The sequence below is a fragment of the Variovorax beijingensis genome, assembly GCF_007828835.1.
GTDB lineage: Bacteria > Pseudomonadota > Gammaproteobacteria > Burkholderiales > Burkholderiaceae_C > Variovorax > Variovorax beijingensis_A.
In genome coordinates, this window is record NZ_VIVL01000011.1 from 111390 (window position 1) to 222418 (window position 111029).

111 protein-coding genes and 2 tRNA genes (2 of these 113 cut by a window edge) are annotated in these 111029 nt (G+C 67.2%); 57 read left to right on the forward strand and 56 right to left on the reverse strand.

Going from position 1 to position 111029, the window contains the following annotated elements; genetic code table 11:
• From kdsB to FB547_RS26430, 5 genes are all read right to left on the reverse strand, one after another.
• Positions 1-113, reverse strand: partial view of a 3-deoxy-manno-octulosonate cytidylyltransferase gene (gene kdsB / locus FB547_RS26410; protein WP_145746609.1) — the 5' end (the start) only. Its footprint begins 661 nt before the window's first position; the window shows 113 of its 774 coding nt (coding positions 1-113); the start codon lies at positions 111-113; its stop codon lies beyond the left edge, outside the window.
• Positions 114-186: 73 nt separating this feature from the next.
• The gene (locus FB547_RS26415) at positions 187-369 is read right to left on the reverse strand and encodes a Trm112 family protein (RefSeq protein WP_007836935.1); all 183 of its coding nucleotides are present in this window, start codon (positions 367-369) and stop codon (positions 187-189) included.
• On the reverse strand, positions 350-1390 hold the full coding sequence (lpxK, locus tag FB547_RS26420; RefSeq protein WP_145746610.1) for a tetraacyldisaccharide 4'-kinase: 1041 nt from the start codon (positions 1388-1390) through the stop codon (positions 350-352). Before lpxK ends, FB547_RS26415 begins: the two co-directional genes overlap by 20 nt.
• Positions 1391-1816, reverse strand: a complete 426-nt coding sequence (locus tag FB547_RS26425) for an ExbD/TolR family protein (protein WP_145746725.1) — start codon at positions 1814-1816, stop codon at positions 1391-1393.
• 70 nt (positions 1817-1886) lie between these two features.
• A complete protein-coding gene (locus FB547_RS26430) occupies positions 1887-2519 on the reverse strand; it encodes a MotA/TolQ/ExbB proton channel family protein (RefSeq protein WP_145746611.1) in 633 nt (210 codons plus the stop codon).
• Between FB547_RS26430 and FB547_RS33385 the strand changes: the two genes are divergently transcribed.
• The 3 genes from FB547_RS33385 (at position 2458) to FB547_RS26440 (ending at position 4775) form a co-directional block, all read left to right on the forward strand.
• Entirely contained in the window at positions 2458-2637 is a 180-nt protein-coding gene (locus FB547_RS33385) for a hypothetical protein (RefSeq protein ID WP_186454258.1), read from the forward strand. The two genes, FB547_RS26430 and FB547_RS33385, sit on opposite strands and share 62 nt — an antisense overlap.
• A gap of 195 nt (positions 2638-2832) precedes the next feature.
• Complete coding sequence (xseA, locus tag FB547_RS26435; protein ID WP_145746612.1) at positions 2833-4143, forward strand: exodeoxyribonuclease VII large subunit; 1311 nt, start codon at positions 2833-2835, stop codon at positions 4141-4143.
• A 50-nt stretch (positions 4144-4193) separates the two neighbouring features.
• Positions 4194-4775: a superoxide dismutase gene (locus FB547_RS26440; protein WP_145746613.1), complete on the forward strand. Its 582-nt coding sequence runs from the start codon at positions 4194-4196 to the stop codon at positions 4773-4775.
• Between the two features lie 69 nt (positions 4776-4844).
• On the opposite strand, the gene FB547_RS26445 is transcribed toward FB547_RS26440, so the two are convergent.
• The 3 genes from FB547_RS26445 to FB547_RS26455 form a co-directional block, all read right to left on the reverse strand.
• Positions 4845-5303 carry a DUF192 domain-containing protein gene (locus FB547_RS26445; RefSeq protein ID WP_145746614.1) on the reverse strand — a complete coding sequence of 153 codons (459 nt, stop codon included), beginning with the start codon at positions 5301-5303 and terminating at the stop codon, positions 4845-4847.
• An 85-nt stretch (positions 5304-5388) separates the two neighbouring features.
• The gene (locus FB547_RS26450; protein WP_145746615.1) at positions 5389-5577 is read right to left on the reverse strand and encodes a hypothetical protein; all 189 of its coding nucleotides are present in this window, start codon (positions 5575-5577) and stop codon (positions 5389-5391) included.
• 153 nt (positions 5578-5730) lie between these two features.
• Complete coding sequence (locus FB547_RS26455; RefSeq protein ID WP_145746616.1) at positions 5731-6054, reverse strand: cell envelope biogenesis protein TolA; 324 nt, start codon at positions 6052-6054, stop codon at positions 5731-5733.
• A gap of 219 nt (positions 6055-6273) precedes the next feature.
• Between FB547_RS26455 and icd the strand changes: the two genes are divergently transcribed.
• The 5 genes from icd (at position 6274) to sbcB (ending at position 13582) form a co-directional block, all read left to right on the forward strand.
• A complete protein-coding gene (icd, locus tag FB547_RS26460; RefSeq protein ID WP_012747756.1) occupies positions 6274-7533 on the forward strand; it encodes an NADP-dependent isocitrate dehydrogenase in 1260 nt (419 codons plus the stop codon).
• 305 nt (positions 7534-7838) lie between these two features.
• Entirely contained in the window at positions 7839-8198 is a 360-nt protein-coding gene (gene clpS / locus FB547_RS26465; protein ID WP_012747757.1) for an ATP-dependent Clp protease adapter ClpS, read from the forward strand.
• Positions 8199-8265: 67 nt separating this feature from the next.
• The gene (gene clpA / locus FB547_RS26470; protein ID WP_145746617.1) at positions 8266-10587 is read left to right on the forward strand and encodes an ATP-dependent Clp protease ATP-binding subunit ClpA; all 2322 of its coding nucleotides are present in this window, start codon (positions 8266-8268) and stop codon (positions 10585-10587) included.
• A gap of 109 nt (positions 10588-10696) precedes the next feature.
• Positions 10697-12142: a cardiolipin synthase gene (gene cls / locus FB547_RS26475; RefSeq protein WP_145746618.1), complete on the forward strand. Its 1446-nt coding sequence runs from the start codon at positions 10697-10699 to the stop codon at positions 12140-12142.
• On the forward strand, positions 12143-13582 hold the full coding sequence (sbcB, locus tag FB547_RS26480) for an exodeoxyribonuclease I (protein WP_145746619.1): 1440 nt from the start codon (positions 12143-12145) through the stop codon (positions 13580-13582).
• Positions 13583-13586: 4 nt separating this feature from the next.
• On the opposite strand, the gene FB547_RS26485 is transcribed toward sbcB, so the two are convergent.
• From FB547_RS26485 to FB547_RS26540, 12 genes are all read right to left on the reverse strand, one after another.
• The gene (locus FB547_RS26485; RefSeq protein WP_145746620.1) at positions 13587-14867 is read right to left on the reverse strand and encodes an amidohydrolase family protein; all 1281 of its coding nucleotides are present in this window, start codon (positions 14865-14867) and stop codon (positions 13587-13589) included.
• Positions 14868-14943: 76 nt separating this feature from the next.
• Positions 14944-15405 carry a hypothetical protein gene (locus FB547_RS26490; RefSeq protein WP_145746621.1) on the reverse strand — a complete coding sequence of 154 codons (462 nt, stop codon included), beginning with the start codon at positions 15403-15405 and terminating at the stop codon, positions 14944-14946.
• The gene (locus FB547_RS26495; RefSeq protein ID WP_145746622.1) at positions 15405-16328 is read right to left on the reverse strand and encodes an ABC transporter permease; all 924 of its coding nucleotides are present in this window, start codon (positions 16326-16328) and stop codon (positions 15405-15407) included. Before FB547_RS26495 ends, FB547_RS26490 begins: the two co-directional genes overlap by 1 nt.
• A 124-nt stretch (positions 16329-16452) precedes the next feature.
• A complete protein-coding gene (locus tag FB547_RS26500) occupies positions 16453-17514 on the reverse strand; it encodes an ABC transporter permease (protein ID WP_186454256.1) in 1062 nt (353 codons plus the stop codon).
• Entirely contained in the window at positions 17514-19109 is a 1596-nt protein-coding gene (locus tag FB547_RS26505) for an ABC transporter ATP-binding protein (RefSeq protein WP_145746624.1), read from the reverse strand. The genes FB547_RS26500 and FB547_RS26505 overlap by 1 nt, the downstream gene beginning before the upstream one ends.
• Before the next feature lie 136 nt (positions 19110-19245).
• The gene (locus tag FB547_RS26510) at positions 19246-20184 is read right to left on the reverse strand and encodes a 5'-methylthioadenosine/S-adenosylhomocysteine nucleosidase (RefSeq protein WP_145746625.1); all 939 of its coding nucleotides are present in this window, start codon (positions 20182-20184) and stop codon (positions 19246-19248) included.
• 8 nt (positions 20185-20192) lie between these two features.
• The gene (locus FB547_RS26515; RefSeq protein ID WP_145746626.1) at positions 20193-21197 is read right to left on the reverse strand and encodes a BMP family protein; all 1005 of its coding nucleotides are present in this window, start codon (positions 21195-21197) and stop codon (positions 20193-20195) included.
• 77 nt (positions 21198-21274) lie between these two features.
• A complete protein-coding gene (gene upp / locus FB547_RS26520; protein ID WP_021007470.1) occupies positions 21275-21904 on the reverse strand; it encodes a uracil phosphoribosyltransferase in 630 nt (209 codons plus the stop codon).
• Between the two features lie 33 nt (positions 21905-21937).
• Positions 21938-23353: a URC4/urg3 family protein gene (locus FB547_RS26525; protein ID WP_145746627.1), complete on the reverse strand. Its 1416-nt coding sequence runs from the start codon at positions 23351-23353 to the stop codon at positions 21938-21940.
• On the reverse strand, positions 23350-24702 hold the full coding sequence (locus FB547_RS26530) for a GTP cyclohydrolase II (RefSeq protein ID WP_145746628.1): 1353 nt from the start codon (positions 24700-24702) through the stop codon (positions 23350-23352). The genes FB547_RS26525 and FB547_RS26530 overlap by 4 nt, the downstream gene beginning before the upstream one ends.
• Positions 24703-24802: 100 nt before the next feature.
• Entirely contained in the window at positions 24803-25270 is a 468-nt protein-coding gene (locus FB547_RS26535) for a DUF6152 family protein (RefSeq protein ID WP_145746629.1), read from the reverse strand.
• Between the two features lie 14 nt (positions 25271-25284).
• A complete protein-coding gene (locus FB547_RS26540) occupies positions 25285-25704 on the reverse strand; it encodes a hypothetical protein (RefSeq protein WP_145746726.1) in 420 nt (139 codons plus the stop codon).
• A gap of 171 nt (positions 25705-25875) precedes the next feature.
• Between FB547_RS26540 and FB547_RS26545 the strand changes: the two genes are divergently transcribed.
• Together FB547_RS26545 and FB547_RS26550 are read left to right on the forward strand one after the other, a co-directional pair.
• On the forward strand, positions 25876-26457 hold the full coding sequence (locus FB547_RS26545) for a sigma-70 family RNA polymerase sigma factor (protein WP_225612904.1): 582 nt from the start codon (positions 25876-25878) through the stop codon (positions 26455-26457).
• A complete protein-coding gene (locus tag FB547_RS26550) occupies positions 26454-27095 on the forward strand; it encodes an NrsF family protein (RefSeq protein WP_145746630.1) in 642 nt (213 codons plus the stop codon). Before FB547_RS26545 ends, FB547_RS26550 begins: the two co-directional genes overlap by 4 nt.
• Positions 27096-27113: 18 nt before the next feature.
• Here the strand turns inward: FB547_RS26550 and FB547_RS26555 are convergent, their stop codons facing one another.
• The gene (locus FB547_RS26555) at positions 27114-28628 is read right to left on the reverse strand and encodes a helicase HerA-like domain-containing protein (protein WP_145746631.1); all 1515 of its coding nucleotides are present in this window, start codon (positions 28626-28628) and stop codon (positions 27114-27116) included.
• A 101-nt stretch (positions 28629-28729) separates the two neighbouring features.
• On the opposite strand from FB547_RS26555, the gene FB547_RS26560 reads away from it, so the two are divergent.
• The 10 genes from FB547_RS26560 to fabG are packed head-to-tail and all read left to right on the forward strand — an operon-like array spanning position 28730 to position 38244.
• A complete protein-coding gene (locus FB547_RS26560) occupies positions 28730-29041 on the forward strand; it encodes a phosphopantetheine-binding protein (protein ID WP_012747776.1) in 312 nt (103 codons plus the stop codon).
• 3 nt (positions 29042-29044) lie between these two features.
• Positions 29045-29689: a hypothetical protein gene (locus FB547_RS26565; RefSeq protein ID WP_145746632.1), complete on the forward strand. Its 645-nt coding sequence runs from the start codon at positions 29045-29047 to the stop codon at positions 29687-29689.
• Between the two features lie 16 nt (positions 29690-29705).
• A complete protein-coding gene (locus tag FB547_RS26570; RefSeq protein WP_145746633.1) occupies positions 29706-31412 on the forward strand; it encodes an AMP-binding protein in 1707 nt (568 codons plus the stop codon).
• On the forward strand, positions 31412-32410 hold the full coding sequence (locus FB547_RS26575) for an acyl-CoA synthetase (RefSeq protein ID WP_145746634.1): 999 nt from the start codon (positions 31412-31414) through the stop codon (positions 32408-32410). Before FB547_RS26570 ends, FB547_RS26575 begins: the two co-directional genes overlap by 1 nt.
• Positions 32382-33020, forward strand: a complete 639-nt coding sequence (locus tag FB547_RS26580) for a LolA-related protein (RefSeq protein ID WP_145746635.1) — start codon at positions 32382-32384, stop codon at positions 33018-33020. The genes FB547_RS26575 and FB547_RS26580 overlap by 29 nt, the downstream gene beginning before the upstream one ends.
• Positions 33017-35422 (forward strand): MMPL family transporter, encoded by a 2406-nt coding sequence (locus FB547_RS26585; RefSeq protein WP_145746636.1) that lies wholly within the window; start codon positions 33017-33019, stop codon positions 35420-35422. The genes FB547_RS26580 and FB547_RS26585 overlap by 4 nt, the downstream gene beginning before the upstream one ends.
• Entirely contained in the window at positions 35422-36264 is an 843-nt protein-coding gene (locus tag FB547_RS26590; protein ID WP_145746637.1) for a polysaccharide deacetylase family protein, read from the forward strand. Before FB547_RS26585 ends, FB547_RS26590 begins: the two co-directional genes overlap by 1 nt.
• Positions 36261-37046, forward strand: coding sequence for a class I SAM-dependent methyltransferase (locus tag FB547_RS26595; RefSeq protein WP_145746638.1), 786 nt, complete (start codon positions 36261-36263; stop codon positions 37044-37046). Before FB547_RS26590 ends, FB547_RS26595 begins: the two co-directional genes overlap by 4 nt.
• Positions 37043-37516: a hydroxymyristoyl-ACP dehydratase gene (locus FB547_RS26600; protein WP_145746639.1), complete on the forward strand. Its 474-nt coding sequence runs from the start codon at positions 37043-37045 to the stop codon at positions 37514-37516. The genes FB547_RS26595 and FB547_RS26600 overlap by 4 nt, the downstream gene beginning before the upstream one ends.
• The gene (fabG, locus tag FB547_RS26605; RefSeq protein WP_145746640.1) at positions 37513-38244 is read left to right on the forward strand and encodes a 3-oxoacyl-ACP reductase FabG; all 732 of its coding nucleotides are present in this window, start codon (positions 37513-37515) and stop codon (positions 38242-38244) included. The genes FB547_RS26600 and fabG overlap by 4 nt, the downstream gene beginning before the upstream one ends.
• A gap of 28 nt (positions 38245-38272) precedes the next feature.
• Here fabG and FB547_RS26610 read toward each other — a convergent pair whose 3' ends face one another.
• From FB547_RS26610 to FB547_RS26625, 4 genes are read right to left on the reverse strand one after another with little or no spacing between them, the layout of a single operon-like run.
• Positions 38273-39049, reverse strand: a complete 777-nt coding sequence (locus FB547_RS26610) for a glycosyltransferase family 2 protein (RefSeq protein WP_145746641.1) — start codon at positions 39047-39049, stop codon at positions 38273-38275.
• The gene (locus tag FB547_RS26615) at positions 39016-39819 is read right to left on the reverse strand and encodes a lysophospholipid acyltransferase family protein (RefSeq protein WP_225612905.1); all 804 of its coding nucleotides are present in this window, start codon (positions 39817-39819) and stop codon (positions 39016-39018) included. Before FB547_RS26615 ends, FB547_RS26610 begins: the two co-directional genes overlap by 34 nt.
• A gap of 30 nt (positions 39820-39849) precedes the next feature.
• A complete protein-coding gene (locus tag FB547_RS26620; protein ID WP_145746642.1) occupies positions 39850-40881 on the reverse strand; it encodes a Rid family hydrolase in 1032 nt (343 codons plus the stop codon).
• Positions 40882-40883: 2 nt separating this feature from the next.
• Positions 40884-41672, reverse strand: a complete 789-nt coding sequence (locus FB547_RS26625; protein ID WP_145746643.1) for a class I SAM-dependent methyltransferase — start codon at positions 41670-41672, stop codon at positions 40884-40886.
• A 117-nt stretch (positions 41673-41789) separates the two neighbouring features.
• Here FB547_RS26625 and FB547_RS26630 point away from each other — a divergent pair, with 117 nt between their 5' ends.
• Genes FB547_RS26630 through rng form a run of 8 tightly spaced genes read left to right on the forward strand, consistent with a single transcriptional unit; the run spans position 41790 to position 48660 of the window.
• Positions 41790-42515 (forward strand): YebC/PmpR family DNA-binding transcriptional regulator, encoded by a 726-nt coding sequence (locus FB547_RS26630; RefSeq protein WP_145746644.1) that lies wholly within the window; start codon positions 41790-41792, stop codon positions 42513-42515.
• Between the two features lie 38 nt (positions 42516-42553).
• The gene (gene purD / locus FB547_RS26635; RefSeq protein WP_145746645.1) at positions 42554-43852 is read left to right on the forward strand and encodes a phosphoribosylamine--glycine ligase; all 1299 of its coding nucleotides are present in this window, start codon (positions 42554-42556) and stop codon (positions 43850-43852) included.
• A complete protein-coding gene (gene hemF / locus FB547_RS26640; RefSeq protein ID WP_145746646.1) occupies positions 43852-44769 on the forward strand; it encodes an oxygen-dependent coproporphyrinogen oxidase in 918 nt (305 codons plus the stop codon). The genes purD and hemF overlap by 1 nt, the downstream gene beginning before the upstream one ends.
• A complete protein-coding gene (gene nadD, locus FB547_RS26645; RefSeq protein WP_145746647.1) occupies positions 44766-45395 on the forward strand; it encodes a nicotinate-nucleotide adenylyltransferase in 630 nt (209 codons plus the stop codon). Before hemF ends, nadD begins: the two co-directional genes overlap by 4 nt.
• Positions 45395-46060 carry a ribosome silencing factor gene (gene rsfS, locus FB547_RS26650; RefSeq protein WP_145746648.1) on the forward strand — a complete coding sequence of 222 codons (666 nt, stop codon included), beginning with the start codon at positions 45395-45397 and terminating at the stop codon, positions 46058-46060. Before nadD ends, rsfS begins: the two co-directional genes overlap by 1 nt.
• Positions 46057-46524, forward strand: coding sequence for a 23S rRNA (pseudouridine(1915)-N(3))-methyltransferase RlmH (gene rlmH / locus FB547_RS26655; RefSeq protein ID WP_012747795.1), 468 nt, complete (start codon positions 46057-46059; stop codon positions 46522-46524). The genes rsfS and rlmH overlap by 4 nt, the downstream gene beginning before the upstream one ends.
• Complete coding sequence (locus tag FB547_RS26660) at positions 46521-47126, forward strand: Maf family protein (RefSeq protein WP_145746649.1); 606 nt, start codon at positions 46521-46523, stop codon at positions 47124-47126. Before rlmH ends, FB547_RS26660 begins: the two co-directional genes overlap by 4 nt.
• Positions 47127-47133: 7 nt before the next feature.
• Positions 47134-48660: a ribonuclease G gene (gene rng / locus FB547_RS26665; protein ID WP_012747797.1), complete on the forward strand. Its 1527-nt coding sequence runs from the start codon at positions 47134-47136 to the stop codon at positions 48658-48660.
• A 7-nt stretch (positions 48661-48667) separates the two neighbouring features.
• Here rng and msbA read toward each other — a convergent pair whose 3' ends face one another.
• Positions 48668-50452 (reverse strand): lipid A export permease/ATP-binding protein MsbA, encoded by a 1785-nt coding sequence (gene msbA / locus FB547_RS26670; protein ID WP_145746650.1) that lies wholly within the window; start codon positions 50450-50452, stop codon positions 48668-48670.
• Positions 50453-50703: 251 nt separating this feature from the next.
• On the opposite strand from msbA, the gene tolB reads away from it, so the two are divergent.
• The 5 genes from tolB to FB547_RS26695 all read left to right on the forward strand — a co-directional run bounded on the left by tolB (position 50704) and on the right by FB547_RS26695 (position 54223).
• Positions 50704-51930, forward strand: a complete 1227-nt coding sequence (tolB, locus tag FB547_RS26675; RefSeq protein ID WP_012747799.1) for a Tol-Pal system beta propeller repeat protein TolB — start codon at positions 50704-50706, stop codon at positions 51928-51930.
• A gap of 25 nt (positions 51931-51955) precedes the next feature.
• A complete protein-coding gene (pal, locus tag FB547_RS26680) occupies positions 51956-52474 on the forward strand; it encodes a peptidoglycan-associated lipoprotein Pal (RefSeq protein ID WP_145746652.1) in 519 nt (172 codons plus the stop codon).
• The gene (gene ybgF, locus FB547_RS26685) at positions 52474-53223 is read left to right on the forward strand and encodes a tol-pal system protein YbgF (protein ID WP_145746653.1); all 750 of its coding nucleotides are present in this window, start codon (positions 52474-52476) and stop codon (positions 53221-53223) included. Before pal ends, ybgF begins: the two co-directional genes overlap by 1 nt.
• Before the next feature lie 19 nt (positions 53224-53242).
• Entirely contained in the window at positions 53243-54088 is an 846-nt protein-coding gene (locus FB547_RS26690; RefSeq protein WP_145746654.1) for a ThiF family adenylyltransferase, read from the forward strand.
• A gap of 59 nt (positions 54089-54147) precedes the next feature.
• Positions 54148-54223, forward strand: a tRNA-Lys gene (locus FB547_RS26695).
• Positions 54224-54441: 218 nt separating this feature from the next.
• Here the strand turns inward: FB547_RS26695 and FB547_RS26700 are convergent.
• From FB547_RS26700 to FB547_RS26750, 11 genes are all read right to left on the reverse strand, one after another.
• Complete coding sequence (locus tag FB547_RS26700) at positions 54442-55158, reverse strand: helix-turn-helix domain-containing protein (protein ID WP_145746655.1); 717 nt, start codon at positions 55156-55158, stop codon at positions 54442-54444.
• A gap of 381 nt (positions 55159-55539) precedes the next feature.
• On the reverse strand, positions 55540-56043 hold the full coding sequence (locus FB547_RS26705) for a hypothetical protein (protein ID WP_145746656.1): 504 nt from the start codon (positions 56041-56043) through the stop codon (positions 55540-55542).
• A gap of 25 nt (positions 56044-56068) precedes the next feature.
• Positions 56069-58021, reverse strand: coding sequence for an ABC-F family ATP-binding cassette domain-containing protein (locus tag FB547_RS26710; protein WP_145746657.1), 1953 nt, complete (start codon positions 58019-58021; stop codon positions 56069-56071).
• Between the two features lie 141 nt (positions 58022-58162).
• Positions 58163-59044, reverse strand: coding sequence for a 50S ribosomal protein L3 N(5)-glutamine methyltransferase (gene prmB / locus FB547_RS26715; RefSeq protein WP_145746658.1), 882 nt, complete (start codon positions 59042-59044; stop codon positions 58163-58165).
• Positions 59041-60216 carry a succinyl-diaminopimelate desuccinylase gene (dapE, locus tag FB547_RS26720; RefSeq protein WP_145746659.1) on the reverse strand — a complete coding sequence of 392 codons (1176 nt, stop codon included), beginning with the start codon at positions 60214-60216 and terminating at the stop codon, positions 59041-59043. The genes prmB and dapE overlap by 4 nt, the downstream gene beginning before the upstream one ends.
• 16 nt (positions 60217-60232) lie before the next feature.
• Positions 60233-61381, reverse strand: a complete 1149-nt coding sequence (locus FB547_RS26725; RefSeq protein ID WP_145746660.1) for a PilT/PilU family type 4a pilus ATPase — start codon at positions 61379-61381, stop codon at positions 60233-60235.
• 34 nt (positions 61382-61415) lie between these two features.
• Positions 61416-62249, reverse strand: a complete 834-nt coding sequence (dapD, locus tag FB547_RS26730) for a 2,3,4,5-tetrahydropyridine-2,6-dicarboxylate N-succinyltransferase (protein ID WP_145746661.1) — start codon at positions 62247-62249, stop codon at positions 61416-61418.
• A gap of 44 nt (positions 62250-62293) precedes the next feature.
• The gene (gene dapC, locus FB547_RS26735; protein WP_145746662.1) at positions 62294-63505 is read right to left on the reverse strand and encodes a succinyldiaminopimelate transaminase; all 1212 of its coding nucleotides are present in this window, start codon (positions 63503-63505) and stop codon (positions 62294-62296) included.
• 74 nt (positions 63506-63579) lie between these two features.
• Positions 63580-64218: a LysE family translocator gene (locus tag FB547_RS26740; protein WP_145746663.1), complete on the reverse strand. Its 639-nt coding sequence runs from the start codon at positions 64216-64218 to the stop codon at positions 63580-63582.
• Positions 64219-64255: 37 nt separating this feature from the next.
• Positions 64256-65602, reverse strand: a complete 1347-nt coding sequence (argA, locus tag FB547_RS26745) for an amino-acid N-acetyltransferase (RefSeq protein WP_145746664.1) — start codon at positions 65600-65602, stop codon at positions 64256-64258.
• Positions 65603-65642: 40 nt separating this feature from the next.
• Positions 65643-67631 (reverse strand): AAA family ATPase, encoded by a 1989-nt coding sequence (locus FB547_RS26750; RefSeq protein ID WP_145746665.1) that lies wholly within the window; start codon positions 67629-67631, stop codon positions 65643-65645.
• 308 nt (positions 67632-67939) lie between these two features.
• Here FB547_RS26750 and hrpA point away from each other — a divergent pair, with 308 nt between their 5' ends.
• The gene (hrpA, locus tag FB547_RS26755; RefSeq protein WP_410000819.1) at positions 67940-71881 is read left to right on the forward strand and encodes an ATP-dependent RNA helicase HrpA; all 3942 of its coding nucleotides are present in this window, start codon (positions 67940-67942) and stop codon (positions 71879-71881) included.
• A 77-nt stretch (positions 71882-71958) separates the two neighbouring features.
• On the opposite strand, the gene FB547_RS26760 is transcribed toward hrpA, so the two are convergent.
• The 6 genes from FB547_RS26760 to lptF all read right to left on the reverse strand — a co-directional run bounded on the left by FB547_RS26760 (position 71959) and on the right by lptF (position 77096).
• Positions 71959-72117 (reverse strand): DUF3309 family protein, encoded by a 159-nt coding sequence (locus tag FB547_RS26760; protein ID WP_124959571.1) that lies wholly within the window; start codon positions 72115-72117, stop codon positions 71959-71961.
• Positions 72118-72251: 134 nt separating this feature from the next.
• Positions 72252-73427, reverse strand: coding sequence for a pyridoxal phosphate-dependent aminotransferase (locus FB547_RS26765; protein WP_145746667.1), 1176 nt, complete (start codon positions 73425-73427; stop codon positions 72252-72254).
• A gap of 38 nt (positions 73428-73465) precedes the next feature.
• On the reverse strand, positions 73466-74407 hold the full coding sequence (locus FB547_RS26770; protein WP_145746668.1) for a CysB family HTH-type transcriptional regulator: 942 nt from the start codon (positions 74405-74407) through the stop codon (positions 73466-73468).
• 63 nt (positions 74408-74470) lie between these two features.
• Positions 74471-74845: a sirohydrochlorin chelatase gene (locus tag FB547_RS26775; protein ID WP_145746669.1), complete on the reverse strand. Its 375-nt coding sequence runs from the start codon at positions 74843-74845 to the stop codon at positions 74471-74473.
• Positions 74846-74850: 5 nt separating this feature from the next.
• On the reverse strand, positions 74851-75960 hold the full coding sequence (lptG, locus tag FB547_RS26780; protein ID WP_145746670.1) for an LPS export ABC transporter permease LptG: 1110 nt from the start codon (positions 75958-75960) through the stop codon (positions 74851-74853).
• Positions 75957-77096, reverse strand: a complete 1140-nt coding sequence (gene lptF, locus FB547_RS26785; RefSeq protein ID WP_145746671.1) for an LPS export ABC transporter permease LptF — start codon at positions 77094-77096, stop codon at positions 75957-75959. Before lptF ends, lptG begins: the two co-directional genes overlap by 4 nt.
• Before the next feature lie 21 nt (positions 77097-77117).
• Here lptF and FB547_RS26790 point away from each other — a divergent pair, with 21 nt between their 5' ends.
• The 4 genes from FB547_RS26790 (at position 77118) to FB547_RS26805 (ending at position 80819) form a co-directional block, all read left to right on the forward strand.
• On the forward strand, positions 77118-78629 hold the full coding sequence (locus FB547_RS26790; RefSeq protein WP_145746672.1) for a leucyl aminopeptidase: 1512 nt from the start codon (positions 77118-77120) through the stop codon (positions 78627-78629).
• Positions 78626-79069, forward strand: coding sequence for a DNA polymerase III subunit chi (locus FB547_RS26795; RefSeq protein ID WP_145746673.1), 444 nt, complete (start codon positions 78626-78628; stop codon positions 79067-79069). The genes FB547_RS26790 and FB547_RS26795 overlap by 4 nt, the downstream gene beginning before the upstream one ends.
• Positions 79069-79479 carry a hypothetical protein gene (locus FB547_RS26800; RefSeq protein WP_145746674.1) on the forward strand — a complete coding sequence of 137 codons (411 nt, stop codon included), beginning with the start codon at positions 79069-79071 and terminating at the stop codon, positions 79477-79479. Before FB547_RS26795 ends, FB547_RS26800 begins: the two co-directional genes overlap by 1 nt.
• 134 nt (positions 79480-79613) lie before the next feature.
• Positions 79614-80819 carry a branched-chain amino acid ABC transporter substrate-binding protein gene (locus FB547_RS26805; protein ID WP_145746675.1) on the forward strand — a complete coding sequence of 402 codons (1206 nt, stop codon included), beginning with the start codon at positions 79614-79616 and terminating at the stop codon, positions 80817-80819.
• Between the two features lie 63 nt (positions 80820-80882).
• Here the strand turns inward: FB547_RS26805 and FB547_RS26810 are convergent, their stop codons facing one another.
• From FB547_RS26810 to FB547_RS26830, 5 genes are all read right to left on the reverse strand, one after another.
• Positions 80883-81275, reverse strand: a complete 393-nt coding sequence (locus FB547_RS26810; protein ID WP_145746676.1) for a response regulator — start codon at positions 81273-81275, stop codon at positions 80883-80885.
• Positions 81276-81374: 99 nt separating this feature from the next.
• Positions 81375-81731: a hypothetical protein gene (locus FB547_RS26815; protein ID WP_145746677.1), complete on the reverse strand. Its 357-nt coding sequence runs from the start codon at positions 81729-81731 to the stop codon at positions 81375-81377.
• Between the two features lie 160 nt (positions 81732-81891).
• Positions 81892-81982, reverse strand: a tRNA-Ser gene (locus tag FB547_RS26820).
• Between the two features lie 24 nt (positions 81983-82006).
• Complete coding sequence (locus FB547_RS26825) at positions 82007-82936, reverse strand: SPFH domain-containing protein (protein ID WP_145746678.1); 930 nt, start codon at positions 82934-82936, stop codon at positions 82007-82009.
• A gap of 48 nt (positions 82937-82984) precedes the next feature.
• Positions 82985-83410, reverse strand: coding sequence for an NfeD family protein (locus FB547_RS26830; protein ID WP_145746679.1), 426 nt, complete (start codon positions 83408-83410; stop codon positions 82985-82987).
• A 121-nt stretch (positions 83411-83531) separates the two neighbouring features.
• On the opposite strand from FB547_RS26830, the gene FB547_RS26835 reads away from it, so the two are divergent.
• Positions 83532-85835, forward strand: a complete 2304-nt coding sequence (locus tag FB547_RS26835; RefSeq protein ID WP_145746680.1) for an arginine/lysine/ornithine decarboxylase — start codon at positions 83532-83534, stop codon at positions 85833-85835.
• A 34-nt stretch (positions 85836-85869) separates the two neighbouring features.
• On the opposite strand, the gene FB547_RS26840 is transcribed toward FB547_RS26835, so the two are convergent.
• Positions 85870-86721, reverse strand: coding sequence for a DNA ligase (locus tag FB547_RS26840; protein WP_145746681.1), 852 nt, complete (start codon positions 86719-86721; stop codon positions 85870-85872).
• Between the two features lie 18 nt (positions 86722-86739).
• Positions 86740-87522: an enoyl-ACP reductase FabI gene (gene fabI / locus FB547_RS26845; RefSeq protein WP_145746682.1), complete on the reverse strand. Its 783-nt coding sequence runs from the start codon at positions 87520-87522 to the stop codon at positions 86740-86742.
• 37 nt (positions 87523-87559) lie between these two features.
• On the opposite strand from fabI, the gene FB547_RS26850 reads away from it, so the two are divergent.
• The 12 genes from FB547_RS26850 to FB547_RS26905 all read left to right on the forward strand — a co-directional run bounded on the left by FB547_RS26850 (position 87560) and on the right by FB547_RS26905 (position 103740).
• Positions 87560-89356, forward strand: a complete 1797-nt coding sequence (locus FB547_RS26850; RefSeq protein ID WP_145746683.1) for an extracellular solute-binding protein — start codon at positions 87560-87562, stop codon at positions 89354-89356.
• 27 nt (positions 89357-89383) lie between these two features.
• Positions 89384-90418: a microcin C ABC transporter permease YejB gene (locus FB547_RS26855; protein ID WP_145746684.1), complete on the forward strand. Its 1035-nt coding sequence runs from the start codon at positions 89384-89386 to the stop codon at positions 90416-90418.
• A complete protein-coding gene (locus FB547_RS26860; RefSeq protein ID WP_145746685.1) occupies positions 90411-91454 on the forward strand; it encodes an ABC transporter permease in 1044 nt (347 codons plus the stop codon). The genes FB547_RS26855 and FB547_RS26860 overlap by 8 nt, the downstream gene beginning before the upstream one ends.
• Positions 91451-93082 carry an ABC transporter ATP-binding protein gene (locus tag FB547_RS26865; protein ID WP_145746686.1) on the forward strand — a complete coding sequence of 544 codons (1632 nt, stop codon included), beginning with the start codon at positions 91451-91453 and terminating at the stop codon, positions 93080-93082. Before FB547_RS26860 ends, FB547_RS26865 begins: the two co-directional genes overlap by 4 nt.
• A 19-nt stretch (positions 93083-93101) precedes the next feature.
• Entirely contained in the window at positions 93102-94301 is a 1200-nt protein-coding gene (locus tag FB547_RS26870) for a YbfB/YjiJ family MFS transporter (RefSeq protein WP_145746687.1), read from the forward strand.
• A 168-nt stretch (positions 94302-94469) separates the two neighbouring features.
• Positions 94470-95117, forward strand: coding sequence for a ribosome maturation factor RimP (rimP, locus tag FB547_RS26875; RefSeq protein ID WP_145746688.1), 648 nt, complete (start codon positions 94470-94472; stop codon positions 95115-95117).
• A gap of 17 nt (positions 95118-95134) precedes the next feature.
• A complete protein-coding gene (nusA, locus tag FB547_RS26880; RefSeq protein WP_012747851.1) occupies positions 95135-96619 on the forward strand; it encodes a transcription termination factor NusA in 1485 nt (494 codons plus the stop codon).
• A gap of 24 nt (positions 96620-96643) precedes the next feature.
• Positions 96644-99598, forward strand: coding sequence for a translation initiation factor IF-2 (infB, locus tag FB547_RS26885; protein WP_145746689.1), 2955 nt, complete (start codon positions 96644-96646; stop codon positions 99596-99598).
• A gap of 24 nt (positions 99599-99622) precedes the next feature.
• Positions 99623-99994, forward strand: coding sequence for a 30S ribosome-binding factor RbfA (gene rbfA, locus FB547_RS26890; RefSeq protein WP_012747853.1), 372 nt, complete (start codon positions 99623-99625; stop codon positions 99992-99994).
• A gap of 2 nt (positions 99995-99996) precedes the next feature.
• Positions 99997-100965, forward strand: a complete 969-nt coding sequence (truB, locus tag FB547_RS26895) for a tRNA pseudouridine(55) synthase TruB (protein WP_145746690.1) — start codon at positions 99997-99999, stop codon at positions 100963-100965.
• Positions 100962-102797, forward strand: coding sequence for a translational GTPase TypA (gene typA, locus FB547_RS26900; RefSeq protein WP_145746691.1), 1836 nt, complete (start codon positions 100962-100964; stop codon positions 102795-102797). The genes truB and typA overlap by 4 nt, the downstream gene beginning before the upstream one ends.
• A gap of 13 nt (positions 102798-102810) precedes the next feature.
• Complete coding sequence (locus FB547_RS26905) at positions 102811-103740, forward strand: DMT family transporter (protein WP_186454254.1); 930 nt, start codon at positions 102811-102813, stop codon at positions 103738-103740.
• Positions 103741-103814: 74 nt separating this feature from the next.
• Here the strand turns inward: FB547_RS26905 and FB547_RS26910 are convergent, their stop codons facing one another.
• From FB547_RS26910 to smpB, 5 genes are all read right to left on the reverse strand, one after another.
• Complete coding sequence (locus FB547_RS26910) at positions 103815-104210, reverse strand: ATP-binding protein (RefSeq protein ID WP_145746692.1); 396 nt, start codon at positions 104208-104210, stop codon at positions 103815-103817.
• Positions 104211-104282: 72 nt separating this feature from the next.
• Positions 104283-105107 (reverse strand): anti-sigma factor family protein, encoded by an 825-nt coding sequence (locus FB547_RS26915; RefSeq protein ID WP_145746693.1) that lies wholly within the window; start codon positions 105105-105107, stop codon positions 104283-104285.
• Positions 105108-105123: 16 nt separating this feature from the next.
• Positions 105124-105639, reverse strand: a complete 516-nt coding sequence (locus FB547_RS26920) for a sigma-70 family RNA polymerase sigma factor (RefSeq protein WP_145746694.1) — start codon at positions 105637-105639, stop codon at positions 105124-105126.
• A 24-nt stretch (positions 105640-105663) separates the two neighbouring features.
• The gene (locus FB547_RS26925; RefSeq protein ID WP_145746695.1) at positions 105664-106044 is read right to left on the reverse strand and encodes a hypothetical protein; all 381 of its coding nucleotides are present in this window, start codon (positions 106042-106044) and stop codon (positions 105664-105666) included.
• Positions 106045-106141: 97 nt separating this feature from the next.
• Positions 106142-106618 (reverse strand): SsrA-binding protein SmpB, encoded by a 477-nt coding sequence (gene smpB, locus FB547_RS26930; RefSeq protein ID WP_012747861.1) that lies wholly within the window; start codon positions 106616-106618, stop codon positions 106142-106144.
• 62 nt (positions 106619-106680) lie between these two features.
• On the opposite strand from smpB, the gene FB547_RS26935 reads away from it, so the two are divergent.
• A complete protein-coding gene (locus FB547_RS26935) occupies positions 106681-107127 on the forward strand; it encodes a type II toxin-antitoxin system RatA family toxin (RefSeq protein WP_145746696.1) in 447 nt (148 codons plus the stop codon).
• On the forward strand, positions 107127-107462 hold the full coding sequence (locus FB547_RS26940; RefSeq protein ID WP_145746697.1) for an RnfH family protein: 336 nt from the start codon (positions 107127-107129) through the stop codon (positions 107460-107462). The genes FB547_RS26935 and FB547_RS26940 overlap by 1 nt, the downstream gene beginning before the upstream one ends.
• Before the next feature lie 15 nt (positions 107463-107477).
• On the opposite strand, the gene FB547_RS26945 is transcribed toward FB547_RS26940, so the two are convergent.
• Positions 107478-107990 (reverse strand): DUF4124 domain-containing protein, encoded by a 513-nt coding sequence (locus FB547_RS26945; protein WP_145746698.1) that lies wholly within the window; start codon positions 107988-107990, stop codon positions 107478-107480.
• Positions 107991-108169: 179 nt separating this feature from the next.
• Here FB547_RS26945 and guaB point away from each other — a divergent pair, with 179 nt between their 5' ends.
• From guaB to guaA, 4 genes are all read left to right on the forward strand, one after another.
• Positions 108170-109639 carry an IMP dehydrogenase gene (gene guaB, locus FB547_RS26950; protein WP_012747865.1) on the forward strand — a complete coding sequence of 490 codons (1470 nt, stop codon included), beginning with the start codon at positions 108170-108172 and terminating at the stop codon, positions 109637-109639.
• A gap of 77 nt (positions 109640-109716) precedes the next feature.
• On the forward strand, positions 109717-109965 hold the full coding sequence (locus FB547_RS26955) for a type II toxin-antitoxin system Phd/YefM family antitoxin (RefSeq protein ID WP_145746699.1): 249 nt from the start codon (positions 109717-109719) through the stop codon (positions 109963-109965).
• 11 nt (positions 109966-109976) lie between these two features.
• Positions 109977-110396, forward strand: coding sequence for a type II toxin-antitoxin system VapC family toxin (locus FB547_RS26960; protein ID WP_145746730.1), 420 nt, complete (start codon positions 109977-109979; stop codon positions 110394-110396).
• Positions 110397-110408: 12 nt separating this feature from the next.
• Positions 110409-111029, forward strand: the 5' end (the start) of a protein-coding gene (gene guaA, locus FB547_RS26965; RefSeq protein ID WP_145746700.1) for a glutamine-hydrolyzing GMP synthase. Its footprint extends 999 nt past the window's final position; 621 of the gene's 1620 nt are visible here — the first part of the coding sequence; it begins with the start codon at positions 110409-110411; its stop codon lies off the right edge, out of view.

Here is a 111029-nt window from a genome sequence, read left to right on the forward strand (position 1 = left end):
CCGGCACGCCGGGCCACGCGCACCACCATGGGCAGGCCAGCGATGTCGGCCAGCGGCTTGTTGGGCAGCCGCGTCGAAGCCAGCCGGGCCGGCACCAGGACAGTGAAGCTCATTGATGCACCCTTGGCGCTGCGCGCCTTCCCGCCAGGCGGGAGCGAGCTTGCTTGGGGCGGCCCGGCGCGGCGCTCACAGCCCCAGCTCTTCGTCGGACAGCGTGCGCGCTTCGTTCTCGAGCAGCACGGGGATGCCGTCGCGCACCGGATAGGCCAGGCGCGCGCTGCGCGAGCAGAGTTCCTGCTTCTCCGGGTTCCAGGTCAGCGGGCCCTTGGTGACGGGGCAGACGAGCAGTTCAAGCAGCTTGGTATCCATCGAGCGATGATAGCTTTGCGTCGAGCGCCGCGAAGAATTCCGGCGAGGGTGTGAAGTCCAGCGGCACCGCCAGCACGTCGGGCGCCCTGGGCCACAGCTTGACGGCGTCTTTTTCGGTGCAGACGAGGCGCTGCCCGGTCCCGGCGGGGCGCTGCCACCCTTCGAAATCGTGGTGGTCCGGCAGGGCGATCGTCTCGGAAAGCGTCAGCCCGCGCGCCCGCAGCATGCCGAAGAATGCTTCGGGCCGCGCAATGGCCGCCAGCGCGATCAGCGGTTCGCCGGCCAGTGTCTCGAGCGGCGTGCGTTTGCCGTCGCTGGCCACGGCGTTTTGTGCAAGTGCACGGGTGGCGGTGTAGCCGCCCTTGAAGGCGGGATGTTCTCCGCTGTGGAGCACCAGGTCGCAAGGGCGCGGCCAGCGCTCGCGCAGCGGGCCTGCGGGCAGCCGCCAGCCGTTGCCCACGCCGCGGTCGTCGAACACGCAGATCTCGATGTCGCGCGCCAGCGCCAGGTGCTGCAGCCCGTCGTCGCTCACGATGACCTGCGTGGCCGGGTACCGGGCGAGCAGGGCGCGCGCAGCCTCGATGCGGCGCCGCGCCACGAACACCGGCGCGCCGGTGGCACGGCGAATCAGCAGCGGTTCATCGCCGGCGTCGGCAGCGCTGCTCTCGGCGAGCACTTCGCGGCAGTCGCCGGTGCGGCGGCCGTAGCCGCGCGACACCACGCCAACCTGCAACCCGCGGGCCTGCAGGTGCCGCACGACCGCCATCACGACCGGGGTCTTGCCTGCGCCCCCGGCAATCAGGTTGCCAACCACGATCACCGGCACGCGGACGCGTCCGGTCGTGCGCCATCCCTTCCGGTAGAGCCAGCGCCGCAGCCCGAAAAGCGCTGCGTAGACCAGCGACAGGGGCCACAGCAGGCAGGCGAGGACGCCGCGATCCAGCCAGGCGCGCTGCAGCCGCGAGGCCGGCACAGCGATCGGGCCGGTGGTGCCGGTGGTGCTGCGGCCCTGCGACGGCACTCAGTGCCCTGTTTGCGCCGACGACTGGGCTGCGAAAGTGATCTGCACCAGGCCCACGCGGCGAGCGGCTTCCATCACCGTGATCACGGCCTGGTGCGGGCTGCTGGCGTCGGCGCTGATGATGACCACGCTGTCCTTGCCGCCTGTGGCGGCCGCGCCCAGCGCGGCAGCCACGGTGTCCACGTTGCGGTCGGCCACGGGCTTCTTGTTGATCGAGTAGCGGCCGTCGGCGGAGACCGCCACGATCACTTCCTTGGGATAGTCGCGCTGCGAATCCACGTCCGCCGTCGGCAGCCGAAGCTGCATTTCGGTGAATTTGCTGTAGGTGGTCGACAGCATCAGGAAGATCAGGATGACCAGCAGCACGTCGATGAACGGGATCAGGTTGATCTCCGGCTCATCGCGCGCGCCATGGCGAAACTGCATGCGGCCGCGGGTCACGGCAAGTCTCCGCCGGGCAGCGCGGCACAGGTAGCGGCAAGCGATGCGAAGCCCATCATTTCCGCAAAGCGTTCAGGTGACGCGCGAAGCGCTCGCCCGACAGTTCCAGGTTGAGCAGGTATTCGTCGACCCGGCTGCGGAAATAGCGCCAGAAGATCAGGGTCGGAATGGCCACGATCAGGCCGAAAGCCGTGTTGTAGAGGGCGATCGAAATGCCATGCGCCAGCTGCGCGGGATTCCCCGAGCCCACCGCGCCGCTGCCGGGCGACTGCGACCCGAAGATCTCGATCATGCCGATGACCGTGCCCAGCAGGCCGAGCAGCGGCGCCGCCGATGCAATGGTGGCCAGCGCCGGCAGGTAGCGCTCCAGCTTGTGCGCCACGGTGCGGCCCGAAGCCTCCATGGCCGCGCGCAGGTCGTCCTCGGTGCAGCGCGGATTGGCATTGAGCGCCCGCAGGCCGGCGGCCAGCACCTGTCCGAGCATCGAGTTGCGCTCAAGCTTGGTCACCACGTCGGGCCCCGGCACCGCGCCGTGCGACACGGTAATGGCTTCGTCGAGCAGCTTGGGCGGCAGGACCCTCACGGTTTTGAGGCTTGTGAAACGTTCGATAACCAAGGCGAGCGCGATGATCGAACAGGCGAGCAATGGCCAGATCGGCCAGCCCGCGGCAACTATGATGGAAAACAAGGAATCCTCCGGCCCCGTAGACTGCAAATGCGCGGCGATTATCCACCGAGGCCACCATCGCTACGCGGCTTGTTTGCATGTCAGCGAAGACGCACAGATTCTGTGGATAACTTTGTGATTAACCCGCTGCGCAACTTGTCCGGACCCGCATGGGACGGGCCTCCCGCTAGATCGATCGAATTTTGAGCAGTTCTTTTTTCAATGAAATCAACAGCTTGCACGACAAACCGTGCACCTGTTCCGTATCGAGGCTGCGGCACCGAGGTCGGGCAACCCACTGTGGAAGAGTGGCCGCCGACCGGGCGGGCGTCCTGTGAACCTGCGTGACGCGAATCCAACGCCGGGCCCGCGGATCTGGGCTGTCGGCGCGCTGTGCCGGGCAGTGGCCGACGCGCTCGATGCGCGCTTCAATCCGGTCGCCGTGCGCGGCGAGATTTCCGGCTTCTCGCGCGCGTCGAGCGGACACTGTTACTTCGCGCTCAAGGATTCGTCCGGCCAGCTGCGCTGCGCAATGTTCCGGCGCGCTGCGGGCCTGCTCGATTTTTCGCCGCGCGACGGCGACCAGGTCGAAGTGCGCGGGCGCCTTGCGGTGTACGAACCGCGCGGCGACCTGCAACTGGTGGTCGAAAGCCTGCAGCGCGCCGGCCAGGGGGCGCTGTTCGAGCAATTCCTGCAACGCAAGGCGCGGCTCGAGGCCGAAGGGCTCTTCGATCCGGAGCGCAAGCGCGCGCTGCCGGTCATGCCGCGTGCAGTCGGGCTCGTCACCTCGCTTGGCGCCGCGGCGCTGCACGACGTGGTCACGGCGCTGCGGCGCCGTGTGCCGCACATCCCCGTGGTCCTGGCGCCGGCCGCGGTGCAGGGCGCCAATGCACCGGCGGAACTCGTGCGCGCGCTGCAATCGCTGTACACACTGGAGCCGGCCGTTGACGTGATCCTGCTGGTGCGCGGCGGCGGCTCCATCGAGGATCTCTGGGCCTTCAACGACGAAACCCTGGCGCGCACCATCGTCCAAAGCCCGGTTCCGCTGATCTGCGGCGTTGGCCACGAAACCGACTTCACCATTGCCGACTTCTGCGCCGACCTGCGCGCGCCCACGCCCACGGCCGCGGCGGAGCTCGTCAGCGCGCCCCAGGCGATGTGGCTTGGTGCGATCGATCTTCTGAATGACCGGCTCGACAGTGCGCTGGGGGCGCGCCTCGACATTCTGGGGCAGCGCCTCGACCAGGCGGCAGCGCGCCTGGGCCGGCCCTCCGGACTGGTGGCGCGCCAGCAGCTGCGGCTCGCTCACCATTCGCAGCGGCTGCGCTATGCGCTGCTGTCCAGGGCCGAGCGCCTTGCCCAGGTGCCGCGCACGATTGCCTCCGATTTCCCGCTCAAGCTCGAGCGCGCGATGGCGCAGCGGCGCGAGCGGCTGGAACGTGCCGCCCTGCGCCTGCGGTTGCTCGATCCTGCGCTGGTGCTCCAGCGCGGCTATACCTGGCTCACCGATCCTGAGGGCCGCGCGATCGTCAGCGCCAAGAAGCTGAGCCCGGGCGACGCCGTGGTCGCGCGGCTCGCCGATGGTTCGGTCGACCTGACCGTGACGCCCGGCAAAACGGGAACACGTCCGACGCCGGGCGCGTAATTCCTTTCTAGAATCCTTTATTCCCCACAACCAACCCACGAGAAAAACCCATGGAACATGTGCTCCCACCCCTGCCATACGCTCTTGACGCGCTGGCACCCGAGTACTCGAAGGAAACGCTCGAGTACCACTACGGCAAGCACCACAACGCCTACGTGGTGAACCTCAACAACCTGCAAAAGGGCACCGAGTTCGAATCGATGCCCCTTGAGGAAATCGTCAAGAAATCCAGCGGCGGCATCTACAACAACGCCGCCCAGATCTGGAACCACACCTTCTTCTGGAGCTGCATGAAGCCCCAGGGCGGCGGTGCTCCCACGGGCGCATTGGCCAAGGCCATCGATGCCAAGTGGGGCAGCTACGACGCCTTCAAGGAAGCGTTCGTGAAGTCGGCCGTGGGCAACTTCGGTTCGGGCTGGACCTGGCTGGTGAAGAAGGCCGACGGCTCGCTGGACATCGTGAACATGGGCGCCGCGGGCACGCCGCTGACCACCGGCGACACCCCGGTGCTGACGGTGGACGTCTGGGAGCACGCCTACTACATCGACTACCGCAACCTGCGCCCGAAGTTCGTCGAGACCTTCCTGGCCAAGCTGGTGAACTGGGACTTCGCGGCAAAGAACTTCGGCTGAACCGGGTTCTCCCAATGAAAAAGCCGACCCCAGGGTCGGCTTTTTCGTGGGCCGGAGGAAGGCGGGTGCTCAGCGCTTCGAAGCGGCGAACAGTTCGCCGCCGAGCCTGGCGCCCTTCTTGATGTTCTTCTTGGCGAACCAGCCTTGGTTCATCTCGAGCACGAAGCGCACAGGCTCCTCGGAGCAGTGGGAGTTCTCGGTCATGGGCTGCATGTCGACCAGGTTGACGATGCGGCCATCGTCCGCCACGAAGGCGGCGGTCAGCGGCAGCAGCGTGTTGCGCATCCAGAAGCACTGGGTGGCCGGCTGGTCGAAAACGAAGATCATGCCTTCGGCCTGCGGCATCTCCTTGCGGAACATCAGGCCGATTTCCCGCTGCCGGGGCGTCTGTGCGACTTGCGCATCGATCTTGTACAGGCCAACGGACAGCTGCGTGCGTTGCAGATCGGTCTGGGGCTGCTGCTGGGCCAGCGCGGAGCCCATCAGGGAGGTGGCAAGCAGGAGCAGGGCGGCAAAACGCTGGAACATCGGAGCTTCTTTCAGGGCAGGGTCCAAGGACGCCGGGCCAATAAAAATGCCCGCTGATGCGGGCATTGCCGGTGAGCGTGGAAGCTTACACCTTCTTGGCTGCAGCCGCGTGCGCCTTGGCCACGTGGCGAACCTTGTGCTTCTTGACGGCGTGCTTCATCGGCTTTGCCTTGTGAACGGCGGCAGGAGCGGCCGGTGCGGGTGCGGGCGGAGTTTGCGCAAAAGCGCCGGCTGCGAAGAGACCGGCGACGAGGGCTGCGAGCAGCTTGTTCATGAGACATCCTTTGAGATTGTTGATATGGACTACCTCCCTTCGGAAGGTGACCATTCAACGCGGCAGTCGCTCATGCCGGTTGACAGCCGAATCGTTGCCGCAAGCGAAAAAAAAGCGCTCCTCGGAGCGCTTTTTCGTACGGCCTGGGCCGACTTACTGCGGGGTGCCGCCTTGGGTCGACTTGCGCTTCACGCTGCCGTCCTTGTTGCGGCGGCGCTGGTCGCGCGTGCTGGCGCGCTTTTCGCCAGCTGCTGCAGCCTTGTCGGCACCGACTGCGCCGCCTTCGGGCGTCTTGGCGATGTCGCCAGCGGGAGCAGCCACTTGACCGGCGGGCTTGGCTTCCTTCTTGGCTTCAGCGCGCGCTTGCGGCTTGCTGTTGGTGGCGTTCCCTTGCTCGGGCGTGGTGCCGGTGGGGTTCTGGGCGTAGGCGCCAGCGGCGAACAGGCCAGCGATCATGACTGCGAGAATTTTGCTCATTGATGATTCCTCTATCGAGAATTGGTTGGAAACGCCTCCCGGCGAGCAGAAGGTCAGCCACTAACGAGACCATTGTCTCTTAGGTTGACAAACGCCAGCTGATGGGTTGCGTCTAAAATGTACAGCGATTTGTTCGCGGGCTGTACAGCGATTCCCCATCGCTGTCTGAATTCGCAGACAGTCGTCCGAATTACGTCACTCCCGGAGTTATTCCCCCTCATGTCCAGCTACCAGCACATCAAAGTCCCGGCCGAAGGCCAGAAGATCACGGTCAACGCCGACAACTCGCTCAATGTGCCTGATCAGCCGATCATTCCCTTCATCGAAGGCGATGGCACGGGTCTGGACATCACCCCGGTGATGCTCAAGGTGGTGGATGCTGCAGTGGCCAAGGCCTACGGCGGCAAGAAGAAGATCCACTGGATGGAAGTCTATGCCGGCGAAAAGTCGACCAAGGTCTACGGCCCCGACGTTTGGCTGCCCGAGGAAACGCTGCATGCCGTGCGTGACTACGTGGTGTCCATCAAGGGTCCGCTCACCACGCCCGTCGGCGGCGGCATCCGCTCGCTGAACGTTGCGCTGCGCCAGGAACTCGACCTCTACGTCTGCCTGCGCCCCATCCAGTACTTCGAAGGCGTGCCCAGCCCGGTGCGCGAGCCGCACAAGACCAACATGGTCATCTTCCGCGAGAACTCGGAAGACATCTACGCCGGCATCGAGTTCGAAGCCGAAAGCGACAAGGCCAAGAAGCTCATCAAGTTCCTGCAGGACGAACTGGGCGTCAAGAAGATCCGCTTCCCCAACACCTCGGGCATCGGCGTCAAGCCCGTGTCGAAGGAAGGCACCGAGCGCCTCGTGCGCAAGGCACTGCAGTACGCGGTGGACAACGACAAGCCCAGCGTCACCATCGTGCACAAGGGCAACATCATGAAGTTCACCGAAGGTGGCTTCCGCGACTGGGCCTATGCCCTGGCTGCCAAGGAGTTCGGCGCCGAGCTGATCGACGGCGGCCCCTGGATGAAGTTCAAGAACCCCAAGACGGGCAAGGAAATCACCGTCAAGGACAGCATCGCCGACGCGTTCCTGCAGCAGATCCTCCTGCGCCCCGCCGAATACAGCGTGATTGCCACGCTCAACCTGAACGGCGACTACGTGTCCGACGCGCTGGCGGCCCAGGTCGGCGGCATCGGCATCGCTCCGGGCGCGAACCTGAGCGACACCGTCGCCATGTTCGAAGCCACCCACGGCACGGCTCCCAAGTACGCCGGCAAGGACTACGTGAACCCCGGTTCCGAGATCCTCTCGGCCGAAATGATGCTGCGCCACATGGGCTGGACCGAAGCAGCCGACCTGATCATCAGCTCGATGGAAAAGTCGATCGCCAGCAAGAAGGTCACCTACGACTTCGCCCGCCTGATGGACGGCGCCACGCAAGTGAGCTGCTCGGGCTTCGGCCAAGTCATGATCGACCACATGTAATTGTGCGAGCGGCGGCGCTCCGGCGCCGCGCAGCCAAGGCCCTCGAGACCGCCCGGTCTCGAGGGCTTTTCTTCATCCGGCACGGCAAGGCGGGCCAGGTTGAGAAATGGAACACCTTGCTCCAAATACCCATTTTTTTCCGGGCGGGTGCCGCGTAATATTTATGCTGCGGCGCAGGCGGAGGGCAGATTTTTCTGCACGGTCTGTGGTGTCGTGCACGACGCAAGCCCCTTGATTTGTCGAATACGCGCCACCAAGTCTTCTTGCGCCGGCACGGTGCTTGCACGCTCTATAGAATCTTTTTTATGGCAACGAGAATTCCCAAGACTCCCAGCACTCCGCCGGCCCAGAAACCGGCCGGGGACGACGGAGATTCGGTCGTTCTGGAGCGGCGGCCGCAGAAAACCGCACCGCCCCAGATGTACCAGGTCGTCATGCTGAACGACGACTACACGCCCATGGAGTTCGTGATCGTCGTGCTGCAGGAATATTTCAACAAGGATCGCGAAACCGCGACCCAGATCATGCTCAAGATCCACCTCGATGGCCGTGGTGTTTGTGGGGTCTATTCCCGCGACCTGGCGGCCACCAAGGTCAATCAGGTGATGGAGGCCGCGCACCAGGCCGGGCATCCGCTGCAATGCGTCAGCGAGCCCATTGCGTGAACCAGTTGAATTGCGCGCGCTCAAACCCATCTGAGAATTTATTTACAGCAAGGCAAAAGGAAATCACATGATTGCCCAGGAACTGGAAGTCAGCTTGCACATGGCCTTCGTCGAGGCCAGGCAGCAGCGCCACGAGTTCATCACCGTGGAGCATCTGTTGCTCGCTTTGCTGGACAACCCGAGCGCCGCAGAGGTCCTGCGCGCCTGCTCGGCCAACGTCGACGACCTGCGGGCGTCGCTCACCAACTTCATCAAGGACAACACGCCCCAGGTGGCGGGTACCGACGATGTAGACACCCAGCCGACGCTGGGTTTCCAGCGCGTGATCCAGCGCGCCATCATGCATGTGCAGTCCACCGGCAACGGCAAGAAGGAAGTCACCGGTGCCAACGTGCTGGTGGCGATCTTCGGCGAGAAGGACTCGCACGCGGTGTACTACCTCCACCAGCAGGGCGTGACCCGCCTGGATGTGGTGAACTTCATTGCCCACGGCATCAAGAAGAGCGATCCGCCCGAGGCCGTCAAGGGCAGCAGCGAATCGCCTTCGGGCGAGGGTGAAGAAGGCGGCGCGGAAAAGAACGAGAAGGCTTCGCCGCTCGAGCAGTTCACGCAGAACCTCAATCAGCTTGCCAAGGACGGCAAGATCGATCCGCTGATCGGCCGCGAATACGAGGTCGAGCGCGTGATCCAGATCCTGTGCCGCCGGCGCAAGAACAACCCGCTGCTGGTGGGTGAGGCCGGGGTGGGCAAGACCGCCATCGCCGAGGGCCTGGCCTGGCGCATCACGCAGACCGACGTGCCCGAGATCCTCGCCGAGGCGCAGGTCTATTCGCTCGACATGGGCGCGCTGCTGGCCGGCACCAAGTACCGCGGCGATTTCGAGCAGCGCCTGAAGGGCGTGCTCAAGTCGCTCAAGGACAAGCCGAACGCGATCCTGTTCATCGACGAGATCCACACCCTGATCGGTGCGGGCGCAGCCTCGGGCGGCACGCTCGACGCGTCGAACCTGCTGAAGCCGGCGCTCTCGAGCGGCCAGCTCAAGTGCATCGGCGCCACCACCTTCAGCGAATACCGCGGCATCTTCGAGAAGGACGCGGCCCTGTCGCGCCGTTTCCAGAAGGTCGACGTGGTCGAGCCGACGGTGCAGGAAACCGTCGACATCCTGAAGGGCCTGAAGTCGCGTTTCGAAGAGCACCATGGCGTCAAGTACGCAGTGGCGGCCCTGCAGGCCGCGGCCGAGCTGAGCGCCAAGTACATCAACGACCGCCACCTGCCCGACAAGGCCATCGACGTGATCGACGAGGCCGGCGCTGCCCAGCGCATCCTGCCGGCGAACAAGCGCAAGAAGACCATCAGCAAGACCGAGGTCGAGGACATCGTCGCGAAGATCGCGCGCATTCCCCCGGCCAACGTCAGCAACGACGACCGCGGCAAGCTGCAGACGATCGAGCGCGACCTCAAGAGCGTGGTGTTCGGCCAGGACAAGGCGCTCGAGGTGCTGGCTTCGGCCGTCAAGATGGCGCGCTCGGGCCTCGGCCGCGAGGACAAGCCGATCGGTTCGTTCCTGTTCAGCGGCCCCACCGGCGTCGGCAAGACCGAAGCGGCCAAGCAGCTGGCCTACATCATGGGCATCGAGCTCATCCGCTTCGACATGTCCGAATACATGGAGCGCCATGCGGTGAGCCGGCTGATCGGCGCGCCTCCGGGCTACGTCGGGTTCGACCAGGGCGGCCTGCTGACCGAAGCCATCACGAAGAAGCCGCACGCGGTGCTGCTGCTCGACGAAATCGAGAAGGCGCATCCGGACATCTTCAACGTGCTGCTGCAGGTCATGGACCACGGCACCCTGACGGACAACAACGGACGCAAGGCCGACTTCCGCAACGTGATCATCGTGATGACCACCAACGCGGGTGCCGAGACCATGAACAAGGCGACCATCGGCTTCACCAACCCACGCCAGGCGGGCGACGAGATGGCCGACATCAAGCGCCTGTTCACGCCGGAGTTCCGCAACCGCCTGGACGCGATCGTGAGCTTCAAGGCGCTCGACGAGCAGATCATCCTGCGCGTGGTCGACAAGTTCCTGCTGCAGCTGGAAACGCAGCTGGCCGAGAAGAAGGTCGACGTCACTTTCAGCGATGGCCTGCGCAAGCACCTGGCGAAGAAGGGCTTCGATCCGCTGATGGGCGCCCGCCCGATGCAGCGGCTGATCCAGGACACGATCCGCCGTGCGCTGGCCGACGAGCTGCTGTTCGGACGCCTGATCGATGGCGGCCGTCTGTCGGTCGACATCGACGACAAGGGCGAAGTGCAGCTGGACATCCAGCCGCTGCCGAAGAAGGAAGGCAAGTCCAAGCCCGAAGCCGAGGAAGCTGCTGCTGGATAAGGCGGACCGGCAAAGCCGGTTCCGCGCTCTTCCTGGCAGTACCCAAAAGGCCGGTAGCATTCGCTGCCGGCTTTTTTTTGGCCGAAATCTATCCGTACGCAGTTTTACTTTGATCCTCCCCGAGCTCAGCCAGGAATGGAAAACCGGCCTCTCCCTGGCCTGGAGCGGCTATATCGCCGTGCTGTCGGTCTGGATCGTGATGCAGAAGCGCGCGCCGGTGTCCACCATGAGCTGGATCCTGTCGCTCGCATTGCTGCCGTTCGCGGGCTTCGTCATCTATTACTTCCTCGGGCCGCAGCGCCTGCGCAAGCAGCGCGTCAGGCGCCTGCGCAGCCGCGCCAGCGCGCATACGCAGGCCGATCTGGCGCGCGTGCGCGACGCGGCGCAGAACGCGCCGCCGGCGCTGCAGCAGATGGCACGGCTGGGGACCGCGGCCTGTGGGCTGCCGGTGTCCAGCGCGACGGGCGTGGCGCTGCTTTCGGGCGGCGCGCGCACCTTCGATGCCATCTTCGACGCGGTGCGCGCGGCGCGCGACCACATCCATCTCGAGTACTACATCTTCGAGCCCGACAAGATCGGCACCGCGCTGCGCGACCTGCTGGTGGAGCGCGCCCGGCAGGGCGTGGCCGTGCGCCTGCTGCTCGACGCACTGGGCTCCAAGCGCATCGGCCGCAAGTTCATGGCGCCGCTGCATGCCGCGGGCGTGCAGGTTGCGCTCTTCCACGACACGCGCATCGGCCGCCGTCTGCGCCCGGTGACCAACTACCGCACCCACCGCAAGATCGTCGTGTGCGACGGCCGCGTGGGCTTTACCGGTGGCGTCAACATCACGGACGAGGAAGACAAGCGCACCCGGCCCGACGCCTACCATGACGTCCACCTGCGCATCGAGGGCAGCGCGGTGCGCTGGCTTCAGACCACCTTCCTCGAGGACTGGACCTATGCCACCGGCGAAGACCTCCGCGACATCGACCACCTGATGGGCGCGATGCTGCCGCAGGTCGAAGCCGGCGACATTCCCGTGCAGATCGTGACCAGCGGCCCGGACAACATGCTGGAGCCCATCCATCGCATGCACGTGGAGGCGATCCATTCGGCGAGCGAGCGGGCCTGGCTCACCACGCCGTACTTCGTGCCCGGCGAGCCCGCCATGATGGCGCTCACCAGCGCGGCGCTGCGCGGCGTGGACGTGCGCCTCCTGGTGCCGCGGCGCAGCGATTCGGCCATCGTGAGCGCGGCCGCGCGCTCCTACTTCGATGAGCTGATTGCGTCGGGAGTCAAGGTCTGGGAGTACAAGGCGCGCATGCTGCATTCCAAGACCTTGGTGGTCGACGACCATTGCGCGATGATCGGTACCGCGAATTTCGATAACCGCAGCTTCAGGCTCAATTTCGAAGTGAGCGCGGTGGTCTACGGTCCCGAACTGGCACGCCCCCTGGCCGCGCAGTTCGAGACCGATCTCCACAGCTCCGGTGCGGTGCGCGCCCACCGGCCGCAGAGTTTCTGGCGCCGCCTCGGCGACGCGCTTGCACGATTGTTTTCCCCCTTGCTCTGAATGAACCACACCTTTCTCTGGCACGACTACGAAACTTTCGGCGCCGTGCCGCGCCGCGACCGGCCATCGCAGTTTGCCGCCATTCGCACCGACGCCGAGCTCAATGAGATCGGCGAGCCGCTGATGATTTATTGCAAGCCGGCGCCCGACTACCTGCCCAGCCCCGAGGCCTGCCTGATCACCGGCATCACGCCCCAGCTCTGCCTGGAGCGCGGCATCCCCGAGCATGCCTTTGCCGCGCAGATCGAGAAGGCCTTCTCGCAGCCCGGCACCATCGGCGTGGGCTACAACACCATCCGCTTCGACGACGAGGTCACGCGCTTCCTGTTCTGGCGCAACCTCATCGACCCGTACGCCCGCGAATGGCAGAACGACTGCGGCCGCTGGGACCTGCTGGACGTGGTGCGCCTCACCTATGCGCTGCGGCCCGACGGCATCGAGTGGCCGAAGAAGGAAGACGGCAAGCCCAGCTTCAAGCTCGAGGACCTGGCGCGCGCCAATGGCCTGCTGCACGAGTCCGCGCACGATGCGCTGTCCGACGTGCGCGCCACCATCGCACTGGCGCGGCTCATTCGCGAGCGCCAGCCCAAGCTGTTCGAATTCGCCTTCGGCCTGCACAAGAAGGACCGCGTTGCCAGCGAGCTCGGCCTGCCGGCCATGCGCGAGACGGCGCGGCCTTTCCTGCACGTATCGGGCATGTTCCCGGTCGAGCGCGGCTGCCTCGGCGTGATGTGGCCGCTCGCGAGCCATCCAACCAACAAGAACGAACTGATCGCCTGGGACCTGGCCCACGACCCCAGCGAGCTGCGCGATCTGGACGTTGAGACTTTGCGCCTGCGCTTGTTCACGCGCACCGCCGACCTGCCTGAAGGCATGGTCCGCCTGCCGGTCAAGGGCATCCACCTGAACAAGTCGCCCATGGTCGTCGGCAACCTGCGCACGCTCGCGCCGGCCATGGCCGAGCGCTGGAACGTCGACCTCGATGCAGCGCTGCGCCATGCGGCCATTGCGCGCGACCTGCCCGACATGAGTGCCATCTGGTCGCAGGTGTACGCCCGCCCCAAGGAGGCGGTGCCCGATGTCGATGAGGACCTCTACGGCGGCTTCGTCGGCAATGGCGACCGGCGCCGACTGAACCAGCTGCGCGCGCTGTCGCCCGAGGAGCTCGCCAAGGACCGCACCGGCTTCGACGACGGGCGGCTCGAGGAAATCCTCTTTCGCTACCGCGCGCGCAACTGGCCCGAGCTGCTCAGCCCGGAAGAGGCCGAACGCTGGGAGGCACTGCGCATCGCGCGGCTCTTCAAAGGCGAGGGCGGGGCGCGGACCATCGAGATGCTGTTCAGCGAAGTCGATGCGCTGTCCGAAACCGCCGACGAGCGGGGCGAAGAAATCCTGGGCGCGCTCTACGAGTACGCCGAGGCCATCGCGCCCGAAGCCTGAGACCCTAGGATCCGCGGCTCATCCAGCTGGTGGCCTGTGCGCGGCCTGGCAGATGCAGCGCGGCCGTCGCGGCCGGCGTTTCCGCCAGCAGGCGCCCCTTGCGAAAGACCTTGAGCCGCGTGGCGCGCAGCCGGATCGCCTCGACCGGGTCGCGCGCCTGCAGCAGCACGAAGCTCGCGTCGCAGCCCGCCTCGAGGCCGTAGCCTTCGAGGTGCATCACGCGCGCGGCGTTCGTGGTCACCGCCTCGAAGCACTGGCGGATGCCGGCCTGGCTGGTCATCTGCGCGACGTGCAGGCCCATGTGCGCCACCTCGAGCATGTCGCCCGAGCCCATGCCGTACCACGGGTCCATCACGCAGTCATGGCCGAAGGCGACGTTCACGCCGGCGGCCATCAGCTCGGGCACGCGCGTCATGCCGCGGCGCTTGGGATAGCTGTCGTGGCGGCCCTGCAGCGTGATGTTGATGAGCGGGTTGGAAACGACGCTGACGCCGCTTTGCGCAATCAGCGGCAGCAGCTTGCTCACATAGTAGTTGTCCATCGAATGCATCGAGGTGCAGTGCGAGCCCGTCACGCGGCCCTGCATGCCGAGGCGCCAGGTCTCGGCAGACAGCGTTTCGATGTGGCGCGAGAGCGGGTCGTCCGACTCATCGCAGTGCATGTCGACCAGCTTGCCGCGCTCGGCTGCAAGCTCCATCAGCAGCTTGACGCTGGCGGCGCCATCGGCCATGGTGCGCTCGAAATGCGGAATCCCGCCGACCACGTCGACGCCCTTGTCGAGCGCGCGCTTCAGGTTGTCCACGCCGCCCGCCGAGCGCAGCACGCCATCCTGCGGAAAGGCCACGAGCTGCAGGTCGAGGTACGGCGCGACCTTGCGCTTGACCTCGAGCAGCGCATCGACCGCGAGCAGACTCGGGTCGCTCGTGTCCACATGCGAGCGCACGGCCAGCAGGCCCTTGGCCACCGCCCAGTCGCAATAGGCCAGCGCACGCTCGATCAGCGCGTCGGCCGTGAGCAGCGGCTTGAGTTCGCCCCACAGCGCAATGCCTTCGAGCAAGGTGCCGCTCTGGTTGATGCGCGGCAGGCCATAGCTCAGCGTGGCATCCATGTGGAAGTGCGGATCGACGAAATGCGGCGCAACGAGCAGGCCCCGGGCATCGAGCTTGTCGAGCGCCGGCGCGTCGAGCCCGGCGGTGACTTCGGTGATGCGGCCGCCCTGCACCGCGATCGACATGTCCGGGCGGCCGTCGGGGAGGGTGGCGTTAGTGATCAGGAGGTCGAGCATCGTGGGGGCTCCGAGGTGCGGATGCGGGGGATTTTCGGTCGCATGCGCAGCGCAGGTGACCGCGAGGGAGATTCGTTCAGCGCGTGCGCTGCGCCCGATAGCGGTACTGCCCGGGCGCCGGCCCCACCTCGATGGTCACGCGGCGCAGCTTGTCATCATGGCCGGAGGTGGCGCGCGCCGTCACCACGATGCCGCGCGGCGTGGCGCGGCAAGTGAGTTCGGCGAGCGCGATCTCGGCGTGGTCGTTGTCGAGTTCGGCGATGGCGGTGGTGTGCGCGGCATGCAGGCTGCCGTTGGCATCGCGCGCCATCCGCTGCACGTAGAGAAAGGATTGCGCGTACTGCTCGGCATGGACCACGCGGTACGTGCCCTGGTGGTCCTTGCCCCATGTGCCGCACAGCTGCACCCAGCTGACCGAATCGGGAGTCTTGAAGGTGTCGTAGCCGTAGTCGCTGCCCAGCGCGTGCGCGCCTGCGCCGCATAGCGCCAGCAGTGCAGCGAACAGGATTCCTCCTCCTGCGGCGGTCTTCGTCTTCATCAACGCTCCCCCTTGCGATAGGGCTTCATCAGCGCCTGCGGATAGCTCGCCTTGCGCGCCACCAGCACCAGCGCGAGGATCGAGAGCAGGTACGGCAGCATCAGGTAGATCTGGTAGGGCAGCACGGCATCGCCCGATTGTTGCAGCCGCAGCTGCAGCGCATCGAAGAATGCGAACAGCAGCGCGCCGAGCAGGGCCTTGCCCGGCCGCCACGAGGCGAACACCACCAGCGCCACGCAGATCCAGCCGCGGCCGTTCACCATGTTGAAGAAGAAGGCATTGAAGGCCGACAGCGTGAGGAAGGAGCCAGCCATGCCCATCAGCGCCGAACCCGCCACGATGGCGCCGGTACGCGTGGCCGCGACCGACACGCCCTGGCTCTCGGCCGCCTGCGGGTTTTCGCCGACCATGCGCACGGCGAGCCCGAGCGGCGTGCGGTACAGCACCCAGGCGACGGCCGGCACGAGCAGCAGCGCGAACAGCGTGAGCGTGGTCTGTGCATTCAGGATGGGCACCGGCAGCCACTCCATCGGCGCGAACGGCGTGATGGTCGGCGGCGTGTTCACCTTCGGAAAGCTCACGCGGTAGCCGAAGTAGCTCAGCGCGGTGGCCAGCAGCGTGATACCCAGCCCCGAGACGTGCTGCGACAGGGCCAGGCCCACCGTGAGAAAGGCGTGCAGCAGCCCGAACGCCATGCCGGTGAGCGCGGCCACGCCGACGCCGGCCCAGAGCGGCGCGCCGGCATACACCGCGAGCCAGCCGGTGAAGGCGCCCGCGACCATGATTCCCTCGATGCCGAGGTTGAGCACGCCCGCGCGCTCGCACAGCAGCACGCCCAGCGTGCCGAGGACGAGCGGCGTGGCGATGCGCAGCACCGCGACCCAGAAAGCCGGGTTGGCGAGGATGTCGAACAGGTCGGTCATTTCGTGTTTCTCCCTCCCCTTCCGGGGGAGGGTGGGGGCACGCGGCGCTCGATGTGGGCGCCGATGCCCCCATCCCAGCCTTCCCCCGGCGGGGGAAGGAGCAAAGACGCAGGCGCCAGATCGGTCATTTCATCCGCACCCGGTATTGCGTCAGCAGCGTCGCCACCAGCACCGCGACCAGCGAGGCCGCGACGATCACGTCGGCGATGTAGGTCGGCACGCCCGCGGCGCGGCTCATGGTGTCGGCCCCGACCAGCACGCCGGCCACGAATACGCCCGCGGCGATCACGCCCAGGGGATGCAGGCCCGCAAGCATCGCGATCACGATGCCCGTGTAGCCGTAGCCCGGCGACATGTCGAGCGTGACGTAGCTGGTGCGTCCCGCCACCTCGATGGCACCCGCAAGGCCCGCCAGCGCACCCGAGAGCAGCGCCACCATCACCACGGTGCGCGTGACCGGCACGCCGGCAAAGGCGGCGGCGCGCGCATTGGCGCCGACTGCGCGAATGTCGAAGCCCAGCACCGTGTACTTGAAGATCGCCCACACCATCACGGCGAGCGACACGGCCCAGACGAGGCCGGTGTGCACGCGCGTTTGCGCGACCAGCTTGCCGAGTTCGAGTTCGGACTGCAGAGACACGCTCTGCGGCCAGCCCATGGCGCTCGGGTCCTTCATCGGCCCGTCGAGCAGCGCCGACACGCCGAGCAGCACGATGAAGTTGATCAGCAGCGTGGTCACCACCTCGTCGACGCCGAGCCTGTTCTTCATGAGCGCCGGGCCGAGCAGCAGCAGGGCGCCCGCCGCGGCGGCGGCCAGCATCATCAGCGGAAACAGCAGCCAGGGCGGCAGCTCGAAGCCGCTGCCGCCATGCATGCCGCCCACGGCCACGGCCGCGAGGGCGCCCGCGAACAGCTGCCCCTCGGCGCCGATGTTGAAGAGCCGCGCCTTGAAGGCGACCGTCGCGGCCAGTCCCGTGAGGACCAGCGGAATGGCGCGCGTCAGCGTTTCGCTCCACGCGAACACCGAGCCGAAGCCGCCCTGCAGCAGCAATGCGTAGGTGCGGCCGACCGGCGCGCCGGCCCAGAGCACGAGCAGTGCGCTCACCGCCATCGTGAAGGCTACCGCGCCGATGGGTGCCAGCACCAGCGCGGCGCGCGAGCTTTGGTGGCGTCGTTCGAGCCGCATCATGGCGTGGCTCCCGCGTGTGGCTGATGCGCCGCCGCGCCGGCCATCGCCAGCCCGATGGCCTCGCGCGTCCAGGCCGCGGCCGGGCGTGCTTCGCCGAGGTGGCCGCCATGCATCACGGCCACGCGGTCGCCGAGCGCAAGCACTTCGTCGAGGTCGTCGGAAATCACCAGCACCGCCGCACCCGCGTCGCGCGCGGCAATGAGCTGCTGCTGCACGTAGGCGACGGCGCCGATGTCCAGGCCCCAGGTCGGCTGGTGCGCGACGATAAGCCGCGGCGCACGGGTCGGGTATTTCCTGTTGTCCGGGTCTTCTTCATCCTGCTCTGGCGCGAGCAGCGCGCGCCCCAGGATCAGCTTCTGCATGTTGCCGCCCGAAAGCGAACGGGCCGGCGCCATCAGGCCTGCGCCGCGCACGTCGAACGCCTTTTCGATGCGCCGCGCATGCAGCCGCGCGGCCGCGCGCCGCACGAACCACGACCAGCGCGAGAAGACCGGGCTGCGCAGCCGCTCCGACACCGCGTTCTCCCACACCGGCAGGTCGCCGACCACGCCAACCGCGTGCCGGTCCTCGGGAATGCGCGCGACGCCGCGCTGCACCAGCCGGGCGGGCGAGGGCGGCAGCGCGCGGCCCATCAGCAGGGCCGTGCCCGAGGTGGCGCGGCGCGTGCCGCACAGCAGCTCGGCCAGCGCCGCCTGGCCGTTGCCCGAGACGCCCGCGATGGCGGTGATCTCGCCGGCGCGCAGCGTGAGCGACACCTCGCGCAACCGGTTCTGCCCCTGGTCCTTGTCCGATGCGGTGCTCACGTGGTCGAGCACGCAGACTGCATCGCCCACCGATCTGGCGGGCCGGCGCTGCGGGGTTTCGACCTCATGCCCGACCATCCACAGCGCGAGCTGCGCCTGCGTGGTCTCGGCGGTGCGCGCCTCGGCCACCAGCTTGCCGCCGCGCAGCACCGCGATGCGCTGCGACACGCGCAACACCTCGCCCAGCTTGTGGCTGATGAAGATCACCGACAGGCCCTGCGCCACCATCTGTGCGAGCGTGGCGAACAGGGCTTCGCTTTCCTGCGGCGTCAGCACGGCGGTCGGTTCGTCGAGGATCAGGATGCGCGCGCCGCGGTACAGCGCCTTCAGTATCTCGACGCGCTGCCGCTCGCCGACCGAGAGGCTGCCGATCTTGGCGTCGGGCTGTACCGGCAGGCCGAAGCGCTGCGCCACCTCGAGCAGCTTCGCACGTGCGGCTGCCCGGCGCGAGACCGGGCGCCAGAGCGGCTCCGTGCCCATCATCACGTTGTCGAGCACGCTGAGGTTGTCGGCCAGCGTGAAGTGCTGGTGCACCATGCCTACGCCCGCGGCCAGCGCTGCCTTGGGGTTGCCCGCAGGCAGTGGCGCACCGAACACCTCGATGCTGCCTTCGTCGGCGACGTAGTGGCCGAACAGAATGGACATGAGCGTCGACTTGCCCGCGCCGTTCTCGCCCAGCAGCGCGAGCACCTCGCCCGCATGCAGGTCGAGGGAGACGGCGTCGTTGGCCACGAGGGTGCCGAAGCGCTTGGTGATGCCCTGGAGGCGGAGAACCGCTGTGCTGCTCATGAAGGTATTGCTCCTTCCCCTTCCGGGGGAAGGCTGGGATGGGGGCGAGCAGCGCCCGCAACGCCACGGTGATCGATCGAAGGCCGCGTGCTCCCACCCCAACCCTCCCCCGGAAGGGGAGGGAGAAAAGGCAGGGTCATTTCCATGCAGCCAGGAACGCCAGCATGACCTTGGCCGAGTTGTCGGCCGCAATGCCCATGAAGGTGCCCATCTCGTTCTCGCCTTCGCCGCCGCCCGCCAGGTCGCTGAGGGAGCGGAAGGCGATGTAAGGCACGCCGTTGCTGTAGGCCACCATGCCCACGGCCGCCGTTTCCATGTCGAGCACGTTGGCCTGGAAGGTCTTGAAGGTGTATTCGCGGTAGGCCTTGTTGTCCATGAAGGCCTGGCCCGAGACGCCGTTGCCGCCGACGACGAGCTGGGGCTTGCGCGCCAGGCACTTGCCGGCGCTGCAGTTCGCGAGGTCGACATTGCGGATGCTGCGCGCCACCTCGAGCATCTTGGGGTCCGCCTCGAACCAGAACTTGCGCGCGATCTGCGGATGCGCCGCGGAACGCACTTCCACCGGCCGCGGATGCATCATGCCGAAATTGGGCAGCGTGGCATCGGTGATGAAGGGCGGCGCGGTGAACTTGCCGGGCGCGGTTTCGCGCGCCATCAGCACTTCGAGGTATTGGCCCCATTGCGCCGGCACCGTGACGTCGCCCACGTGCAGCTGCGGGTTCACGCCGCCCGCGATGCCGCTGAACACGATGTGGCTGACGCGAAAGCGGTCGAGCACCAGCTGCGTGTTCATCGTCGCGTTGGTCATGCTGATGCCGGAGAGGAACAGCACGACCGGCTTGCCTTCGAGCGTGCCGGTGGTGAACTCGACGCCGTTGACGCTGTGCTTCGCCGGCTGCTGGAGCCGGTTCAGCAGCAGCGTGAGCTCGGGCTGGAAGGCCGAGATCACCGCGATGCGCGGCGTGTCGTCCAGCCGCACGCTGCCGTCGGCGGCGCTCTTGTAGACACCGGCACAGCCGGCCAAGCCGAAGGCCAGCACGCCGGCCGCGAGAAGAGAACGCCAGCGCATCGTCATCGGACCCTTCACTTCGCGGTCGACTTCGGCTGCGAGTCGTCGACCTTGATGGTGACCTTGCCCGCGAGGATGTCAGCCTGCTTGGCCTTGACCTTGGCGACGATGTCCGCCGGCACCTTCTTCTCGAAGGTGCCCAGCGGCGCGAGCTCCGAGCCCTTGTGCTTCATCATCGAATAGGGGCCGTAGTCCTCGGCGGTGAACTTGCCTTCCTTCACGAGCTTGATCGCGCGGTCGGCCGAGGGTTCGAAGTTCCAGAGCGCCGAAGCCACCACCGTGTCGGGGTACTGCGCCTGCGTGTCGATCACGTTGCCGATGGCGAGCTTGCCCTTTTCCTTGGCCGCGTCCGAGACACCGAAGCGCTCGGCGTACATCACGTCTGCGCCCTTGTCGATCATCGCGAAGGCCGCTTCCTTGGCCTTGGGCGGATCGAACCAGCTGTTGATGAAGCTCACGCTGAATTCGACCTTGGGATTGGTTTCCTTCGCGCCCGCCATGAACGCGTTCATGAGCCGGTTCACCTCGGGAATCGGAAAGCCGCCGACCATGCCGATGCGATTGGTCTTGGTCATGCCGCCAGCCACCATGCCGCTCAGGTACGCCGGCTCCTGGATGTAGTTGTCGAACACGCTGAAGTTGGGCGCCTGCGGCTTGAGTGAAGAGCCCATGAGGAAGGCGACCTTGGGAAAGTCTTTCGCGACCTTGCGCGCCGCCGCTTCCACGCCGAACACCTCGCCGAGGATCAGCTGGTTGCCGCCGGTGGCGTACTCGCGCATCACGCGCTCGTAGTCGGCGTTGCTGACGTTCTCGGTCGCCTTGTATTCGATCTCGCCGCGCGCCTCGGCCGCCTTGAGCGCCTTGTGGATGCGGCCGACCCATTGCTGCTCGAAAGGCACGGTGTAGACCGCCGCCACCTTGAGCTTGGCCTGCGCGAGCGCAAGGCCCGGCGCGCCAGTCGCAAGCGCTGCTGCGGCAATGGCGGCTGAACGAATGATCAACTGACGGCGTGCTGTCACGGTGCTTCTCCTCGAGGTATGGAAATCTTCTTGTTGCTGCCAGATGAGCAGCAGGCCGCCGTCAGAGGACGTCGGCGTCACTTCGTGCCGAAAATTCTGTCACCGGCGTCGCCGAGCCCGGGAAGGATGTACCCGTGGCTGTTGAGCTCGCGGTCGATCGCGGCGGTGTAGATCGGCACGTCGGGGTGGGCCTTCTGCATGGTCGCGATGCCTTCGGGGCAGGTGAGCAGGCAGACGAACTTGATCGACTTGGGGTTGAGTTCCTTGAGCCGTTCGACCGCGGCCACCGCCGAGTTGCCGGTGGCCAGCATCGGGTCGACCACGATCACGTCGCGGTTCTCCATTTCGCCGGGCATCTTGAAGTAGTACTCGACGGCCGTGAGCGTCTTGGGATCGCGGTACAGGCCGATGTGGCCGACGCGCGCCCCCGGCACCACGGTGAGCATGCCGTCGAGGATGCCGGTGCCCGCGCGCAGGATGGACACCAGCACCAGCTTCTTGCCGTCGATGACCTTGGCCTGCATGGTCTCGAGCGGGGTCTCGACCTCGATGTCCTGCATCGGCATGTCGCGCGTGACCTCGTAGGCCATGAGCATGCTGATTTCGTTCAGGAGCCGGCGGAAGCTGTTGGTGGAGGCGTCCTTGCGGCGCATCAGCGTGAGCTTGTGCTGGACGAGGGGGTGGTCGACGAGGTGGACGTTGCTCATTGGATTTTTTCTGCCGTTGCTGGACCGGAGAGTCTAAAAGACGGTGCCGTCGCTTTCGATCAGGAGCGGTGGCGATCCGTCTCGCAAGCGCTGTGCCAGCACGCGGCCCGCGGCCCAGGTGCCGCCCTCGAGCACGCAGGCCAGCGGCAGTTCTTCTTCGGTGCGGTCGAGGATCTTGCGCACGCGCGGCGCCAGCTCGTCGAGCAGCGCCACGGTAAGGGCGCGCCATTCGACGATGAACTCGTCGCCGGCTTTCCAGGTGCGCGCAAGAAAGGCGGGGTCCTTCGGCACGATCACGCCGCTGTCGATCAGCAGGCCGCCGTTGCGGTATTCGGGCAGGGCGGTGAGCGCATCGAGCTGACGCACCTTGACGCCCGCGCGCTCGAAGGGTTCGAGCAGCGAGTAGGTCAGCCACTGCGACAGCTTGTGGAACGGCATCCAGCCGTTGGTGAGGCCCGGGCCGCGCACTGCGCTGTGGCGCCAGCAGTCGCCCAGCGCGAGCGCCGGGTCGCTCGAGCCGATGCCGCCCGAGCTGTCGCTTCCGCCGAGCGCGATGCTGTCGATGGTGTTGGCGGAGGGCCAGATGCCCGAGAGCGTTTCGAGCAGCAGCGAGAGGATCTGGTGCGCCGTGATCTCGGCCGTGGGCGGCGCGGCTGCGCCGAATGGGGCGACCAGCGCATCGAACATGCCGGCAGGCCGGCCCTCGTCGCCGAAGGTTTCGGGCTGCTCGCTCATCGCCTCGCCGAGCCGGCGCAGCAGCACCGCGCGGCCGGGCAGGCCCACCAGCGGATTGACGTCGCTGACCTGGAAGGCGTCGCCGAGCCGGTCGGTCACCAGGCCGCGCAGGCCGGCGGCATCGACCTGCAGCGGATGATCGGGGTTGGACGAGAACAGCCCGCTCGTGAAGGCATGGAAGCTCGCGACGGCCAGGCCCTCGGAGCGCGTGTAGCGCTCGCCGGTGGCGGGCTCGGTGTAGTGCCAGCCGGCGCCGGCGCCGGCATCGAGCAGCACGCTTACGAGCACGAGGTCGATGTGCGCGCTGGCGCGCTGCCGGGCATCGATGCCCTTGCCGAGCAGCTGGTCGAGCTGCTTCAGCCGGTCGATGCCGCCGGCCTCGAAGTGGCGCCAGCGGCTGTGGTAGGGGATGGTGTCCCAGGGATAGCGCTCGCGCGTGACCTCGGCCACGGTGCGCGCGGCGTCTTCGAGCACGTCGCTGCCGGCGATGCGGAACCACTGCGACTCGCCCCGGCGCGCGCGCGCCAGCAGCGCGGCCGCGCGCTCGCGGATGGCGGCGGTGGTGCGCAGCACCGTGGCGGCGCCCGCGGGGTGGCTGGTATCCGGTGCGAACTCGATGGCCGGATCGATGTCGCCCGCGCTGCCCGGCGGCAGGCTGCCCGAGCCGTCGGCGGGCAGGTAGTCGTTGCTGCTGTTTGCCTTGTTGTCGCTCATTCGCCCAATCCCCGGCCCTTGGCCTTCTTGAGTTCCTCGGCATCCGGCACCGGGCCGGGCGTGAAATAGCCGGCGGCCATCTTGGCGTCCATCTCGACGCGGGCGTCGGCCGGAATCAGTTCGTCGGGAATGTTCACGCGCTCGCCGATCTCGATGCCCGAGCCGGTGATGGCGTCGAATTTCATGTTGCTCATCGACACGAGCCGGTGGATCTTCCGGATGCCGAGCCAGTGGAAGACGTCGGGCATCAGTTCCTGGAAGCGCATGTCCTGCACGCCGGCCACGCACTCGGTGCGCGCGAAATACTGGTCGGCCGTGTCGCCGCCGACCTGGCGCTTGCGCGCGTTGTAGACCAGGAATTTGGTCACCTCGCCGAGCGCGCGGCCCTCCTTGCGCGAATAGGCGATGAGGCCCACGCCGCCGCGCTGCGCGCCCTGGATGCATTCCTCGATGGCGTGCGTGAGGTAGGGGCGGCAGGTGCAGATGTCGGAGCCGAACACGTCGGAGCCGTTGCATTCGTCGTGGATGCGCGCGGTGAGCTCGACCTCCGGGTTGGCCAGGTCGCGCGGGTTGCCGAAGATGTAGAGCGTCTGCCCGCCGATGGGCGGCAGGAACACCTCGAGGTCGGAGCGCGTGACGAGCTCGGGGTACATGCCGCCAGTCTCTTCGAACAGCGTGCGGCGCAGGTCGGTTTCGGAGCAGCCGAAGCGCCGCGCCACTTCGGGCAGGTACCACACGGGCTCGATGGCGGCCTTGGTCACCATGGCCGCGCCGCTGGCGGTGAGGAAGTGGCCGTCGGCCTTGAGGCGGCCGCTTTGCAGCGCCTCGATCACCTCGGGCAGGATCACGTGGGCCTTGGTGATCGCGATGGTCGGGCGGATGTCGTAGCCCGCCGCCAGTTCGGCGGAGAACACATCGGCCACCAGCGCGCCCCAGGGGTCGAGCGAGACGATGCGCCCGGGCTCGCTCCACTGCGGGTACGGGCCGATCACGTCGGTGGGCGCGGTGTTGGTCAGGTCGGCCTTGTGTTCGCGCTTGAGGGCGCCGGCTGCCACGGCCAGTGCGCGATAGACGCTGTACGAGCCGCTGTGCGTACCGATGACGTTGCGATGTGCCCGCTTCGTAGTGGTGCCCACCACGGGCCCGCGCTCGGTGGCGGTGGCCGCACCCCAGCGGATGGGCAGCGCGCCGAAGCCGCCGGCATGGGAGGTCAGCCGGATGTGGCCGGTCGACGAGGAAGGGTGGAGCGGGGGAAGGGGCGAGACGGGGATCGCTGAAGTCGCAGGGACGGCGGGGATCGCGGAAATCTCGGCAGCTTCAGAAGGGGTCGCTGTGCTATCTGCGGACATTGGAGGCCCTCAAAAAATGCAATGTACCGATCACTCGCGCGGCTGGCAAGCAGGGCGCGAGGGTCGTCATTGCCGCCGGGGACCGCGGCCGGTGCGCCGATCAGGCCGGCGAGGAGCGCAGGCCGTAGGCCTTGCCGCCGACGAACAGGTATTCGGCGCGCAGCACCGGATCGCCTTTTTCACCGGTGTAGGTGAAGCCCAGCGCGGCCACCGGGGTGCCGGGCTTGATCTCCTCGAGCCCCCAGGCCTGCAGCCGCGTGAGCGGTGCGAGTTCGATCAGCCACTTGCGGTCGCGCCGCGTGGGCAGCTGCGCCTTGGCCAGCAGCGCGGGACCGTCGACATTCGCGCTTTGCCTGGGCAGCGGGCGCTGCTTCAGGTCGGCCGGCAGGGTCGGGTTCTCGGGCAGCTCGAGCTCCACCTCGCCATGCGGATTGCGCCACATGACCTTGGTCGCGCGCCCCTCCAGGTAGAGCGGGCGGTCCTGGTCGAAGCTGCTCCAGCCGTGGTGCGCCCAGGAGGGCAGGGCCAGGCCGAGTGAACCGGCAATGAACAAGCGTCTCTCAATCATCTGGGTCTCCTTGCTCAGACGTAGGCAATCCAGCGCCCGCAGATGATGACAGCGAGCCAAAACCCCAGCGAGAGCAGGCATTGCAGCCTGGATATGGCGCCGGTGGATGCGAGTCCGCCTCGAAGGTGGAACCAGATGGCGTTGGCGCCTGCCAGGCCGATCAGGAACAGCTTGATGCGAAAGGCGGAATTGGCCAGCAGCTCGCCGGGCTGCGTGGAAAACATCGTGAGGCCGGTGGCGGCGCACAGTCCGAAGCCGACAAGCGCCGGCAACAGCGTCAGATGCGCCAACTGCCTCTGCGGCAGTTCCCGGCCAAGGCCGAGTACGCGCAACTCGAACACCAGCAGCCCGCCGAACAGCAGCGCGATGCCGACGATATGCACCGTCTCCAGCGCCGGATAGGCCCAGGGGTGCGAAACCAGCCCGGCCAGCATCGGCATCAGCTCCGGGCGGCGGACTGTTCAGGGCATGAACTGGCAGGGTGCATGGGGCGCTCCTTCCACGGGTTCGGGCGAGCTTAGCCGAGGACGCAGCCGGCGTCTGCGCCGGGCACGGCACAATCCGGCGGGATCTTTTTTCCGAAAGGGCTGTAACCAGCCGGTCCGATGGCACGAAACACAATGGACAGCAGTAGGCGAACGAGCGACGCCGAAGCCGCGCTGCGCAGCCTGTTCCTGCGCGGCCTCGACGGCGACGCAGCCGCTTATCGCGAATTTCTGCAAAAACTCAGCGCGCATCTGCGCGCCTTTCTGGGCAAGCGCCTGTTCGGCTGGCCCGATGAAGTGGAAGATCTTGTCCAGGAATGCCTGCTCGCCATGCACAACCAGCGCCACACCTACCAGAGCGACCAGCCGCTGACGGCCTGGGTGCATGCGATTGCGCGCTACAAGATGATCGACCTGCTGCGCGCCAAGTCCGCGCGCGAAGCGCTGCATGACCCGCTGGACGACGACCTGGCGGTGTTCGCCGAATCGGCCATCGAGGCCAGCGATGCGCGGCGCGACCTGGGCGGCCTGCTGCAGACCCTGCCGGAGCGCCAGCGCCTGCCGATCGTGCACGTGAAGCTCGAAGGCCTCTCGGTGGCCGAGACGGCAAGCCTGACCGGCATGTCCGAATCGGCCGTGAAGGTGGGCATCCACCGCGGGCTCAAGGCGCTCGCCGCCAGGCTCAGGAGCAAGGCGCCATGAAGACCGACGATCTTGTGGCCATGCTGGCGACCGGCGCCACGGCCGCGCCGCGCCGCGCCGCGGGGCGCCGCCTGGCCCTTGCGCTGCTCGCCGGGCTGCCGCTGTCGTTCGCGATCCTGTTCACCGAATACGGATTGCGCCGCGACCTGGTGCAGGCCATGTTCTGGCCGATGTTCTGGGTCAAGGTGCTGTTTCCGCTGTGCATTGCGGCGGCCGCCTTCGTGATGGCGCAGCGCCTCGCGCGGCCAGGCGTGCCGGTGCGGCGCGCCTGGATCGGCATCGCGGTGCCGGTGCTTGCCGTGTGGGCGATGGCGGCCCTGGCCTGGTTCAACGCGCCGGCCGAAGAGCGCATGCCCTTGCTCATGGGCGAATCGTGGCGTGTTTGCGCGGTCAGCATCGGGCTCATGGCGCTGCCGGTCTTTGCGGCGGCACTGCTGGCCCTGAAGGGGCTGGCGCCCACGCGGCTCGCGCTGGCCGGTGCGGCCGCCGGCGCGCTGGCCGGCGGGGTGGGTGCGGCGGTCTATGCGCTGCACTGCATGGAATTGACGGCGCCTTTCCTCGCGGTCTGGTACGTGAGCGGCATCGCGCTGCCCGTGCTGGTGGGCGCCGTGCTCGGGCCGCGCCTGCTGCGCTGGTGAGCGGCCCTGCGGCCTTTCTCAGCGCTTCTTGGCGCCGAAGATGCCGCCCAGCACGCCGCGCAGGATCTCCTTGCCGACCGAGGTGCCCATGGTCCGCACCGCCGACTTGGCCATGGTCTGCACCAGCCCGTCCCGCTTGCCGCCGCGCGGGCCCGTGCTGCCGAAAAGCAGGTCGTTCAGCATGCTGCTGCCTTCAGACGTTGCGGCCGCACCCTTGCCGCCGCCCGCCGTTTTGGCCGGCGGTGCATCGGGCGCGGTTTCGGCCCGGCCCTTGAGCTTTTCGTAGGCCGATTCGCGGTCCACGGTCTTCTCGTACACGCCGGCGACGAGCGAATTGGCAATGACCGCCTGGCGCTGCGCGGCCGTGACGGGGCCGATCTGGCTGCCGGGCGGCACCACGAACACGCGCTCGGTCACGCTGGGGCGCCCCTTGGCATCGAGAAAACTCACCAGCGCCTCGCCCACCGCAAGCTCGGTGATCGCGGTTTCGATGTCCAGCCCCGGCTTCTGGCGCATGGTGGTGGCCGTGGCCTTGACGGCCTTCTGGTCGCGCGGCGTGAAGGCGCGCAGCGCATGCTGGACGCGGTTGCCCAGCTGGGCCAGCACCGAATCCGGAATGTCCAGCGGGTTCTGCGTCACGAAATACACGCCCACGCCCTTGGAGCGCACCAGCCGCACCACGAGCTCGATGCGCTCCACCAGCGCCTTGGGCGCCTCGTTGAAGAGCAGGTGGGCTTCGTCGAAGAAGAAGGCCAGCTTGGGCTGTTCGGGGTCGCCGATCTCGGGCAGCTGTTCGAACAGTTCCGACAGCATCCAGAGCAGGAAGGTGGCGTAGAGCCGCGGCGAGTTCATGAGCTTGTCGGCCGCCAGGATGTTGACCACGCCCTTGCCACCCACCGTTTGCATGAAGTCGGCGATGTTGAGCATCGGCTCGCCGAAGAACTTCTCGCCGCCCTGGGTCTCGATCTGCAGCAGGCCGCGCTGGATGGCGCCCACGCTGGCGGCGCTGATGTTGCCGTACTCGGTGGTGAACTGGCTCGCGTTCTCGCCCACGTACTGCAGCATGGCGCGCAGATCCTTCAGGTCGAGCAGCAGCAGGCCGTTGTCGTCGGCGATCTTGAACACCAGGTTCAGCACGCCGGCCTGCGTTTCATTCACGTCGAGCATGCGGCCCAGCAGCAGGGGGCCCATGTCGGAGACGGTGGCGCGCACCGGATGCCCCTGCTCGCCGAACACGTCCCACAGGGTGACGGGGCAGGCGTCCGATTCGGGCAGATCGATGCCCCGCTCCTTGAGCGTGGCCGCCATTTTTTCGCCGATGCTGCCTTTCTGGCTCATGCCGGTCAGGTCGCCCTTGACGTCGGCCATGAACACCGGAACGCCGATGCCCGAGAGCTTTTCGGCCATGGTCTGCAGGGTGACTGTCTTGCCGGTGCCGGTGGCGCCGGTGATCAGGCCGTGGCGGTTGGCCAGGCTGGGCAGCAGGGTGCACTCGATGGTGTCGTGGCGCGCGATCAAGAGAGGGTCGGCCATGAGGGGCTCCGGGTCGTATCGAAGCGGGCAGTCTAATCAAGCCTCCCTCCTATAATCCACGGCCCCCGAGGTAGTTACGGAAAAAGTTTCAGGAGGTTTTCTTGTCATCGACTGCTCAGCCCCCCATTCCCGCCGCCGGCGATTCACCTGAACAGTCGCCGATTGAAAAAGAGTTGGCCGTCCTGCTGGTGAACGCGCTCAATCTCGAAGTCGCGCCCGAGGACATCGTGCCCACCGATCCGCTGTATGGCGAAGGCCTGGGCCTCGACTCCATCGACATCCTCGAAGTCGCGCTCGAAGTGTCCCGGCGCTACGGCTTCCAGCTGCGCTCGGACGATGAGCGCAATCAGCAGATCTTCCAGTCGCTGCGCACGCTCGCGACCCACGTCGCCCAGCATCGCAGCGCTTCCTGATCCATGTCTCGATGGCGACTGGCGCTCCTGCTGCTGGTGGGAGTGGCCTATGCCGGCCTCTCCCACTGGATGATGCTGTTCCACCCCACCGAGCCGTGGGCCGTGGTGGTGCTGCTCGGCCCGCTGTGGCTGGCCGCCATGGGCTTCGCCGCGAGCAAGTTCGGCCGCTGGGGTTTTGCCGCGGCCCTGCTGCTGGGCATCGGGGGCTTTGCGCTCGTGTTCCTGGGTGAGGCGGGCGACACCAACCGGCTCTACGTGTTCCAGCATGTCGCCATCAACGGCCTCCTGTGCGGCTGGTTCGGCGCCTCGCTGCGTGGCCCCGGCCTGCCGCTGATCACGCAGTTCGCGCAGCGCGTGCATCCGCTCAAGGGCCACATGCTGGCCTACACGACGACGCTCACGCGCATCTGGACCGTGTATTTCGCGCTGGTGGTGGTGTCGTCGATCGTGGTGTACCTGACGCTGCCTTTTTCGGCCTGGTCGCTGCTCGCGAACGTGCTGACGCCGCTGTCGGTCACGCTTCTTTTCGTGGGCGAGCACCTGGTGCGCTACCGGCTGCACCCCGAGTTCGAGCGCACGCGGCTCATCGATGCGGTGCGCGCCTTCCAGGGCGCTTCGCCCGTCGACCACGGCAGCGGCAGCCATTGAAGCAGAGGCCGACCGCGTGAGCACCGATACCCGCCTGCTGCCGCTGATCGCCCATCGGGACCTCGATGCACCGCTGGCCTGGCGCGCCGGCGTGCCCGTGAGCACGCGCCAGTTCCTGGCCGACGTGGCCCGCTTCGCGCCGACGCTGCCTGCCGAGGGCAGGGCGGTCAATCTCTGTGTCGACCGCTATGCGTTTGCGGTCGGCCTGGCGGCTGCGCTGGTGCGTGGCCATGCGAGCCTGCTGCCGCCCGACGCGCGGCCCGACACGCTCGCGCGCCTGCTCGAATCCGGCGGCTCGAATCTTTTTGCCCTGATCGATGATGCCGCGCTCGCCACGCCCGGCATGCCGCGCCTGCTGGTCGAATACCGGTGTGGTTCCGAAGGGGCCGGCGTTGAGGTTCCAGCCATCGACGGCGCCATGCATGCCGTGAGCCTGCTGACCTCCGGCTCCACCGGCGCGCCGCAGCCGCATGCCAAGCGCTGGGACACGCTGGTCGGCGATGTCGCGGTGGCCGTGGAACGGCTCTCCAGCCTGCTCGGCCTGCCATCGCTCGCCGGCCTGACGCTGGTTGCGACCGTGCCTGTGCAGCACAGCTACGGGCTGGAGTCGTCGGCGCTGCTGGCCATGCTCGGCGGTGCTGCATTCGACAGCGGACGGCCGTTCTTTCCGGCCGACGTGGCCAGGACGCTGGCCTCGGTGCCGCGGCCGCGCGCGCTGGTCACCACACCTTTCCACCTGAAGACGCTGCTGCTCTCGGGCATCGAGCTGCCGCCGGTCGACCTGGTGCTTTCCGCCACCGCGCCGCTTTCGCCGCAGCTCGCGGCCCAGGCCGAGCAGGCGCTCGGCGGCGTATTGATCGAGATCTACGGCAGCACCGAATCCGGCCAGGTCGCCACCCGCCGCACCACGCAGAGCGAAGTCTGGGACACCTTCGGCGAGATCCGCGTGCATGCCGAAGCAGGCGAGGGCGACGGGGCCGAGCGCTTCATCTTCAGCGGCGACTTCCTGCCCGAGCCCACACCGATGGCCGATGTGCTCGAACTGCTCGACGCGCGCCGCTTCCGCCTGCTGGGCCGCGCCAACGACCTGATCCATGTCGCGGGCCGGCGCAGCTCGCTCGCGCATCTGAACTACCACCTCAACAGCATCGCGGGCGTCGAGGACGGCGCGTTCTGGCTGCCCGACGAAGTGGCCGACGGCGTGGTGCGCCCCGTGGCCTTCGTGGTGGCGCCCACGCTCTCGGCCGGCCAGATCATTGCCGCGCTGCGCCAGCGGCTGGAGCCGGTGTTCGTGCCGCGCCGCGTGGTGCAGGTGAAGGCCTTTCCGCGCGAAGGCACCGGCAAGCTCACGGCGCGTGCGCTGCGCGAATTCGCGCTCGCGCAGCTGGCGGAAGACGACACGCCGGTGCAACTGGCCCATGCGGTGCCCGTTGATCACCCGGCGTTCGCGGGGCACTTCCCCGGCCAGCCGCTGCTGCCGGGAGCGCTGATACTGGCCGAGGTCATGGAAGCCGTGCAGCGCGTGCCGGCGCTGGTCGCCCGGCTGGGCACCCATCCCACGCTCGCGGCCGCCAAGTTCCTGGCGCCCGTGCGGCCGGGCAGCATGCTCTCCATCGAACTGCAGCCCGAGTCCGGCGCCGCGCGCGGCGTGCGCTTCGACGTGCGCTGCGACGGCGTGCTGGCTGTCACCGGCCGCTGGGCCGCCGTGCCAGAGTCTGCGTGATGAACCACACCGACGCCGAGACGCGCGCCGTGAAAGACGCGGCGCAGGCAGGCCAGCGCGGCGACTGGGCGCACGCTCCCGAACGCAGCAACATGCTGGCGCTGCGCTTCATCTGCCTGATGGCACTGGTGTGCGGGCGCCGCATCACGCGCCTGCTGCTGCCGCCGATCAGCCTGTACTTCCTGCTGTTCGCTCCCGCGCCGCGGCGCCACATCAAGCGCTACCTGTTCAGGGCCATCGGCCCGCATGCCGGCTGGCTCGACGGCTACCGCCTGCTGCATGCCTTCGCATCGACGGTGCTCGACCGCGTGTACTTCCTGCGCGGACGCATGGACCTGTTCGATGTCAGGGTCGAGGGCAACCAGGCGCTCGAGGCCGAGGCACTGAAAGGGCGCGGCGCCTTCCTACTCGGCGCGCACGTCGGCAGCTTCGAGGCCCTGGGCGCCTGCAAGCACAACAGCCGGCACAAGCACGAACTGCGGCTTGCGATGCTGATGTATCCGGACAATGCGCAGCGCATCACGGCCATCCTCAACGCGATCAGCCTGCCCGAGCTGCGGCCCCACGTGATCGCGCTCGGCCGCCCTCATTCGATGCTCGCGCTGCGAGACTGGCTCGACGGCGGCGGGCTCGGCGGCATGCTGGTCGACCGCACCCTGCCGGGCAGCGAGGACCAGCCCGCGCAGCAGCGCGGCAACAACATCGTGCTGCCGTTCCTGGGGCAGCCGGCGAGTTTCAACGACGGCCCGTTCCGCCTGGCGGCGCTGCTGCGGCGCAAGGTGTTCTTCATGGCCGGGCTCTATGGCGGCGGTGCGCGCTACGATGTCCGGTTCGACCTTCTGGCCGACTTCAGCGAGCGGGCATCCGATCCCGCCGAGCGGGAACGCCGCATCCGCGCGGCGGTCGAAGCCTACGTGGCGCGCCTCGATGCCCTGTGCCGCGCGTATCCCTACAACTGGTTCAACTTTCATGATTTCTGGCTCGAAGATTCGGTTTGACTGGCTTTGCAGGAGCCTGCTGCTGGCACTGGCCTGCTGCGCCGCGCCGGCGTGGGCCTTCGACCTGCCCGACCTGATGGGGCTGCTTGCCAAGCAGAAGGGCGGCGAGGCCCGCTTCACCGAGCAGCGCTTCGTGCACGGCCTCGAAGGCCCGCTCGACGCGCGCGGCACACTGAGCTTCGATGCGCCCGACAAGCTGGTGCGGCGCACCTTGTCGCCGCGCGTGGAGACCATGGCGGTCGAAGGCAACACGCTGACGCTCTCACGCGGCGGCCGCAACCGCACCCTCACGCTCGACAGCATGCCCGAGCTGCTCGGCCTGGTCGAAGCCATGCGCGGCACGCTGAGCGGCGACGGCGCCACCCTGCAGCGCTATTTCCGCAGCACGGTGAGCGGTTCGGCCGCCAACTGGACGCTCGACCTGCTGCCGGCCGACAGCCGGCTTGCGGCCCAGGTGCGCAGCATCCGTATCAGCGGCCGTGCCAGCGAAGTGCTGGGCCTTGAAATGGAGTTCGTCGGCGGCGACCGCTCGGTGATGAGTATCACGCCCGAGCGCCAAAGCGCCGCACCCACCGCGCCTTCGGGCGCTGCCGGGCGCACCACGCCGTGAGGGCGCGCGGGACCGCGGGGGAAGGGCCGCCGGACTGGCAGCGCCGGGCACTGGTGCTGCTGGCCTGGGCACTGGTGCTGCTCGGCGGCGCATTGCAGATCGCGCGCACGCAGTTCAGCGCAGACCTTTCCGCTTTCCTGCCCAAGAGCCCCGACGCGCGGCAGCAGGTGCTCATCGAGCAGCTGCAAAGCGGCGTGGCATCGCGCACGCTGATGCTCGGCATCGAGGGCGGCGCGAGCGCGCAGCAGCGCGCGGCCGTGTCGCGCGCGGTGGCCAGGTCCATGCGCGAGAGCCGGCTGTTCGACCTGATCCAGAACGGCGACACCGGCGACTGGAGCGAGGCCGGCACCTGGGTCTTCGCGCACCGCTACCAGCTTTCGCCGGGCGTGAGGCCCGAACATTTCACCGCCGAAGGCCTGCGCGACGCGATCTACGAAACGCTGTCGATGCTGGGCACGCCGGCCGGCAACGCGATCAAACCCTTGCTCGACCGCGATCCCACCGGCGAGACCCAGCGCATTGCCGTGGAGCTGACGCCGGCCAGCGCACCGCGCAGCGAAGACGGCGTCTGGATGTCGCGCAGCGCGCCGCGCGCGCTCATGATCGCCACCACGCGTGCGGCGGGCAGCGATCTCGATGCCCAGTCGAAGGCCATTGCAAGCGTGCATGCGGCTTTCGACACCGCCACGCGCGGCATGGACGAAGCCACCCGGCCGAAGCTGCTGCTGAGCGGCCCGCCCGTGTTCTCGGTGCTGAGCCGCGACAAGATCAAGACCGAGGCGATCCACCTCGCGATCGTGGGCGGCATCGTGATGGGCGGCCTGCTGCTGCTGGCCTTTGCGTCGCCGCGCGCGCTGGTCATCGCCTTCCTGCCCGTGGCCACCGGTGTGGTGGTGGGGACCGCGGCGGTCAGCGTGGTGTTCGGCTCGGTGCACGGCATGACGCTGGGCTTCGGCAGCACGCTGATCGGCGAGACCGTCGACTACGCCATCTACTACCTGATCCAGGCGCGTGGCGCGGCCGTGGCCGGCACCAGCTGGGCGCGCTGGCGCGAGGTGCACTGGCCCACCGTGCGGCTCGGGCTGCTGACCTCGGTGTGCGGCTTCGCGGCGCTGGTGTTCTCGGGCTTCCCGGGTCTGGCGCAGCTGGGCGTGTTCTCCATCGCAGGGCTCGTGGCCGCGGCGCTGGCCACGCGCTACGCATTGCCCGTGCTCGCACCCGATGGCGCCACCGGCATGGGCATGCGCCGGTACATGGCGCACGCGGCCGGCGTGCTGGTGCGCGGCCTGCCGCACCTGCGCTGGGTGCTCGCCGGGCTCGGCGTGGCAGCGCTGGTGCTGGTCATCTGGCAGGGCGGCCATCTGTGGCGCGCCGACCTCGGCGCCATGAGCCCGGTGCCCAAGTCGGCCCAGCAGCTCGACGAGATGCTGCGCGCCGACATCGGCACCGGTGACGGCGGCACGCTGGTCGTGGTCTACGGCGCCGATGAAGAAAGCGCACTGCGCAACACCGAAGCCGCCACCGCGCGGCTCGAGGCACTCGTTGACAAAGGCGAGCTTGGCGGCTTCGAGGCCGTGACGCGCGTATTGCCGAGCATCGCGACCCAGTCGGCCCGGCTCGCCAGCCTGCCCGACGGCGACACGCTGCGCACCCGGCTGGCCGAGGCCACGCAGGGCTCGCCGCTGCCGGCCGCACGCCTCGGGCCCTTCCTGGCCGATGTCGAAGCCGCGCGCAAGCTCGCGCCCGTGCGGCGCGCCGACCTGGCGGACGGCCCGCTCGGTTCGGTCGTCAACACGCTCATGTACCAGCGCCCCGGCGGCGGCTGGTCGACGCTGGTGGTGCTGCACCCCGGGGCGAAGTTCGACGCGCGCCGGCTCGAAGCGGCGCTGGCGGGTGTGCCCGAGGTGCAGGTGGTCGATGTGGGCCGCGAACTCGCGGGGCTCTACCAGCGCTACCTGCACGAGGCCTTCGTGCAGGTGCTGCTCGGCGCGCTGGCGGTGGTGGTGCTGCTCGGCATCTACCTGCGCTCGGGCCGGCGCCTTCTCGCGGTGTGCCAGCCGCTGGTCTTCGCGGTGGTGCTCACCCTGGGCGGCATGGCCGTGCTGCAGGTGCCGCTGGGCATCCTGCACCTGGTGGGGCTGCTGCTGATCGTGGCGGTGGGCTCCAACTACGCGCTGTTCTTCGACCAGCTGCGCGTGGCCGGGCGGGCCGACGAGGACACGCTGGCGTCGCTGATGCTGGCCAACCTGACCACGGTGGTGTCCTTCGGGCTGATCGCGATCTCGGACATTCCGGCGCTGTCGTCGATCGGCCGCGTGGTGGCGCCGGGCGCCTTGCTGGCATTGCTGCTGTCGGCCGCGTTCGCACGCCGCGTGGCGCCCACGCCGCCCGGGCGCGGCTGATGGGAAAATCCCGCGCCATGCCGTCCGCCTCTGCCGCTCCGACCGAATCCTGGCCCTGGCCGCTTGCCATTCGTGCCAGCGCGGCCTGGCACGTGGCGGCCATCGGTGCCGGCGCCATGGTGCCGGGCGCCATGCCCTGGGCGATCGGCGCGATTGCGCTGAACCACGCGCTGATCACCGGCGCGGGGCTCACGCCGCGCAGCAGCCTGCTGGGCCCCAATGTCACGCGCCTGCCCGAAGCCGCCGGTGCCCGGCGCCAGGTGGCCATCACCATCGACGACGGGCCCGATCCCGAGGTCACGCCCCGGGTGCTCGACCTGCTGGACGCACATGGCCAGCGCGCCACCTTCTTCTGCATTGCCGAGCGCGCGCTGGCCCACCCGGCGCTGGCGCGCGAGATCGTGGCGCGGGGCCACAGCATCCAGAACCACACGGCGCGGCACCGGCACAATTTTTCATTCCTCGGGCCGCGCGGCTTCGCGAGCGAGATCGCGCGCGCGCAGGACATCCTGGCCGACACCACCGGCCAGCGCCCGACCTGCTTCCGCGCGCCGGCGGGCCTGCGCAATCCATTCCTCGAGCCGGTGCTGCACCGGCTGGGCCTGTCGCTCGTGAGCTGGACGCGCCGCGGCTTCGACACACGCGAAGGCGATCCCGCCAAGGTCATGGCGCGCCTGGGCCGCAAGCTGCAGGCGCGCGACATCCTGCTTCTGCACGACGGCAACGCCGCGCGCACCCCTTTGGGAAACCCTGTATTGCTGGAGGTATTGCCCTTGCTTTTCGAACGCCTGCGCGCCGAGCGCCTGCACGCCGTCACCCTGCCGGAAGGCCTTGGATCATGAGTGCGGTGCTGCCTTCTTCTTCATCATCGGCACCTTCTTCCACCGATGCCGCCTGGCGCGAGCTTCACGAGGCCGCCACCGTTCCCTACAAGAAAGGCGGCAGCTTCGCCTGGCATTTCGCGCGCGGCAAGCTGGGACGCGATCCGGTGTTCCGCGGGCTGCTCGAACGCGGGCTGATCGATGCGGCGCACCGCCGCGTGGTCGACATCGGCTGCGGGCAGGGGCTCTTCGCGAGCCTGCTCGCATCGATGAGCCGCATGCAGGCGCACGGCCGATGGCCCTCGTCGTGGAAGCCCACGCCGCCAGCCGCTGACTACACGGGCATCGAGCTGATGCCCAAGGACGTGGCGCGCGCCGAGGCTTCCATCGGGCATCTGCAGCCGGCGCCGCGGCTGGTCTGCGCCGACATGTGCTCGGTGCCGCTGCCCGAATGCGACCTGGTCGTGATTCTCGACGTGCTGCACTACGTGGGCATCGAAGCACAGGACGGCGTCTTGCGGCGCGTACACGACGCGCTTCGGCGCGGCGGCAATGCGAACGCCCGGCTGCTGCTGCGCGTGGGCGATGCATCGAGCAAGCGTGGCTTCGCCATCAGCCAGTGGGTCGACCGCACCGTGACGCGCATCCGCGGCCACAAGGTGTCGCCCACCTGGGGTCGGCCGCTGTCCGACTGGGTAGCGGCGCTGCAGCGGCTGGACTTTCGCGTCCAGAGCATTCCGATGAGCAAAGGAACGCCCTTTGCCAACGTGCTGCTGGTGGCCGACCTGGAGCGCCGCGCGTGACCAGGGCTGCGCAGACGCTCGACCGCGCCGGCATTGCCGAGCGCATTCCGCACAGCGGCAGCATGTGCCTGCTCGACCGGCTCGAAGGCTGGGATGCCGAGTCCATTCAGTGCAGCACCCGCACGCATGCGCTACCGGACAACCCGCTGCGAACCGCGGGCGGCCTGCTCGCGCCCAACGCCATCGAATACGCGGCGCAAGCCATGGCGCTGCACGGCGGTCTGCTGGCTGCCGAGGGAAGCGCGCCGTCGGCCGGCTTCCTCGCAAGCGCGCGCAACGTGCGCCTGTCGGTGGTGCGGCTCGACGACATCGACGGTGCGCTGCAGGTGCAGGCGCGCCGCCTGTCGGGCGACACGAACCAGATCCTCTACGAATTCGCGGTGAGCGACAGCGGCGCCCGCGTGCTGGCCGAAGGCCGCGCGGTGGTGGTGCTGAATACGCCGCTGGCAACCGGAGCCCACGCACCATGACGCTCGAAGGAAAACGCGCACTGATCACCGGCGCCAGCGGTGCCTTGGGCGCCGCCATGGCCGAGCGCCTGGCGCGCGACGGCGCCACGGTGCTGCTGCATGCCAACTCGCGCCCCGAGGCGGTGGAGCAACTGGCGGCCGCCATTGCAGCTGCGGGCGGCAAGGCCGAATGCCATGTGTTCGACCTGCGCAGCGACGATGCCTGCCGCGTGGCCTGCGAGCGCATGCTCGAAGGCGGGCCGGTCCAGATCGTCGTCAATAACGCCGGCGTGCACGACGACGCCGTGCTGCCCGGCATGCGCGCCGACCAGTGGCACAAGGTCATCGACGTCTCGCTCAACGGATTCTTCCGCGTGACGCAGCCCTTGCTGCTGCCGATGATGCGCACCCGCTGGGGGCGCGTTCTCAATATTTCGTCCGTTTCGGCGCTGACGGGCAACCGCGGGCAGGTCAACTATGCCGCCGCCAAGGGGGCGCTCAACAGCGCGACCAAGGCGCTGTCGCTCGAAGTGGCATCGCGCGGCGTGACGGTCAATGCCATTGCACCCGGCATCATCGCCTCGCCGATGGCCGATGCGGCCTTCGACCCCGCCATGGTCAACCAGATGGTGCCGATGAAGCGCGCCGGCACGCCGCAGGAAGTGGCGGCGCTGGCATCGTTCCTGGCCAGCGACGAGGCGGCCTACATCACGGGGCAGGTGATCTCGATCAATGGCGGGATGATCTAGCCGCCGCACTCATCAAGCTTCGCGTTCGTCAGGCCTGGAAGGGGGGCAGGCGCCGGGCCTTGCGCCAAAGTAGTCCGGGCAGGCGCAACACGAATTCGACCATCAGGCGCGCGTGCATCCACGTCAGCAGCACGTTGTCGCGCCCATAGCGAAAGTGCGACACCCCGCCTTCCTCGGCGGTCAGGTACTTCACCGGCGCGTCGATGTTCACGGGCTTGACGCCGCGCCAGGCGAGCCGCACGACGGCTTCGGTGTCGAAGTCGAAGCGCCGCATCCACGGCTGCCGCGCCATCACGGCGATCAGGTCGGCCACCGGGTACACGCGGAATCCGTAAAGCGAATCGCCAACGCCCGCAAACAGGGTCTCGAGCTGGGTCCAGCCGTTCGACACGCGCCGTCCGCGCACGCGCAGCAGCGGGGCGGAGGCATCGAACACCGGCCGGCCCAGCACCATGGTCTCGGGCCGCGCCTTCGATGCGTTCATGAAGGCAGGAATCAGGTCGGCCGGATGCTGGCCGTCCGAATCCATGGTCAGCGCGTGCGTGAAGCCGGCCTCGCGCGCCGCACGCAGGCCATGCAGCACGGCCGCACCCTTGCCCTGGTTCTGCGGCAGCAGCCAGACCCGCAGGCCCGGGTCGCCGGCGGCCATCTGCTGCAGGCGCTCGCCCGTGCCGTCGGTGCTGCCGTCCACCACCACCCAGACCGGGTTCCACTGCGCGCGCGCTGCTTCGACCGTGGAGAACAGGCGTTCGCCCGTGTTGTAGCTGGGGATCAGGACAAGGTGTGTGCGCGAGGCGTCTGGCATGCGGGGGACGCGTCGGTGGCGCGCTGTTCCATGTGTTGGCGAAAGTATTGTTCCAGCTCCGATTGCAGCACGTGGCTGTCCTGCATGGGCGCGAAGCGCTGGCCCAGCCGGAGCCTGAAGACGATGGGCAGCGGCGGCACGCGCCACAGCGGCCAGCCTTTGCTCAGGTAGGGCGAGTCGGTCTCGATGAACACGGTCTGGATCGGCGCTTGCGCGAGCTTGGCGATCAGCGTCACGCCGGGGCCGAAGGGGTTGAGCGGCGGCGTCACGGTGCGCGTGCCTTCCGGAAAGATCACCAGCTGGCCGCCGTTGCGCAGGTCGGCCACCGCCAGGCGCACCATGGTGCGGGCCGATTCGTTGCTGATGTAGCGCGCCAGCCGCGCCCCCGCGCCCAGGAAGATGTTGCGCAGCAGGTCGGCCTTCATGATGCAGGCGCTGCGCGGCAGCCGCGCCACCAGCAGCAGCGCGTCGAGCATGGTCGGGTGGTTGGCCACGAAGATCACGCCCGGCTCGTTGCGCATCGGGTCGAGGCAGCTGGCGTCGATGCGCATCATCCCGGTCACCGAGGCCAGGCCCCAGAACATGCGGTAGGCGAAGGCGATGGTCAGGCGGCCCAGCGTGCGCGCAGGCGCCTCGGGCATCACCGGGTAGAGCAGCATTGCCACCAGGTTCCAGGCCAGCGAGATCAGCCCCAGGAACAGCAGCAGCGCGTAGAGCATCAACGCAAGCGGAATGGCCGTGAGAATGCGCAGCACGCGGTTCATCGACATGGGGTTGCCGGTCCGATCGATCGCGCCGGGTCAGGCCCGCAGGCGACCCGGGGCGACGGCGTGGGCTTCGATCTCGACCAGCAGGTCGCTGCGGCAGATGTCCGCTTCCAGGTAGACCGCGTGGCGGATCATCGGCGCGTCGGCACCGAGCGCGCTCTGGAGCACGCCGCGCACCTTGTCGGTATCGGCCGGATGCCGCACGTAGACCACGCAGTCGAGCATGGCGAGCGCGAAGGCGGCCGTGGCCTGGTTGTTGGCGGCCGCGATCACGGCTTCGAGGTTGCGCAGCGTTTCGCGCGTCTGCTCCAGCACGTCGCCATGGTGCACGGTTTCATGGCCCACGATGCTCGCGGTGCCCGATATGAAAAGCGCCACGTCGCCATTGCCGATCTCGGCCAGAGCGGCGCGCGAGAAGGTGGGCGAGCGCGGGCCGTAGGTCTCGGGGTAGCGGTAGGCCGAGACCTGGCGCGGGTTTTCGACCGGCCGGGGCGCGGCCTGGCCGGCCAGGAAGCGGATCGACAGCGCGCCCTGGTGGATGCCCAGCGCACACGCCGCGGGCGCACCCTCGAAGGCGGCACGGCCGGCCTCGAAGAAGGCTTCCTGGCGCCCGAGGTTGAACTGGCGGTAGCGCTCCAGCCCGCCGCCGTCGGCATTGATCTGCGGCAGGTAGTTCCAGATGCGCAGCAGGTGCGGCGCGCCGGCCTGGTCGAGGGTTTTGAACAGGTCGCGGTAGGCGCGATGCGAGAGCTCGGCAAGATCCTGCTTCTCGACCGATTCGTCGAGGTCGATGGCGCCGAGCAGCCACTGGCCGTCGCTGCGCCAGCGGGCGATGCCGGTGGTGCCCGATTCGACTCGCCCGCCGGTCACGTGCCACACGTCCGCCATCGCGCCTTGTCCGGAAAGAACGCGCGCATTGACGGTCGGCATCCATGCCAGTTCATGCGGCGTGCCGTAGCCGAGTGCCGCAAAAGGCGCGCTGCCGTTGGCGGCCAGCGCAAGGCTGGCCGGCAGCGAAAGGCGCTCGACGCGCAGAGAGGAGGGGGTTTCGCCCTGGACTCGCACGGTCAGCCGGCCTCGATGGTGTTTTCTGGCTTGCGCGCCATGTACTCGGAGAACACGCCAAGGCTCGCCTGGCGGCGCACGTCGGTGAAGCCCGCGGCGCGCAATGCCTCCAGCACGCGATCCGGCGGAATGCAGGCTTCGATGGTGTCCCAGTAATAGCGCCACAACTCCGAGGTGTTGCTGCGGCGGCCGACCACCCGCGCGATCAGCGGCACCACGGCGCGCATGTAGCCCTTGAGCAGGGCCGTGGCGATGCGGCCCTCCGGCTTGGTGATTTCGAGCACCACCAGGCGGCCGCCGGGGCGCAGCACGCGGTGGAATTCGCCGAACGCGGCCGCCACGTCGCTGATGTGGCGCATGGCGTAGCCCATGCTCACGAAATCGCAGCTGGCGTCCGGCCGGGGCAGTGCTTCCGCCACGCCCTGGACCAGCTCGACGCCCGGCAGGTCGACCTGCTCCATCATGCCCACGCTGGGGTCGACGCCGACCAGCTTGCCCTTGGGGCCGATGATCCTGAGCGCCTCGCGGGCGACCAGCCCGGTGCCGATGCCGACGTCGAGCACCTGCGCGCCCGGCGCAAGCCCGGCCTGCGAGAGGGCGGCGCGGCGGTACGACGGCCCGGTGCCGAAGGCCAGCACGCTCTCGATGCGGTCGTAGTCGGCGGCGGTGCTGTCGAAGATCCGCCGCAGGAACGCCTGGTGCTCCGCCTCGTTCTTGTAGTACAGCGGTAATGGGGTGTGCGGCGGCAGGATGGTCGGATTCCCGGGCCCGACGGAAGGCGATGGCGTCATCGAAGGATTATCACCAAAAGACCTTGCCGCTTTGGCGCTGGCGCGCCGGCCGTTGTGCGCGCCGGACAGTAAACTCGGAGCTTGCTTTGAAAACACAAGACAGCGAGATAGAAAGCCATGGCCGGACACAGCAAATGGGCAAACATTCAGCACCGGAAGGGCCGCCAGGACGAGAAGCGCGGCAAGCTCTGGACCCGCGCCATCCGTGAAATCACCGTGGCTGCCCGCGCCGGCGGGGGCGACCTCAGCGCCAACCCGCGGCTGCGGCTGGCGGTCGAGAAGGCCAAGGCGGTCAACCTGCCGATCGACACCGTCAAGCGCAACATCGACAAGGCCACCGGCAACCTCGAAGGCGTCAATTACGAAGAAATTCGTTACGAAGGGTACGGCATCGGCGGCGCGGCGATCATCGTCGACACCATGACCGACAACCGCGTGCGCACCGTGGCCGAAGTGCGCCACGCCTTCTCCAAGCACGGCGGCAACATGGGCACCGAAGGCTCGGTGGCCTTCCAGTTCAAGCACTGCGGCCAGATCATCTTCGCCCCCGGCACCAATGAAGACAAGGTGATGGAAGCCGCGCTCGAAGCCGGCGCCGAAGACGTGGTCACCGACGACGACGGCGCCATCGAGGTGATCACCGCGGTTGCCGATTTCGAGGCCGTCAAGAATGCGCTCGAAGCCGCCGGCCTCAAGTCCGAGGTGGCCGAGGTCACCATGCGTGCCGAAAACACGATCGAACTGACCGGCGAAGACGCGGCCAGGATGCAGAAGCTGCTCGATGTGCTCGAAGACCTGGACGACGTCCAGGAGGTCTATCACAACGCCGCGCTCTCCGAATGAATGAACATTGATCCACAGCGAATGAAGAAGGCCCACGAATGAAGGTACTGGTAATTGGAGGAGGGGGCCGGGAACACGCATTGGCGTGGCGGCTGGCGCAGGCCAGCCGGGTCAGCCGCGTGTACGTGGCGCCGGGCAACGGCGGCACCGTGAGCGACGAGCGCTACGACTGCATCGACATCGCCGAGCCCGCCGCGCTGCGCGAGTGGGCGGCCAAGGAAAAGATCGCGCTCACCGTCGTCGGCCCCGAGGCGCCGCTGGCAGCAGGCGTGGTCGACGAATTCCGTGCCCACGGCCTGCGCATCTTCGGCCCCACGCAGGCCGCCGCGCAGCTCGAGAGCTCCAAGGCGTTCTCCAAGGCCTTCATGAAGCGCCACAAGATTCCAACGGCCGAGTACGAGGCCTTCACCGACGCTGCCGCAGCCCATGCCTACATCGACGCCAAGGGCGCGCCGATCGTCGTCAAGGCCGATGGCCTGGCCGCCGGCAAGGGCGTGGTGGTGGCCATGACTGCGCAGGAGGCGCACGAGGCCGTCGACTTCATGCTGGTCGACAACAAGTTCGGCGTGTCCCACAACGACGGCGGCGCGCGCGTGGTCATCGAAGAATTCCTTCAGGGCGAGGAAGCCAGCTTCATCGTGCTGTGCGACGGCAAGAACGTGACCGCGCTGGCCACAAGCCAGGATCACAAGCGCCTGCTCGACAACGACGAAGGCCCCAACACCGGCGGCATGGGCGCCTACTCGCCCGCGCCCGTGGTCACGGCCGAGGTGCATGCGCGCGCGATGCGCGAGATCATCCTGCCGACCATCCGCGGCATGGAAAAGGACGGCATCCCGTACACCGGCTTCCTCTACGCCGGCCTCATGATCGACGCGTCGGGGCACCCCAAGACGCTCGAGTTCAATTGCCGCATGGGCGACCCCGAGACGCAGCCGATCATGATGCGGCTCAAGTCCGACCTGTTCGAAGTGTTCTGGCACGCCACCGACGGCACGCTCGACCAGGTCGAACTGCAGTGGGACCGGCGCGTGGCGCTGGGCGTGGTGATGGCGGCGCATGGCTATCCGCTCTCGCCGCGCAAGGGCGACCGCATCACCGGCATTCCGGCCGAGGCGCCCGATGCCGTGGTGTTCCACGCCGGCACCACCCAGCAGGACGGCGAGCTCAAGACGAGCGGCGGCCGCGTGCTGTGCGTGACCGTGCTGGCCGACAGCGTGAAGCTCGCGCAGCAGCGGGCCTACGAAGTCGCCGCGCGCATCAGCTTCGACGGCGCGCAATACCGCAAGGACATCGGATACCGCGCGGTCCACGCGCGCAACAGCCCGCACGCCTGATGCAACAGACCAACCCGGCAGCGGTCGGCGACTACCTGCGCAAGCTGCAGCAGGAGATCGTTGCGGCCGTCGAGGCGGCCGATGGCGGTGCCTGCGTGCGCGACGCCTGGCAAAAGGAGCCCGGCGAGGCACTGCAGGGCAGCGGCCTCACCTGCATCCTGGAGGGCGGGGCGCTGTTCGAGCGCGCGGGTTGCGGTTTCTCGCAGGTGCGCGGGCCCAGGCTGCCGCCCTCGGCCACGCAGAACCGGCCCGAGCTTGCGGGCGCGCCCTTCGAAGCCATGGGCGTTTCGCTGGTATTCCATCCGCGCAATCCCTACGTGCCCATCGTCCACATGAACGTGCGCATGCTGGCTGCGCTGCCCGAGGGTAGGGATCCGGTGTGCTGGTTCGGCGGCGGCATGGACCTCACGCCCTGCTATGGCTTCGAGGAAGACGCCGTTCACTTCCATACGGTATGCCGCGACGCGCTGGCGGCCTTCGGCGACGACAAGTACCCGCGCTTCAAGACCTGGTGCGACGAATATTTCTTCCTCAAGCACCGCAACGAACAGCGCGGCATCGGCGGCATCTTCTTCGACGACTTCGCCGAGGGCGGATTCGACAACGGCTTTGCCATGCTGCGCTCCGTGGGCGATGCCTTCCTGCCGGCCTACCTGCCCATCGTGGAGCGCCGCCGCGCCATGCCATGGGGCGAGCGCGAGCGGGCGTTCCAGCTCTACCGGCGCGGACGCTACGTGGAGTTCAACCTCGTGTGGGACCGCGGCACGCACTTCGGCCTGCAGTCGGGCGGGCGCACCGAATCGATCCTGCTGTCGATGCCGCCGCTGGCCAGCTGGGCCTACCGGCAGCAGCCGGAGCCGGGCACCCCCGAAGCCGCGCTGTACAGCGACTTCATCGTGCGGCGCGACTGGTTGTGAATCCCTCCGGCAAGGCCCCGCGCATCGGTGTCTTCGGCGGTGCCTTCGACCCGCCGCACAACGCCCATGTGGCACTGGCCGAGGCAGCGCTTGCGCAACTCGATCTGGCTGAACTGCATGTCATTCCCACGGGGCAGGCCTGGCACAAGAGCAGGACGCTCACACCGGCACAAGACCGCCTCTCGATGACGCGGCTGGCGTTTTCTGGGTTGAAGGGCACCGTGGTAGTCGACAGCCGCGAAGTGTTGCGCGACGGCCCCACCTACACGCTCGACACCCTGCATGAATTGCAGCAGGAACAGCCCGGAGCCGAGCTCGTCCTGATCATGGGCGCCGACCAGGCCAGCGCGTTGCCGACGTGGCACGGCTGGCAGGCTATACTCGGCATTGCTATTGTTTCTGTAGCGTATCGCGCATTATCGGCGGGCGGCACTGCTCGTTTTGATCCGAAGATGCTGCCCGGCCTGCCGGCTGGCGCGCATTTCGAGGCGCTCGAATTGCCGGCCATGGACATCAGCGCCACCGATATCCGGCGGCGTGCGGCGCTTGGCGAGGACATTTCCTCGCTGGTTCCGTCCGCCGTTGCACGCTATATTGACCAACACCACCTTTACCGCCCTGCCTGATGACCACTGAAGCCGCCGCCAAGAAAGACACCCAGAAACTCCAGCGAGCCATCATCGATGGTCTCGAAGACGTCAAGGCGCAGGACATCCAGGTTTTCGACACCGAGCATCTCTCACCGCTGTTCGAACGCGTGATCGTGGCCTCGGGCACCTCCAACCGGCAGACCAAGGCGCTGGCCGCCAGCGTGCGCGATGCCGTGCGCGAAGCCGGTTTCGGCAAGCCGCGCATCGAGGGCGAGGACAACGGCGAGTGGATCATCGTGGACTGCGGCGCGGCCGTCGCGCACATCATGCAGCCCGCCATCCGCCAGTACTACCACCTCGAGGAGATCTGGGGCGACAAGCCGGTGCGCGCCAAGCTCGGCGGCACCAAGCCGGCACTTGCAACCGCCGCCAAGGTGATCGAAGAGAAGAAGCCGGTGGCGGCCAAGATGCCCAACCTGCGCCGTGCCAGCGCGGCCAAGACCGCCATCCGCGCGGCCGAGCAGGAAGCCAAGGCCGAGAAGGCCAGCCGGAGCCCGGCAAAGAAAACCGCCGCCAAGAAGGCGCCGGCCAAAAAGACCACGACCGCGCGCGTGCCCGTCAAGGTGGTCGGCAAGCCAGCGGCGAAGAAGCCTGCGGCCAAGAAGGCGCCTGCCAAGAAGGCGCCTGCCCGCCGCGCATGAAGCTGCTGGTGGTCGCCGTCGGGCAGCGCATGCCCGACTGGGCGCAGACTGCCTGGGACGACTACGCCAAGCGCTTCCCGCCCGAGCTCAAGCTCGAACTGCGCGCCGTCAAGACCGAACCCCGCGGCTCCAAGTCGCTCGAGACGCTCTACGCGGCCGAACGCGAACGCATCGAGGGCGCCATCGCCAAGGGCATGCGCATCGTCGTGCTCGATGAGCGCGGCACCGCGCTCACCACCAAGGCGCTGGCCGCGCGGCTGCAGGCCTGGCAAGGCGAGGGCGACGACGTGGCCCTTGTGATCGGCGGCCCCGATGGCCTCGACCCCGCCTTCAAGGCCGCGGCCCATGAACGCATCCGCCTGTCCGACCTGACCCTGCCGCACGCGATGGCGCGTGTGCTCCTCGTGGAGCAGCTGTACCGGGCCTGGTCGGTCAACGCGGGCCATCCGTACCACCGGGAATGAGCGCCGGCTTCATCTACCTTGCATCGCAGAGCCCGCGCCGCGCCCAACTGCTGGGCCAGCTTGGCGTTCGCCACGAACTGTTGCTGGCTGGCGCCGACGAAGACGCCGAATCGCTCGAAGCGGTGCTGCCCGGTGAATCGCCGACCGCCTACGTGCAGCGCGTGACGGGCCTGAAGCTCGATGCGGCAGTCGTGCGGCGCCAGCGCCTGGGACTCTCCGATGCGCCGGTGCTCTGCGCCGACACCACGGTGGCCCTCGGCCGCACCATCCTCGGCAAGCCCGAGGATGCGCGCGATGCCGAGCGCATCCTCGCGCTTCTGTCGGGTGTCACGCATCGCGTGCTGACGGCCGTGGCGCTGCAGCATGGCCGCCGCCGCCATGCGGCGCTCAGCGTGTCGCGCGTGCGCTTCGCGGCCATGACCCGCAAGCAGATCGCGCGCTATGCCGCCAGCGGCGAGCCGCTCGGCAAAGCCGGCGCCTATGCGATCCAGGGCGCGGCGGCTGCGCACATCGAGCACATCAGCGGGTCCTATTCGGGCATCATGGGACTCCCGATGTTCGAGACCGCGCAGCTTCTTCGCAGCGCCGGTTTCAATACCTAAGAATTCCATGCAAGACATCCTGATCAACTGGTCCCCGCAGGAGACCCGTGTGGCGCTGGTCGAGCACGGCGCGGTGCAAGAGCTGCACGTCGAACGCACGCTGGAGCGCGGGCTGGTCGGCAACATCTACCTTGGCAAGGTCTCGCGCGTGCTGCCGGGCATGCAGTCGGCCTTCATCGACGTCGGCCTCGAGCGCACGGCCTTCCTGCACGTGGCGGACATCGTGGCGCCGTTCACGCCGGGCTCCCGGCCCAGCGCGCCGGCCCCCGAGCGCGACCACCGCAATGGCGGGCCGATGGTGCCCATCGAGAAGCAGGTGTTCGAAGGCCAGTCGCTGCTGGTGCAGGTGATCAAGGACCCGATCGGCACCAAGGGTGCGCGGCTGTCGACGCAGATCAGCATTGCCGGCCGGCTGCTGGTGTTCCTGCCGCAGGACAACCACATCGGCGTTTCGCAGAAGATCCCTTCCGACCAGCGCGAGTCGCTGCGCACGCGCATGCTCGCGCTGATCGAGGCCGCGGCCGCGGCCGACAGCGGCGGCGTGGTGCCTGCCAACACCGGCGGCTTCATCCTGCGCACCAACGGCGAGGATTCGTCGGATGCCGAACTGGCCGAGGACATCGCCTACCTGCGCAAGACCTGGTCGCGCATCCGCGAGGCGTCGAGCAAAATGCCGCCGATGTCGCTGCTGCACCAGGACCTGAGCCTGCTGCAGCGCGTGCTGCGCGACATGACCAGCGAAGACACGCAGACCATCCGCATCGACTCGCGCGAGCAGTTCGAGGCGCTGCTCAAGTTCGGGCTCGAATACATGCCGCAGGCGGCCGGCAAGCTGCAGCACTACAAGGGCGAGCGGCCGATCTTCGACCTGTATTCGGTCGACGAGGAAATCGCCAAGGCACTGGGCCGGCGCGTCGAGCTCAAGTCGGGCGGCTACCTCGTGGTCGACCAGACCGAGGCGCTCACCACGGTGGACGTGAATACCGGCGGCTTCGTCGGTGCGCGCAATTTCGACGACACCATCTTCAAGACCAACCTGGAAGCGGCGCAGGCCATTGCGCGCCAGCTGCGGCTGCGCAACCTGGGCGGGATCATCATCGTCGACTTCATCGACATGGGGCGCGACGACCATCGCGAGCAGGTGCTGGCCGAGTTCCGCAAGCAGCTTGCGCGCGACCGCGTCAAGACCACGGCGGGCGGCTTCTCGCAGCTCGGCCTGGTCGAGATGACGCGCAAGCGCACGCGCGAATCGCTGGCCCACATGCTGTGCGAGCCTTGTGCGGCCTGCGGCGGGCAGGGCATCGTGAAGACGGCGCGCAGCGTGGCCTACGACGCCATGCGCGAGATATTGCGCGAGGCGCGGCAGTTCACGCCGCGCGAGTTCCGCATCGTGTCGTCGCCCCAGGTGATCGAGCTGTTCCTCGACGAGGAAAGCCAGCACCTCGCGGGACTCAGCGACTTCATCGGCAAGCCGATTTCATTGCAGTCCGAGCCTGCGATCGGGCAGGGCCAGTACGACATCGTGCTGCTCTGAAGGCTGGTCAGAGCGTCGGGTCCTGCCCCGGCGTCGCGCTGCGCACCGCCAGCGTCTGCAGCCGGGCATAGAGCCCGTCCAGTGCCATCAACTGCTCGTGGCTGCCCTGCTCGGCGATGCGGCCTTGCTCCATCACGATGATGCGGTCGGCATGCTGGATGGTCGACAGCCGGTGCGCGACGATCAGCGTGGTGCGGTTCTGCATCAGGCGCTGCAGGGCGTCCTGCACCAGCCGCTCCGATTCGGTGTCGAGCGCCGAGGTGGCCTCGTCGAGCAGCAGGATGGGCGCGTTCTTGTAGAGCGCGCGCGCTATGGCCAGGCGCTGGCGCTGGCCGCCGGAGAGCTGCGTGGCGTTGTGGCCGAGCACGGTGTCGATGCCCTGCGGCAGGCTTTCGACGTGCGAAGACAGGTTCGCGGCTTCAATGCATTGCTGCACCCGCTCGCGATCGATTCCGGCGCCCAGCGCCACGTTGGCGGCCAGCGTGTCGTTGAGCATCACCACGTCCTGGCTCACCATCGCGAACTGCGCGCGCAGGCTCCTGAGCTCCCATTCGCTGGTGTCGTGGCCGTCGAGCAGTACCTGGCCGCCGCTCGGCAGCACGAAGCGCGGCAGCAGGTTGACCAGCGTGGTCTTGCCGGAGCCCGAAGGGCCGACGAAGGCCACCACCTGGCCCGGCTCGATCGTCAGGTTCACGCCGTCGAGCGCGCGGGCGTCGTCCTCGCCGCGGTAGCTGACCTTGACCTCGCGCAGTTCGATGCGGCCTTGCGCATGGTCGATGGCGAAGCTGCCCTGCGGCTCCGGGGCCACCTCGTCGATCAGCACCAGGCCGCGCTCGAGCGCCGCGAGGCCGCGCGTGATGGGGGCGGCCATGTCGGCCAGGCGGCGGATCGGGGCGATCAGCATCAGCATGGCCGTGATGTAGGCAACGAAGCCGCCCACGGTCAGGCCCTGTTCGCCGCTCTGCCAGAGCGCGATCATCACCACCACCGACAGCGCGAGCGCGGCCATCATCTGCGTGAGCGGCGTGGTGGCCGCCTGCGCAATGGTCGATTTCACGGCCAGCCGGTTCAGGCGCTGGCTCAGCTGTTCGAAGCGCTCGCCCTGCGCCGCCTCGGCGCCGTGCAGCCGCACCATGCGGTGCGCGAGCACGTTCTCTTCCACCACGTAGGCCAATTCGTCGGTGGCCTGCTGGCCCTGCTGCGTCAGGCGGTAGAGGCGCTTGGAGAACACCTTCATGATCCACGAGATGCTCGGTACCAGGAAGGCGACGATGAGCGTGAGCTTCCAGTTCAGATAGACCAGGTAGGCGAGCAGCGCCACCAGCGTGAAGCCGTCGCGCGAGAGCCCGAGCAGGGCCTGCACCAGCAGCATGGAGCCGGTCTGCACTTCGTACACCACGGTGTTCGAGAGCGCGCTGGCCGACTGGCGCGAGAACAGGGCGAGCTCGGCCGCCAGCAGGCGCTGGAACAGCACGCGACGCAGCCGCTGCATGCCTTCGTTGGCGATGCGCGAGAGCGCATACTGGGAAATGAACTGCGCGATGCCGCGTACCGCGAACAACAGCAGCACGGCGGCCGGCACGATCCACAGCGCCAGTTGCCCGCGGTTGAAGCCGCGGTCGAGCAGCGGCTTCAGCAGGGCTGCCATCAAGGGTTCGGTGACGGCCGCCAGCAGGGCGCCGATGAGCCCGACGGCCCACCAGTGGCGCGAGCCGCCGAACCAGGTCATGAGTCGCGCCAGCCGGCGTGTCAGGGGAGGGCGTGCGGTCTCACTGCCGGGGGATGCTTGCATGGCGGCGGATTCTACGGGGCCCACCGAAGGGCCCTCGGCGGGCTGCCGTGTAGGACCGCATCGCCCAATACACGTTTTGTGACGGCACGATCGAACCAGTGTGTAACATGTGGCCCGTCGCACCGGGTAGAACTTTTTAACCCGAAACATCTCCGAACCGCATGAACAAGCCGTTGCCAGTTTCCATTCCAACTCCTTCTTCATCGCTTTTTGCACGCCGCACCTTGATTGCGGCTCTTGCTGCAACTCCCATGCTGCCCGCGCTCGCTCAGTTCCGGGTCGAGGTTTCGGGCGTCGGGCTGACGCAGCTGCCCATTGCACTGGTTCCGTTCAAGGGGCAGGACGCCTCGCCGCAGAAGATCTCCGAGATCGTGCAGGCCGACCTCGAGCGCAGCGGCCAGTTCCGCGGCGTCGATGCTTCGGGGCAGGCGCTGGACGAAGCCTCGCGCCCCGACCTCGCGCTGTGGCGCCAGCGAACGGCGGATTCGCTCGTGGTGGGCAGCGTCACCCGCCTGGCCGACGGCCGCTTCGACGTGCGCTTCCGCCTCTGGGACGTGGTGCGCGGACAGGACCTCGGTGGCCAGAGCTACACCGTTCCGCAAGGCGACCTGAGGCTCGCGTCGCACCGCATTGCCGACTACGTCTATGAAAAGCTGACCGGCGACAAGGGCATCTTCTCGACCCGCATCGCCTACGTGACCAAGGGCGGCAGCCGCTATTCGCTCTGGGTGGCGGATGCCGACGGCGAGAATGCGCAGGCCGCGCTCGCGAGCCCGGAACCCATCATCTCGCCGGTCTGGTCGTCCAACGGCCAGCAGCTGGCGTACGTGTCGTTCGAGTCGCGCAAGCCCGTGGTCTACGTGCACAACGTGGCGAGCGGGCAGCGCCGTCTGCTGGCCAACTTCCGCGGCTCCAACAGCGCGCCGGCATGGGCGCCCGATGGCGGCTCGCTGGCCGTCACGCTCAGCCGCGACGGCGGCTCCCAGCTCTACACGATCCCCGCGAGCGGCGGCGAGCCGCGCCGGCTGACCCAGAGCGCCAGCATCGACACCGAGCCGGTCTATTCCGCCGACGGCAGCACGATCTACTTCGTGAGCGACCGCGGCGGTGCTCCGCAGATCTACAAGATGAGCGCCAGCGGCGGTGCGCCGACGCGCGTCACCTTCAGCGGCACCTACAACATTTCTCCTTCTGTCAGCGGCGATGGCCGGTGGTTGGCCTACATCTCCCGCGTTGGCGGTGCCTTCAAACTCCATGTGATGGAGTTGGCCACCGGCAATGTCTCGGCCATCACCGACACCTCGGCAGACGAAAGCCCGAGTTTTGCCCCCAACAGCAAGCTGATCGTCTATGCAACGCACCTGCAAGGCCGCGAAGCGCTCATGACGACCACGCTGGATGGAAAAATAAAGGCACGGCTGGCGGGACAGGGCGGAGACATAAGAGAACCGGACTGGGGTCCGTTTCAAAAGCAATGACCAAGGTTTATTTGAGGAGTACCCAATGTTGAAACGTACGATTTATTCGCTGGCCATCGTGGCTCTGATTGCCGGCTGCTCGTCGGGCACCAAGCTCAACGATACCCCGGTGACCGACCGCTCCGGCACCGCCGGCGGCCAGCAGGGCAGCGCGAGCGCGGTGGCGCCCGTCACCATCGATCCCAATGCCGGTACCGCTCAAGGGCCGGTCGGTATCGAACGGATCGTCTATTTCGACTACGACAGCTACACGGTCAAGCCCGAGTTCCAGTCCCTGATCGACGGGCACGCCCGTTTCCTCAAGGCCAACCCGCAGCGCCGCGTTTCCATCGAAGGCCACACCGACGAGCGCGGCGGCCGCGAGTACAACCTGGCACTCGGCCAGAAGCGCTCCGAAGCCGTCCGCCGCGCGCTGACGCTCTTGGGCGTGAACGACTCCCAGATCGAAGCCGTGAGCTTCGGCAAGGAAAAGCCAGCGGTGCAGGGCTCGGGCGAAGAAGTCTGGGCGCAGAACCGCCGCGCTGAAATCCGCTACACCCGGTGATGCAACACGCCCTGTTGCGAGGCGCGGCGCTGGCTGCCGCCTTGCTCTGCGTTTCGGCCGGCTCGCAGGCCGCGTTGTTCGAGGATGACGAGGCGCGCCGCGCCATCCTCGACCTGCGGCAGCGGGTGGAGGCCATGCGCCAGCAGACCGACCAGCGGCTGACCGACGAAAACGGCCAGCTGCGCCGCAGCCTGCTCGACCTGCAGAACCAGATCGAGCAGATGCGGGGCGACCTTGCGCGCATGACCGGCCAGAACGAGCAGCTGCAGCGCACCGTGGCCGAGATGCAGTCGCGCCAGGCCACCATCGACGACCGGCTCAAGCAGAACGAGCCGACGAAGGTGTCCGTGGATGGCCGCGAGTTCACCGCCGACCCCAAGGAAAAGGCCGACTTCGACGCCGCCCTCGGCATCTTCCGTGCAGGCCAGTTCGCGCAGGCGCAGACCGCGTTTGCCGAGTTCGTCAAGCGCTACCCGCAAAGCGGCTACAACGCTTCGGCGCTGTTCTGGCTCGGCAATGCGCAGTACGCCACGCGCAACTACAACGAGGCCATCGCGAACTTCCGCTCCATGCTGTCGCTTGCGCCCGACCACGCCAAGGCTCCCGAGGCCGTGCTGTCGATCGCCAACTGCCAGATCGAGCTGAAAGACACGCGCGCCGCGCGCCGCACGCTGGAAGACCTGACCAAGGCCTATCCACAGTCTGAAGCCGCCCAGGCCGGCCGCGAGCGTCTCTCGCGCCTGCGCTAGCAACGGCGGGATCCTCCGCTTGAGTTCAGCAACCGCCCTTCCTGAAGCAGCGACCGCCGCCGCGAATGTCGTCACCGACACCGCGGCGCCCGACTTCGCGCGCCGCTTCGGCGGCCTCGAACGCCTGTACGGCGTGGCTGGTGCCGCGCGCATCCGCAACGCCCACGTGCTCGTCGCCGGCATCGGCGGCGTGGGCTCGTGGGCAGTCGAGGCGCTGGCACGCAGTGGCGTGGGGCGGCTCACGCTGGTCGATCTCGATCACGTCTCGGAGTCGAACATCAACCGGCAGATCCACGCGCTCGATGCAACCGTGGGGCAGGCCAAGGTCGAGGCCATGCGCGATCGCATCGCGCAGATCAACCCCGGCTGCCAGGTGCTCGCGCTCGATGAATTCGTCGAGCCCGGCAACTGGACGGCATTGCTCGATGCGGCGCAGGCTGCCAACGGTCCCGCGACGGCCGTCATCGACGCGTGCGACCAGGTCAAGGCCAAGCTCGCGATGGCCGCATGGGCGCGCGCGTCGCGCACCGCCTTCGTGACCGTGGGCGCGGCCGGCGGCAAGCGGCAGGCGCACAAGGTCGACATCGACGATCTCGCGCTCGTCACGCACGACCCGCTGCTGGCCCAACTTCGCCAGCGCCTTCGCAAGGAGCATGGCGCTCCGCGCGAGGGCCGCAAGATCGGCGTGGCCTGCGTCTTCAGCCGCGAGAGCGTCGCACCGCCCGATGCCTCCTGCGCCATCGAGGAAGGCGACGGTTCGCTCAACTGCCATGGCTATGGTTCGGTGGTGAGCGTGACCGCGACTTTCGGCCAATGTGCAGCAGGTTGGGTTCTCGACAGGATTGCGAGCAACGCCACGCTATAATCTTTGGCTTTGCCGGATTCAACCGGCAAAGAGAAAACGAAAAAGAAGAAATTGGATCCGGGACGTTAGCTCAGTTGGTAGAGCAGCGGACTTTTAATCCGTTGGTCACTGGTTCGAATCCAGTACGTCCTACCAGACCCATACAAGAAGCCGCTCCACCGAGCGGCTTTTTTTATTGCCCGCAGATCGGCGTCGGCAAAAAAACAGCCCGCACAAGGGCGGGCTGGAAGATGGCCTGCTGGAGGAGGGAGGATCGGAGAATGCAGGCCACAGGAGAGCCTTCACTATGTTCTTCGAACCTGCACGCAACCTGACCTCTGGCGCGCGCTTCGCACTCGCGCACGGTGCGAGGCTTAATCCTCGTCTTCCCACTTGCCCACGACGGTGCCGAGCACTGTGAACGCGGTGCGGATCGGCTCGTGCTTCGGATTGAGCGGCAGCAGCCAGCGGCGGCCGTCTTCCTGCTTGAAGACCTTGAAGGTGACTTCGTTGCTCGCATCGAGCCTGGCAATGATGCGCTCGCCGTCCTCGGGCGTCGTTCGCTGCGCGTCGACGAAGATGATCGACTCCGCGGGATAGCTCTTCAGGTGGCCGCTCGGCGCGGTCATGCTGTCGCCGCGCACGCGCAGCGCGTAGGTGTTGCCGGGGCTGTGATGCGCAACGCAGGGAAGCCACCGCTCGGCCTGGATCGCTCCTTGCGCGGCCCCCTTCCATGAAGCGACCTGCGTCCATGCGATGAGAGGAACGGTGCCGGGCGTGCCGGGATTGAAGGACGGACCCGACGGCGGCGTGCGCGTGACCCGGTAGGCACCCGGAGGTTCGCCGGCGTTGTCGCGCGCCGTGCCTGGCTGGGGTACGTCCCATGGCGCGGGGCCGTCGCCGGTGTCGAGCCAGTTGGGGTCGACGCGGTAGGCGCGTGCCAGCGCGAGCAGGGCCATGGAGCGGCCGGTGTCGCCGCGTTCAATTTTCGAGATGTTGGATTGCTTGACGCCTGAAGCCGCTTCGGCTTGCTTCTGAGTCATCCTGGCGTATTTGCGCGCTGCCAATGCGCGCGCGGCAATAGTCTCCATGGGCGCCGATTTAAGCGCAGGCGAATATTCACTTTGGACTCTAGAATAGTTGAAAGGGAGTATTTGCCATGAAACCACGCAAGTTGGTGCTGGCGCCGAAAGCCGTGAGGCCGACGCACAAGCCAAGCGAAGAGCGAAGCCATCGCGCCTGCGATGTAACGCCGCGCTCAGCCCGCATTCACCTGTTGGGCTGAGCTGTGCGCAGGCCGCTGCCGCCGGGCCTGTGGCTCGACCGCGCGCTGTGCGCGCTGTTGGCGCTGCTGTCTGCCGCGGCTCTTTTCCATGGATTCCGTTCGCAGAACGACGGCCTGGCCGGCTTGGGGATCGCTGGCCTCATTGCCGCGGGGTGGATCGGGACCGCGCTGTTCGATCAAAGCGCCTTCAGGCGGGCGCAAGCGCTCCGGGAGGCGGTAGAGAAAGCGTCGCGCTCACGCGAACGCAATCCTTGATGTGCTGTTCGCCCAAGGCCCGCAAGGCTGCGTAGCCGAGCGCGGCGGAGACGATCTGCCCGGCAATCGGCACGTACTTGGCGGCCTGCTTGGCCGTGAGCTTCACGCCGGCATGCCGCGCGAGCTTGATCAGCAGGTCGCGCGTGACGAGCCTGCCGACCAGCAGCGCGCCAACCGTCGTGGCGGCCTTCTGGATGCGCTCGCGCTGGTGCGGCGCCAGCTTTTCGACCTGGGTGACCGACAGGCCGAATTCGGCGCTGATCTGCGGCACCAGGCGCGAGAGCAGGGCCGCATCGGCTGCCCAGTCGATGCCGGGCAGGGGCACGGCGCTGGCGGCCGCGGCCATCAGCGCCTTGCGGCCGATCAGGCGGCGGCTGCGGTGGATGGCCGCGATCAGCTTTTCGTCACCACGGGCCAGTTCGATGGCAGATGGCATGCAGGGCGTCTCCTTCGCAGAAAGGTCAGGCCGCGAGCGCCTCGAGCTGGTCCGACAGGGCCAGCCAGCGCTCCTCGAGGCGGCCGATTTCGTCGTTGAGGGCTTTCAGCCGCTTGCCTGCCTCGGCAATCTCGGCTGGCGGCAACGGCTGCGCCAGGCGCGCCTCGAGCGCAGTGCGTTCGGTGCCGGCCACGGCCAGCCGTTCGTCGATCTGCGCGATCTCGCGCTTGATCGGCTTGGCCTGGTCGCTGCGCTGCTGGCGGTCCTGGGCGTCCTGCCTGGGCGCCGGGGCAGCCGTATTGGCGGCTTCGCGCACGGCCACCTTGGCTTCCTCGCGCAGCCGCTTGGCTTCGTCGAGCAGGTAGCGCTGGTAGTCGTCGAGGTCGCCGTCGAAATCGGCGACCACGCCGCGGCCCACGAGCCAGAACTCGTCGCACACCGAGCGCAGCAGCGCGCGGTCGTGGCTCACCAGCATCAGCGTGCCTTCGAACTCGTTGAGCGCCACCGCCAGCGCCTCGCGCGTGGCCAGGTCCAGGTGGTTGGTGGGCTCGTCCAGCAGCAGCAGGTTGGGCCGCTGCCAGACCATCATCGCGAGCACCAGGCGCGCCTTCTCGCCGCCGCTCATGGTGCCCACGGGCTGCTTCACCATGTCGCCGCTGAAGTTGAAGCTGCCGAGAAAGCCGCGCAAGGCCTGCTCGCCGGTGCTTTCCTTGACGGCGCTTCCCAGTTCGCGCGCCATGCGAACCATGTGCTCGAGCGGGTTGTCCTGCGGGCGCAGCACGTCGAGTTCCTGCTGCGCGAAGTAGCCGATGTTGAGGCCCTTGCCTTCGGTGACCTGGCCGGCCAGCGCACCCATTTCGCGCGCAATGGTTTTCACCAGCGTCGACTTGCCCTGGCCGTTGGCGCCCAGGATGCCGATGCGCTGGCCCGCGAGCACCGAGCGGCTGACGCCGCGCAGGATGGTCTTGGGCTCTTCGCCTTCGATCTCGTAGCCGAAGCTCGCGTTGCTGATCGAGAGCATCGGGTTGGGGATGTTGCCCGGCTCCTTGAACTCGAAGGTGAAGTCGGCCTCGGCCAGGAGCGGCGCGACCTTTTCCATGCGCTCCAGCGCCTTGACGCGGCTTTGCGCCTGCTTGGCCTTGCTGGCCTTGGCCTTGAAGCGGTCGATGAACTTCTGCAGGTGGGCAATCTTGTCCTGCTGCTTGGAGAAGGCCACCTGCTGCTGTTCCATCTGCAGCGCGCGCATGTCCTCGAACTTGCTGTAGTTGCCGCCGTAGCGCGTGAGCTGGGCGTTGGCGATGTGCAGCGTGACGTCGGTCACGGCGTCGAGGAACTCGCGGTCGTGGCTGATGACGATCATGGTGCCGGCGTACTTCTGCAGCCAGGCTTCGAGCCAGACCAGCGCATCCAGGTCCAGGTGGTTGGTGGGTTCGTCGAGCAGCAGCAGGTCGCTCGGGCACATCAGCGCGCGCGCCAGCTGCAGGCGCATGCGCCAGCCGCCCGAGAAGCTGTTGACGGGCTCGTCGAGCTCGTGCGACTTGAAGCCCAGCCCGAGCACCAGCGCCTGCGCGCGCGGCACGGCGTCGTGTTCGCCGGCGTCGGCGAGGTCGGTGTAGGCGTGGGCCAGTTCCATGCCGATGTCGGCGTCGTCGGGGTTGGCTTCGTAGGCGGCCTCGATGGCCGCCAGCGAGGCGCGCAGCTCGGCCAGCCGGGTGTCGCCGCCCACCACGAAGTCGGTGGCCGACTCTTCGGTTTCGGGCATGTCCTGCGCCACCTGCGCCATGCGCCACTGCTTGGGCACGTAGAAGTCGCCGCCGTCTTCGTGCAGCGAGCCGTTGAAGAGCGCGAACAGGGTCGACTTGCCGGCGCCATTGCGTCCGACAAGGCCGACCTTCTCACCGGGATTGATGGTGACGGTGGCGCCGTCGAGCAGGACCTTGGCGCTGCGGCGAAGAATGACGTTTTTGAGAGTAATCATGAAATAGGAACCGTAGGGGCGATTATCCCGCCCGGCCCGTGGCGGCCCGGCGCGAAGGGGCAAATGGTGAGGGCACCACCCGGAAAAGGAGGCCGCAGCCGTGCTGCGGGAAAGCGGCGAAAAGGGGCGCGGCGGCGGCAGCTAACGCGCGCCGGCGCCGGCCAGCAGCGCGGTTCGGGTCACGAGCAGGACCTGGTCCTCGCCTGCGGAGGTTTCCAGCCACACGACTTCAAGCTGCGGGAAGGCGGCTTCGAAGTATTCGCGCTCGTTGCCGATCTCCAGCACCAGCACGGCTTCTTCGCTCATGCGCGAAGGCGCCTCGGCAAACAGCTGGCGCACGAAGTCCATGCCGTCGGCGCCGCCGGCCAGCGCCAGTTCGGGCTCGGCGCGGTATTCGGCGGGCAGGGCGGCCATGCTCGCGCTGTTCACGTAGGGCGGGTTGCACAGCACCAGGTCGTAGGGGCCGGGCAGGTTGGCGAGGCCGTCGGATTCGACCAGCCTGATGCGTGCATCGAGTTGGTGCCGGGTGACGTTGATGGCGGCCACCTCGAGCGCCTCGGCCGACAGGTCGGCGGCATCGACCGTGGTGTCCGGATAGGTCATGGCCGCGAGGATGGCGAGGCTGCCGTTGCCGGTGCACAGGTCGAGCACGCGCTGCGTGTGTTCGCCGAGCCAGTAGTCGATGCTGCCGTCGGCGATCAGCTCTGCGATGAAGCTGCGCGGCACGATGGCGCGCTCGTCCACGTAGAAAGGCACGCCCTGCAGCCAGGCCTCCTTGGTGAGATAGGCAGCGGGCTTGCGCGTGGCGATGCGTTGGTCGAGCAGCGCGGCGACCTTGCCGGCGTCGGCCGGCGAGACGGCCTTGTCGGCCACGGCATCGATGTCGTCCAGCGGCAGCTTCAGGCGCCACAGCACCAGCCAGGCGGCTTCGTCGAAGGCGTTGGCCGTGCCGTGGCCGAAGGCAACGCCGGCTTCTTCCAGCCGTTTGGCGCCGGCCTCGATCAGCTCGATAACGGTGCTCATCGGGCGAGCGACGCTTCGAGGCGCTCCAGGGTGCGCTTGTAGATGTTCTTGAGTGTCTCGATCTCGGCCACGTCGATGTGCTCGTCGATCTTGTGGATGCTGGCGTTGACCGGGCCGAGCTCGACCACCTGCTTGCAGATTTTGGCGATGAAGCGCGCATCGCTGGTGCCGCCGCTGGTCGAGAGCTCGGTGGCGATGCCGGTTTCATCGGCAATGGCCGCCTGCACCGCGCGGACGAGTTCGCCGGGCGTCGTGAGAAAGGGCAGGCCGCCGATGGTCCAGGCGAGCGTGCAGTCCACGCCGTGCGCATCGAGCACCGCATGCACGCGCTTCTGCAGCGACTCGGGCGTCGATTCCGTCGAGAAGCGGAAGTTGAAGTCGATGACCGCGCTGCCCGGAATCACGTTGCTCGCGCCGGTGCCCGCATGAAAGTTGCTGATCTGCCAGCTGGTGGGCTGGAAGTAGGCGTTGCCTGCATCCCAGCCGCTCGCGGCGTTGATGGCCACCAGTTCCGCCAGCGCGGGCGCCACGGCATGCACCGGGTTTTTCGCGAGGTGCGGGTAGGCGATGTGGCCCTGCACACCGTGGACCGTGAGCTTGCCGCTCATGGTGCCGCGGCGGCCGTTCTTGATCATGTCGCCGCAGCGCTCGACGGCCGTAGGCTCGCCGACGATGCAGTAGTCGATGGTTTCGCCGCGCGCAGCCAGCGCGTTGCAGACGACGACGGTGCCGTCGACGCCCGGGCCTTCCTCGTCGCTGGTGAGCAGCAGCGCGAGCGTGAGCCTGGGATCGGGCGTGGCCGCAAGGAACTCCTCGATCGAGACCACGAAGGCCGCGACCGATGTCTTCATGTCGCACGCGCCGCGGCCATAGAGCTTGCCGCCGCGGTGGGTGGGCGTGAACGGGTGGCTGGTCCACTGCTCGACCGGCCCCGTGGGCACCACGTCGGTGTGGCCCGCGAACACCAGCGTCTTCGTCGGCGCACTGCCGGCCGGGCGGCGCACCGCCCACAGGTTGGTCACGCGGAAATCGGGCGGGCCGCTTTCGATGGTTTCGAGCGTGAAGCCCAACCGTGCCAGCCGTTCGCCGAGGATCTGTTGGCAGCCCGCATCGTCGGGGGTGACCGAGGGGCGCGAGATGAGTTGTTCGGCGAGCTGGAGGGTACGGGACATCGGGGGAAGGCTGTGTTCAGAACTTCACGTCAAGCGTGATGTCGGTGAAAGTAGGTTCGTCGACCTGGTCCGTCAGGTTGCGGTCTTCGGTCTTCTGCTTGGGCGCGGCGCGGTTCTGCAGCCGCCACATCAGGTTGGTGGGCGAGTCGGCCTGGGCCAGGCCTTCCTCGCGCGTCACGCGCTCTTCGGTGATGAGCCGGGCAATGTCTTCCTCGAAGGTCTGCGAGCCTTCGGCCATCGACTGCTCCATGGCTTCCTTGACGGCGGAGAAGTCGCCCTTTTCGATCAGCTCGGCCACCAGGGCCGTGTTGAGCATGACCTCGAGCGCCGGCACGCGGCCGCCGGTGGGCGTGCGCAGCAGCCGCTGCGACACGATGGCGCGCAGCGCCGATCCCAGATCGCCCAGCAGCGTGGGGCGCACCTCGACCGGGAAGAAGCTCAGGATGCGGTTGAGCGCGCGGTAGCTGTTGTTGGCATGCAGCGTGGCCACGCACAGGTGGCCCGACTGCGCATAGGCGATGGCGGCCGTCATGGTTTCGCGGTCGCGGATCTCGCCGATCTGGATCACGTCGGGCGCCTGGCGCAGCGCGTTCTTGAGCGCGACCTGCAGCGACTCGGTGTCGCTGCCCACATCGCGCTGGTTCACCAGCGACTTCTTGTTGGTGTAGGTGAACTCGATGGGTTCTTCCACCGTGAGGATGTGGCCCGTGGCGTGCTCGTTGCGGTAGTCGAGCATCGAGGCCAGCGTGGTGGTCTTGCCCGCGCCGGTCGCGCCCACCATCAGGATCAGGCCGCGCTTCTCCATGATGAGCGTCTTGAGGATGTCGGGCAGGTTCAGGTCGGCGAAGCTCGGGATGGTCGAGGCGATGTGCCGCACCACCACCGCATAGCTGCCGCGCTGGCGCATGGCGCTGATGCGGTAGTTGCCGGCGCCCTCGAGCATCACGGCCATGTTGAGTTCGCCTGTTCGCTCCAGCTCCTGGATGCGGGCTTCGGGCACCACCTCGGCCAGCAGCGCGAGCGGCGCGGCCGCCGGCAGGACCTGGGCGTTGATCGGCACGCAGGTGCCGTTGAGGCGGATCAGCACCGGGGAGTGCGCCGAGAGGTAGATGTCGGAGGCCTTGCGCTCGGCCATCAAACGAAGAATCCGCTCCATCATGTTCATCGGTCTCTCTCCTCGGGTGCTGTTGTTTTCTCGATCAGTCGCGCAGCAGGTCGTTCAGGCTGGTCTTGGAGCGCGTTTGCGCATCGACCGTCTTGACGATGATCGCCGCGTAGGTGCTGTAGTCCTGACCCGACTTGGTCTTCTTGGGCAGGTTGCCGCTGATGACGACGCTGCCGGCCGGCACGCGGCCGAAGGAAGTCTCTCCGGTGTCGCGGTTGAAGATCGGGGTGCTCTGGCCGAGGTACACACCCATGCCGAGCACCGAGTTTTCCTCGATCACCACGCCCTCGACCACTTCGGAGCGCGCGCCGATGAAGCAGTTGTCCTCGATGATGGTGGGGCCGGCCTGCAGCGGCTCGAGCACGCCGCCGATGCCGACGCCGCCCGACAGGTGCACATTGGCGCCGATCTGCGCGCACGAACCCACGGTGGCCCAGGTGTCGACCATGGTGCCTTCGCCCACGTAGGCGCCGATGTTCACGTAGGAGGGCATCAGGATCGCGCCCTTGGCGATGTAGCTGCCGCGGCGGGCCACGGCCGGCGGCACGATGCGAACGCCCGATTCCTTCAGCTCGTTGGCCGACAGGTGCGAGAACTTGGTGGGCACCTTGTCGTAGAAGCCCAGCGAACCGGCCTGCATCTGCTCGTTGTCCTTGAGGCGAAACGACAGCAGCACGGCCTTCTTGATCCACTGGTGCACGGTCCACTGGCCCACGCCTTCGCGGGTGGCGACGCGCAGCTTGCCGTTGTTGAGTTCGGAGATCACGTGCTCGACGGCATCGCGCACTTCGGCAGTGGCGGCGCTGGACGAGATGTTGGCGCGGTCTTCCCACGCGGCGTCGATGATTTGTTGCAGTTGCTGGGTCATGGAGAAAGTCTCGTGTGAAAAATGGGTGCGGGCGGAAAAGCGGATCAGCGGCGGGCGTCCTTGCAGAAGCGGACGATGCGCTGGGCGGCCTCCACGCATTCGGCTGTTTCGGCGACCAGTGCCATGCGGATGCGGCCGCGGCCGGGGTTGGCGCCGTGGGCGGTCTCTCGCGCCAGATAGCTCCCCGGCAGGACCGTCACATTGTATTGAGCGTAGAGCGCGCGGGCGAAGGCTTCGTCGTCGCCAGCCCACACTTCGGGAATGCCGGCCCAGAGGTAGAAGCTGGCATCGGGCAGGCGCACGTCGAGCACGGTTTCGAGCAGCGGCGTGACGGCCGCGAACTTGGCGCGGTACTGGGCGCGGTTGTCCACCACATGGGACTCGTCGCCCCAGGCCGCGATGCTGGCTGCGGCCACGGCGCCGCTCATGGCGCTGCCGTGATAGGTGCGATAGAGCAGGAACTTCTTGATGATGGCCGCGTCGCCCGCCACGAAGCCGCTGCGCAGGCCGGGCACGTTGCTGCGCTTGGACAGCGAGGTCAGCGCAATCAGGTTCCGGAAGTCGGGCCGGCCGAGCTTCACCGAGGCCTCGAGGCCGCTGAGCGGGGGCTCGTCGCGGAAGTAGATTTCGCTGTAGCACTCGTCCGCGGCAATCACGAAACCGTGGCGGTCCGACAGATCGAAGAGTCTTTTCCATTCGTCCAGCGACATCACCGCACCCGTCGGGTTGCCCGGCGAGCAGACGAACACCAGCTGCGTGCGGGCCCAGACGGCCTCGGGCACGCTGTCCCAGGCGACCGCGAAATTGCGCGCCGGCACGCTGGCCACGTAGTACGGCTCGGCGCCCGAAAGCAGGGCCGCGCCCTCGTAGATCTGATAGAACGGATTGGGCGACATCACCACCGGCTGCGGCGAGGCGGTGGGGTCGACCACGGTCTGCGCCAGCGAGAACAGGGCTTCCCGCGAACCATTGACAGGCAGCACCTGTGTGGCCGGGTCGAGGGTGAGGCTGTAGCGGGTTTTCAGCCAGTCGGTGAAGGCGCTGCGCAGAGCCAGGTCGCCCGCGGTCGCCGGGTAGGCGGCCAGCGCACCGAGGCCGGCGCTCAGGGCGTCCTTGATGAAGCCCGGCGTGGCGTGCTTGGGTTCGCCGATGCCCAGGCTGATGGCCGGGAACTCGGGGTTGGGCGTAGCGCCCGCGAACAGTTGCTTCAGCCGTTCGAAGGGATAGGGTTGCAACCGGGAAAGCAGGGGATTCATGCCCGGGATTATCGGTGACAGGTGTTATCGCTCCTGCCGAAGCGGCTACTGACAGCCATGACGGCCAGCAGGCGTCAGGCCGCGCTGCGCCGGTAGAAGGCCAGCGAACCCGCCAGCGCCAGCAGCATGCCGCCGCAGGCGCGGTCGATCCAGCGCGTGGCCGATGCCGTCAGCACCCGGATCGCGCGGGCGCCGACGAAGGCATAGCCCAGCATCACCAGCGTGTCGAGGCCGGCGAAGATCAAGGCAATGATCAGGTACTGCGGCGCCTGCGCGGCCGCCGGATCGATGAACTGCGGCAGGAGCGCCGAGCAGAAGATGTAGCCCTTGGGATTGGTCACCGCCACCAGGAAGGACTTGAAGAAGATGCGCCGGCTCTCGCCCGCCGTGACCGAAGCGGCAGAGTCCGCATCCGGCAGCTTGAAGCCTCCCTTGGAGCGCAGCATGCGCAACCCGAGCCAGGCCAGGTAGGCGGCGCCCACCCACTTGAGCATCGAGAACCAGAATTCCGAGGCCGCGAGCAGCGCACCAAGGCCAAGCGCCACGGCGCCGACCAGCACGAAGTCGGACAGCACCGCGCCGAGCATGCCCGGCAACGCCCGGCGCACGCCGTGGCGGGAGCCGTTGCTCAGCGCCAGCAGCACCGTGGGGCCGGGCGTGGCGATGGCGGTGAAGGCGACGAGGGCGAACAGCAGGGCGGTGGCGAGCGTCATGGCGGCGGGCTTCCTGGCGGGCTTCCTTCTTCCGGGTTCAGATCTTCTTGACCAGCACCTGGCTCTTGCGGTCCCAGTTGTACTTGCGCTTGCGGGCTTCGGGCAGCCAGTCGGGGTTGACCTGCTGGAAGCCGCGCTTGAGGAACCAGTGCATGGTGCGGGTGGTGAGCACGAAGATGCTTTCCAGGCCCATCGCCTTGGCGCGGTGCTCGATGCGCTTGAGGATACGTTCCCCGTCGCCCTGCGACTGCGACTGCGGCGAGACGGTGAGCGCGGCCATTTCGGCGGTCTTGGCTTCGGGATAGGGGTAGAGCGCCGCGCAGCCGAAGATCACGCCGTCGTGCTCGATGACCGTGTAGTGGCCCACGTCGCGCTCGATCTCGGTGCGGTCGCGCTTGACCAGCGTGCCGTCGCGCTCGAAGGGCTCGATCAGCTGCAGGATGCCGCCGATGTCGTCCACCGTGGCTTCGCGCAGGCTTTCGAGCTTCTCGTCGATCACCATGGTGCCGACGCCGTCGTGCACGTACACCTCCAGCAGCAGCGAGCCGTCCAGCGCAAAGGGCAAGATGTGGTTGCGCTCCACGCCGCCCTTGCAGGCCTTCACGCAGTGCTGCAGGTAGAAGGCGGTGTCGGTGGGCTTCTGCGGCGGCGGCAGCGATGCCAGCAGCTTCTCGGCCGCGGCGAGCGGCAGCTCGGTGTCGATGGGGTTGTCTTCGCTTTCCGGCAGTTCGCTGTCGATGCGGATGCCAGGGATCTCGGTCAGGAAGATCAGCTTGTCGGCCTGGATGGAGATGGCCACGCTGGTGGCGACTTCTTCCATCGTCAGGTTGAAGGCCTCGCCGGTGGGCGAGAAGCCGAAGGGCGAGATCAGCACCATGGCGCCGAAGTCGAGCGTGCGGCGGATGCCCACGGCATCGACCTTGCGCACCAGGCCCGAATGCTTGAAGTCCACGCCGTCGACCACGCCCACGGGACGCGCGGTGATGAAGTTGCCCGAGATCACGCGCACCGTCGATCCGGCCATCGGCGTGTTCGGCAGGCCCTGGCTGAAAGCGGCCTCGATCTCGTAGCGCAGCTGGCCGGCGGCTTCCTGGGCCGAGTCGAGCGCCACCTCGTCGGTGATGCGGATGCCGTGCGAATAGCGCGCCTCGTGCCCCTTGGCCGCGAGCTGCTCGTTGACCTGCGGGCGGAAGCCGTGCACCAGCACGATCTTGACGCCCATGCTCTGGATCAGCGCCAGGTCCTGTGCAATGTTCTGCAGCTTGCCCGCCGCGATCGCCTCGCCGGCCAGCGCGACCACGAAGGTCTTGCCGCGGTGCGTGTGGATGTAGGGCGCGACCGAGCGGAACCAGGGCACGAAGGTGAAGTTGAAAACGGTGGACATGGAGCGTGATTGTGCATTCTTGGAAGGCGCTTGGTGCAGCTCAGGCCATCGCACGCAGCAGGCGGGCGGCGCGAGTGGCCGCGCCAGGGCCGGCGCCGGGCTCGGGCGGCACCGGGCCGTCCGTCCTGCGGGCCCTGAAAGTGGCCAGCAGCGCGGCATAGGCGTCGGTCGAATCACCCGCGTCGGCCGGCAGGCCGAGCATTTCGGCCAGCTGCGCCGGTGCCACCGAGCCTTCGCGCACCAGGGCGTCCACCGCCGCCATGAAGGCCGGCGTGTGCGCCTCGAGCAGCGCCAGCGCACGCGCATGCTCCTGCGCCAGCAGCGCCTCGATTTCCGGGTTGGTGGCTTCCAGGTCGGTGTTGAGGTTGTCCTCGGCGTCGTTGGCCACATCGGTGCGGCTCAGCCGCGTGCCGAAGGCGAAATGGCGCACGTACTGCGCGGCGTAGGCGGTGGCCTGGCGAAAGTCCTGCGAGGCGCCCGAGGTGCAGGCCTGCGCACCGAACACCATCTGCTCGGCCGCGCGGCCCGCCAGGCTCACGCAGATGCGGTCGCGCAGGTTCTGGCGGGACCAGGCCTTGCGCTGCTCGTAGCTGTTGTAGCCGCCTTCGAAGGACGCGACGTTGATCTTGATCTCCTGCGGCGCGCGGCCGAAGAGCAGGCCGTAGGCCACGCCGTGGCCCGCCTCGTGCACCGCGAGCAGCGCGCGGAAGTCCTCGTTCGAGCGCTTCTTGAGCTGGTTGAGTTCGAGCGTGACCGGGAAGCGGCGCTGCGCCTTGCCCTTTCGATACCGCGCCACGATGCAGGACTTGTCCGCCGCCGCTTCCAGCGACAGCCACACCGGTTCGCCGCCGCCCGCGCCTTGCTCCAGCGCCCAGAGCGCGGCGTTGACGAGCGTTGCGCTCAGGATCGCATGGATCGACGAGAACAGCGGGCGCGTGCCCTGCGCCGGAAAGACCGCGTTGGCATAGATCTGCTCGTACACGCTCGACTCGAGCATGAAGCGCACGCCCGAGCTCTGGCGGATGTCTTCCACATAGCGGTCGCAGATCGACAGGATCAGCTGCACATAGGTGGCCCGGCTGAACGAGGGATAGATGACGTGGTTGTTGCCCAGCCGCGCAATCTGCTCGGGCTTGAAGCGCTCGGCCAGCGCCTTCTTGACGTCGATCAGCGAGAGCTTCTTCGTCAGTGCATGGAAGATGTCGGCGTCGGTGTCGCAGTCCTCCACGCGGCGCGCGGTCTCTGCGTACATCTCGTCGAGGTTGCCCGAGACGAACACCAGCAGCTTGCTGTAGTCGGTTTCCCAGCTTTGCTGCGAGTCGCGGAAGGCGCGCAGCCGTGCGTGCACCTCGGCCGGCTTCCAGGCCATGATCTGCAGCAGCGTGTCGGGCAGCTTGAGGCAGCGCTTGACTTCCTGCGCCTCCCAGGGCGCGAGGTGCAGCTTTCGCTTCTTCGCCTTCTTCTTGTCGGCCGGGCCGTCGCGGTCCTGCTCGTATTCGGCCTGGGCGAGCGAGGACTCGATCTCGCCGAGCATCGACAGCGCCGGCGGCAGCCGGCCGTCGGACAGCAGCGCCCAGACGTCCTGGTAGCGCTCGACCTTGGCGTCGTGGCCGTTGCCGTCGAGCGTGCGAAAGCGCTGGAACTCGTCGAGCACCAGGATGCCCGGCGTGCCTTCGTCGATGCCCGACTCGGCCAGCATGGCCGAGATCGAACCCCGGCTGCCGTAGCCCGAGCCGTGGCTGAAGCCGTCCATCTGTACCTCGATGAAGCGGTCGTAGAAGCCCAGGTGCTGCGCGAGCCGGCGCACCAGCTGCGTCTTGCCGGTGCCTGTGAGGCCCCAGAGGCACACGATGACCGGCCGGCTGATAAGTTGTGGCAGCACGTACCAGGCGCGCAGCGAATCGATCACGCGATCGATGATGTCGTCGATGCCGAAGAGCTCGGTCTTGAGCGCCTGGGCCACCGCCTGCAGATGGCGCGTCCGCTCGGACAGCGCTGCATGCAGGCCTGAATGAATGTCGTTGGACATGGAATTCTTGAGAAAAACAAAACTGAAATGAAGAAGCCGCCGCTCCCTCGCGGCGAGGAGGCAGCAAATGGCGGACGCTGCGGGAGGTCGGTTGCTGCGCTTCGGTCCTGGAAGCGAGCAGGCGTCCGGTGCGACGGACGCGCGGGCTTCTTCTTCAGGCCGGACGCGGCAACCCGACCCCGCCATGCACCGGGGCATGGCTTGCGCGGCGGTTGCGCAAAGTGAGGGGGGCGAGGAAGGAGGTCATGGGCGCAATCCTAGCGGGCGGGGCCGTCGGAGTAAAGACTATTTACTATGCGGGTGGCGCAATGGCCGCGCATTGTGGGAGGCGTGCAACAGCGGCGGCGCGCGCCGATAATGTGCGGTTTGCCTGCAGTGCCTTCCCGAACAGCCTTCCCTTGACGACCACGACACCTTCCGCCCCCTTGCGCATCGACTTTCCCGAATCGCTTCCCGTCTCCGGCCGGCGCGATGAAATCATGGCCGCCATTGCGGCGCACCAGGTGGTGATCGTCTGCGGCGAAACGGGCTCGGGCAAGACCACCCAATTGCCGAAGATCGCGCTGGCGCTCGGCCGCGGCAAGCTCAATGCGCCGCCGGGCCAGGGCCGGCTCATCGGCCATACGCAGCCGCGGCGCATTGCCGCCAGCTCGGTGGCCAAGCGCATTGCCGAAGAACTGAAGACGCCGCTGGGCGACGTGGTCGGCTTCAAGGTGCGCTTCCAGGACCGGCTGAGCCGCGACGCCTCGGTCAAGCTCATGACCGACGGCATTTTGCTGGCCGAGACGCAAACCGATCCGCTGCTCAAGGCCTACGACACGCTGATCATCGACGAGGCCCACGAGCGCTCGCTCAACATCGACTTCCTGCTCGGTTACCTGCGCGAGATTCTCCCGCGCCGGCCCGACCTGAAGGTGATCGTGACCTCGGCCACCATCGACGCCGAGCGCTTCGCGCAGCACTTTGCCTCGGCGAAAGGGCCAGCGCCGACCATCATGGTGTCGGGCCGCACCTTCCCGGTCGAGCAGCGCTACCGTCCCTTCGAGGAGTCGCGCGAGCACGATTTGAACGACGCCATTGCCGATGGCGTCGACGAGCTCTGGCGCGATCCGCACAATGCCGGCGACATCCTGGTCTTTCTGCCCGGCGAGCGCGAGATCCGCGAGGCGGCCGACCACCTGCGCCGCCATCTGAGCCACCAGCCGCTGTTTCGCAATGCCGAGGTGCTGCCGCTGTTCGCGCGGCTGTCGGGCCCCGAGCAGGACCGCATCTTCGACAGCCACACCGGCCGGCGCATCGTGCTGGCCACCAACGTGGCGGAAACCTCGCTCACGGTGCCGGGCATCCGCTACGTGATCGACACCGGCACGGCACGCGTGAAGCGCTACAGCTTCCGCAGCAAGGTAGAGCAACTGCTGGTCGAGCCGATCAGCCAGGCCGCGGCCAACCAGCGCGCAGGCCGCTGCGGCCGCGTGGCGAACGGCATTTGCATCCGCCTGTACGACGAGAAGGACTTTGCGGGCCGCCCGCGCTTCACCGATCCGGAAATCCTGCGCTCCTCGCTCGCGGGCGTGATCCTGCGCATGAAGTCGCTGCGCCTGGGCGACGTGGCGCGCTTTCCGTTTCTCGAGGCGCCGTCGCCGCGTGCGATCGCCGACGGCTACCAGCTGCTGAACGAACTCGGTGCGGTCGACGACGCCAACGAGCTCACCGCCACGGGCACCGAACTGGCCAGGCTGCCGCTCGATCCGCGCGTGGGCCGGATGATTCTTGAAGCCCGCACACGCGGTGCGCTCGAAGAGGTGCTGATCATTGCCTCGGCGCTCAGCGTGCAGGACGTGCGCGACCGCCCGATGGACGCGCAGCAGCAGGCCGACCAGGCGCACTCCAAGTTCGACGACGAGAAGAGCGAGTTCAGCGGCTACCTGCGGCTGTGGAAATGGATCGCCGATGCACGCGGCGGCCATGGAGACACTCACAAGCTCAGCAACCGCCAGTACGAGCAGCTGTTGCGCCAGAACTTCATCAACATCCGCCGCGTGCGCGAATGGCGCGACATCCATTCGCAGCTGCTCACGGTCGTGACCGAGCACAAGTGGCGCATCAATGCCGAGCCGGCCGGCTACGAGCCATTGCACCTGTCGATGCTCGCGGGCCTGCTCGGCAACGTCGGCTGGAAGCTGGAAGACGACGAGGCGTACCTGGGTGCGCGCGGCATCAAGTTCTACAAGCATCCGGGCGCGCACCTGAAGAAGAAGCCGGGCCGCTGGATCGTCGCGGCCGAACTGGTCGAGACCACGCGGCTCTTCGGCCGCGGCATCGCCAACATCGAGCCGCAGTGGCTCGAACAGGTGGCCGGCCATCTGCTGAAGAAGCAGCTGCTCGACCCGCACTGGGAGAAGAAGGGCGCGCAGGTTTCGGCGCTGGAGCGCGCAACGCTTTACGGCCTCGTGGTGTACAGCGGCCGCCGCGTCGATTTCACCAAGGTGGACCCGGTGGCGGCGCGCGAGATCTTCATCCGCGAAGCGCTGGTCGGCGGGCAGTGGGAAAGCAAGTTCCCGTTCCTCGCAGCGAATCGCAAGCTGGTGCGCGAGGTCGAAGGGCTGGAGCACAAGGCGCGCCGGCAGGACGTGCTGGTGGACGACGAACTGATCTTCGCCTTCTACGACGCGCAGTTGCCCGCCGACGTGGCAAGCGGCATCACGTTCGAGAACTGGTACCGCCATGCGTCGAGGGAGCAGCCGCGCCTGCTCTTCCTGACGCGCGAGGAGCTGATGCGCCACCAGGCGGCGGGCATCACCACGCAGTCCTTTCCGCCCACGCTGCGGCTGGGCGGCGTCGACTGCGCGGCCAGCTACCTGCACGAGCCGGGCGACGCGAAGGACGGCCTCACGGTCAGCGTGCCGCTCTTCGTTCTCAACCAGGTGAGCGAAGAACGCTGCGAATGGCTGGTGACGGGCATGCTCAAGGACAAGATCCAGGCACTGCTCAAGAGCCTGCCGCAGCGGCCGCGCTCGCGGCTGGTGCCGCTGCCCGAGTCTGCGGCAAAGCTCACGGAAGAGCTTTCGGCGCCCGAGGTGTTCGGCCATGGCTCGCTGACCGACGTGCTGCTCAAACGCGTGCGCGACGCAACGAGCATCGACGTCAAGCGTGCCGACTTCAAGCTCGACATGCTGCCGCCGCATCTGTTCATGAACCTGCGCATCGTGGACGAACACGGGCGCCAGCTGGGCATGGGGCGCAACCTGGGAGCGCTCAAGGCGGAGCTGGGGGCGCAGGCGCGCGGTGCTTTCCAGGCGCTGGCGGGCCTCAACGTCAAGGCATCGGCGGACCGCAAGCCCGCAGAAGCCGAAGGGCGCACGCCGGCAAAGGGTAATGCCGCCGCGCCGAGCCTGCCCGCAGGCCAGCGCTACACGAGCTGGAGCTTCGGCGAACTGCCCGAGCTGATGGAAGTGCGCCGCGGATCGCAATCGCTGATCGGATTTCCGGCGCTGCGCGACGAAGGCGATGCCGTCACCATCGAGGTGTTCGACGAGCCGGCCGTAGCCGCCGCGAAGCACCGCGCCGGGCTGCGCCGGCTGTTCGCACTGCAGCTGAAGGATGCGCTCAAATACCTCGAGAAGAACATCCCCGACCTGCAGAAGATGGCCGTGGCCTACATGCCGCTGGGTACCTCGGAGGAACTGCGCACGCAGATCATCGACGTGGCGATCGACCGGGCCTTTCTGCAGGAGCCGCTGCCGACCGACGAGTTCGCCTTCAAGCGCCGCTTCGAGGAGGGCCGCGGCCGGCTCACGCTGATCGCCAACGAGGTGGCGCGGCTGGCTTCGGCCATCCTGGCCGAGTACGCGGCCGCCGCGCGCAAGATCAAGGACACGAAGATCCAGCCCGAGTCCGTGCAGGACGCCGCGCAGCAGCTGCAGCGCCTGGTCGGCAAGCGCTTCATTGCCGACGCGCCCTGGACGCAGCTGCAGCATTTCGCGCGCTATCTCAAGGCCATCGTGCTGCGGCTCGACAAGCTGCGCAGCGACCCGGCGCGCGACACCGCCAAGCTGGCCGAACTGCGGCCGCAGGAGCAGCGCTATTGGCGGCTGGTGGCCGAGCGCAAGGGCGTCGTGGACGAACGCATGCTTGAATTCCGCTGGCTGCTCGAGGAGCTTCGCGTGAGCTTCTTCGCGCAGGAGCTGCGCACGCCGCAGCCGGTCAGCGTCAAGCGGCTGGACAAGGCCTGGGCCCAGCTGCAGGCCTGATCGGGATCGGCGGGCGACAAAAAAAAGAAGCCCGCTTCGCGCGGGCTTCCTTCAGGTGCCGGAACTGTCGGGCAGCGTCATATGCGGCCCATCAGCACCAGGATGATGATGATCAGCAGGACCAGGCCCAGCCCGCCGCTGGGCCAGTAGCCCCAGCTCCGGCTGTAGCCCCAGCTCGGCAGCGCACCGATCAGAAGCAATATCAGAACGATCAGCAGAATGAACGAGAGGGACATGCGTTTCTCCAGGGCCTTGTTGTTACGAGATCCATGCTCGATGTCAGGAGACCCGCGGCACGCCGGATAGCCGCTTCTTCGGTGGTCAGGGCTTTCCTACCGGTGTCGTCGGCATTCAAGCCGTGCGAGCCCGTTCAAAGCCGTGCGAGCCGATCCAGCGCCGCAATCAGCGTCTCGTCCTTCTTGGCGAAGCAGAAGCGGACCACGCGCTGGTCGAAACCATTGCCGTAGAACGCCGACAGCGGAATCGCCGCCACGCCGATCTCGCGCGTGAGCCACAGGCAGAACTCGGCTTCGGACAGCTCGCTCACCGCCGAGATGTCGACGCACTGGAAATAGCTGCCCTCGCTGCGCAGCAGCTTGAAGCGGGTCTTCCGGGCCAGGCCGGCGGCGAACAGGTCGCGCTTGCGCTGGTAGAACGCGGGCAGTTCGAGGTACGGCTTTGGCTCGGCCATGTACTGCGCAAGCGCATGCTGCATCGGCGTGTTGACGGTGAACACGTTGAACTGGTGCACCTTGCGGAATTCGGCCATCAGCGGCGCGGGCGCAGCCACGTAGCCGACCTTCCAGCCGGTGACGTGGTAGGTCTTGCCGAAGCTGCTCACGATGAAGCTGCGCGCCGCCAGGCCCGGGAAGCGCGCCACGCTTTCATGCTGTGCACCGTCGTAGACCATGTGCTCGTAGACCTCGTCGGCAATCACGAGCACGTCGGTCGGCGCGAGCAGTTCCTCGAGCTTGCGCATTTCGGCGGCGGTCCAGACCGTGGCGCTCGGGTTGTGCGGCGTGTTGACGATGATCGCCCGCGTGCGCGGCGTGAGTGCCGCGGCGATCTTGTCGAAGTCGGGGCGGAAGGTGCCGGGCACGAGCGGCACGCGCACCACGCGGCCGCCGGCGAGCTCGATGTTGGGCACGTAGCTGTCGTAGCAGGGCTCCAGAACGATCACCTCGTCGCCCGCGCGCACCACCGCAAGGATGGCGGTGATGATGGCCTGTGTTGCACCGGCGGTGACGGTGATCTCGTCGGCGGCGCTGTAGGCGTGGCCATAGAGCGCGGAGATCTTGTCGGCGATGGCTTCGCGCAATGCCGGGATGCCGGGCATAGGCGGGTACTGGTTGTGGCCCGCGGCCATGGCGGCCGTGACGTCTTCGAGCAGTTTCGGGTCGCAGTTGAAATCGGGAAAGCCCTGGCCGAGGTTCACCGCGTTCTTCTCTGCCGCGAGCGCGGACATCACAGTGAAGATGGTGGTGCCCACGGCCGGCAGCTTGGTTGCGATCTCCGGGGTGCGGGGGGAGGAAGGAAGGGCGCTCATGGTGGTGCTCGGAATCGGATTCGGAATCGGGATCTGGATCAAAGTTCGTAGTCTTGCTGGTGGCCGCTCAGGGCCTTGGCAATCAGGTTGCGGTCGAGCCGGTCGGACAGCAGCTCGGCAAACTTGAAGACGAAGTTGCGCAGGTAGGCGCTGCGCTTGAAGGCCACGCGCGCGATGTTCTGGCCGAACACGTGGCCCATCGGGCGCACCACGAGATCGGCGTTCGATTCGTCGCGGACCGCCATCTCGGCCACGATGCCCACGCCGAGGCCCAGGCGCACGTAGGTCTTGATCACGTCGGAGTCGATCGCCTCGAGCGCGATGCGCGGCGTGAGCTTCTTCTGCGCAAAGGCATGGTCGATGCGCGTGCGGCCGGTGAACGACGGGTGGTAGGTGATGATGGGTTCGTGCGCCAGGTCTTCGAGCGAGATGCGCTCCTTGGCCGCAAGCGGATGGTCCTTGGGCAGCACCAGCACGTGCTGCCATTCGTAGCAGGGCAGGGTCACGAGCTCGGTGTAATCCGAGAGCGATTCGGTGGCGATGCCCACCTCGGCGATCTCGTCGATCACCATGCGCGCGACCTGGTCGGGCGAACCCTGGTGCAGGCTCACGTTGACCTTGGGGTAAGCCTCGCGCAGCCTGGCCACCGGCACCGGGAGCACGTAGCGCGCCTGTGTGTGGGTGGTGGCGATCGAGAGGGTGCCGCTGTCCTGCGCACTGAACTGCTCGCCGATGCGCTTGAGGTTGCCGACTTCGCGCATGATCAATTCGATGCTCGCGATGACGTGCTGGCCCGGCTCGGTGACCCGCTTCAGGCGCTTGCCATGGCGCGCGAAGATCTCGACGCCAAGCTCTTCCTCGAGTTCGATGATCGCCTTGGACACGCCCGGCTGCGAGGTGTGCAGCGCCTTCGCCGCCTCCGTCAGGTTCAGGTTGCGCCGCACGGCTTCCTGAACAAACTTGAACTGGTGCAGATTCATATCAAATTCCGTCTTATTACGGAATTCATTATGCCTTCGGAGTCTATGGAAATGGCTGCAAGTTCAAGATTTGCTTGCAATTCTGGCCAGCAAATCGACCAGTTCGGGCTCTTCGCCAACGATGCCGGCCAGTTGGAAGTCGACGTGCGGCCAGGCCTGGCGCAGCGCATCCACCTGCAGCGGCAGGTCTTCGCGGGCATGCTTGCCCATGCCGAGGAAGAGCGGAACCACCCGAAGCGCCTTGGCGCCACTGGCAATCAGGGCCGCGGCGGCCGTGCGCAGGTCGGGCGCCGCAAGCTCCATGTAGGCGCAGACCACGCGGGCCTGCGGATCGAGCGCCGTGACGCGCGCTGCCACCGCCTCGATGGGTTCGCGCCAGCGCTCGTCGCGCGAACCATGCGCCAGCAGCACGATGCCTCTTGCGTTCCCCATTGCCATCTTCGCTACCTTCGGAGCACCAGCCAGCTGAAGGCGGCAAGCGACATCACCGAATAGATGAGTCCGGGCGCCGCCGCCGTCAGCCATGGCGACCAGTTGCTCAGGTTGCCGAGGTAGCCGAACACGTTGTTCAGCAGGAAGAAGCTGATGCCGATCATCACGCCGCCGAACACGTAGGTGGTGATGCCGGCCTGGCGGAAGTGCAGGTAGGCGAAGGGCAGGGCGAGCACCACCATCACCAGGCATGAGAGCGGGTAGAAGACCTTGCGCCAGAACTGGATCTCGTAGCGCTGCGCGGTCTGGCCGTTGGCCTCCAGGTGCCGGATGTAGTCGAACAGGTCGATGGTGCCCATGCGGTCGGGCCGCAGCAGCGCCACCGACACCATTTCGCTGGTCAGCGTGGTCGGCCAGTCGAGCTGCGGCACCTTGGTGGTCACGATGCGGGCCTTTTCCGCGGAGGCGCGCGTCTCGTAGTCCTGCAGTTCGACGTCCGACAGTTGCCAGTGGTCGTCGAAGATGTGCGCCGATGACGCGACGAGCTGCTTGCGCACATAGCCGTTGGCATCGAACTCGAAGATGCGCGCATTCTTGAGCGAGCCGTCGCGGGCGATGGACAGCACGTTGACCGCATAGGACACGTTCTCGCGCTTTTCCTTGAGCCAGGCGCCCGTGTTGCCGACCAGCGAGTAGGAGCCCTGGTAGCGGGACTTGAGCAGCTGGCCGGTGCGCTCGGACGCCGGTGCGATGTAGTCGCCGATGGCAAAGGTCAGAAAGACGAAGCCCACGCCCAGCAGCAGCAGGGTGCGCAGGGCGCGCCAGGGCCCCAGGCCGCTGGTGCGAAGGATGGTGTATTCCGAGCTTTGCGCAAGGCGCGCCATCACGAAGATGCAGCCGATCAGCACCGTGATCGGGAGCAGTTCGTAGAGGTGGCTCGGAATCAGCAGGGTCACGTAGATCAGTGCCTGCGCGGGGCCGTAGGCAAGGCTTTCGGGTCGGCCGATCGACTGCAGCTCGTCGACGAAGTCGAAGAAGAAAAACAGGCTCAGGAAGCCGAGGGTCACGAAAGCCACGGCCTTCAGTGCCTCGACATAGATCAGGCGTCGGATTGTTTTCACGAGGTCGGGTCGATTTTCGAGGGTGGCGAAGGCGGCAGGCCACCGGCCATGACGTGCTCGGTCCTGCGCCTGCGGCCCCAGTTGTTGTTGCGCAGGAGCAGCCATGCAACGCCGATCAGCAGGACGCCGCCGTGCAGCAGCAGCATGAACGAGCCCATGCCGAAGCGCCCGGAACTGATCCAGCTCTGGCCCAGGTTGAGCATGTTGTAGTAGACGACGAAGGCGAACAGCGCGAACAGCAGGTTGCCGCTTCGCCCCACGCGCGGGTTGACGCTCGACACCGTCAGCGCCAGCAGCACGAAATTGATGGCCGCCAGCAGCATGCCGATGCGCCAGGCCAGTTCGCCGCGGCTGGCGTCGCCGGGCTCGCGCAGCAGCTGAAGCGTGGGCTTGGCGCGCGCGGGCGTGTTGTCCGCGGAGAAGTCGGAGGTGCTGCCGGCCCGGGTGCCGTAGGTCTCGAATTCGCTGATCTTGAGCCCCGCGGTGGGCAGCAGGGGCCGCTCGAGCCGCTGCCCGTTGCTCAGCATCAGGAAGCGGTTGTTGCCGACGTTCTCGATGCGTCCGCTGCGCGCCGAGGTCGTGATCTGCAGGCCGCGCTCGACCGCCCAGATGAACACGTTGGTGGCCGTGGCGCCATCCGGCGTGTCCTTGTCGATGAAGAAGACCCGCATGCGCCCGGACGATTCGCGGAATTCGCCCGGCGTGACCCGCTCGATGTCGCTGCGCCCTTCATATTGCGCCCGCATGCCGATGGTCTGCGAATTGGCCCAGGGCCAGCCCAGCAATGCCATCACCGCGATCAGCACCAGAACCGGCCAGGCAAAACGGAACAGCGGCTCGACGAAATCGGCCAGGCCCCGTCCGCTGGAAAACCAGATCACCATCTCGCTGTCGCGGTACATGCGCGACAAGGTGCCGACAATGGCGATGAACAGGCTCAGGCTCAGGATGGTCGGCATGTAGCCGAGCACCGTGTACGTCATCACCAGGAACACTTCGGACGGGTTCACGCTGCCCTTGGAGGCGAGCCCGAGCGTGCGGATGAGCATCATGGTCATCACGATGGTGACCAGGACCACGAGGGTCGCTCCGAAGCTGCGCGACAGCTCCTTGCGTAGGGAAGAATGGAATAACATCGTTCGAGGAAAAAAAGGATTATGGACTTTCAGCTCAAGACCCTCACCGTCGCCCGCGCCGCGGCCGAAAAAACCGACGTGCTGATCGTGCTCGTCGGCAGCGCCCCCCTCACGGCCAAGGACCCCCTGTCCGCGCTGATTGCCAGCGCCCGCAAGGCCGGCGACCTGCCCGACAAGGCCGGCAAGCTGCTCGCGCTCTACCATCCCGACGAAGTGGTGGCCTCGCGCGTGGTGCTGGCCGCCATTGGCGACGGCAAGCCCGCCTCGGTGCGCAGCGGCGTCATCGCGGCGGTCAATGCAGCCAAGGCCTACGGGCCCAAGCGGTTGGTCCTGGTGTTCGCGCAACATGCCGACGGCGCGGCCGTGGCGTGCGCCGTCGCGGCCGCAGCCGACGCCAGCTACGTCTACACCACCACCAAGTCGAAAGCCTCCAACGGCGAAGGAGGCCGCAGCATCCGCCACCTGACGCTCGGCGTGGCCGACGCGGCGGCGGTCGACAAGGCCTTCGGCGAAGCCCGTGCCACGGTGTCCGGCGTCGAGCTCGCCAAGGAGTGGGGCAACCGGCCTGGCAATTACTGCACGCCCACCTTGCTGGCCGAGGCGGCCAAGGAACTCGGCAAGCTGCCCCGCGTCAAGTGCGAGGTGCTGGGCCCCAAGGAAGTGCACAAGCTCGGCATGGGCTCGTTCGAGGCCGTGGCGCAGGGCTCGGCCGAGCCGCTGCGCTTCATCGTGCTGCGCTACCAGGGCGGACCCAAGGACCAGGCGCCCGTGGTGCTGGTCGGCAAGGGCATCACCTTCGACACCGGCGGCGTCTCGCTCAAGCCGGCGGCCGAAATGGACGAGATGAAGTTCGACATGTGCGGCGCGGCCAGCGTGCTCGGCACCTTCCGCGCGCTCGGAGAAATCCAGCCGGCCATCAACGTGGTGGGCCTCGTGCCCTCCTGCGAGAACATGAACGACGGCCGCGCGATCAAGCCCGGCGACGTGGTGACCAGCATGAGCGGCCAGACCATCGAAGTGCTCAATACGGACGCCGAGGGTCGGCTCATCCTGTGCGATGCGCTCACCTATGCCAAGCGCTTCGAGCCCGCGGCCGTGATCGACATCGCCACGCTCACCGGCGCCTGCGTGGTGGCGCTGGGCGGCGTGCGCAGCGGCCTGTTCACCACCGACGATTCGCTGGCCGAGGCGCTCCAGTCAGCCGGCGAGCAGTCGCAGGACCGCTGCTGGCGGTTGCCGCTGGACGACGAATATGCCGAGGGCCTGAAGAGCAACTTCGCCGATGTCGCCAACGTGGCCGGCCGTGCCGGCGGCGCGATCACCGCGGCCAAGTTCCTGCAGCGCTTTGCCGGCGACTTCGCCTGGGCCCACCTGGACATCGCGGGCACGGCCTGGAAGAGCGGGGCGGCCAAGGGCTCGACCGGTCGGCCCGTGGGGCTGCTGGTCGCCTATCTGATGGAACGCGCGCGCAGCGGCGCGGCCCCGGCCGCATCGCCCAAGAAGGCGGTGCGCAAGGCCCGGTCCGCGCAGTGACGGAAATCGGCTTTCACTTCAATCTGCCGGACAAGGCGAACTACGCCTGCCGGCTGGTGCGCAAGGCTGTGAGCGTGCGCGGCTTGCGGGTGGTCGTGGTGGGCGAGCCGCAGGTGCTGGAAGCGGTCGATGCGGCGCTCTGGCAGCTCTCGCCCTGCGACTTCATCGCGCATTGCCGCGGCGATGCGCAGCCCCACCTGGTGGCGCGCTCGCCGGTCATTCTTTGCGCCGAGGGCACGGATGCCGCGGGCCTCGCGCACCGCGAGATGCTGGTCAATCTCGGGCCCACGGTGCCCGTCGGCTTCGAGCGCTTCGAGCGCCTGGTCGACATCGTGAGCAACGAGGCCGACGATCGGCAGATCGGCCGCTCGCGCTGGCGCCACTATGCCGACCGGGGCTATTCGATCCAGCCGCACGACTTTGCAAGGAGCGCTTCCTGATGGCCAGCACGCTGCGCACGCCGCCCCGGTTCGTCCCCACGCTGACCACGGTGCTCGACCTGCCGGCCGAGCCCCTGGGCGCCGCCGAGGCGGCCAAGCCCGCCAGCGCGCCGCCGCCACCAGCGGTCGACCCCGCCGAGGCCGTGGCATTGCCTCCGGCCGAGCAGCGCTCCGAGGCCGAAATCGTCCGGCTCGAGGAGCAGCTTCTGCACCGCGTCCTGCAGCGCGTCGACCTGTCCCTGGAAGAGCGCCTGAGCGACACGGTCTCTGCCGCCGTGCAGCAGCAACTCGATGCGATGGTGCCTCGGCTACGCGAGGAAATCGAGGCCGTGCTGCGCGCCTTGGTGATCGAGGCCATGGCCGCCGAGCTCTCTGAAAACACAGGGTCTACGCCAGCTTCCGGCGCATAAAGCTTCAGCTAAACTGCGCGCCAGGTCGATGGGCGGGAGGGTGCCGCTGGTCTGCGGCGCGAAACTTGCGAGGTCTTCGCGCCCGGATCACACGACCGGTTTTTGGTTTATTCATCAATGTTCTGGAGGTTCTCATGCAATTGAAATGGACTGCGGTCGCACTGGCTGCTCTCACGCTTGTGGCTTGCGGCAAGAAAGAAGAAGCTGCTGCTCCCGCCGCTCCGGCGCCCACGGCAGCGGCCCCCGCACCTGCAGCGCCTCCGGCAGACGCATTGATCGTCAAGATCGGCCACGTCGGCCCCACCAGCGGCGCCATTGCCCACCTTGGCAAGGACAACGAGTTCGGCGCCAAGATGGCCATCGAAGACCTCAATGCCAAGGGCCTCAAGATCGGCGACAAGGTTGCCAAGTTCGAACTGCTGGCAGAAGACGACGCCGGCGATCCAAAGCAAGGCACCGCAGTGGCCCAGAAGCTGGTCGACAGCAAGGTCAACGGCATCGTCGGCCACCTGAATTCGGGCACGACCATTCCCGCTTCCAAGCTCTACAGCGACGCTGGCATTCCGCAGGTCTCGCCGTCGGCAACCAACCCCAAGTACACGCGCCAAGGCTTCAAGACCACGTTCCGCGTGGTGGCCGACGACACGCAACTCGGCGGTACGCTGGGCAAGTACGCCGTCGAAACGCTCAAGGGCAAGAACATTGCCGTGATCGACGACCGCACGGCCTACGGCCAGGGCGTTGCCGAAGAGTTCGAGAAGGCGGCCAAGGCTGCCGGCGGGACCATCGTCGGCCACGAATTCACCACCGACAAGTCGACCGACTTCAACGCCATCCTGACCAAGCTCAAGGCTGCCAAGCCCGACGTGCTGTTCTTCGGCGGCATGGACGCCGTGGGCGGCCCGATGCTCAAGCAGGTCAAGCAGCTCGGCCTGAACGTCAAGTTCATGGGCGGCGACGGCCTGTGCACCGGCGAACTGCCGAAGCTGGCTGGCGATGCGATCGGCGAAGAGATGGTGGTTTGCGCCGAAGCCGGCGGTGTGGACGGCGACTTCAAGCAGCCGCTGGAAGACTTCAAGGCCAGGTTCAAGGCCAAGAACGGCGTGGAAGTCCAGATCTACGCACCGTACGTCTACGACGCGGTCAACGTGCTGGCCGAAGCCATGGTCAAGGCCGGTTCTGCCGATCCTGAAAAGTACCTGCCCGAAGTCGGCAAGGTGCAATACAAGGGCGTGACCGGCCCGATCGCCTTCGACGAAAAGGGCGACATCAAGAACGGCGCGCTGACGCTCTTCACCTACAAGGGTGGCGTGCGTACGCAGATCGCCGTGGTTCGCTGATCCAGGCGGGCAAAAGAAAAAAGGGCCTTCGGGCCCTTTTTTTGTGCCTGCCGGCGGCGCTTTTCAGGCCAGCGTTGCGAACCCCGAGGGCCGGTCGGTGTTGCAGTATTCGATGAAGGCGTCGAGATCGCGCGACTTGTCGAATACTGCATCGGCACCCAGCGCTTCGCAGCGGGCGCGGATGTCGGCGGTGACGTAGTTGCTCAGCACCACGACGCGCTGGCCCGGACCGCGCACCTTGCAGCCCGAGAGCACGCCCAGGCCGGAGCCTTCCTTCAGGAACAGGTCGACGATGAGCAGTTGCCAGTCATGGGGATGAAGGGCGAGCCAGGCGAGCGCGTCCGTTTCGGTTTCGGCAAAGCCGACGACCTGGCCATTGACCAAATCTTCGAGGGCCGGGACCAGATTGTCCCTGATGGTCTTGTTGTCCTCGACGAGGAACGTGATGAGGGCCATGCCGTGGTTTCGTTCTGAGAACCAATAGCGTAGCGTGCCGGACGCGGCCGCAGCGTAGGAGAAGGGAGACGGACAGCGCGTTCTGGCGCGGCGCTGCGCTCAGTGCTTGTTGTCGGAACGGATCCTTGCCTTGAGCTCTTCGGCCAGTGCCTGGCTTTCATCGCGCTCGGCGGTCACTTCGAGGCGCTTCTCGATTTCCTCGCTCAATGCCGCGTTGACCTCGGCCAGCTTCTCGGCCGACTTGGCGAGCTTCGCTTCCAGCTGCCCGGTCTGCTCGATGGCCTGTGCCACTTCGCCAACCTGCACCTCGTCCGGCAACTCCTGTTCGAGCACCGTGTTCACGACCGCGAGATTGTCCGAGGCGCGCTGCACATCGGCAGCCACTTCTTCGCTCTTCTTGAGCGTCTTGTCGAGCGACGTCTTGCCGCGCGGCGCGGTGGGGGACTGTCCAGCCATCGAGGCTCCTCCTTTTGCAGGCTTGAAAGTAGAACCTTTGGATGGTACCGCCAGACAACCCCGTTGATTCCGTCGTTGTGCCGGCCCAACGCCTCCACACCCCGCGAGCGGCCGGCAAACAAAAAGCCCCGGCAGCTGGGCAGCTACCGGGGCCATAGTTTGGCGGAGCAGGCGGGATTCGAACCCGCGGAGGGCTATTAACCCTCACACGCTTTCCAGGCGTGCGACTTAAACCGCTCATCCACCGCTCCTGAGCCCTCGATTGTAGCAGTCGCTCAGGTAGGATTTTGCGGCTTGCCGGCCTGCACCATGCGCATCGCGGAAGCGATGAGCGCCGCGGTTTCGGTCATGTTGCTCGGCACGATCAGCGTGGTCTTGGAATCGGCCGCGACCTTGCCATAGGCGTCGACGGCGCGCTCGGCCACCTTGAGCTGCACGGCCTGTTCGCCGCCGGGCTGGCGGATGGCGGCCGCCACGCGTTCGATGGCGTCGGCCGTGGCGGTGGCCACGGCCGTGATGGCGGCGGCCTCGCCCTGGGCGTTGTTGATCTGGGCCTGCTTCTCGCCCTCGGAGCGGGCGATGAAGGCCTCGCGCTCGCCGGTGGCGATGTTGATCTGCTCCTGGCGGCGGCCTTCGGAGGCCGCGATGAGCGCGCGCTTGCCGCGCTCGGCGGTGATCTGCGCCTGCATGGCCAGCAGGATTTCCTTGGGCGGCGTCAGGTCCTTGATCTCGTAGCGCAGCACCTTCACGCCCCAATTGAGCGCAGCCTCGTCGATGGCCGCGACCACCTGCGCATTGATGACGTCACGCTCCTCGAAGGTCTTGTCGAGTTCGAGCTTGCCGATCACGCTGCGCAGCGAGGTCTGCGCCAGCTGCGTCACGGCGACGATGTAGTTCGACGAGCCGTAGCTCGCGCGCATCGGGTCGGTCACCTGGAAGTACAGGATGCCGTCGACCTGCAGCTGGGTGTTGTCGCGCGTGATGCAGATCTGGCTCGGCACGTCGAGCGGGATTTCCTTCAGGCTGTGCTTGTAGGCGACGCGGTCGATGAAGGGGATCAGGAAGTTGGGCCCGGGCGTCATGGTGCCGTGGTACTTGCCCAGGCGCTCGCGCACCCAGGCGTTCTGCTGCGGCACGAACTTGACCGACTGGCTGATGAAGATGATCGCAATGACCAGGATGATGATGGGTACCGAAAATTCCATGGTTTTCTCCTCTAGGGTTCTGTTCTGTTCTGTTCTGTTCTGTTCGGATCAGGTCTTGTCGACCACGAGGCGGCTGCCGATCACCTCGACCACGCGGTGCTCGCCGGTGGTCGGGGCCTGGCCCGCGCGCGGAATCACGGTCCACTGGGCGCCGCGGTAGCGAACGATGGCGGTGCCGTCCGGGTTCCATGCCTCGACGTGGATGATCTCGCCGATGTCGAGATTGACATCGCGGTTCGACGCCGTGGGCGCAGCGGCCGGGCGCCGGCGCTGGACCGCATACCAGACCAGGACGGCCCCCACGCCGACCACCGCCGCCACGACCAGTTGGGCGACGGTGCCGGCGCCCAGGTGCGCCGCAATGGCCGCCGCCGCGAAGCCGGTGGCCAGCAGCAACAGGTAGACCGTGCCGGAAAGCAACTCCAGCACGATGGCGGCCCCCGCTATCAGCCACCAGATGGTGGAATTCGCCATGACTTCTCCTCTTTGGTGAATGCACGACATTCTGTGTCAAAACCTGACTCAATCCTTCATCCGAATTCCGTACACTTCGCGCCTCATTGCCTGTGTCCATTGCTTGTCCGGAGCCCCGCTCATGAAATTTCGCTTCCCCATCGTCATCATCGACGAGGACTTCCGCTCCGAAAACACTTCGGGCCTCGGCATCCGCGCGCTCGCGCAGGCCATCGAGACGGAGGGCTTCGAGGTACTGGGCGTCACGAGCTACGGGGACCTGAGCCAGTTCGCGCAGCAGCAAAGCCGTGCCAGCGCCTTCATCCTGTCGATCGACGACGAGGAATTCACGGTCGGCCCCGACCTCGACCCGGCCGTGCTGAGCCTGCGCAACTTCATCGGCGAGGTGCGGCGCAAGAACGCCGACGTGCCGATCTACATCTACGGCGAAACCAAGACCTCGCGCCACATTCCCAACGACATCCTGCGCGAGCTGCATGGCTTCATCCACATGTTCGAGGACACGCCGGAGTTCGTGGCGCGCCACATCATCCGGGAAGCCAAGAGCTATCTCGAGGGCGTGCAGCCGCCGTTCTTCAAGGCCCTGATCGACTACGCCGAAGACGGTTCGTACTCGTGGCACTGCCCGGGCCATTCGGGCGGGGTGGCGTTCCTCAAGAGCCCGGTGGGCCAGATGTTCCACCAGTTCTTCGGCGAGAACATGCTGCGCGCCGACGTCTGCAACGCGGTGGAGGAGCTCGGCCAACTGCTCGACCACACCGGCCCGGTGGCGGCCAGCGAGCGCAATGCGGCGCGCATCTTCAACGCCGACCATTGCTTCTTCGTGACCAACGGCACCAGCACCAGCAACAAGATGGTCTGGCACCACACGGTGGCACCCGACGACGTGGTGGTGGTCGACCGCAACTGCCACAAGTCGATCCTGCACGCGATCATCATGACCGGCGCGATTCCGGTGTTCATGAAGCCCACGCGCAACCACTTCGGCATCATCGGCCCGATTCCGAAGAGCGAGTTCGAGCAGAGCGCCATCAAGGCCAAGATCAAGGCCAACCCGCTGCTCGCCGACGTGGACCCCGACAAGGTCAAGCCGCGCGTGATGACGCTGACCCAGTCGACCTACGACGGCGTGATCTACAACACCGAGACCATCAAGAACATGCTCGACGGCTACGTCGACACGCTGCACTTCGACGAAGCCTGGCTGCCGCATGCGGCCTTCCACCCGTTCTACGGCGCCTACCACGCGATGGGCAAGCGCCGCGTGCGGCCGAAGGAGTCGCTGGTGTTTGCCACGCAGTCGACCCACAAGCTGCTCGCGGGCATCAGCCAGGCCAGCCACGTGCTGGTGCAGGACTCGCAGAACCGTGCACTCGACCGCGACCTGTTCAACGAGGCCTACCTGATGCACTCGTCGACCAGCCCGCAGTACGCGATCATCGCGAGCTGCGACGTGGCCGCCGCCATGATGGAGCCGCCCGGCGGCACCGCACTGGTGGAAGAGAGCATTCTCGAGGCGCTCGACTTCCGCCGCGCCATGCGCAAGGTGGAGGCCGAATTCGGCAAGGACGAGTGGTGGTTCAAGGTCTGGGGCCCCGAGAAGCTCGTCGACGAAGGCATCGGCCGCGCCGAAGACTGGATCATGACGGGCGAGAAGAACGGCAAGCAGAGCAAGAGCAAGAAGTCGCCGCGCAACTGGCACGGCTTCGGCGAACTGGCCGACGGCTTCAACATGCTCGACCCGATCAAGTCGACCATCGTGACGCCGGGCCTCGACCTGGAAGGCAACTTTGCCGAGACCGGCATTCCGGCCAGCGTGGTCACCAAGTTCCTGGCCGAGCACGGCGTGATCGTGGAGAAGACCGGGCTCTACAGCTTCTTCATCATGTTCACCATCGGCATCACCAAGGGCCGCTGGAACACGCTGCTCACGGCGCTGCAACAGTTCAAGGACGACTACGCGCGCAACCAGCCGATGTGGCGCATCCTGCCGGAGTTCTGCCAGCAGCACCCCGGCTACGAACGCCTGGGCCTGCGCGACCTGTGCCAGCACATCCACCAGCTCTACGCACGCTACGACGTGGCGCGCCTGACGACCGAGATGTACCTGAGCGACCTGACTCCAGCCATGAAGCCGAGCGACGCCTTCGCCCACATTGCGCACCGCAAGACCGAGCGCGTGGAGATCGACGAGCTCGAAGGCCGCATCACCACGAGCCTGATCACGCCGTACCCGCCGGGCATTCCGCTCCTGATCCCGGGCGAGGTGTTCAACAAGAAGATCGTCGACTACCTCCGGTTCTCGCGCGAGTTCAATTCGCAGTGCCCGGGCTTCGAGACCGACATCCACGGCCTGGTGGCGCGCATCGACGAAACCGGCAAGAAGCGCTATTACGCGGACTGCGTGGCCGCGTCGAAGAAGTAGGCGGCAAGGAAGCGGGGAGGACGCGCGCCGCGCTTCAGGAGGGCCGGTCGCTGCGCACCCGCATGAAGCGGGCGAACCTTGGCAGCCCGCCGGCGTTGGTGCCATTGAAGCGGTAGGTCACCCAGCTTCCGATGGCGGGCGGGTTATCGCGCTCGGCGTCGGTCAGGCCGCTGCCGAGCTTGAAGCGCCTGCCCTCGGGCGTTTCGACCAGCAGCGCGCCCAACCGGCCGCTGTGCCGCCCCTTGCCGGGCATGTGGCCGATCACGCGGGCCTCGGCGTCGTCGTGGGTCTTGACCTTGAGCAGGTCGCTGTTGCGTTCGGCGCGGTAGAGCGATCCGCCCCGATGCAGCATCAGGCCTTCGCCGCCCATCTTCACCGTCTTGGCGAGCAGGGCCTGCAACTCCGCGTGGGTGGTTGCGCGCTCCTGGGGCACAGGCACCACCCACGGCGCATCGGTGATCGGCAGCAGTTTGCGCAACACAGCCAGCCGCGCCGTGAAATCGCCACCCTGGGCCGGGAGGTCGAACACCATGAAGCGCATGCTGTGCCAGGCGGTGTCGTTGGGCGTCTGGCTGCGCACGGTGGAAACCGCATGCGCGAACTGGCCCCTGCCTGCCCACAGCTCGCCATCGAGCGGCTGCCTGGGCAGCGGCGCGATGAACCAGGCGGGCGCCACCACCGGTTCGCCGCCGCGCGTCCACAGCTGCTTGCCGTCCCAGTAGCCGCGCACGCCGTCGAATTTTTCGCTGACCCAGTAGTCGTCCAGCGACATGCCGGGGCGGTAGACCTCGGCCAGCATCAGCGCCGGCGCGGCCTCGCGCGCGGCGGCCACGCGGGCCGCCAGCGCGCCGAGGCCGGCGAGCAGGAGGGAACGTCTGTTCAACAAGAGGCCGCTGCCAATCGACTACTCGGCCATGCCCGCCACGACGTTGCTGAAGCCGCCGTCCACATAGGTGATCTCGGCGGTGACGCCGCTGGCCAGGTCGCTCAGCAGGAAGGCGGCCACGTTGCCGACTTCCTCGATGGTCACGTTGCGCCGGATCGGCGAGGCGTCGGCCACCGCCGACAGCATCTTGCCGAAGCCCTTGATGCCGCTGGCGGCCAGCGTCTTGATCGGGCCGGCGCTGATGCCGTTGACCCGCATGCCCTTGGGGCCGAGCGAAGCTGCGGTGTAGCGCACCGAGGCCTCGAGCGAGGCCTTGGCCAGGCCCATGGTGTTGTAGTTGGGCAGTGCGCGCTCGGCGCCGAGGTATGTCAGCGTCAGCAGCGCCGACTTGTCGTTGAGGTAGGGCAGGGCCGCCTTGGCCATGGCCGGGAAGCTGTAGGCGCTGATGTCATGCGCAATCTTGAAGCCCTCGCGCGACAGCCCTTCGAGGAAGTCGCCCGCGATGGCCTCGCGCGGCGCAAAGCCGATGCTGTGCACGAACCCGTCAAACTTGGGCCACGCTTGCGCCAGATCGGCAAAGAGCTTGTCGATCTGCGCGTCGTCGCCCACATCGCAGTCAAAAATAAGCTTGGAGCCGAAGTCCGCGGCGAATTCGGTGATACGGTCCTTGAATCGCTCGCCGACGTAGCTGAAAGCAAGCTCGGCGCCTTGTTCGTGACAGGCCTTCGCTATGCCGTAGGCAATGGAGCGATTGCTCAACACGCCGGTGATCAACAGTTTTTTGCCGGAAAGAAAGCCCATGAAGTTGCCTCGTGAAAATCTTGGGCAGAATTCTCGCATGCGGGTTTGGCTGCTTCTTTTTCTGGCGCTCTCGGCGGCTCCTTCATGGGCCGCCCATGCCTACGCGCAATTCGGCGACGTCAAGTATCCGCCGGGGTTCACCCACTTCAGCTACGTGAATCCGGATGCGCCCAAGGGCGGCGAGATCCGGATGGTGCCGCCCACGCGGCCCACCAACTTCGACAAGCTCAACCCGTTCACGCTCAAGGGCACGGCGCCCTCGGGCATCGGCTCGCTGATGTTCGAGAGCCTGATGACGGGCAATTCCGAAGAGCCGACCACGGGCTATGGCCTGCTCGCCGAAGACGTCGAGGTGGCACCCGACCGCCTTTCGGCCACCTTTCGCCTGAACCCGAAGGCGCGCTTCAACGACGGCTCGCCGGTGCTGGCGGCCGACGTGGTGCACTCGTTCAATACCCTGACCGGCCCGTTGGCCGCGCCGCAGTACCGTACCATCTACGCCGAAGTGAAGAAGGCCACGGCCACCAGCGAGCGCACCGTGCGCTTCGACTTCGCGAGCCCGAACCGCGAGCTGCCGCTGGTGATCGGCGGCATGGCGGTCTTCAGCCGCCAGTGGGGCGGCGGCAAGCCCTTCGACCAGATCGTCACCGAGATGCCGATCGGCTCCGGCCCTTACAAGCCCGCCAGCGACCGCCTGGGCCGCGACATCACCTACGTGCGCCGCGCCGACTACTGGGGCGCGGACCTGCCGGTGCGCAAGGGGCTCTACAACTTCGATCGCATCACCTTCCGCGTCTACCTGGACGAAACCGCGCGCTTCGAGGGCCTGAAGGCCGGCGAGTTCGACTTCATGCGCGAATTCACCTCGCGCAACTGGGCGCGCCAGTACAAGGGCAAGCAGTTCGATAGCGGCGAGATCGTCAAGCGCGCCTTCGAGAACCACAACCCCGGCGACTTCCAGGGCTACGTGTTCAACATCCGCAAGGACAAGTTCAAGGATGCGCGCGTGCGGCAGGCCATTGGCCTGGCGATGGACTTCGAGTGGCTCAACCGCCAGCTGTTCTATGGCATCTATACCCGGGTGCAGGGCTACTTTCCCAACAGCGAGTTCCATGCCGAGGGCCTGCCCAAGCCCGACGAAATGGCGCTGATGGAGCCCCTGCGCAGCAAGCTCAAGCCCGAAGTGTTCGGCCCGGCCCCGCAGCCGCCGAGCACGGCGCCGCCCAACAGCCTGCGCGAGAACCTGCGCAAGGCGAGGGCGCTGCTCGCAGAGGCCGGCTGGACCTATCGCGACGGTGCGCTGCGCAACGCGAAGAACGAGGCCTTCACGATCGAGTTCCTCAACGACCAGCCCGGGCTGATCCGCGTCGTGACGCCGCTGCAGACCGCATTGAGGAAGCTGGGCATCGAGATGACGTTCCGCACGGTCGATTTCTCGCTCTCGCAGCAGCGCATGCAGAACTTCGACTTCGAGATGACCTCGCTGCGCCTGCCCGGCAACAGCGCGCCGGGCGGCGAGCTGCTCGAGCTGTTCGGCTCGAAGGCGGCCGACACGCCGGGTTCGTCCAATATCTGGGGCATTGCCGATCCGGCCGTGGACGCGGTGGTCGGCAAGGTGCTGGCGGCCACCACGCGCCCCGAGCTGGCCACGGCCATGCGGGTGCTCGACCGGGTGCTTTCCAACGGCTACTACTCGATCCCGCAGTACTACGGCAACGCGTTCCTGGTCGGCTACCGGCCGGCGCCGTTCGTGCTGCCGCCGACCATCCCGCCGTACTACGATGCCGGCGACTGGGCGCTCACGACGTGGTGGGCTTCGCCCGCCAACAAATGACGCGGCCGCACCGGACATGAACACCGAATGATCAGCTACATCCTCAAGCGCCTGCTGCTGATGATTCCCACGCTGCTGGGCGTGCTCGTCATCACCTTCGGCGTGATCCAGTTCGTGCCGGGCGGTCCGGTCGAGCAGATGGTGGCGCAATTGCAGGGACGTGATTCAGGCGGCGAGCGGGCCGCGGCCAGCGGTGCTGGCTACCGTGGCCGCCAGGGCCTCGACCCGCAGCGCGTCGAGGAGATCCGCAAGCTCTACGGCTTCGACAAGCCGCCCCACGAACGCCTGTGGACCATGCTGAAGTCGTTCGCGCGCTTCGACCTGGGCACCAGCTTCTATCAGCGCAAGGACGTCTGGCAGCTCATCAAGGAAAAGATGCCGGTGTCGATCAGCCTCGGCCTCTGGACCTTCTTCATCAGCTACCTCATCGCGGTGCCGCTCGGCGTGGCCAAGGCGGTGAGGGCCGGCACGCGCTTCGACTTCATCACCACGCTGATCGTGCTGATCGGCTATGCCATCCCGGGCTTCGTCCTGGGCGTGGCGTTGCTCGTGATCTTCGGCGGGCAGCTGCAGTGGTTTCCGCTGCGCGGCCTCACCTCGCCCAACTGGGAGAGCATGAGCTGGGGCGCGCGCATCGTCGACTACCTGTGGCACATCGCGCTGCCGGTGACGTCGATGGTGCTCGGCAGCTTTGCCGTCACCGCCATGCTCACGAAGAACTCCTTCCTCGAGGAAATCCGCAAGCAGTACGTGCTGACGGCGCGCGCCAAGGGGCTGTCGCAGCGGCAGGTGCTCTGGAAGCATGTGTTCCGCAATGCGCTGATTCCGATCATCACGGGCTTTCCGTCGGCCTTCATCGGTGCGTTCTTCACCGGCTCGCTGCTGATCGAGACGCTGTTCACGCTCGACGGCCTGGGCCTGCTGAGCTACGAGAGCGTGATCCGCCGCGACTATCCGGTGGTGCTGGGCACGCTCTACCTGTTCACGCTGATCGGCCTGGTCACCAAGCTGATTTCCGACCTCTGCTACGTCTGGGTCGATCCGAGGGTCAAGTTTGACTAGCGCCGCCATTGTTTCCGTAAGCCCGGGCCGCCGCGCCTGGCGCCGCTTCCGCCGCAATCCGCTGGGCTTCTGGAGCCTGGTGGTCTTCTCGACCCTGGTGGTACTGAGCCTGTTCGCCGAGCTGCTGTCCACCGAGAAGCCGCTGGTCGTGCGCTACGAGGGGCATACCTACTTCCCGGTGCTGCGCGACTACTCCGAGAAAACCTTCGGCGGCGATTTCGAGACGCCAGCCGACTATCTCGACCCTTTCATCCAGAAGCGCATCACCGAAGGTTCCAACTGGGCGCTCTATGCGCCCAACCGCTACGGTCCGCGCACGCTGAACTATTTCGCCTCGCAACCCAATCCCGCAGCACCCTCGCGCGAGAACTTCTTCGGCACCGACGACCGCGGCCGCGACCTGCTCGCGCAGCTGATCTACGGCTTTCGCGTGAGCGTGCTGTTCGGCCTGGCGCTGACCGTCATCGGCACGGTGCTTGGCGTGATCGCGGGGGCGGTGCAGGGCTACTTCGCGGGCAAGATCGACCTCGCGTTCCAGCGCTTCATCGAGATCTGGGCGTCGATGCCCGAGCTCTACCTGCTGATCATCTTCAGCGCGATCTTCGCGCCCAGCGTGGCGCTGCTGCTGATCCTGCTGAGCCTGTTCGGCTGGATGGGCCTGGCCGACTACGTGCGCGCCGAGTTCCTGCGCAACCGCCAGATGGACTACGTGCGCGCCGCGCGCGCCCTCGGCGTGGGCAACCTGCAGATCATGTGGCGCCACATCCTGCCCAACAGCATGGTGCCGGTCGTCACTTTCCTGCCGTTTCGCATGAGCGCGGCCATCCTGGCGCTGACCTCGCTCGATTTCCTGGGCCTGGGCGTGCCGCCGGGCACGCCGTCGCTGGGCGAACTGCTGAGCCAGGGCAAGGCCAACATCGACGCCTGGTGGATCTCGCTGTCCACCTTCGGCGTGCTGGTCGTGACGCTGATGCTGCTCACCTTCATGGGCGACGCGCTGCGCGACGCCCTCGATCCGCGGAAGGCCGACAAGTGAGCGAAACGAAGCACCAGCCGCTGCTGGACGTGAAAGAGCTGCGCGTGGCCTTCGGCGGCAAGGAGGTGGTGCACGGCATCGACTTCCGCATCGCCGCGGGGGAGAAGCTCGCGCTGGTCGGCGAATCGGGTTCGGGCAAGACCGTGACGGCGCTGTCGCTGCTGCGGCTGGCGCAGAACGCCGACGTGGCCGGCACGGCGACCTTGTTCGGCTCCGCAGATGCGCCGAACGGGCGCGACCTGCTCTCGATCCCGGAGCGGGAGCTGCGCGGCATCCGCGGCAAGGAGATCGCGATGATCTTCCAGGAGCCGATGACCGCCCTCAACGCGCTCTACACCGTGGGCGACCAGATCGCCGAGGTGCTCGAACTGCACGAGGGCCTGTCGGCGCGCGCGGCCCAGGCGGCCGCCGTGCAATTGCTGGCCGACACCGGCATTCCGGAGCCGGAGCGGCGGGCGAGGGCGTTTCCGCACCAGCTTTCAGGCGGCCAGCGCCAGCGCGCGATGATCGCCATGGCGCTCGCCTGCAAGCCGCGCCTGCTGCTGGCCGACGAGCCGACCACCGCGCTCGACGTCACGGTGCGCGCGCAAATCCTCGAACTGCTCGCCGATCTGCAGCGCCGGCATGGCATGGCCGTGCTGCTGATCACGCACGACCTCAACCTGGTGCGCCGCTTCGCCGACCGGATCGCCGTGATGGAAGACGGCCACGTGGTGGAGCAGGGCGCCGTGGCGGCCGTGTTCGAGGCGCCGCAGCACGCCTACACCCGCAAGCTGATCGACAGCCACCCGGAGCGCGATGTCACCGCCGTGCCCGCGGGTGCCGGCGCGCGGCCGTTGCTCGAGGCCACCGGCTTGCGCGTGAGCTACCCGGTGCCGCGGCCCGGTTTTGCCGGCTGGTTCCGCAAGGGCGAATTCATCGCGGTGCAGAACGCGGACTTCCGCATCGCGCCCGGCGAAACCCTGGGCGTGGTGGGCGAGTCCGGATCGGGCAAGTCCACGCTGGCGCTGGCCGCCCTCGGGCTGCTGAAGCACCAGGGCGCACTCAAGGTGGGCGGCAAGGGCTGGGCGGTGGACCGGAGTTCCGACCTGGCCTTGCGGCGGGTCATGCAGGTGGTGTTCCAGGACCCGTTCTCTTCGCTGTCGCCGCGCATGACGGTCGAACAGATCGTGGGCGAGGGGCTGCGCGTGCACGCACCCGAGCTCAGCACGGCCCAGCGCCGCGCGCGGGCGCTGGAGGCGCTGGCCGACGTGGGCTTGGGCGAGGCGCAGTTTCCCTCGCTGCTCGAGCGCTATCCGCACGAGTTCTCGGGCGGGCAGCGCCAGCGGCTCGCGATTGCGCGCGCGCTCATCGTCGATCCGCAGCTGCTGGTGCTCGACGAGCCCACCAGCGCGCTCGACGTGACGATCCAGAAGCAGGTGCTGGGGCTGCTGCAGCGCCTGCAGCGCGAGCGCGGCCTGAGCTACCTGCTGATCACGCACGACGTCGAGGTGATCCGCGCCATGGCGCACCAGGTCATCGTGATGAAGGATGGCGCCATCCTCGAAGCCGGTGCGGTCGAGCGCGTGCTCGATGCGCCCGAGCATCCCTACACAAAGAAGCTGGTGGCCGCCGCGCTGCTGGAATAGAACAACGGAATCAAAGGAAATGTCGGATATCGGACGGGACAGGCGCGGTGCCTGGCGCGCGGCACTGGCGTGCATGGTGACCTTGGCCGTTGCCATGGGCCTGGGGCGCTTTGCCTTCACGCCCATGCTGCCGATCATGCTGCACGAGGGAAAGCTCCAACTCGAGGCCGGCGGCGTGCTGGCTTCGCTCAATTACCTCGGTTACTTTCTTGGCGCAGTCAGTTGCGCGGCCATCGGCATCCAGGCCAAGCGCATGGTGCGCGGCGGCCTCGTGGCCACGGCGGCGCTGCTGGTGGGCATGGGCGTGCTGCACAGCTTCACAAGCTGGGGCATCCTGCGCGCGGCGGCTGGGGTGATGAGTGCCTGGGTCTTTGTTTTCGCGTCCGGCTGGGGCCTGCGGCGGCTGGCCGAAACCCATTCCCCGGCGCTGGCTGGCGTGATCTACACGGGTCCCGGCATCGGCATCGCGATGACCGGCCTGCTCGGCGGCGCGCTCGGACGCTGGGGTTCCGAGGCGGGATGGATCGGCCTGGGCCTCTTGGCGGTGGTGCTGGTGGCGTCGATCTGGCGCGTGTTCGACGATGGTGACTCGCCCTCGGCGCAAGGCTCCGCGGGCGCGCCGTCCGCCCAGGCCGGCGTGCCCGCGTCGCCTTCCGCGCGCAGCGACGCCGTCTGGCTGGTCGCGCTCTATGGGCTGGCCGGCTTCGGCTACATCATCACCGCCACCTTCCTGCCGGTGATCGCGCGCCAGGCCCTGCCGGGCTCGCCATGGCCCGACTTCTTCTGGCCCCTGTTCGGGCTGGCGATCATCCCGGGCGCGCTGATCGGCGCCCGCGCCCCCATCCATTGGGACAACCGGCTGCTGCTGGCCGCGGCCTATGCGCTGCAGGCGCTGGGCGTGGTGCTCTCGGTGGCGTGGCCCACCATCACCGGCTTTGCGCTCGGCAGCCTGCTGCTGGGGATGCCTTTCACGGCCATCACCCTTTTTGCGATGCGGGATGCGCGCCGGCTGCGCGGCAATGCCGCGGCCGGGCTGATCGGCTATGCGACCGCGTCCTACGGTGTCGGCCAGATCATCGGCCCGCTGTTTGCGGCGCCGCTGGCCCAGCGGACCGGGTCTTTCGAGCTCCCGCTGCTGGTGGCCGCCGCCGCTCTGGCGCTCGGATCGGTGCTGTTTGCCGTGGTCTGGTCAAAATCCCGCCGCAAAGTGGCGCTTTGAGCAGGCCAAGCCACTTCATTTATCACGGGAATAGCATATAATTCGAGGCTCACGACCAAACGGGCGGGTACCAACCGCCCGTTTTTTTTGGTCTATGCAATTTCGATGCGTGACACCCGTGGCGGCGGGTGGCACGCATAAGCATTTTTACAAGGCAATTTCAAACACGTGGCATTGCAGCAGACAGTGGAACAAACCGTGGCCGGTCTCGGCTACGACCTGGTCGAGATCGAACGCTCGGCCGGGGGATTGCTGCGCGTGACAATTGATTTGCCCTGGACTGCCCCCACATCGGAAGCTGTGGCTGCAGGCATTCCCGAACCCTTCGTGACGGTCGAGGATTGCGAGAAGGTCACGCGCCAGTTGCAGTTTGCGCTCGAGGTAGACGGTGTCGATTACAAGCGGCTCGAGGTTTCCTCGCCGGGTATTGACCGTCCGCTTCGCAATGAGCAGGATTTCGAGCGTTTCGTGGGCGAGGTGATCGACATCACGCTCAAGGCGCCCATGGGTGCCGCGGCGGCGGGGCAGGTGTCTGCCACCCGCAAGAAATTTCGCGGCACGCTGGAGCGTGCTGAAAAGGCGGAAGGGGCCGACGGAGCCCCGGGCTGGCAAATCGTCTGGAGCGATGCGCCGGAGCCCAAACCGGGTCAAAAAGTCAGCAAGAAGCGCGCGCCTGCAAAGTTGCATGCGCTCGGTTTCGTGCTGGATGAGCTGCGCGATGCGCGGCTCGCGCCAATTGTGGATTTCAAGGGCCGCAGGGCCAAAACCCAACCGGGTTTTTCGGATATTGACGACGGAACCAACGTTCCGGACTGACTAGAGGAGTGGGTGGCATGAATCGCGAAATGTTGATGTTGGTGGATGCGATCTCGCGCGAGAAGAACGTCGAGCGCGACGTGGTTTTCGGCGCGGTCGAGTCCGCGCTGGCGCAAGCCACCAAGAAGCTCCACCAGGGCGACGTGGACATCCGCGTCTCGGTCGACCGCGACAGCGGCGACTACGAGACCTTCCGCCGCTGGCACGTCGTCCCCGACGAAGCCGGCCTGCAGCTGCCCGATCAGGAAATCCTCCTGTTCGAAGCCAAGGAAGAAATGCCCGACATCGAGGTCGGCGAGTACATCGAGGAAGCGGTGGACTCGGTGCCGATCGGCCGCATCGGTGCCATGGCCGCCAAACAGGTCATCCTGCAGAAAATCCGCGATGCCGAGCGCGAGATGCTGCTCAACGACTTCATGTCGCGCGGCGACAAGATCTTCGTGGGCACCGTCAAGCGCCTGGACAAGGGCGACATCATCGTGGAGGCCGGCCGCGTCGAAGGGCGCCTGCGCCGCAGCGAGATGATCGCCAAGGAAAACCTGCGCAACGGCGACCGCGTGCGGGCCATGATCATGGAAGTCGACCTGACGCTGCGCGGCGCGCCGATCATCCTGTCGCGCTCGGCGCCCGAGTTCATGATCGAGCTGTTCCGCCAGGAAGTGCCCGAAATCGAACAGGGCCTGCTCGAGATCAAGAGCTGCGCCCGCGATCCCGGCTCGCGCGCCAAGATCGCCGTGCTCTCGCACGACAAGCGTGTCGACCCCATTGGCACCTGTGTCGGCGTGCGCGGCACGCGCGTCAACGCCGTGACCAACGAGCTCGCCGGCGAGCGCGTGGACATCGTGCTGTGGAGCGAGGACCCGGCCCAGTTCGTGATCGGCGCCCTGGCCCCGGCCAACGTGTCGTCCATCGTGGTCGATGAAGAAAAGCACGCCATGGACGTGGTGGTCGACGAGGAGAACCTCGCCATCGCGATCGGCCGCGGCGGCCAGAACGTGAGGCTTGCCTCCGATCTGACCGGCTGGAAGATCAACATCATGGACGCCAATGAATCGGCCCAGAAGCAGGCGAGCGAAACCGACGCCAGCCGCAAGCTGTTCATGGAAAAACTCGACGTCGACGAGGAAATCGCCGACATCCTGATCTCCGAGGGCTTCAACAGCCTCGAGGAAGTCGCCTATGTGCCGATCTCCGAAATGCTGGAGATCGAAGCCTTCGACGAAGACACGATCAACGAGCTTCGTTCGCGCGCCAAGGATGCGCTGTTGACCATGGAAATCGCCAAGGAAGAGGGCGTCGAGACCGTCTCGCAGAACCTGCGCGACCTCGAAGGCCTCGACCCCGAGCTGATTCCCAAGCTGGCCGAGGCGGGTGTGCACACCCGCGACGACCTCGCCGACCTCGCGGTCGATGAACTCACCGAGATCACCGGCCACAGCGCCGATGACGCCAAAGCCCTCATCTTGAAAGCCCGCGAACATTGGTTCGCCGGCCAAGAGTGATGGTCATGGAGGCACGAAACCAATATGTCCAGTACCACTGTCGCCGAGTTCGCGAACGAGCTCAAGAAGACTCCCGAAACCTTGCTTGACCAGCTCAAGAGCGCAGGCGTGCCCAAGGCGGCACCCACCGATGCGCTCACCGAGGCTGACAAGCAGCGCCTGCTCGGCTTTCTCAAAGCCAGCCATGGCACCGCCGAGCCCGAGCGCAAGAAGATCACGCTGACGAAAAAGTCGACCAGCGAGATCAAGCAGGCCGACGCCACCGGCCGCGCCCGCACCATCCAGGTCGAGGTGCGCAAGAAGCGCACCTTCATCCAGCGCGACGACGGCCACCCGGCCACGCCCGAAGCGCAACCGGTGGCCGAGGCGCCCGCCGCGGCACCTGCCGCACCCCGCATCGACGAAGCCGAACTGGCCCGCCGCGAGGAAGAGGCGCGCCGCCAGGCCGAGCTGATCCGCCGCCAGGAAGAAGAACTGGCCGAGAAGCGCCGCCTGCGCGAAGAAGCCGAAGCCCGCGAACGCGAACAGGCCGAAAAGGCCGAGCGCGCGGAACAGGCCGAACAGGAAGCCGCACGCGCCGCCGCCGAGAAGAAGGCCGCCGCCGAAGCCGCTGCCGCGCCCGCCAAGGAAGCGGCCAAGCCGGTCGCCGCGCCTGTCGCAGCCGCTGCAGCCGCCGCCGAACAGCAGGCCGCCGACACCAAGCTGGCCGCCCAGACGGCCGCCACGCAGGCCAAGGAAGACGCGAAGGCCAAGGCCGCCGCCGAATCGAAGGCCCGTGCCGACGAGGAAGCCGCCCGCGCCAAGGACCTGGACGAGCGCCGCCGCAAGGCCCTGGCCGAAGCCGAAGCCATTCGCGCCATGATGAACGCACCGGCCCGCGTGCTGGTGCCGCACAAGGCGCCCGAGAAGCCGCAGCCCGAAAAGGCCGCGGTCAAGGGCACGCTGCACAAGCCGGCCACGCCCGCAGCGCGTCCCGGCGCGCCGGCCGCACCGGGTGCTGCCGCAGCCCCTGGCGCTGCTGGTGCCGGCAAGGAAGTCAAGTCGGCCAAGCTCTCTTCGAGCTGGGCGGGCGATCCTGCCAAAAAGAAGGAAATCAAGACCCGCGGCGATGCCAGCGGGGGTGTCGGCCGCGGCAACTGGCGCGGAGGCCCGCGCGGCCGCCGTGGCAGCAATGACCGTGGAGGCCACGAAGAGCATGTGCAGGCCGCACCGGTGGAGGCGCGCATTCTCGAAGTGCACGTGCCCGAAACCATCACGGTGGCCGAGCTCGCGCACAAGATGGCCGTCAAGGCGCAGGAAGTCATCAAGCAGCTCATGAAGCTGGGCCAGATGGCGACCATCAACCAGTCGCTGGACCAGGACACCGCCATGATCCTGGTGGAGGAAATGGGCCACAACGCGGTCGTTGCCGCGCTGGACGACCCTGAAGCCTTCACCGACGAGGACGTGTCGGCGCAAACCGCCGAAGCACTGCCGCGCGCACCGGTCGTGACCGTCATGGGCCACGTCGACCACGGCAAGACCTCGCTGCTCGACTACATCCGCCGCGCCAAGGTTGCAGCGGGCGAAGCCGGCGGCATCACGCAGCACATCGGTGCCTACCACGTGCAGACCGAACGCGGCATGGTGTCCTTCCTCGACACCCCGGGCCACGAGGCCTTCACGGCCATGCGTGCCCGCGGTGCGCAGGCCACCGACATCGTCATCCTCGTGGTGGCGGCCGACGACGGCGTCATGCCGCAGACCAAGGAAGCCATCAAGCACGCGAAGGCTGCGGGTGTGCCGATCGTGGTTGCCATCAACAAGATCGACAAGCCCGATGCCAGCCCGGACCGCGTGAAGCAGGAACTGGTGGCCGAGGAGGTCGTGCCCGAAGAGTACGGCGGCGACGTGCCGTTCGTGCCGGTGTCCGCCAAGACGGGCCAGGGCATCGACGAACTGCTCGAGCAGGTGCTGCTGCAGGCCGAAGTGCTGGAGCTCAAGGCGCCGGTGGATGCCGCCGCCAAGGGCCTGGTCATCGAAGCGCAGCTCGACAAGGGCCGCGGCCCGGTCGCGACCGTGCTGGTCCAGTCCGGCACGCTCAAGACCGGCGACGTGGTGCTGGCGGGTTCGACCTATGGCCGCGTGCGCGCCATGCTCGACGAAGACGGCAAGACCATCAAGTCGGCCGGCCCCTCGATCCCGGTCGAGATCCAGGGCCTGACCGAAGTGCCGCAGGCGGGCGACGAGTTCATGGTGATGAGCGACGAGCGCCGTGCGCGCGAGATCGCCACCTACCGTGCCGGCAAGTTCCGCAACACCAAGCTGGCGAAGGCCCAGGCTGCGAACCTGCAGAACATGTTCACCGACCTCTCGGCCGGCGAAGTGCAGACGCTGCGCATCATCATCAAGGCCGACGTGCAGGGCTCGCAGGAAGCGCTGGCCCAGTCGCTGCTCAAGCTGGCGACCGACGAGGTCAAGGTGCAGATCGTGTACGCCGGCGTGGGCGGCATCAGCGAAAGCGACATCAACCTCGCGATCGCCTCGAAGGCCATCGTGATCGGCTTCAACGTGCGCGCCGATGCCGGTGCGCGCAAGCTGGCCGAAGGCAATGGCGTGCAGCTGAACTACTACAGCATCATTTACGACGCCGTGGACGAGATCAAGGTCGCGATGTCGGGCATGCTGGCACCGGAGCGCCGCGAGGAAATCATCGGCTCGGCCGAGATCCGCACGGTGTTCGTGGCTTCGAAGATCGGTACGGTCGCGGGTTCGTACATCACCTCGGGTTCGGTCAACCGCAGTGCGCATTTCCGCCTGCTGCGCGACAACGTGGTGGTCTACACCGGCGAAGTCGACTCGATCAAGCGCATGAAGGACGATGTCCGCGAAGTGCGCGAAGGCTTCGAGTGCGGTATCAAGCTCAAGAACTACAACGACATCAAAGAAGGTGATCAGTTGGAATTCTTCGAGATCAAGGAGATCGCCCGTACGCTGTAACAAGCGTTCGATGCGACCGAGTCCATGCCCAAAAGAAAAGCCGCCGCCCCCAACCGCGCGTTCAAGGTTGCCGACCAGATCCAGCGGGATCTGACGGAGCTGATCGCGCGCGAGTTGAAGGATCCGCGCGTGGGCATGGTCACGATCCAGGCGGTCGAGGTCACGCCCGACTATGCGCACGCGAAGATCTACTTCAGCATGCTCACGGGCGACGTGACCGAAACCACCGAAGCGCTGAACCAGGCCGCGGGCTTCCTGCGCAACGGCCTGTTCAAGCGCCTCCACATCCACACCGTGCCGACGCTGCACTTCCTGTTCGACCGCACCACCGAGCGTGCGGCCGACATGAATGCGCTCATTGCGCAGGCCGTCGCTTCGCGTTCGAAAGACGACTAGCGATGAATGCGCCACGCACAAGGGTGCAGCGGCGCCCTGTGCATGGGGTGTTGTTGCTCGACAAGCCGCTGGGACTTTCCAGCAACCAGGCCTTGCAGAAGGCCAAGTGGTTGCTGCGCGCCGAAAAGGCGGGCCATACCGGTACGCTCGATCCGCTGGCCACCGGCGTGTTGCCGCTGTGCTTTGGCGCGGCCACCAAGTTCAGCCAATTGCACCTCGATGCCGACAAGACCTACGAGGCCACGGCACGCCTTGGCATCAAGACCTCCACCGGCGACGCCGAGGGCGAGGTGATTGCCGAGCGCCCGGTGCACGTCACGCCTGAAGACCTGGCCCGCGTCGAGGCGCAGTTCACCGGCCCGATCCGGCAGGTGCCGCCGATGCACAGCGCGCTCAAGAAGGACGGCAAGGCGCTGTACGAATACGCACGCGAAGGCGTCGAGATCGAGCGGGCGCCGCGCGACGTGGTCATTCATGCCTTGGAGATCACGCAGGCAGCCTCCGAATCGGCAGGCAACGCCATCAGGATCGTGGCTTCCGTGAGCAAGGGCACCTACATCCGTACGCTGGGCGAAGACATCGGCGAGGCGCTGGGTTGCGGTGCGCACCTCACGTCGCTGCGCCGCACGGCCACCGGCGGCTTCGGCGAGGCACAGTGCATCACGCTCGAAGCGCTCGAAGCCATGGGCGAGGAAGAGCGGCTGGCGCAATTGTTGCCTGCCGAATCCCTGGTCGAGGGCCATACGGTCGTCACGCTCGGCAGCGAAGATGCGGGGCGCTTCCTGTCCGGCCTGCGCCGCCGCGGCACCTGGCCCGATGCCGACCATGTGGCGGTGTTCGGCGAAGCGCCTCCCGCCTTCCTGGGGACGGCCCACATTGCCGCCAACGAATTGATCCCGGGGCGCTTGCTGAACCCCATCGAAATCCAGCAAATTCTTTTGAACGCACAACAGACCGAAGCGACACCATGAGTACCAAGCAAATCCGCAATATCGCCATCATTGCCCACGTCGACCATGGCAAGACCACGATGGTCGACCAGCTGCTGCGCCAGTCGGGCACCTTTGCCGAGCACGAGAAAGTGGTCGACACGGTGATGGACAACAACGCCATCGAAAAGGAACGTGGCATCACGATCCTGGCCAAGAACTGCGCCGTGACCTGGGAAGGCACGCACATCAACATCGTCGACACCCCCGGCCACGCGGACTTCGGCGGCGAAGTGGAACGCGCGCTGTCGATGGTCGACGGCGTGGTGCTGCTGATCGACGCCCAGGAAGGCCCGATGCCGCAGACGCGCTTCGTGACCAAGAAGGCGCTGGCCCTGGGCCTCAAGCCGATCCTGGTCGTGAACAAGGTCGACAAGCCGGGCGCCAACCCCGACAAGGTGGTGAACGCCGCCTTCGACCTGTTCGACAAGCTCGGCGCGACCGACGAGCAGCTCGACTTCCCCGTGGTGTATGCATCGGGCATCAACGGCTGGTCTTCGCTCGAAGAGGGTGCGCCCGGCGAGCAGTGGGGCCCCGACATGTCGGCGCTGTTCAACACCATCCTGAAGCACGTGCCGGCGCAGAAGGGCGATCCGAACGCGCCGCTGCAGCTGCAGATCTCGGCGCTCGACTTCTCGACCTTCGTCGGCCGCATCGGCGTGGGCCGCATCAGCCAGGGCACGCTGAAGCCGATGATGGACGTGCTGGTCATGGAAGGACCGGACGGAAAGTCGATCAAGGGCCGCGTGAACCAGGTGCTGACCTTCCAGGGCCTGGACCGCGTGCAGGCCACCGAAGCCGGCCCGGGCGAGATCGTGCTGATCAACGGCATTGCCGACATCGGCATCGGCGTGACCGTGACCGACCCGGCCAACCCGGCGCCGCTGCCCATGCTCAAGGTCGACGAACCGACCCTGACCATGAACTTCTGCGTCAACACCAGCCCGCTGGCCGGCCGTGAAGGCAAGTTCGTCACCAGCCGCCAGATCTGGGACCGCCTGCAGAAGGAACTGCAGCACAACGTGGCGCTGCGCGTGAACGAAACCGACGAGGAAGGCATCTTCGAGGTGATGGGCCGCGGCGAACTGCACCTGACCATCCTGCTGGAAAACATGCGCCGCGAAGGCTATGAAATGGCCGTGTCGAAGCCGCGCGTGGTGTTCCGCACGGTCAACGGCGAGAAGCACGAGCCGATCGAGCTGGTGACGGCCGACATCGAAGAGCAGCACCAGGGCGGCGTGATGCAGGCCCTCGGCGAGCGCAAGGGCGAGCTGGTCAACATGGAACCGGACGGCCGCGGCCGCGTGCGCCTCGAGTACCGCATTCCGGCGCGCGGCCTGATCGGCTTCACCAACGAATTCCTGAACCTGACGCGCGGCTCGGGCCTCATCAGCAACATCTTCGACAGCTACGAACCGCACAAGGGCGAGATCGGCAGCCGCAAGAACGGCGTGCTGATTTCCATGGACGACGGTGAAATCTTCACCTACGCCCTGGGCAAGCTCGACGACCGCGGCCGCATGTTCGTGAAGGCGAACGACCCGGTGTACGAAGGCATGATCGTGGGCATCCACAGCCGCGACAACGACCTGGTGGTGAACGCCACGCGCACCAAGCAGCTGACCAACTTCCGCGTCTCGGGCAAGGAAGATGCGATCAAGATCACGCCACCGATCGAACTCACGCTGGAATACGGCGTGGAATTCATCGAGGACGACGAGCTGGTCGAGATCACGCCCAAGAGCGTTCGCCTACGCAAGCGCTTCCTCAAGGAAAACGAGCGCAAGCGGGCCAGCCGCGAAATGGCGAGCTGATCGCCATCCGGCCATGCTGCTGCGCCTGACCCACGGCGGGGCCGTGTGGCTGATGGTTGCCGTGACCCTGATGTGGGCCACGGCGGGCGTCGTCACGCGGCACCTGGCGCAGGCCCACAGTTTCGAGATCACCTTCTGGCGCAGCTTCTTCACGATGCTTGCGCTGCTGGTGATCTTGCCGCTTTGGCGGGGCCGGGCGGTGTTTTCGCAGATCCGCTCGGGCGGGCGCGAGCTCTGGATCTCGGGCGTCTGCTGGACCGTGATGTTCACGGCCTTCATGGTGGCGCTCACGCTGGCTTCGACGGCCAGCGTGCTGGTCACGATGTCCCTTGGCCCATTGCTCACCGCGCTGGCCGCGCGCCTGTTCATCGGCCATCGCCTGCCTGCGCGGACCTGGGTGGCCATCGTGGTGGCTGGCCTCGGCATTGCCTGGATGTACGGCACGCAACTGATGCAGGGCGGGGCGGCGGGCGGATCGCTGCTCGGAACCCTGGTGGCGCTGTGCGTGCCGCTCGCGGGCGCCGCCAACTGGACGGTGGTTCAGCATGCGCGTGCCAAGGGGCATGACATCGACCTGGTTCCCGCGGTGCTGATTGGCGCGGCGCTCAGCGCGCTGCTCACGCTGCCTTTTGCGCTGCCGTTCCAGGCCAATGCGCACGATCTCGGCCTGCTGGCCTTCCTGGGTGTTTTCCAGCTGGCCATTCCCTGCGTGCTGGCGGTGCTGTGCGCGCAGGTGCTCAAGGCGCCCGAAGTGGCGCTGCTCGCGCTGCTCGAAGTGATCTTCGGCATTGCACTGGCCTGGATCGGTGCGGGCGAGGAGCCGGCTGCGAGCGTGCTGACCGGCGGTGCGCTGGTCATCGGAGCGCTGGTGTTCAACGAACTGCTGGCGCTGCGCGGACGCCGCGCCACCGTGGCCGACAACGCGCTTCCCAGCGCGCACTGAACTGCGCCAGCGAGCCGAAAAGAAAAAGGCCCAGGCATCTGCCGGGGCCTTCGCGCGATCAGGCGATCACGGGATCAGGGACGGGCCACCTTCCAGGCGCCGTTCAGGACGCCGTCGCCGGTCTTGTCGCCCGGCTTGCTGTCCTTGGTCCAGTAGTAGAGCGGCCAGCCCTTGTAGGCCCACTGCCTCTTGCCGTCTTCGCGCACGATGATGGTGTAGCCGCCCATCGGCTTGGCGGTTTCGGCCACCGGCAGCGGCGGCCAGTTGGTGGCGCACTGGGCATTGCAGGCCGAAGTGCCTGCACCGGCCGTGTCGCGGGCGAAGGTGTACAGCGTCATGCCATTCGGGCCGACCAGCACGCCGTCGGCGGTGCGGGTGGGGGTGTCGGGGGCGCTGGCGGTCTTGTTGGACATGCCGCCGCAGCCGGCGAGCAAGGCCGCCGCGAGGATCGAGGCGCTGAGCAATTTCATGCAGTTTCTCCTTCAGTTGAAAAATCGCGAAAACAAGGCAGTGGTTGCGCGACACGGCAGTTTATGCCGGCCTCACGACAAATCGCGGTAGGCGAGCGTCGCGAGTTTCAGCAAAACTTCACGCGGCAGCTTGCCGGCAACGGCATAGCCGAAGCCCTGGTCGACCCAATAGAAGCTGGGCACCGGTCCCTCGGATGCGAAACGGAAGGCTGTTTCGCGCGATGCGGCGGTACCGGCGGCGGCCTGGCTGTCGAGGGTGCCGATGTAGAGCGTGATGCGCTCGCCGGCGCCGTCCTCGAACATGAACTGGGCGCGCGCGCCGCTTTCCCCGGGCAAGAGCCGGCCGCCGACCAGCGCGTAGCCCATGGCCGTCAGGTCGGGCACCTTGAGCGGCCTGTCGAGGCGCTTGGACAGCCACTGCACGAGGTGCTGCTGCTCGCTGGCGGCCACTTCGACCGGATGCCTTTTCTCGGGCGCATAGACGGCATGCGCAATCGAAGCGTCGTGCACGAATTCGCGCATGGCAGGCGCCCTGGCCAGCTGGGCCGAAGCGGCGCGCTGCATCGACCATTGGGCATTGCCGAGCCAGCCGGCGGCAAAGGCGATCAGCACGCCGGCCGCCACGCCGCCCCATCGCATCCAGTGGCCTTGCCGGGCCCGGCGAGTCTGGCTGCGACCGAGCGCGTTCATCAGGGACGCAGGCACGGGCTCGTCCAGCAGTTCGCCGTGCAGCCGGCGCAGCGCATCGCGCTGGGTGCGCCAGGCCGCCACCCGCGCCGCAAGGGCCGGGTCGCGCGCCACGGCGCCCTCGACCTCGGCGCGGCGTTCCGGTGCCAGCTGGCCATCGACGAGGGCATGCAACTCGTCGTCGGTAGGGGGCGGGGCAGGGCGATTCATGATGAGGCGGCAAGTTTCACTTGAGGCGGCGCAGGCCGGGGCGATGCGGCGCCAAGGCGCCGTCCATCAGCTCATGCAGCCGGACGCGGGCGCGCGACAGGCGCGACATCACGGTGCCGGCGGGGATGCCGAGCACCTTGGCCACCTCGGCATAGGAAAGATCTTCGAGCGTGACGAGCAGCAGCACGGCGCGCTGCTCTTCGGGCAGCTGCATCAGGCAGCGCTGCAGGTCCAGGCCCATGCCGGGGTCGCGGCCTGGATCGCTGCCGCCGTGCAGTTCCTGCGCCGCATCCTCCAGCGGCACCACGCTGTGCGGCGGTGGCGTGCGCCGCAGCTGGCTCGCAAAGATGTTGTACATGACCGTGAACAGCCAGGCGCGCAGGTCGCTGCCCACCACCCAGAGCCGCCACTTGCTGCAGGCCCGCTCGAGCGTGTCCTGCACCAGGTCGTCGGCCGCCCAGGCGTTGCCCGTGAGCGCGCGCGCATAGCGGCGCAGGCTCGGGATCTGGTCGGCCAGCAGGCGGGCGTCCATGGGGAGCGGGAGCGCGCGCGGGGGTCAGGGCTTGGCGGTTTTCCAGGCGCCGCCGACGCCGTCGCCGGTCTTGTCGCCCGGCTTGGTGTCCTTGGACCAGTAGTAGAGCGGCCAGCCCTTGGCGGCCCATTGCTTCTTGCCGTCGTCGCGCGTGACGATGGTGAAGTCGCCGGCCGGCTTGTCGCTGTCGGTGGCCATGAAGGGCGGCCAGTTGGCTGCGCAGCCGCCATTGCAGGCCGACTTGCCGCTGCCGGCCGTGTCCTTGTCGAAGGTGTAGAGCGTCATGCCGCTGGGACCGACCAGCGCGCCGTCGGCCGCCTTGGGCTGGGCGAACGAAGGAAGCGCGAGCAGGCCGGAAAGCAGCACTACGGCAAGGCCGGCGGAGGAAAGGCGAAAAGGCGACATGGAAGACTCCTGGAGTTGGTGGCACCGACGATCCGATGACACCGCACAAACGCCTGCTGCCGGCGTTTTATTCCATGCCGCGCAAAATAAAAAATGACTAGCGGCTGCGGCTCTTCATCGCACGCTCGACCTCGCGCTTGCCTTCGCGGTCCTTGATGGTGTCGCGCTTGTCGTGTTCGGCCTTGCCCTTGGCTAGCGCGATCTCGCATTTGACCTTGCCCGCCTTCCAGTGCAGGTTGAGCGGCACCAGCGTGTAGCCCTTTTGTTCGACCTTGCCGACCAGGCGGCGGATCTCTTCCTTGTGCAGCAGCAACTTCTTGGTGCGGATGGAGTCAGGATTGACGTGGGTCGAGGCGCTCTTGAGCGGGTTGATCTGCAGGCCCACGACGAAGAGCTCGCCGTCGCGGATCACCACGTAGCCGTCGGTCAGCTGGACCTTGCCTTCGCGCAGGGACTTGACCTCCCAGCCTTCGAGCACGATGCCGGCCTCGAAGCGTTCTTCGAAGAAATAGTTGTACGCGGCCTTCTTGTTGTCGGCAATGCGGGAGGAGGTATCTTGTTTCTTGGTGGCCATGGCTCGGGAAGGTGGGGGCGCATGGCTTCAATACAATCCGTCGCGCACGCTGTCCCGATTCTATGAAAACCGTCAACAAGTCCGTCCTCATCTGGTACAGCGCCGAAGAGATGTACGCGCTCGTCACCGACGTGGAGAAATATCCGCAGTTCCTGCCCTGGTGCGACAAGTCCAGGGTCATCGAGGAAGACGAGGCCGGCATGACCGCCGAGGTGGGCCTGGCCTTTGCCGGCCTGCACCAGAGTTTCACCACCCGCAACACCCACGTGCCGGGGCGCGAGGTGCACCTCAAGCTGGTCGACGGGCCGTTCTCCAACCTCGACGGCATCTGGAAGTTCGTGCCTGTGGGCGAGCCCGGCGAGCGCGCCTGCCGCGTCGAGCTGCACATGAGCTACGGCTTCAGCAACTTTGCTTTGCAGGCGCTGGTGGGGCCGGTGTTCGACACCGTGGCCTCCAGCCTGGTCGAAGCCTTCGTCAAGCGCGCCGAGCAGGTCTACGGCGCTTCCTGATGATCGAAGTCACGCTCTGCTGCTCGCCCGCGCCGCGCGAGGTGTTCGAGCAGGTGCTGCGGCTCGCGCCCGAAGCCACCGTGGCCGATGCCGTGAAGGCCAGCGAGCTTGCGCAGCGCTTCCCGCAGCTGGATTGGCGCGAGGCCATGACGCCGGGAATCTGGGGCAGGGAAGTCGGCTGGGACCAGCCGCTCGCGGACGGCGACCGCGTCGAACTGTGCCGGCCTTTGGCGGTCGATCCGAAGGTGGCGCGCCGCGAGCGCTTCCAGCGCCAGGGCGCGCGCGGCACCGGTCTTTTTGCGAACCGCCGCAAGGGCGGCAAGGCCGGCTACTGAACCGGCGCGAGCCACTTACTTGCAGTCGCTTTCGATGATCGACTGAAGGCGCTTCTGCTCAGCGGCCCGGGCCGCGTCGTCCATGATTTCGCGCTCGCCCTTCGCGTTGATCTTGGCCACGCGGATGCCGCTGTCGAAAGTGGCCTTGCCCTGGCGCGCCCGATCGCAGTTGTCGGCCTTGGCCTTGGCGTTCTTTTCCGCTTCGGCGGCCTGCTTGGCCTTTTCCTCGGCCTGCGCCTTCTTCGTCTTTTCCTCGAGTTCCTTGTCGACGCCCGCGGGCTTGGGCGCGGCCGCGGTCTTGGGGGCCGCCGCGTCGGGCGCATCAGCCTCGGCAGCGGCCGGCGTCGAGCCGCCTCGAGGCGGTGGAGAACCCGCGCGGCGCAGGATGTTCTTTTCCGGCACGTCCGTCGGCGGCGGCTGGTCGCTGAAGACCTTCTTGCCGTTCTTGTCGATCCATTGCCATTGCGCGCTGGCCGACAGCGGCAGCAGGCAGACACATCCCAGTACGAGCCAATGCGCGAATTTCATGCGGTGAGTTTAGCGTTGCCTTACGTTTTGCAACACGGCAGGGACCGCCTTTCGCTGCCGCCAAGTGGGGAATTGGCTACGTTTCGCCGTCCGGCCGGGCACGCGGAGGCCGGTCGAAGCCCCCGCCAGGGCGGGTAAGTACCGACGGTCGCTACAATCCGTCTTTTGGAGCTTCACCCATGCGCCTTCTCGGCAAAGCGCTCACCTTCGACGACGTGTTGTTGGTGCCAGCGTTCTCCCAGGTCCTGCCCAAGGACACCTCCCTCGCCACCCGTTTCTCCCGCAACATCACGCTGAATCTGCCGCTGGTCTCCGCCGCGATGGATACCGTGACTGAAGCACGCCTCGCGATCGCCATCGCGCAGGAAGGCGGCATCGGCATCGTGCACAAGAACTTCACCGCCGCCGAGCAGGCCGCGCAGGTGGCCAAGGTGAAGCGCTACGAATCGGGCGTGCTGCGCGATCCCGTGGTGATCACGCCCACGCACACCGTGCTGCAGGTCATGCAACTGTCGGACGAACTCGGCATCTCGGGCTTCCCGGTGCTCGACGGCGGCAAGGTGGTGGGCATCGTGACCGGGCGCGACCTGCGCTTCGAGAACCGCTACGACGTGCCGGTGAGCGAGATCATGACGCCGCGCGACAAGCTCATCACCGTGCCCGACGGCACCACGCTGGCCGAGGCCAAGGCGCTGCTCAACAAGCACAAGCTCGAACGCCTGCTCGTCATCAACAGCGCGTGGGAGCTCAAGGGGCTGATCACCGTCAAGGACATCACCAAGCAGACCAGCTTTCCCAACGCCGCGCGCGACCCCTCGGGCCGCCTGCGCGTGGGTGCGGCGGTCGGCGTGGGCGCGGGCACCGAGGAGCGCGTCGAGGCGCTGGTGAAGGCCGGCGTCGACGCCATCGTGGTCGACACCGCGCACGGCCACAGCGCCGGCGTGATCGAGCGCGTGCGCTGGGTCAAGAAGAACTATCCGCAGGTCGACGTGATCGGCGGCAACATCGCCACCGGCGATGCGGCCCGCGCACTGGCCGATGCCGGCGCCGACGCGGTCAAGGTCGGCATCGGCCCCGGATCGATCTGCACCACGCGCATCGTGGCCGGTGTCGGCGTGCCGCAGATCATGGCGGTCGACAGCGTCGCTACCGCGCTGCAGGGCACTGGCATCCCGCTGATCGCCGACGGCGGCATCCGCTATTCGGGCGACATCGCCAAGGCCATTGCCGCGGGCGCCAGCACCGTGATGATGGGCGGCATGTTCGCGGGCACCGAAGAGGCGCCCGGCGAGATCGTGCTGTTCCAGGGCCGCAGCTACAAGAGCTACCGCGGCATGGGCTCCATCGGCGCCATGCAGCAGGGCAGCGCCGACCGCTACTTCCAGGAGTCGACCACCGGCAATCCCAACGCCGACAAGCTGGTGCCCGAAGGCATCGAAGGCCGCGTGCCCTACAAGGGCTCGATGGTCTCGATCGTCTACCAGATGTCGGGCGGCTTGCGCGCGAGCATGGGCTACTGCGGCTGCGCCACCATCGAAGAGATGAAGAACAAGGCCGAGTTCGTCGAAATCACCACGGCCGGCATCCGCGAAAGCCACGTGCACGACGTGCAGATCACCAAGGAAGCGCCGAACTACCGCGCTGAATAAGTCCAATCTGGCCTGACTTTCCACGTCTGGCCAGATTGGCATTAGAATTCAGGCCAGATTTAAATTTTCTGGCCCAAATGCAATCCATCGGCATCGCTGAAGCCAAGAACAACTTCTCGGCCCTGATCGACCTGGTCGAGAAGGGCGAGGAGGTTCGCATCACCCGCCACGGCAAGGAGGTGGTGCGCATGCTGCCGGTGCGGCGCAAGCCGGTCATCACCGACGAGCAGATCGAGCGCGAACTCGGCCAGATCGACGCGTTGCACGCCACCATCCAGCCAGGCCGCCCCATGCGTGCACTGCTCGACGAAGGGCGCCAATCGTGACAGCCTTCGTCATGGACGCCTCCGTCACCGCCGCCTGGCTCTTGCCTGACCGGGCCAGCGAACACACCCGCAAGCTCTACGCCGCCATCCGCCGCGACGAGGTCGAGCCGCAGGCGCCCAATGCCTGGCAATGGGAGTGCGCCAACATCCTCGCCAACGGCATGCGCAGCGGCCGCATTCCGACGTCGGCAGTCGAAGGGCTGTGGAGCGTGCTCGACGCCATCCGCCATCGCGTCGAGCTGCACGAGCTCGCACCCGCGCAGCACAAGGCCGTGCTCGCGGTGGCCATCGATGCCGGCGTGTCGCAGTACGACGCGGGCTACCTCTGGCTCGCCAAGTCGCTCAATCTCCCGCTCGCCACCTTCGACGAGCAACTCATCCAGGCAGCGCCCAAGGCGGGCGTGAAGCTGTTCGACATTTCAACGCTCTGAGTCCCAACGTCCATGCAACACGACAAGATCCTCATCCTCGATTTCGGCTCGCAAGTCACGCAGCTCATCGCGCGCCGCGTGCGCGAGGCGCATGTGCTCAGCGAGGTGCACCCCTGCGACGTCACCGACGAATGGGTGCGCGAATACGCGGCCGACGGGCACCTGAAGGGCGTGATCCTTTCGGGCAGCCACGCGAGCGTGTACGAAGAAACCACCGACAAAGCCCCGCAGGCCGTGTTCGACCTGGGCGTGCCGGTGCTCGGCATCTGCTACGGCATGCAGACCATGGCGCACCAGCTCGGCGGCAAGGTCGAGGGCGGCCACAAGCGCGAGTTCGGCTTTGCGTCCGTGCGTGCGCATGGCCACACCGCGCTCTTGAAGGACATCGCCGACTTCACCACGCCGGAAGGCCACGGCATGCTCAACGTGTGGATGAGCCATGGCGACAAGGTCACCGAGCTGCCGCCGGGCTTCAAGCTCATGGCCAGCACCGACAGCTGCCCCATCGCCGGCATGGCCGACGAGGTGCGCCGCTACTACGCGCTGCAGTTCCACCCCGAAGTCACGCACACGCAGCAGGGCAAGGCGATCCTCGAGCGCTTCGTGCTCGGCATCTGCGAGGCCAAGCCCGAC

Excerpts from the sequence above, each read along its gene's own strand:
- FB547_RS26595 (WP_145746638.1), top strand. The coding sequence starts at position 36,261 with ATGAGTGCGGTGCTGCCTTCTTCTTCATCATCGGCACCTTCTTCCACC.
- hemF (WP_145746646.1), top strand. The coding sequence starts at position 43,852 with ATGCAACAGACCAACCCGGCAGCGGTCGGCGACTACCTGCGCAAGCTG.
- truB (WP_145746690.1), top strand. The coding sequence starts at position 99,997 with ATGAATGCGCCACGCACAAGGGTGCAGCGGCGCCCTGTGCATGGGGTG.
- FB547_RS26540 (WP_145746726.1), bottom strand. The coding sequence starts at position 25,704 with ATGCTGGCCGGGCTGGTTTCGCACCCCTGGGCCTATCCGGCGCTGGAG.
- FB547_RS26625 (WP_145746643.1), bottom strand. The coding sequence starts at position 41,672 with ATGACGCCATCGCCTTCCGTCGGGCCCGGGAATCCGACCATCCTGCCG.
- FB547_RS26490 (WP_145746621.1), bottom strand. The coding sequence starts at position 15,405 with ATGAAGACGAAGACCGCCGCAGGAGGAGGAATCCTGTTCGCTGCACTG.
- FB547_RS26935 (WP_145746696.1), top strand. The coding sequence starts at position 106,681 with ATGAAAACCGTCAACAAGTCCGTCCTCATCTGGTACAGCGCCGAAGAG.
- FB547_RS26770 (WP_145746668.1), bottom strand. The coding sequence starts at position 74,407 with ATGAATCTGCACCAGTTCAAGTTTGTTCAGGAAGCCGTGCGGCGCAAC.
- ybgF (WP_145746653.1), top strand. The coding sequence starts at position 52,474 with ATGCAACACGCCCTGTTGCGAGGCGCGGCGCTGGCTGCCGCCTTGCTC.
- fabG (WP_145746640.1), top strand. The coding sequence starts at position 37,513 with ATGACGCTCGAAGGAAAACGCGCACTGATCACCGGCGCCAGCGGTGCC.
- lptF (WP_145746671.1), bottom strand. The coding sequence starts at position 77,096 with ATGTTATTCCATTCTTCCCTACGCAAGGAGCTGTCGCGCAGCTTCGGA.
- FB547_RS26565 (WP_145746632.1), top strand. The coding sequence starts at position 29,045 with ATGTCTCGATGGCGACTGGCGCTCCTGCTGCTGGTGGGAGTGGCCTAT.
- purD (WP_145746645.1), top strand. The coding sequence starts at position 42,554 with ATGAAGGTACTGGTAATTGGAGGAGGGGGCCGGGAACACGCATTGGCG.
- FB547_RS26830 (WP_145746679.1), bottom strand. The coding sequence starts at position 83,410 with ATGGCGAATTCCACCATCTGGTGGCTGATAGCGGGGGCCGCCATCGTG.
- FB547_RS26425 (WP_145746725.1), bottom strand. The coding sequence starts at position 1,816 with ATGCAGTTTCGCCATGGCGCGCGCGATGAGCCGGAGATCAACCTGATC.
- FB547_RS26610 (WP_145746641.1), bottom strand. The coding sequence starts at position 39,049 with ATGCCAGACGCCTCGCGCACACACCTTGTCCTGATCCCCAGCTACAAC.
- FB547_RS26925 (WP_145746695.1), bottom strand. The coding sequence starts at position 106,044 with ATGTCGCCTTTTCGCCTTTCCTCCGCCGGCCTTGCCGTAGTGCTGCTT.
- msbA (WP_145746650.1), bottom strand. The coding sequence starts at position 50,452 with ATGCAAGCATCCCCCGGCAGTGAGACCGCACGCCCTCCCCTGACACGC.
- FB547_RS26510 (WP_145746625.1), bottom strand. The coding sequence starts at position 20,184 with ATGACGATGCGCTGGCGTTCTCTTCTCGCGGCCGGCGTGCTGGCCTTC.
- FB547_RS26535 (WP_145746629.1), bottom strand. The coding sequence starts at position 25,270 with ATGATTGAGAGACGCTTGTTCATTGCCGGTTCACTCGGCCTGGCCCTG.
- FB547_RS26790 (WP_145746672.1), top strand. The coding sequence starts at position 77,118 with ATGGACTTTCAGCTCAAGACCCTCACCGTCGCCCGCGCCGCGGCCGAA.
- FB547_RS26805 (WP_145746675.1), top strand. The coding sequence starts at position 79,614 with ATGCAATTGAAATGGACTGCGGTCGCACTGGCTGCTCTCACGCTTGTG.
- infB (WP_145746689.1), top strand. The coding sequence starts at position 96,644 with ATGTCCAGTACCACTGTCGCCGAGTTCGCGAACGAGCTCAAGAAGACT.
- FB547_RS26750 (WP_145746665.1), bottom strand. The coding sequence starts at position 67,631 with ATGTCCAACGACATTCATTCAGGCCTGCATGCAGCGCTGTCCGAGCGG.
- tolB (WP_012747799.1), top strand. The coding sequence starts at position 50,704 with ATGCTGCCCGCGCTCGCTCAGTTCCGGGTCGAGGTTTCGGGCGTCGGG.
- rsfS (WP_145746648.1), top strand. The coding sequence starts at position 45,395 with ATGACCACTGAAGCCGCCGCCAAGAAAGACACCCAGAAACTCCAGCGA.
- FB547_RS26740 (WP_145746663.1), bottom strand. The coding sequence starts at position 64,218 with ATGACGCTCGCCACCGCCCTGCTGTTCGCCCTCGTCGCCTTCACCGCC.
- FB547_RS26835 (WP_145746680.1), top strand. The coding sequence starts at position 83,532 with ATGAAATTTCGCTTCCCCATCGTCATCATCGACGAGGACTTCCGCTCC.
- fabI (WP_145746682.1), bottom strand. The coding sequence starts at position 87,522 with ATGGGCTTTCTTTCCGGCAAAAAACTGTTGATCACCGGCGTGTTGAGC.
- FB547_RS26850 (WP_145746683.1), top strand. The coding sequence starts at position 87,560 with ATGCGGGTTTGGCTGCTTCTTTTTCTGGCGCTCTCGGCGGCTCCTTCA.
- clpS (WP_012747757.1), top strand. The coding sequence starts at position 7,839 with ATGGCAACGAGAATTCCCAAGACTCCCAGCACTCCGCCGGCCCAGAAA.
- FB547_RS26580 (WP_145746635.1), top strand. The coding sequence starts at position 32,382 with ATGATTTCTGGCTCGAAGATTCGGTTTGACTGGCTTTGCAGGAGCCTG.
- upp (WP_021007470.1), bottom strand. The coding sequence starts at position 21,904 with ATGAGCAACGTCCACCTCGTCGACCACCCCCTCGTCCAGCACAAGCTC.
- FB547_RS26630 (WP_145746644.1), top strand. The coding sequence starts at position 41,790 with ATGGCCGGACACAGCAAATGGGCAAACATTCAGCACCGGAAGGGCCGC.
- FB547_RS26825 (WP_145746678.1), bottom strand. The coding sequence starts at position 82,936 with ATGGAATTTTCGGTACCCATCATCATCCTGGTCATTGCGATCATCTTC.
- prmB (WP_145746658.1), bottom strand. The coding sequence starts at position 59,044 with ATGAGCACCGTTATCGAGCTGATCGAGGCCGGCGCCAAACGGCTGGAA.
- rlmH (WP_012747795.1), top strand. The coding sequence starts at position 46,057 with ATGAAGCTGCTGGTGGTCGCCGTCGGGCAGCGCATGCCCGACTGGGCG.
- FB547_RS26495 (WP_145746622.1), bottom strand. The coding sequence starts at position 16,328 with ATGACCGACCTGTTCGACATCCTCGCCAACCCGGCTTTCTGGGTCGCG.
- FB547_RS26705 (WP_145746656.1), bottom strand. The coding sequence starts at position 56,043 with ATGCCATCTGCCATCGAACTGGCCCGTGGTGACGAAAAGCTGATCGCG.
- icd (WP_012747756.1), top strand. The coding sequence starts at position 6,274 with ATGTCCAGCTACCAGCACATCAAAGTCCCGGCCGAAGGCCAGAAGATC.
- dapC (WP_145746662.1), bottom strand. The coding sequence starts at position 63,505 with ATGAATCCCCTGCTTTCCCGGTTGCAACCCTATCCCTTCGAACGGCTG.
- FB547_RS26920 (WP_145746694.1), bottom strand. The coding sequence starts at position 105,639 with ATGGACGCCCGCCTGCTGGCCGACCAGATCCCGAGCCTGCGCCGCTAT.
- FB547_RS26550 (WP_145746630.1), top strand. The coding sequence starts at position 26,454 with ATGAAGACCGACGATCTTGTGGCCATGCTGGCGACCGGCGCCACGGCC.
- FB547_RS26910 (WP_145746692.1), bottom strand. The coding sequence starts at position 104,210 with ATGAAATTGCTCAGCGCCTCGATCCTCGCGGCGGCCTTGCTCGCCGGC.
- nusA (WP_012747851.1), top strand. The coding sequence starts at position 95,135 with ATGAATCGCGAAATGTTGATGTTGGTGGATGCGATCTCGCGCGAGAAG.
- FB547_RS26870 (WP_145746687.1), top strand. The coding sequence starts at position 93,102 with ATGTCGGATATCGGACGGGACAGGCGCGGTGCCTGGCGCGCGGCACTG.
- clpA (WP_145746617.1), top strand. The coding sequence starts at position 8,266 with ATGATTGCCCAGGAACTGGAAGTCAGCTTGCACATGGCCTTCGTCGAG.
- FB547_RS26800 (WP_145746674.1), top strand. The coding sequence starts at position 79,069 with ATGGCCAGCACGCTGCGCACGCCGCCCCGGTTCGTCCCCACGCTGACC.
- FB547_RS26590 (WP_145746637.1), top strand. The coding sequence starts at position 35,422 with ATGGGAAAATCCCGCGCCATGCCGTCCGCCTCTGCCGCTCCGACCGAA.
- FB547_RS26440 (WP_145746613.1), top strand. The coding sequence starts at position 4,194 with ATGGAACATGTGCTCCCACCCCTGCCATACGCTCTTGACGCGCTGGCA.
- FB547_RS26415 (WP_007836935.1), bottom strand. The coding sequence starts at position 369 with ATGGATACCAAGCTGCTTGAACTGCTCGTCTGCCCCGTCACCAAGGGC.
- hrpA (WP_410000819.1), top strand. The coding sequence starts at position 67,940 with ATGGCCGCGCATTGTGGGAGGCGTGCAACAGCGGCGGCGCGCGCCGAT.
- FB547_RS26660 (WP_145746649.1), top strand. The coding sequence starts at position 46,521 with ATGAGCGCCGGCTTCATCTACCTTGCATCGCAGAGCCCGCGCCGCGCC.
- FB547_RS26485 (WP_145746620.1), bottom strand. The coding sequence starts at position 14,867 with ATGCTCGACCTCCTGATCACTAACGCCACCCTCCCCGACGGCCGCCCG.
- FB547_RS33385 (WP_186454258.1), top strand. The coding sequence starts at position 2,458 with ATGATCGAACAGGCGAGCAATGGCCAGATCGGCCAGCCCGCGGCAACT.
- dapE (WP_145746659.1), bottom strand. The coding sequence starts at position 60,216 with ATGTCCCGTACCCTCCAGCTCGCCGAACAACTCATCTCGCGCCCCTCG.
- smpB (WP_012747861.1), bottom strand. The coding sequence starts at position 106,618 with ATGGCCACCAAGAAACAAGATACCTCCTCCCGCATTGCCGACAACAAG.
- FB547_RS26615 (WP_225612905.1), bottom strand. The coding sequence starts at position 39,819 with ATGTCGATGAACCGCGTGCTGCGCATTCTCACGGCCATTCCGCTTGCG.
- FB547_RS26945 (WP_145746698.1), bottom strand. The coding sequence starts at position 107,990 with ATGAAATTCGCGCATTGGCTCGTACTGGGATGTGTCTGCCTGCTGCCG.
- FB547_RS26725 (WP_145746660.1), bottom strand. The coding sequence starts at position 61,381 with ATGAACATGATGGAGCGGATTCTTCGTTTGATGGCCGAGCGCAAGGCC.
- rbfA (WP_012747853.1), top strand. The coding sequence starts at position 99,623 with ATGCCCAAAAGAAAAGCCGCCGCCCCCAACCGCGCGTTCAAGGTTGCC.
- argA (WP_145746664.1), bottom strand. The coding sequence starts at position 65,602 with ATGTCCACCGTTTTCAACTTCACCTTCGTGCCCTGGTTCCGCTCGGTC.
- typA (WP_145746691.1), top strand. The coding sequence starts at position 100,962 with ATGAGTACCAAGCAAATCCGCAATATCGCCATCATTGCCCACGTCGAC.
- FB547_RS26555 (WP_145746631.1), bottom strand. The coding sequence starts at position 28,628 with ATGGCCGACCCTCTCTTGATCGCGCGCCACGACACCATCGAGTGCACC.
- FB547_RS26500 (WP_186454256.1), bottom strand. The coding sequence starts at position 17,514 with ATGCGGCTCGAACGACGCCACCAAAGCTCGCGCGCCGCGCTGGTGCTG.
- FB547_RS26710 (WP_145746657.1), bottom strand. The coding sequence starts at position 58,021 with ATGATTACTCTCAAAAACGTCATTCTTCGCCGCAGCGCCAAGGTCCTG.
- FB547_RS26955 (WP_145746699.1), top strand. The coding sequence starts at position 109,717 with ATGCAATCCATCGGCATCGCTGAAGCCAAGAACAACTTCTCGGCCCTG.
- FB547_RS26775 (WP_145746669.1), bottom strand. The coding sequence starts at position 74,845 with ATGGCAATGGGGAACGCAAGAGGCATCGTGCTGCTGGCGCATGGTTCG.
- FB547_RS26505 (WP_145746624.1), bottom strand. The coding sequence starts at position 19,109 with ATGAGCAGCACAGCGGTTCTCCGCCTCCAGGGCATCACCAAGCGCTTC.
- dapD (WP_145746661.1), bottom strand. The coding sequence starts at position 62,249 with ATGACCCAGCAACTGCAACAAATCATCGACGCCGCGTGGGAAGACCGC.
- FB547_RS26960 (WP_145746730.1), top strand. The coding sequence starts at position 109,977 with ATGGACGCCTCCGTCACCGCCGCCTGGCTCTTGCCTGACCGGGCCAGC.
- FB547_RS26575 (WP_145746634.1), top strand. The coding sequence starts at position 31,412 with ATGAACCACACCGACGCCGAGACGCGCGCCGTGAAAGACGCGGCGCAG.
- FB547_RS26760 (WP_124959571.1), bottom strand. The coding sequence starts at position 72,117 with ATGTCCCTCTCGTTCATTCTGCTGATCGTTCTGATATTGCTTCTGATC.
- FB547_RS26455 (WP_145746616.1), bottom strand. The coding sequence starts at position 6,054 with ATGAGCAAAATTCTCGCAGTCATGATCGCTGGCCTGTTCGCCGCTGGC.
- FB547_RS26445 (WP_145746614.1), bottom strand. The coding sequence starts at position 5,303 with ATGTTCCAGCGTTTTGCCGCCCTGCTCCTGCTTGCCACCTCCCTGATG.
- FB547_RS26905 (WP_186454254.1), top strand. The coding sequence starts at position 102,811 with ATGCTGCTGCGCCTGACCCACGGCGGGGCCGTGTGGCTGATGGTTGCC.
- FB547_RS26940 (WP_145746697.1), top strand. The coding sequence starts at position 107,127 with ATGATCGAAGTCACGCTCTGCTGCTCGCCCGCGCCGCGCGAGGTGTTC.
- FB547_RS26855 (WP_145746684.1), top strand. The coding sequence starts at position 89,384 with ATGATCAGCTACATCCTCAAGCGCCTGCTGCTGATGATTCCCACGCTG.
- FB547_RS26450 (WP_145746615.1), bottom strand. The coding sequence starts at position 5,577 with ATGAACAAGCTGCTCGCAGCCCTCGTCGCCGGTCTCTTCGCAGCCGGC.
- FB547_RS26545 (WP_225612904.1), top strand. The coding sequence starts at position 25,876 with ATGGCACGAAACACAATGGACAGCAGTAGGCGAACGAGCGACGCCGAA.
- FB547_RS26810 (WP_145746676.1), bottom strand. The coding sequence starts at position 81,275 with ATGGCCCTCATCACGTTCCTCGTCGAGGACAACAAGACCATCAGGGAC.
- FB547_RS26765 (WP_145746667.1), bottom strand. The coding sequence starts at position 73,427 with ATGAGCGCCCTTCCTTCCTCCCCCCGCACCCCGGAGATCGCAACCAAG.
- pal (WP_145746652.1), top strand. The coding sequence starts at position 51,956 with ATGTTGAAACGTACGATTTATTCGCTGGCCATCGTGGCTCTGATTGCC.
- rng (WP_012747797.1), top strand. The coding sequence starts at position 47,134 with ATGCAAGACATCCTGATCAACTGGTCCCCGCAGGAGACCCGTGTGGCG.
- sbcB (WP_145746619.1), top strand. The coding sequence starts at position 12,143 with ATGAACCACACCTTTCTCTGGCACGACTACGAAACTTTCGGCGCCGTG.
- FB547_RS26815 (WP_145746677.1), bottom strand. The coding sequence starts at position 81,731 with ATGGCTGGACAGTCCCCCACCGCGCCGCGCGGCAAGACGTCGCTCGAC.
- FB547_RS26525 (WP_145746627.1), bottom strand. The coding sequence starts at position 23,353 with ATGAGCGACAACAAGGCAAACAGCAGCAACGACTACCTGCCCGCCGAC.
- guaB (WP_012747865.1), top strand. The coding sequence starts at position 108,170 with ATGCGCCTTCTCGGCAAAGCGCTCACCTTCGACGACGTGTTGTTGGTG.
- FB547_RS26915 (WP_145746693.1), bottom strand. The coding sequence starts at position 105,107 with ATGAATCGCCCTGCCCCGCCCCCTACCGACGACGAGTTGCATGCCCTC.
- FB547_RS26700 (WP_145746655.1), bottom strand. The coding sequence starts at position 55,158 with ATGGAGACTATTGCCGCGCGCGCATTGGCAGCGCGCAAATACGCCAGG.
- FB547_RS26530 (WP_145746628.1), bottom strand. The coding sequence starts at position 24,702 with ATGTCCGCAGATAGCACAGCGACCCCTTCTGAAGCTGCCGAGATTTCC.